Below are 115,343 nucleotides of genomic sequence, written 5' to 3' on the forward strand. Positions count from 1 at the left end.
CTTGATCTGCTCATACGCCACGGCTTCGCGCAGCTCTTCGAACAGGTTCCAACTGTTGGCCGCCAATGCCTTCAGCCCGTCCTGGCGGCTATCTTCCAGAAACTGTGAATTGACCGGCCGCTCAATACCAGGGTGGCGCTGTAGCTCGCTGATTTGCTCGAGCGTCTTAAGACTGTTTCGCTCATATTCGCTGGACGCCTCGCGCTGAATGGCCATCTGCTTGCGCAGGTCAAGCAACTCGCTGGTCTTATGGGCAATTTGCGCCTGGTGAAAATCGCTCAACTTGCCGATCTGCTCCTGGCTGAACTTGCCCTCGGCATTTACCTGCACCGACAGCAGTCCGGCCTTGTGCGTATTCAACTGCTCTTCCAGGGTGCGGGCTCTTTGTCCCTGTGCCGCCGTCTCTGCCTTCAAAACGTTGTTGGCCTTGGTGTTCTGACTTTCCAGCTCCACCAACCTTTCAAATTCCTTCTGTTTCGCAGCGAGCGTCCGCGACTTCTTAGGCATGCCACCGAAGAGCCCCTTGCGAACCGTCCACGACAGCCCACGCCACAGGTATGGGCCTTCGCGCCCGCCCGGGCCGACGATACGTACCTCATCCCTGTCCAGGCGCACCTGATAGCGCTCGCCGTACAACTCGACATAACGCTGCCCATCCACCCGGTAAAAACCGTGGCTGTCCTCCATCACCCCATGCAGGTCCACCTTAGCGACGAACGGCTGCAATGCCTGACTGCTCGCCACCGGGCCAGAGCCCCAGCCGCTGACGATTTCGACAACACTGCTTTCGGATTCCTGAAGCGCGCCACCGAGGTACACCCGGCCTTTTTCCACCGGCTCCGGCCCCGCCGCTGCCACGCCAATCGCATCGCCGCCGAGCATCTCGATAGGCTCCAAGGCCTCTGGCTCATCCTTCGCGCCTTCGATCTTCGGTACAACGCCATGCAATAACATCATGGAAAGGTTGCTCACCAGGTCCAGGATCGCCAGGGATTTCTCGGCACCGTTGCCGCGCTTCAATGCCGCTACATCTTCCTCGACCGATTCCAGCGCCAGTGCCAACCACGTCACGATCGCCACCGGCCCTTTCAGCACTGGCGCCACCACATTGAACAGCAACCAGGCACCTTCCTTCAGGCGCTCCCAGCGGCTCTCGCGCGTCGACACCGAGTCGCGTTTGGCCAGTGTCACGAGCACCTGCTTGCCGGCGACGAACAGATGGGTATCGACGTCTGCCAACCAAGGCGTGAACTTGATCCTTGCCGGCTCGGAGGTACCTTCTACTACCGCCGAGCCCCCTGGTACCGCAACCTCCAGAACGCCTTCCAGTGCCTCGCCGAGCAGATGGGGGTGTTTGAAACCTCCGTTCTGGTACACCGCCCTGGCGTCTGTCTCCATCCAGGTCAACACAGTGCTCTGCAGCGCATCTTCGTCGGCAATTGCTGCCATCAACGCCGTGGCGTCGCTGAACTGGCGCAGCGAGTCTTGCCCATAAAGGGGCCGATAGAGCAGCCACGCCGCAGGATGCGCCAGGCGTATGACAAACATCCCACTCACCGTGTCGCGGGCCCTGAAGGCCGGGACAGAGAACGCCAGCGCAGCGATATCGACGTTGGCCTTGAGATCGCGGTTGGTCCGACAGAACTCCGCCAATGCCTGCCATGCTTCTTTGCTCAGCCCGCCTTCGATCCTCAAGCTCAGGGCATCGAACAGCAGCCGGTTGCGCCACTCGCGAGCAAACAAGCTGATCCGCTCGTCGCGCTTTTGCGCATCATCCAAAGTGGCCTGGACATAGGTCGGGTAGCCAGCGCCGATATCCACCTTTTCCACGAGGTCCTTGAGATAACCGGGCGTCAACCAGCTCATGATCTCCTGGCCGGTGCGATGCTTGATTGCAGTGATGGTCGAATGTCCGAGCGCGCTCAGGTTGCCGATGGCAAGCTCGGTCAAGGTCATGGTGCGGGTAACGATGACCCCATCGCCAGGTCCGACACCCACGCCACCTGGCACACCGTGAATTTCTCGCACAGTCAGCAGTAAGTCGTCGGAAAAGTAATTGGCCTCCACCGGATAATCAGCCAGCAGTTGTTCGCGCAGGCGTTGACGGGCATAGGCCTGCAGGTCGAGCAGACCGTCCCGGGACGAGGCTGAGCCGGACAGCGCCTGATCGACAGCCAAATCCAGCACGGCCGCCTGGTAGTCGAAACGATCCTCGGAGGTAGCGCCAGACAGCCAGTCAGGCACTGCCAGCTCAACACCCGGATCGCAAAAGTACGACTCGTTGAAGAATACTTCGGACGGATCGGACAACTGCCAGTACACCGCCTCCATCTGCTCAACGCTGGCAAGCCTGGACCAGCGTACGTGGTCCAGGCGAGTCAGCAACCAGCCAAGCAGCAACGCCGACTGTTGCATGAACGCATCGCCTTGCAGGGCGTAGGTGTTCCAAGTGAGGCTGTCGAAGCGATGTTCGCGGGCCATGAAGTCCCGCAGGGCTTCGCCAAAGGCCTGCGCGTCGGCATAGGCGCGCACCTTGCCCGAGGGTGGGCTCCACAGCAGCAGCCTGTCCTCATCGCGCTCAAGGGCCACCAGCAAATCCGGGAGCAGGACGCTGCGATCAGCCTGCGCACTGCGCATGACTACTTCGATGGCCTGGGCCTGAATGCTGACAAATCGACCCGACAGCATTTCGTAGACGCAGGTCCTGGCTGCATCCGTCAGCCGTTGCTGACCGACATTGCCCAGCAGGGCCATACGCAACGCCTGCTGCATCCAGCAATGCCGACTGACAGCGTAGCCATCGGGGGCCGCGTAAGGCGCGCCATTCCAGTAATCGATCTGCGCCTGACAGAAGTACTCAGGCAACGCCGTCACCAAATCGTTGAGCGGGCCCGACATCCCCATCAACGAGCGAGTATCGAATTCACTCTGCGAGCCAGCAAAGCGATAGGGACTGCTCAACCCCAGGTTATGGGTACGCTTGCCAAGCGGCTCCAGGTCCAGCTTCGTGCCGCTCAGCAACGAGTGCAGCACCACGTCGACCAGTGGCGCCGTCGTCCAGTACGCGGTTTCAGGATCCGGGCTGTCGAGCATGAACGGCGCCGCGTCGGTCAGCGCCGGCTGAACGCTGGCGAGCCAAGGCAGTTGCTCTACCAGTAGCGTGAGGATTCGCTGACTGGCAACCTGGCGCAACGTGGGGCGAGCGGCGAACTGCCTGGCGCAGGCATGCTTGAGATTGAAGTTGGCGATAGGTGGAGTGGGCATCGAACGGCTCCTTCTCGAGAAAGGCTCAAGAATGCAGTCGCGCGCTCCCGCTGCAGGTATTACATATGGCAAGCCTGATGAAGGTTTACGCCCTGCGATCTCGAAAGCAACAAGGCCCTGTTCTCACGAACAGGGCCTTGTTGCTTTCAGCCGCCGGGCGTCAACTGTACACGCGCCCTAACACGCGCCAGCCCTTCACTCGAAGGGAATCACGCCCTCGACATCCGCCCAGCGCAGGTTACCGCGATAGATTGCCAGCAGTTCACCGGTGCTGGTAGCCGCGCGCAGCTGCGCCTCTCGCCCCAGCGTGCGCTGCTCCCACAGTTTGAGGTGCCCCTTGCTGAACGCCCGCGCAGGCGTGTCGGCGGCCGGGTAGTGGAAGTGCGCGTCCCATAGCCCCACACCCTTGGCCTTGCCGGGCGCAGGCACGCGCCTGATCTCGAACACGTCGAGAAAATCACGCCCCCCCAGTGGCCTGCGGCTCACGGTCCGCGTGATACGAACCAGCCCCTTTTCAACCAGGAACCTGAGGCCGCTGGCCGAAGGATGTCTGGTCGAGATGTAAGTGGAAATCAGGTGGACCCGCTGCACCGATTCCAGGTGCGCGATGTCATCGGCCAGACGACTGCCGAACTCGCTTTCGATGCCAGCCCGCGTCAGCAGCTGCTCCGCCTCCTTTAGCTGGCTGACATGATTGGCGATGATGGTACGGACACCAAACGGGTCTAGTGCCTCGGCATACTGGCGCACCAGGCTGATCACACCGCTGACCTGCCTCAACGCGGCCCTGGCCTTACCCCTGGCGTGACCAGCATCGACCGTTGCCTCGCTGCCTTGCTCCTCCTCCACGGCAGGAGGTTGCTCGACGAACGTATCGCCGTCCTGGCGGAATGTGCGCAGCACCTGCCGACCAGTGACATCATGCTGCTGGACAACCCGCTCGCCAGAAACCTCGACTTCCGCGCCCACCACACTGCGCCCGTCATAGGTACGCGCCATGCGCAAGGTGCCAGGGCGCTGGGCATATAGACGCGTCCTGGGCTGCGCCGGTATCGATAGCTCAAGCTCGCGCACCACCTGCGCAAGCAGTTGTTCGGCCTGGCTGGTCAGCCTGTGCAGCACGTCCTTGTATTGCCCGACCTTGGCCTCTACCAACAGCTCGGGACAGGTTTCGGCCAGATAATCCAAGCGCACTCGGGTGCTCCGGTAGGTCTGCAAGGTGCTACCCAGCACCTGCTGTTGAGTGGTCAATGACAGGCCGTCGGCAGTGATCACCCTTTCATGGGCGGCGCCTGCGCTCTTGAGCTCGTCCCCGGCCAGATAATCCAGCGCCTGGATCAATTCCCGCTCTTCCACCGGGGCCACACGATCCAGGCTCAGCTCACCAAGATCCAGCAAGCTCCGCAGGCGCAAGCCGACTCCGCTGAGCTTGCGGCTTTCTTGCAGGAACTTCAGGACTTCACGCTTCTCCACCCTCGCATCAAGCGCCGCGTCCCATAGCACGATACCGTCTTTCGGCAAGCTCTCTGCCAGCACATCCAGCACCTCGGAGACTTCGATCAGATCCAGCTGCCAGCTCAGCACTTTTTCCAACTGCGCCCTGGCAAACCGATAACGCTCCAGCTGTTCGGCACCCTCCGGCTTGGCGGCCATACCATTGAGCACACCAGGCAGATCTACCTCATTAACCCGTTCCACGGTCTCGTTGTAGAGCGCCACGCCGTAACCGATCAAATCATGACGTATGACGCCACGCTGATGGGGAAGCACAGCGATCAAAGCCTGAGATGCAAAGCGCTGCTCACTCATTGAAGTCAGCACGTCATCCAACCTTACGGTGTAGTCCAGCAACTTCTTGAGGTCATCCATGACAAGCGCCTTCGCACTGGCAACTTCTCCCTTGACCCTGGCAATCCGCTCATCGAACCTATCTGCCAGGCCAGGATCGGTGATCAACTTGGCCTGCTGACGCAGTCGATCGAGTTCTGCTTCCTTGGCCTTGGACTTGTCCTTGCTCGCTGCGAAAAAATCACCCAGGAGGTTGCGCTCTGCAAGCAACGCGTTCTGGCGCTGGTTCAACTGCTCGAAGTCGCTCTTGTTCTTCTGTTGCGTCAGCTCCAGACGCCCCTTAGGCCCGCCCCCGCCAGTCGCAACCTGGTATCGATGCGCCAGTCTCCCTGCTCCCGTACAAGCCAGGGCCCATGCGCATCCTGCGGTCCCACGATGCGTGCAGCGCTTCCCAGCAATTCGACCTGGTAGGTATCACCGGCAAGCAAGAGGTACTGCCGGCCCTGCACCTGATAGGTCCCCGAGGCCTCCTGCGACACACCCGTCAGATCCACGACCGAAGCCAGACCGCGAAGCGACCTGCGCTCCTGGGAGGTCAGCACATTGACCCCCTGTGCGCCTCGCCAGGAGAAATCCAGCACCTGACTCGAACGGCTGGCCAGCTGTGACGCCTCGCCTTGTACGGGCATTACCGCCAGCCGGCTGTCAGTGCTGGCCAAGGCAAGCCGTGGCAGTGGTTTAACCACGCGCGGCGGCCCGACAAGATCGGTCGTCGGCAAGCGTACATGCGCAAGCGCCATGCCCAGATTCAGCAGCACATCCACCACCGCCGCGCTGCGCTCGAACTCGCTGCCCTCGGAGAATGCCTGCGTATCGTGCACAACCCCCAGCACCGACTGCGCCAGCCAGGCGACCGTGGCAATCGGCCCGCGCAGCAACAGCGTGGCCACATCGAACAGCAACCAGGCGCCCCGCTGTAACAAGGCCCAGCGGCTCTGGCGAGTAGAGACCGATTGCCGGCCAGCCAACTCGACCAGCAAGCGACGGTTGGCGTCGTACATCAGCCGATCGACTTCCACGACCCAGGGCAGCCGGGCCAAGGTCGGCGGATCTGCCCGGGCCGGTGACAGCGAGGTATCAATGATCGGTGTCCCCAGGTGTGGCTCGAAGAACCCACCATGGTCGTACACCGGACGAGCCTGGGGATCGAGCCATTGCAGGACACTTTCGCCAAGCGCCTTATCGTCGCGAATCGCCGCCATCAGCGCCTCGAACCCCGAGAACTCGGTCAAGGCCTGCTGGCCGTAAAGCGGCCGATAAAGCACCAACGAAAACGGCTCGACCGAGTGCAGCACGAACATGCCCATGACCAGATCCGGGGCCGGATGATCCTCCGCGCGCTGAAACGCCAGCGGCATGAGCGTGGTTCTGGGGCGCTGGGCATCTACCCGTCCAGCACAATAGTCGACGATAGCTTGCAGGCCTGCCTCACCCAGCGTGCCGCCCAGCTTGGCGCCCAGGGCAGTGAACAGCAGGGAGCAGCGCCATTCGCGGGCAAAGCGGGTGACCCGCTCCGGCTGCAGGGCAGGGTCGAGCTGCTCGGACACATAGCTGGGGTAGCGAGCGCCGATGTCCACCCGCTCGACCAGTGATCGTAGATAGTCGGCAGTCAACCAGGGGGCGATCAGTTGCTTTTTACGATGCTCGATCTTCGTGATCAGCGCATCGCCCAGCGCGCTCAGGTTGCCGATGGCGAACTCGGTCAGCGTGATGCTGCGGGTTTCGATGACGCCATCCCCAGGGCCCACACCTGCTCCCCCCGGCACGCCCCGCGCAGTGGTCAGGGTCAGCAGCAGGTCGTTGGCGTGGTAGTTCGCTTCATCGGGTTGATCCAGCAACATCTGCTGCCTGAGCTGCGCATCGGTGTAGCTGTGCAGGTCTTCGACACCATCGAGGGCAGAGCTGCCTAGCGATTCGGCCTGCGCCAGAGCCAGCTCGAACAGCCCGCACTGGAACGCAAACTTGTCTTGCGCCTGCGCGCGATAGAGCCCCACAGGCGTCGAGACGCCGGCCTCGTCCGCAGCGTGATAACCGGCGATGAACCACTGCGCGGGGTCACTGGTGCCCGAATAGAATTGCTCCATCGACGCCACATCATCGAACGTCGAAACCTGCCAGCGATCCACCTGGCCTAGCATGCGCTCAAGCAACAGGGCGCATTGCACGGCAAACACATCGCCAGTGCATTCATGGCGGCGCCAAGTCAACGAGGTGAACCGCTGGGTCTCGGCCAACTCATCGCGCAATGCCATGGCGAAGGCATCGTAGCCGGAAAACCCTTTGACCACCCCGCTGGGAGCGCACCACAGCACCTGCTCGCCTTCGTCCCACTCGCCGCGCACGAGCAGTTGCGTCTGCAACTGGTTGAGGCTGTCACCGCCATCGTTCAGTTGCACCTCGACGCTGAACACCGAAGGTAGCTGAGCCCCTCCCTTGAGCAGCCCCAACACGCAGTCACGTTGCTGGGCATTGAGGTCTTGCAGAGGCAGGCTTTGCAGCAGGGTCGACTTGATGACCTGCGCAAGCCAGCGATCCCGGCTAACGCCATGGAAGCCGACGGCCGCCCAGTAGTCGACCTGAGCCTGGCGAAACCGGTCTGGCAGTGCCGACACCAGTTGGTTCAGCTCAGCCAGCACACCGTCCGCAGCTACCGAGACAAACTCCAACGACTCGCCGGCGGCATCACGCATGAAATATGGCGGTGCAACCCGGACAGAGAAACTTCCACCTGCCAAGCCCAACGCCTCCAGCTTGCAGCCCTGACGCAGGGCATCGAGCAAAGCATCAACCAGTGGCCGCGAGACCCAGGAATCATAAGGGCGGTACTGGCCAGTGACAGCCCCGTCGTAGGGTATGTCCAGGATGACAGGGCCTGCATCCGGTAACTGGGCGTCGGCAATGCCACGTAGTCGCGCAGCAAGCACTTGCAAGGCCTGCTGCGAGGCCAACTGGCGCAAGGTCGGGCGATCAGCGAACGCCAGCGACACCGCGCGCTGGTAGTCCGGTGTGGTTCTGGTTTCGATTGGCATGCGAGGTCACCCTTGGTGATGAATGGATCACCGAGGGTGCGATTTCGCGAAAGGCGGGAGGCACTAATTAATGCTGCGCAGGTTAATCATCCGGCTGAACGATCACCTGCAAGAAACAAAAGAGGCCCGGTTCTTTCGAACCGGGCCTCTGCCTCACAGCAACAGCAATCAGCTGTACACACGCCCCAACAACTGGCGGTGGCTTTCGAACTGATCCAGCACGTCACGCACGATCTGCTCGCGGGTGAAGCCCATCAGGTCGTATTCCTGGCTGCCGTCGTGCAGGTACACCTCGGCGCGGTAGAAGCGCTGCTGCACCTCTGGCTCGCCTTCGACCGGCGCCTCGCTCGGCGCGGCCAGGTAACCGTCCAGGCTGGCTTCGTAGACGAAGGGGTTGCCCTCTTCCATCATCACCCGCAGGCCCATCATGTTGCGCGACTGGCCAACGCGGGTCTCGACCTCGAAGCCCAGGGTGCGCAGCTGTTCGGCGGCTTCCTTGAGCGCCGGGCTGACCTGCTTGTCCATGAAGCGCTGCACCACGGCCTGGGTCGGCTGCAGGTCCAGCTGGCTCAGGCGCTCGCTGAAGCCGCGACGGCCACGGGCGGCCAGTTCGGCGCGCTCGCTCTCGACGGCAACGTCCTGCTTCATCGCCTTCATCAGGCCGAACATGAACAGCACCAGCACCACCGAGAACGGCAGGCCAGCCAGCACCACCATGGTCTGCATGGCTTCGAAGTTACCGGCGAACAGCAGGCCGATGGTCACCAGGGTGATCACCACCGACCAGAACACCACCATCCAGTGCGGAGCGTCTTCGTCCACCTTGCCGCCTTTGCACGACAGGTTGGCCATCATCACGGCGCCCGAGTCGGCCGGGGTGAGGAACAGCACGAAGCCGACGAACACCGCTACACCGATGACGATTTTCGACGCTGGGAAGTATTCGAGTAACTGGTAGATCGACATCGACGGCTGTTCGAGCGCAGTCTTGCCAAGCTCCACGGCGCCCTGGTTGATCACCAGGTCCAGCGCGGTGTTACCGAAGATCGACAGCCAGGCCAGGGTGAAGCCCAGCGGGATCAGCAGCACGCCACTGACCAGCTGACGCACGGTACGGCCCTTGGAAATACGGGCGATGAACATGCCGACGAACGGGCCCCAGGAGATCCACCAGGCCCAGTAGAACACGGTCCACAGGCCCAGCCAGCGCTCGGATTTGTCACCTGCGCCTTCGTACACATAGAGGTCGAAGGTCTTCAGCACGATGCCGTTGAGGTAATCGCCGATGTTCTGCACGAAGGCGTTGAACAGGTGCAGGGTGTTGCCGGCCAGCAGCACGAAGATCAGCAGGCCGCTGAACAGCAGGATGTTCAGGTTGGACAAACGACGAATGCCGTTCTCCACGCCCGACACCGCAGCGATGGTGGCCACGCCGGCCATGGTCAGGATCACCGCCAGCAGGTTGGTCTTGCTGTGGTCCATGCCGAACAGGTACTCGAGGCCCGAGGCCACCTGCATTGAACCGATCCCCAGGTTGGTCACCAGGCCCAGCAGGGTGACGAACATGCCGAAGATGTCCACGGCATGGCCGGCACCGCCCTTGACCCAACGCTCACCGACCAGCGGGTACAGCGCCGAGCGCAGTGCCAGCGGCTGGTTGTGGCGGTAGGCGAAGTAGCCCACGGCCAGGCCCACCAGGGCGTAGATCGCCCAGCCGTGCAGGCCCCAGTGCAGGAAGGTCAGTTGCAGGCCCTGGCGCGCGGCCTCGAGGCTGGCAGGCGTGCCTTCCGGTGGGTTGAAGTAGTGGTCCAGCGGCTCGGATGCGCCGAAGTACAGCAGCGAGATACCGATGCCGGAGGAGAACAGCATGCCGGCCCAGGCGCCGTAGCTGAAATCGGGGGTGTCGTCCTTGCCGCCCAGCTTGAGCTTGCCGTAGTCGGAGAAGGCCAGGTAAACGACGAACAGCAGGTAACCGCAGATTACCAGCATGTAGTACCAGCCGAAGGTGCGGGTCAGCCATTTCTGGGCGACACCGAGCACCTGGCCGGCGGTTTCGGGTACAGCGATCAGCAAGGCCGTCAGAACGAGGATCAGCAGCGCCGAGGTGTAGAACACCACGCGGTTGACCCGTACCCGCTCGGCAGGGGGGTTGGTTAGGGAAGCAGAACTCATTGCACGAATGCTCCGGGCAGTGCGGCAGTGGAGGCTAAACAGTTATGTCCGACGCAATTGGTGCAATAGCCCTACAGCGTCAGGTGTTATAAAAGGCACCCTGGAAACCGTGATCCCGATTAGAAACGCTGCAAGAAAACAGACGGGTGACCTGTCGCCGATCCGCATCTCCGTTGAGGAGTGTGCGCATTCGCCACAGCCACCAGGCCCGCTCCAAGGGCCGACCGCGCAGCCTGTGACCGCTCGGCAGAATCTGTCTTTGCATCGCTCATGCCCGTCAACGCCTTGTATTCCGGGGGGTTACGCGATTTCCTGGGGTGTCAATCCGTGTCCCGTTGACCGCTTGAAAACTGTCAATGGCACAAATTGTCGCAGAGCTTATTCTTTATTGATTGAACGTTCAATCAAAACAAAATAGACTGGCCTTCGCCGAGTCAGCCGCCCGTCGTCTGCTCGCAGGCCTGAGGAGATAGCAAGATGCCCAAGGTCGGTATGCAACCCATCCGCCGCCAGCAGTTGATCGAAGCCACCCTGCAGGCGGTCGATCAGGTCGGACTGGGGGACGCCAGCATTGCGCTGATTGCCCGTTTGGCCGGTGTGTCGAACGGCATCATCAGTCACTACTTTCAGGACAAGAACGGCCTGATCGCAGCGACGATGGGCTACATCATGAGCATGCTCAACGAGGGCGTGGCCGCACGTCGCCAGGCCCTGACGGACGACAGCCCGCGCGCTCACCTGAAGGTGATCATCGAAGGCAACTTCGATGCGAGCCAGGTGAACGGCCCGGCAATGAAAACCTGGCTGGCCTTCTGGGCCTCCAGCATGCACCAGCCGTCTTTGCACAGGTTGCAGCGGATCAACGATCACCGCCTGTATTCCAACCTGTGCTGCCAGTTCCGCCGCGCCCTGCCGCTCTACCATGCGCGCAAGGCTGCCCGCGGGCTGGCGGCCCTGATCGACGGCCTATGGTTGCGTGGCGCCTTGTCGGGTGACGCATTCGACACCGACCAGGCAATACGGATTGCTTACGAATACATGGATCTACAACTGGCTAAACAGCACACCCTGGGCACCAACGACCAGGCCGCTGAAACACCGCGCACAGCCACTGGCCAACCGGCAGGAGCGTGACGCGGCAGCCAACCACACACTGCACTTGCGAGGACACTATGGCCCGTTTCGGAACGCAAAAACTCTACATTGATGGCGCTTACGTCGACGCTGGCAGCGATGCCACCTTCGAAGCCATCAACCCGGCCACCGGCGAAGTCCTCGCCCACGTGCAGCGCGCCACCCAGGCGGACGTCGAGAAGGCCGTCGAAAGCGCCGAACGCGGTCAGAAGGTCTGGGCTGCCATGACTGCCATGCAGCGTTCGCGCATCCTGCGCCGCGCCGTCGACATCCTGCGCGAGCGCAACGACGAGCTGGCCCAGCTGGAAACCCTGGATACCGGCAAGTCGTACTCCGAAACCCGCTACGTCGACATCGTCACCGGCGCCGACGTGCTGGAGTACTACGCAGGCCTGGTACCGGCCATCGAAGGCGAGCAGATCCCGCTGCGCGAATCGTCCTTCGTCTACACCCGCCGCGAACCGCTGGGCGTGACCGCCGGTATCGGCGCGTGGAACTACCCGATCCAGATCGCCCTGTGGAAATCCGCCCCGGCCCTGGCCGCCGGCAACGCGATGATCTTCAAGCCATCGGAAGTCACCTCGCTGACCACCCTGAAACTGGCCGAGATCTACACCGAAGCCGGCCTGCCGAACGGCGTGTTCAACGTCCTGACCGGCAGCGGCCGTGAAGTCGGCACCTGGCTGACCGAACACCCGCGCATCGAGAAAGTCTCGTTCACCGGCGGCACCACCACCGGCAAGAAAGTCATGGCCAGCGCTTCGAGCTCGACGCTCAAGGAAGTCACCATGGAACTGGGCGGCAAGTCGCCGCTGATCATCTGCGCCGACGCCGACCTGGACAAGGCCGCCGACATCGCCATGATGGCCAACTTCTACAGCTCCGGTCAGGTCTGCACCAACGGCACCCGCGTGTTCATCCCTGCCCCGATGAAAGCGGCCTTCGAAGCCAAGATCGCCGAACGCGTTGCCCGCATCCGCGTCGGCAACCCGGAAGACGAGAACACCAACTTCGGCCCACTGGTCAGCTTCGCCCACATGGAAAGCGTGCTGGGCTACATCGCCAAGGGCAAAGAAGAAGGTGCCCGCGTGCTGTGCGGCGGCGAGCGTCTGACCGAGGGTGACTTCGCCAAGGGCGCCTTCGTTGCCCCGACCGTGTTCACCGACTGCACCGACGACATGACCATCGTCAAGGAAGAGATCTTCGGCCCAGTGATGAGCATCCTCAGCTACGAGACCGAGGAAGAAGTCATCCGCCGTGCCAACGACACCGAATACGGCCTGGCCGCCGGTGTCTGCACCAACGACATCAGCCGCGCCCACCGCATCATCCACCAGCTGGAAGCCGGCATCTGCTGGATCAACGCCTGGGGCGAGTCGCCGGCAGAAATGCCGGTTGGCGGCTACAAGCAGTCGGGCGTCGGCCGTGAGAACGGTGTCAGCTCGCTGGCTCAATACACTCGCATCAAGTCGGTCCAGGTCGAGCTGGGCGGCTACAACTCGGTCTTCTAAGACCGAGAGCTGCAAGCTTCAAGCCTCAAGCTGCAAGAAAGAGCCGGTCGGCGTCATGCCACCGGCCCTTGCAGGCCTAATCCATTCGCAAGCTTCGCACGACTGCTTTCCTTGCAGCTTGTAGCTAGAAGCTTGCCGCTGCATTTCGGAGAAATGCCATGGAATATGACTACATCATCGTCGGTGCCGGCTCGGCCGGTAACACCCTGGCCACCCGCCTGACCGAAGACGCCAGCGTCACCGTCCTGCTGCTGGAAGCCGGCGGCCCCGACTACCGCTTCGACTTCCGCACCCAGATGCCGGCCGCCCTGGCCTTCCCGCTGCAGGGCCGCCGCTACAACTGGGCCTACGAGACCGACCCGGAGCCGTTCATGGACGGCCGCCGCATGGAATGTGGCCGCGGCAAGGGCCTGGGTGGCTCTTCGCTGATCAACGGCATGTGCTACATCCGCGGCAACGCCATGGACTTCGACGGCTGGGCTGAACTGCCGGGCCTGGAAGACTGGACCTACCTGGACTGCCTGCCGTACTTCCGCAAAGCGGAAACCCGCGACATCGGCCCCAACGACTACCACGGCGGCGAAGGCCCGGTCAGCGTTGCCACGCCCAAGGCCGGCAACAACCCACTGTTCCACGCCATGGTCGAAGCAGGCGTGCAAGCCGGCTACCCGCGCACCGAAGACCTGAACGGCTACCAGCAGGAAGGCTTCGGCCCGATGGACCGTTCGGTGACCAAGAACGGCCGCCGCTCCAGCACCGCCCGTGGCTACCTGGACCAGGCCAAGAAGCGCCCGAACCTGACCATCGTCACCCACGCCCTGAGCGACCGCGTGCTGTTCGACGGCAAGCGCGCCGTTGGCGTGACCTACCTGGTCGGCGACAGCGAAGAGCGTGTCGAAGCCCGTGCGCGCAAGGAAGTCATCGTCAGCTCCGGCGCCATCGCCTCGCCGCAGCTGCTGCAGCGTTCCGGCGTCGGCCCGCGCGCCCTGCTGGAAAGCCTCGACATCCCGGTCGTTCACGACCTGCCGGGCGTCGGCGAGAACCTGCAGGACCACCTGGAGCTGTACCTGCAGTACGCCTGCACCCAGCCGGTGTCGCTGTACCCATCGCTGCTGTGGTGGAACCAGCCGGCCATTGGCGCCGAGTGGATGTTCAACGGCACCGGCATCGGCGCCAGCAACCAGTTCGAGGCCGGTGGTTTCATCCGTACTCGCCCTGAGTTCAAGTGGCCGAACATCCAGTACCACTTCCTGCCGGTAGCGATTAACTACAACGGCTCCAACGGCGTGAAAGAGCACGGCTTCCAGGCGCACATGGGCTCCATGCGCTCGCCTGCCCGTGGTCGCATCCAGGCCAAGTCGAAGAACCCGCGCCAGCACCCGAGCATCCTGTTCAACTACATGTCCACCGAGCAGGACTGGCAGGAGTTCCGCGACGGCATCCGCCTGACCCGCGAAATCATGGCCCAGCCAGCGCTGGACCCGTACCGCGGTCGTGAGATCAGCCCGGGCGCCCACGTGCAAACCGACGAAGAGCTGGACAAGTTCATCCGCGAGCACGCCGAAACCGCCTTCCACCCGTCCTGCTCGTGCAAGATGGGTACCGACGACATGGCGGTAGTGGATGGCGAAGGCCGCGTGCATGGCATGCAGGGCCTGCGTGTGGTCGACGCGTCGATCATGCCGCTGATCATCACCGGCAACCTCAACGCCACCACGATCATGATCGCCGAGAAAATCTCCGACAAGATCCGTGGCCGCAAGCCACTGCCGCGCAGCACCGCCAAGTACTACGTGGCGGGCGATGCACCGGTGAAGGGCAAGCCGATGCGGGAAGTGAAGCAGGCGTAAGCCTGCACCGGCCTCTTCGCGGGTAAACCCGCTCCCACAGGTCCCACACTGCCCTTGAGGCCAGTGATATGCCTGTGGGAGCGGGTTCACCCGCGAAAGGGCCCGCATAGGCAACACAAGAAAAGGCACCTCTCGAGGTGCCTTTTTTCATATACGGAAACGCTTTACAGCCTGCCAATTCATCAGGTTAGAATCGATTGGCACGCGACCTGCTAGTTCACGGCTGCACGTCCCTCATTCCCCCGCTGTCCCGGAGTACCTGCCTTTGGATGCAAGCACCATCAACAGCCTGTTCTTGATCGGCGCATTGCTGGTGGGTGCAAGTATCCTGGTCAGCTCGCTGTCATCGCGCCTGGGCATCCCGATCCTGGTCATCATCCTCGCCGTCGGCATGGTCGCCGGCGTGGATGGCGGCGGCATCATCTTCAACAACTACCCGACCGCCTACCTGGTGGGCAACCTGGCGCTGGCGGTGATCCTGCTCGACGGCGGCCTGCGCACTCGGGTAGCCAGCTTTCGCGTAGCCTTGTGGCCGGCGCTGTCGCTGGCCACGGTGGGCGTGATGATCACTACCGCGCTGACCGGCATGGTCGCCGCCTGGCTGTTCAACCTGAGCATGATCCAGGGCCTGCTGATCGGCGCCATCGTCGGCTCCACCGACGCTGCGGCAGTGTTCTCGCTGCTCGGCGGCAAAGGCCTCAACGAACGGGTCACGGCCACCCTGGAAATCGAGTCGGGCAGCAACGACCCGATGGCGGTGTTCCTCACCGTTACCCTGATCGACATGATCGCCAGCGGCCAGACCGGCCTGCACTGGAGCCTGCTCACCCACCTGCTGCGCGAATTCGGCATCGGTACGCTGCTGGGCCTGGGCGGCGGCTGGCTGATGCTGCAACTGGTCAACCGCATCAACCTGGCCGGCGGCCTGTACCCGATCCTGGTGATAGCCGGCGGCCTTGCAGTGTTCTCGCTGACCAACGCCCTGCACGGCAGCGGCTTCCTCGCCGTCTACCTGTGCGGCCTGGTGCTGGGCAACAAGCCGGTACGCAGCCGCCACGGCATCCTGCACATGCTCGACGGCATGGCCTGGCTTGCGCAGATCGGCATGTTCCTGGTGCTGGGCCTTTTGGTCACGCCCCACGACCTGCTGCCCATCGCCCTGCCGGCACTGGGCCTGGCGCTGTGGATGATCGTGGTTGCCAGGCCGCTGTCGGTGGTCGCCGCGCTGCTGCCGTTCAAGGCCTTCCACGGCCGTGAAAAGGGCTTCATCAGCTGGGTCGGCCTGCGCGGCGCGGTACCGATCATCCTCGCGGTGTTCCCGCTGATGGCCGGCCTGCCGGACGCGCAGCTGTTCTTCAACCTGGCGTTCTTCATCGTGCTGGTGTCGCTGCTGGTGCAGGGCACCAGCCTGCCGTGGATGGCCAAGCTGCTCAAGGTCACGGTACCGCCAGACCCGGCACCGATTTCGCGCTCGGCGCTGGAAGTGCACATCACCAGCGAGTGGGAGCTGTTCGTCTACCGCCTGGGCGCCGAGAAGTGGTGCATCGGCGCCGCCCTGCGCGAACTGAAGATGCCCGAGGGCACGCGCATCGCCGCGCTGTTTCGCAGCGAACAACTGCTGCACCCCTCGGGCAGTACCGTGCTGGAAGTCGGCGACATGCTCTGCGTGATCGGCCACGAACACAACCTGCCGGCGCTGGGCAAGCTGTTCAGCCAGGCACCGCAACGTGGCCTGGACCTGCGCTTCTTCGGCGACTTCGTGCTCGAAGGCGATGCCGAACTGGGCGCGGTGGCGGCACTTTATGGCCTGAAACTCGACGGCCTGGACGCGAAAATGCCGCTGGCGCAGTTCATCCGACAGAAGGTCGGAGGCGCTCCAGTAGTAGGCGACCAGATCGAATGGCACGGCACGATCTGGACCGTCGCGGTCATGGACGGGAACAAGATCCAGAAAGTCGGCGTCAGATTCCCCGAAGGTACCCGGCCTGGCCCCGGCTTGTTCCTCTAAACTCCGATTTGCCCCGTAGCACAAGAATCCTGCCTATGTCCCTGCGCCATTACTGCCGCGCAGCCCTGCTGGGGCTGTGCCTGACCCTCTCGTTCGCGGCCGCCGCGGCGGAGGTCCCGACCACCTCGGGCATTCAGAACAGCCTCGACAAGATCGCCGAGCGCAAGCTGCCCGAAGCCGAACAGAAAGCCGTGCAGCAAGTGCTGGAGCAGACCCTGGCGCTGCTGGCCAGCAAGGAGGACAGCGAGCAGAAGCTTGAAGCCCTCAAGCAGCAACTGGCCTCTGCCCCCCAGGAAACCCGCGACAGCCAGCGCGAGCTGATCAAGCTCAAGGGCGCCAGCGCCATACCCGTTGCCCAACGCTACGCCAACCTTACAGTGCCGCAGCTCGAACAGATGCTCAGCGAGCGCAGCACCCAGCAGGGCGAGTTGCAGAAAGCCCTGTCCGAAGCCAACAGCCTGATCATCAACTCGCAGACCCGGCCCGAACGGGCCCAGGCCGAGATCAGCAGCAACCAGACCCGCGCCCAGCAGATCAACAACAGCCTCAAGAGCGGCAAGGACGGCGGCAAGGCGCTGACCAGCGACCTGCGCAACCAGCTCAACGCCGAACTGGCCTCGCTCAACGCCCTGACCCTGCTGCGCCGTCAGGAACTGGCCGCCAACAGCCAGCTGCAAGACCTGGGCAACGCCCGTCACGACCTGCTGATCGCCCGCGCGGCGCGGCTTGAGCAAGAGATCCAGGACCTGCAGACGCTGATCAACGACAAGCGCCTGGCCCAATCCCAGCAGGCCGTCACCCAGCAGTCGATCGAAGCGCAGAAGGCCGGCGGCAGCACCGTGCTGGCCAACGAGAGCACCGCCAACCTCAAACTCTCGGATTACCTGCTCAAAAGCACCGACCGCCTGAACGAGCTGACCCAGCAGAACCTCAGGACCAAGCAGCAGCTGGACAGCCTGACCCAGGCCGACCAGGCGCTGGACGAGCAGATCAACGTGCTCAAGGGCAGCCTGCTGCTGTCGAAGATCCTCTACAAACAGAAACAGGCCCTGCCGCACCTGAAAGTCGACCGCGACCTGGCTGACCAGATCGCCGATATCCGCCTGTACCAGTTCGAGATCAACCAGCAACGCGAGCAGATGAGCAGCCCGTCCAGCTATGTGGACAAGCTGCTGGCCAACCAGCCGCAGGAAGAGGCCACACCGCAGTTGCGCAAGGCCCTGCTGGAAGTGGCGATCACCCGCGGCGACCTGCTCGAACGCCTGAACCGCGAACTCTCCGCGCTGCTCAACGAATCGATCACTCTGCAACTGAACCAGAAGCAACTGCTCAGCACCGCCCAGAACCTGCGCACCACCCTGGATGAGCAGATGTTCTGGATCCCCAGCAACAAGCCGCTGGACTGGGAATGGCTGCGCTTCGTGCCGGAGCGCCTGGCCGAACAGGTCGCCAGCCTGCCCTGGGGCTCGGGGATCAAGGAGCTGGCCGACGGCCTCAGCCAGCGCCCGCTGCTGTTCCTGCCGCTGCTGCTGGTGATCGGCGCCCTGCTGTGGCGACGCAAGTACCTGTACCAGCGCCTGGGCAAGGTTCACCAGGACATCGGCCACTTCAAGCGTGACAGCCAGTGGCACACGCCCCAGGCGATCCTGATCAACATCCTCCTGGCCATGCCGGTGGCCCTGGCCCTGGCGCTGGGCAGCTACGCCCTGCAGATCGACGCCCGCGGGCAGAACGCCAACCTCGGCGCCGCGCTCTGGCAACTGGCCCAGGCCTGGCTGGTGTTCTACACCGCCTACCGCATCCTCGCCCCGGGCGGCGTGGCCGAGATCCACTTCCGCTGGCACAAGCCGCAGGTCGAGTTCCTGCGTGGCTGGGTGCGCCGCCTGGGTACCGTGGTGCTGGCCCTGGTGGGCGTGGTGGCGGTGGCCGAGCACCAGCCCTCGGCACTGGCCGACGACGTGCTGGGCATCGGCGTGGTGCTGGCCTGCTATGCCCTGATGGCCTGGCTGCTCAGCCGCCTGCTGCTGAGCAGCCCGGCGCACCGCGACACCTCGCTGTTCCGCCGCGCGGTCGGGGTGGCCTTCACCGCACTGCCTATCGCCCTGTTCGTGGCGGTGTGCTTCGGCTACTACTACACCGCGCTCAAACTCACCGACCGCCTGATCTACACCCTCTATCTGCTGCTGTTCTGGCTGGTGATCGAGGCCGCATTCGTGCGTGGCCTGTCGGTGGCGGCACGGCGTCTGGCCTACCAGCGCGCCCTGAGCAAACGCCAGGCGGTCAAGGAAGGCCTGGACGGCGAAGTACCGGTCGAAGAGCCGACCCTGGACATCGAACAGGTCAACCAGCAGTCCCTGCGCCTGATCCGCCTGGCCCTGCTGGGTGGTTTCATCGCCGGCCTGTACTGGGTGTGGGCAGACCTGATTTCGGTGTTCTCGTACCTCAACAACTTCACCCTCTACGAATACACCAGCGGCACTGGCGCCGCCGCCAGCATGGTGCCGATCAGCCTCGGCGACCTGCTGGGGGCGCTGGTGATCGTCGGCATCACCTTCGCCCTGGCCGGCAACTTGCCGGGCCTGCTCGAAGTGCTGGTGCTGTCGCGGTTGAACCTGGCCCAGGGCAGCGCCTACGCCACCACCACGCTGCTGTCGTACATCATCGTCGGGGTCGGCATCGTCAGTACCCTGTCGACCCTCGGGGTCAGCTGGGACAAGCTGCAATGGCTGGTGGCGGCGCTGTCGGTGGGCCTGGGCTTCGGCATGCAGGAGATCTTCGCCAACTTCATCTCCGGCATCATGATCCTCTTCGAGCGCCCGGTACGGATCGGCGACACCATCACCATCGGCAACCTGTCCGGCACGGTAAGCAAGATCCGCATCCGCGCCACCACCATCACCGACTTCGACCGCAAGGACATCATCGTCCCCAACAAGACCTTCATCACCGGCCAACTGATCAACTGGTCGCTGACCGACACGGTCACCCGGGTAACGCTGAAACTGGGCATCGACTACGGCTCGGACCTGGACCTGGTGCGCGACATCCTGCTCAAGGGCGCCCACGAGAACCCGCGGGTGCTCAAGGACCCGGAGCCGATCGTGTACTTCCTCAACTTCGGCGAGAGTTCGCTGGACCATGAGCTGCGCATGCATGTGCGCGACCTGGGCGACCGCAACCCGACGCTGGATGAGCTCAACCGCTACATCAATCGCGAGTTCAAGGCGCACGACATCAAGATCTCGGTACGCCAGGTGGAGGTGTTCTTGATGGATACCAAAGGCGGCAAGCAGCAGTTGATTCCGATGGATAAACCCAAGCCGGACGGCACTGAGCCGGCCTGACGGGCCTCAGATCCTTTATCCTGTCGAGAATCGATGCGAGGGCTACGCCCTCGTTCGCGGGCAAACCCGCTCCCACACAGCCAGCGCGATCCCTGTGGGAGCGGGTTTACCCGCGAAGGGCCGCAAAGCGGCCCCAATCGCACCGAATCCAGGAGCAGCCCGTGAAGTCCCTCGACCACCTCAGCTTCGACAACCGCTTCGCCCAGCTCGGCGACGCCTTCTCCACCCAGGTCCTGCCCGAGCCGATTGCCGAGCCGCGCCTGGTCGTCGCCAGCACATCGGCCATGGCCCTGCTCGACCTCGACCCGGCCCAGGCCGAACTGCCGGTGTTCGCCGAGCTGTTCGGCGGCCACAAGCTGTGGGAGGAAGCCGACCCGCGGGCAATGGTCTATTCCGGCCACCAGTTCGGCTCGTACAACCCGCGCCTGGGCGATGGCCGTGGCCTGCTGCTGGGCGAAGTACTCAACGACGCCGGCGAGCACTGGGATCTGCACCTCAAGGGCGCCGGCCAGACCCCCTACTCGCGCATGGGCGACGGCCGCGCGGTGCTGCGCTCGTCGATCCGTGAATTCCTCGCCTCCGAAGCCCTGCACGCCCTGGGCATCCCCAGCAGCCGCGCACTGTGCGTGATCGGCTCGAGCACCCCGGTGTGGCGCGAAACCCGCGAAAGTGCCGCCATGCTCCTGCGCCTGGCCCAGAGCCACGTGCGCTTCGGCCACTTCGAATACTTCTACTACACCAAGCAGCCCGAGCAGCAGCGGGTGCTGATCGACCATGTACTGGAGCAGCACTACCCCGAATGCCGCGACGCCGAGCAGCCCTACCTGGCCATGTTCCGCACCATCGTCGAGCGCAACGCCGAGCTGATCGCCCGCTGGCAGGCCTATGGTTTCTGCCACGGGGTGATGAACACCGACAACATGTCGATCCTTGGCATCACCTTCGACTTCGGCCCTTACGCCTTCCTCGACGACTTCGACGCCAACTTCATCTGCAACCACTCTGACGACCGTGGCCGCTACAGCTACGCCAACCAGGTACCGATTGCCCACTGGAACCTCAGCGCCCTGGCCCAGGCCCTGACCACGGTGATCGAGGTCGAGCCGCTCAAGGAAGTGCTGGCGCTGTTCCTGCCGCTGTACCAGGCTCACTACCTCGACCTGATGCGCCGCCGCCTGGGCCTGACCACGGCCGAAGATGACGACATGGCGCTGGTCGAACGCCTGCTGCAGCGCATGCAGAGCGGTGGCGTGGACTACACCTTGTTCTTCCGCAAGCTCGGCGAGCGGCCTGTAGCCGAAGCCCTGCAAGTGGTACGCGACGATTTCATCGACCTGGCCGGTTTCGACGCCTGGGGCGCCGAATACCTGGCGCGCTGCCAACGCGAGCCGGGTAACGCCGAGGGGCGGCGTGAGCGGATGCATGCGGTCAATCCGTTGTATGTGCTGCGCAACTACCTGGCGCAGAAGGCCATCGAAGCGGCTGAGGCGGGTGACTACAGTGAGGTGCGGCGGCTGCATCAGGTGTTGAGCACGCCGTTCGAAGAACAGGCTGGAATGCAGGCTTATGCCGAGCGGCCGCCGGAGTGGGGCAAGCATCTGGAGATCAGTTGCTCATCCTGACCTGTGGGAGCGGGCTTGCCCCGCGATAGCGTCAGCCGCTACAACAACACTGCCTGATCTGACGCCATCGCGGGGCAAGCCCGCTCCCACGATGGCCAAAGGAGTTATACATGAGTGCACCCTTGGTAATCCCCTGCCCCCACTGCAACGGCCTCAACCGCATCCCCGCCGACCGCCTGGGCGACAGCCCGAAATGCGGCCGCTGCAAACAGGATGTGCTGTTGAGCACCCCGTTCGAGCTCAGCGAAAGCAACTACGCCGCCCAGATCAAGGGCGACCTGCCGCTGCTGCTGGATGTCTGGGCCGACTGGTGTGGCCCGTGCAAGAGCTTCGCCCCCACCTTCGAACAGGCCGCCCGCCAGCTGGCTGGCCGTTGCCGCCTGGCCAAGCTGGACAGCGAAGCCAACCGCAACCTTGCCGGGCAACTGGGCATTCGCTCGATCCCCAGTTTGATTCTGTTCAGGAATGGGCGCGAAGTGGCGCGGCAGGCTGGGGCGTTTCCGTTGCAGTCGTTGCTGGAATGGGTGCGTAGCCAGGGGGTTTGAGGGGGATTGCATCAGGGCTGACAGGTGTTCGGCGAAAGTTTTGCAGCGCCTATCAGATCGAGCGCCGCCCGCGCGGCGCATCGCGACACAAGGCCGCTCCTACATCTGTTTCGGGCCAATTATTCCTGTGAAAGTATCGGCGCCTGCCTTGGTGCATGCCTTGAGTCATGTGAGGCGGCTGCAACGCACACACTGAAACCGCGTCGAACCAACAAGGCGGACCAGGTGATGGCACAGGAGGGACTGGCCCGAAACAGATGTAGGAGCGGCCTTGTGTCGCGATGCGCCGCGCGGGCGGCGCTCGATCTCATAGGCGCTGAAGAACTTCCGGCGAACCCCTGAAAGCCCTCACGCACTCCGCTCCAGCAAATCATGCAACTCAACAAACTGCTGAGTCAGCTTGTGCCGTGGCTCCAAATGAATCAGCGGCAAACTGGCATGGTGGGACTCACGCATCTTCACCGAACTGCTCAGGTACACCGGCAGCACCGGCAGCCCCTCGGCCAGCAGCTCGTCGAGCATCTGCTGCGGCAGGCTGGCACGTGACTGGAACTGGTTGACCACGATGCCTTCGACCACCAACTCGTCGTTGTGGTCTTCCTTCAAATCGTCGATCTCGGCCAGCAGGCCATACAGGGCCTGGCGCGAGAAGCTGTCGCAGTCAAAGGGGATCAATACGCGATCAGCGGCGATCAGCGCGGAAACGGCGTAAAAATTGAGAGCCGGCGGGGTATCGATGTAGATCCGCTCGTAGTCCTCATCCAGCTCTTCGAGCAGTTTGCGCAGCTTGTTGATCTTGTGCTTGGCCTCGAGCTTGGGCTGCAGATCGGCCAGTTCTGCCGTGGCGGTGACCACATGCAGGTTGTCGAACGGTGTTTCGTAGATATCGACCTTGTTCTTCTTGGCGAACGGGCCGCTGGACAGCGACTGCTTGAAGAAGTCGGCGATGCCCATGGGGATGTCGTCGCCGGTCAGGCCGGTCAGGTACTGGGTCGAGTTGGCCTGGGCATCCAGGTCGATCAGCAGGGTCCGGTAGCCTTCGCTGGCACTCACGGCCGCGAGATTGCAGGCAATGCTCGATTTGCCCACGCCACCTTTCTGATTGAACACCACGCGCCGCATGTCAGACCTCCGTGTATCAACGAATGCCCGAGTATGTGGCGACACTGCGCCATTGGCCAGCGTTGTTCGCTCAAGTTGACGGCAAGCAGCCCGACAACCTGCGAGTAACCGATTGTCGGAAACTGTGCCGCCATGCAAGAGGACATGACGCATATGCGTGTGGATGTTGTCCGATAGCCATCATGTGGATTGATACAGGCCCCGTGCACCGGGATAATGCGCGCCACCTTCCCGTGCGCCAAGCCCGCACGGCGCGTGCTCCGAGTCATTCCCACGCACAGGAACTCCCTCAGGGCGGTAACGTCACACTCATCATGATCACCTTCGATATCAGCCAATGGCGTGCCTGGGCCCCGGGCCTGCAGAGCCCTGCCGACTGGCAGGCCTGGGCGGACGGCGCCGAACACGAGCCCTGTGCCGAGCAGGCGCCGGACGTGGCGTTCCTGCCGGCGTTGCAGCGCCGCCGCCTGAGCCATATGGCGCGCATGGCCTTTGCCGTCGGCTGGCCGTTGGCCGAAGGTCACGCCAACCTGCCACTGGTGTTCGTCTCGCGGCATGGTGAAACCCCACGCACCTTCTCGATTCTCAGCGAACTGGCCAGCCAGCAGCCCTTGTCGCCCACCCAGTTCAGCCTGTCGGTGCACAACGCAATGATCGGCCTGTGGTCGATCATGCGCGGGCAAACCTGCGAGATGACCGCCCTGGCCGCCGCCGGCGACGGCTTCGAGCAAGGCGCCGTGGAAGCCGCCGCGCTGCTCGCCGAAGGCGCACCAGCGGTGCTGCTGATCGTCACCGAGGAACAACCCCCGGCCGCCTACGCGCCCTGCATCAACGATGTGCCGTTCGCCTACGCCGTGGCGCTGCTGCTCACCCCCGGCCAGCAATGGCAGTTGTCCCTTGGGCCGGCACAAACGGCGCCAGCCCCCAAGCTGCCCCATGCCCTGGCTTGGCTGCACGCCTCGCTTAGCGGCCAGAACGCCTTTTCCCACACCTGGAGCCGTCGCACATGGAACTGGCAACGTCAGCCATGAACCGCCCCCGCGACGCCTACCTGTGGCGCCTGACGGCCACCGCCCTGAGCTTCCTGCTGTTCGGCCTGGGCGGGCTGTGCCTGCGCCTGCTGGTGTTCCCGCTGCTGGCCTGCCTGCCAGGCAGTGGCGAACAGCATCGCCAACGCGCCCGGCGCACCATCGGCTGGCTGTTCTGGCGGTTCATCCTGATCATGCGCGGCCTCGGTGTGCTCACCTTCGAGATCAGCGGCGCCGAACGCTTGGGCCGGCGCGGGCAGATGATCATCGCCAACCACCCTTCATTGATCGACGTGGTGTTCCTGCTCGGGCGGGTGCGCGACGCCAACTGCGTGGTCAAGCACAGCCTGTTCGGCAACCCCTTCACCCGTGGGCCGGTGCGCGAGGCGCAGTACATCGGCAACGACGGTAGCCTGGACATGCTCGACAGCGCCGCCGCCTCGCTGCAGCAAGGCCAGCCGCTGGTGATCTTCCCCGAAGGCACCCGCACCCCGCCCGGCCAGGCCCCGGCCTTCCATCGTGGCGCCGCCGCGATCGCCCTGCGCGGTGCGAAAATCATCACACCGGTGATCATCCAGGTCAGCCCCACCACCCTGACCAAGCACGAGCCCTGGTACCGCATCCCCCGACGGCGCGTGCACTTCAGCCTGCGCGTCGGCGCCGACATCGACCCCCAGGCCTTCGCCAGCCTTGGCCCGGCGCCCCTGGCGTCGCGCAAACTCAATGATTACCTGCACCAGTACTACAACAAGGAGCTCGCCACCGATGAGCGATGCACAACACGACCTGAACCGTGACATCAAGCAACTGATCATCGACGCCCTGGGCCTGGAAGACATCAGCGTGCAGGACATCGACGACGCGCAGACACTGTTCGGCGAAGGCCTGGGCCTGGACTCGGTGGACGCCCTCGAACTGGGCCTGGCGATCCAGAAGCGCTACGGCATCAAGATCGACGCCGATGCCAAGGACACCCGCAACCATTTCACCAACGTCGCCACCCTCGCGGCGTTCATCACCGCCCGCCAGGCCGCCTGAGACCGCACCATGCAAACCCGCGAAGACATCTTCAACACCCTCCGTGACGCCCTGGTCGAGCTGTTCGAGCTCGAGCCCGAGCGCATCAGCCTGCAATCGCACCTGTACCAGGACCTGGAAATCGACAGCATCGACGCCATCGACCTGCTCGACCACATCAAGCGCAAGACCGGCAAGAAGATCAGCGCCGAGGACTTCAAGTCGGTACGCACCGTCAACGATGTGGTCGAAGCGGTTCATCGCCTGGTAAACAGCGCGGCATGAAACGCCTGGTCGGCCTCGGCCTGCTGCTGGCCGGCGTGCTGTATCCGTTTGCCGTGCACTACGGCCTGGGCCACTTCGCCCCGTGGCAGTTCGCCCTGCTGCTCGGCGGCCTGTGGCTGGCCCGCGCACTGAGCGCGCCACAACGCACCGGTGGCCTGTGGATGGCCCTGGCGGCGCTGGGCTTCTGCGCGCTGCTGGCGCTGTCCGACAGCGCGCAACTGCTGCGCTGGTACCCGGTGCTGATCAGCAGCTTCATGCTCGCCCTGTTCGGCGCCAGCCTGCTGCAGGGCATGCCGATGGCCGAGCGCCTGGCCCGGCTGCGCGAACCCGAACTGCCACCGGCAGCGGTGCGCTACACACGGCGGGTGACCCAGGCCTGGTGCCTGTTCTTCCTGGTCAACGGCCTGATCGCCGCCGGCCTGACCCTGTGGGCGCCACTGGCCTGGTGGACCCTGTACAACGGCCTGATCGCCTACGCCGCGATGGGCCTGCTGTTCGCCGTGGAATGGCTGATACGTCAACGTGTGCGAGGACGCTCATGAACTGGATCAACCTCGAACACCTGTTGCACCCGCTGGCCACTCCACGCCCGGTCACCGAGGCGCCGGCCCTGGACCACGCCGCGCTATGCTTGCAAGCCCTGCGTCTGGCCGGCGGCCTGCAAGCCCGCGGCGTGCGCCGCCTGGCGGTACATGTGGACGACGCCGCGACGCTGGCCATCGCCCTGCTCGGCGCCTGGCGCGCCGGGGCGCAGGTGCTGTTGACCGCCGACCTGCAAGCGCAGACCCGCGCCCGCTGGCAGGCCCAGGTCGACCTGTGGCTCAGCGACCAGCCGGGCGACCCACAGCTCGACGACCTGCTGGGCGAGCCACTGGCCAGCGCCGACCTCGACCCCGAGCAGTGCTGCATCAGCCTGTGCACCTCGGGCTCCAGCGGCGAGCCCAAGCGCATCGACAAATGCCTGCGCCAACTGGGCAACGAAGTCATCGCCCTGGAGCAGTTGTGGGGCGCCTCGCTGGGCGATGCGCACATCCTCGGCAGCGTCGCCACCCAGCACATCTACGGCCTGCTGTTCCGCGTGCTGTGGCCGCTGTGCGCCGGGCGCGGCTTCGCCCGCAGGGCCCAGCCGTTCCCCGAAGACCTGCAACGCGCCAGCCGCGAACACCCAGCGTTCGCCTGGGTGGCCAGCCCGGCGCTGCTCAAGCGCATGGGCGACAACCTCGACTGGCCCGGGCTGAGCGCGGTGCGGCGGGTATTCTCCTCCGGCGGCGAACTGCCCGCCGAAGCCGCCGAACGCCTGCACCAGCGCCTCGGCCAGTGGCCGACGGAAATCCTCGGCAGCTCCGAAACCGGCGGCATCGCCTGGCGCCAGGGTGAAGCCCTGTGGCAACCGTTCGCCGACGTGGTACTCAGCCAGGATGGCGACGGCGCCCTGCGCATCGCCTCGCCCTACCTGCCCGCCGGCCACGTCGAGCAAAGCGCCGATGCCGCCGAGTTCGCCAGCGACGGGCGCTTCCGCCTGCTTGGCCGCCTCGACCGCACCGTCAAGCTGGAAGAAAAACGCATCTCCCTGCCCATGCTCGAACAGGCCCTGTGCGCCCACGCCTGGGTCGCCGAGGCGCGCCTGGGGGTGATCGAAGAAGGCCGCGCCTTCCTCGGTGCCCTGCTGGTGCCAAGCGCCGAAGGCCTGCATGTGCTGCGCAACCAGGGGCGCCGCGCACTGCTGGAGGGCCTGCGTGCGCACCTGGCCGAACACTGCGAGGCCATCGCCCTGCCCCGGCGCTGGCGCCTGCTGCGCCAGTTGCCGTGCAACGCCCAGGGCAAGCTGCCCCAGGCCGAGGTCTCGGCGTTGCTGCTGGCCGCTCGCAGCCAGGCCCCCGAGGTGCTGGAACAGGCCCGTGAAGACAACCAGCTGCAACTGCGCCTGGCCGTGCCGCTGGACTTGCCCTGCTTCACCGGGCATTTCCCGCAGACCCCGGTATTGCCCGGCGTGGTCCAGCTCGACTGGGCCATCGCCCTCGCTGCACCACTGCTGGCCGCCAACCTGCGCTTCGCCGGCATGGAAGTGCTGAAGTTCCAGCAACTGGTGCGCCCCGGCGACGCGCTGCAGCTGGACCTGCGCTTCGAGCCGGAGCGCGGCAAGCTGTACTTCAGCTACACCCGCGCCGGCCAAGCCTGCGCCAGCGGCCGCATCCTGCTGGAGGCCGTCGGTGCATAAGCCCTGCGCGGTGATCCCGGTGTACAACCACGAACAGGCCGTGCCCATGGTGGTCGACGACCTGCTGCGCGCCGGCCTGCCCTGTGTGCTGGTGGATGACGCCAGCCATGCCCCGTGCGCCGAGGTGCTGCGCCAGCTGGCCGAGCGCGCGGATGTGCACCTGGTGCAACTGGCGGTCAACCAGGGCAAGGGCGGCGCGGTGATGGCCGGCCTGCGCGAGGCCGCGCGGCTGGGCTTCAGCCACGCCCTGCAGGTGGACGCCGACGGCCAGCACGACCTGGCCGATGTCGACCATTTCCTGGCCCAGTCGCAGGTTTATCCACAGGCGCTGGTGTGCGGTTATCCCCAGTACGACGACAGCGTGCCCAAGGGGCGCCTGTATGCCCGCTACCTCACCCACGTGTGGGTGTGGATCAACAGCCTGTCACTGGCCATCCCCGACTCCATGTGCGGTTTTCGCGTCTATCCGCTGCCGCCCACCATCGCGCTGATCGACAGCGTCAAGCTGGGCCGGCGCATGGACTTCGACCCCGAGATCCTGGTGCGCCTGGCTTGGCGCAACCAGCCGATGCGCTGGCTGCCGACCCGGGTGCACTACCCGCAGGACGGCCTGTCGCACTTTCGCCTGGTGCACGACAACGCGCTGATCTCGAAGATGCACGCCAAGCTGTTCTTCGGCATGCTCCTGCGCAGCCCACTGATTCTCTGGCGGCGGTGGCGGCGATGAGCGAGCAGCACTGGGCCGCGCAACGCGAGCGCGGCAGCTTTCGGCTGATGCAACTCACCGCTCTGCTGGCACGCCTGCTCGGGCGCCGCCTGCTCAGCCCGCTGATCCATGTGATCGTCGCCTACTTCTTCCTGTTTGGCCGGCGCGCCCGGCGTAGCGCCTGGCAGTATCAGCAACGCCTGCACCGGTACAGCGCCGGGCAGACGCCAGCGCCTAGCCAGTGGCAGGTGTTTCGCCAGTTCATGGCCTTCGCCGACGCCCTGCTGGACAAGCTCGACGTGTGGAACGGCCGCCTGCGCCTTGAAGACATCGATATCGTCGACCCGGCCGGATTGCGCGGGCAGCTGCGCGGCGAGCGCGGGCAACTGTTGGTGGGCGCCCACCTGGGCAACCTCGAGGTGTGCCGGGCGTTGGCCGAACTGGGCGAGCAGGTGACCATGAACGTGCTGGTGCACACCCGCCATGCCGAGCAGTTCAACCGCCTGCTCGGCGAGGCCGGGGCCAACCACCTGCGGCTGATTCAGGTCAGCGAGCTGGACCCGGCGATCATGCTGCAGCTCTCGCAACGCCTGGAGCGCGGCGAGTGGCTGGCGATCGCCGGCGACCGCGTGCCGCTGCATGGCGCGCGCACCGCCACCGTGGACTTTCTCGGCCAGCCGGCCGCGTTCCCGCAAGGCCCGTGGCTGCTGGCCGGGCTGCTCGGCTGCCCGGTCAATCTGCTGTTCTGCCTCAAGCTGAACGGCCGCTACCAGATCACCCTGGAACCCTTCGCCGCACAGCTGCAATGGCGGCGTGCCGAGCGTGACCAGGTGATCCAGCAATGGACGGCCCGCTACGCCGAGCGCCTGGCCCATTACTGCCGCCAGGCGCCCCTGCAGTGGTTCAATTTCTACCCTTTCTGGAAGAGCGATGACGATGCAACCCCATGAGCCTGTCACCTTCGGCGAAGCGCCGCTGGCCATCGAGGACGTGCTGGCAGTGGCCGAGCGCCGTGCCGCTACCCGCCTGCAGGACGACGCCGAGTACCGCGAACGCATCGCCCGTGGCGCGCGCTTTCTCGACACCCTGCTCGACCAGGAAGGGGTGATCTACGGGGTCACCACCGGTTACGGCGACTCCTGCGTGGTGGCCGTGCCGCTGGAGCATGTCGAAAGCCTGCCGCGTCACCTGTACACCTTCCACGGCTGCGGCCTGGGCCGCCTGCTCGATGCAGCGGCCACCCGCGCGGTGCTGGCGGCGCGCCTGCGCTCGCTGAGCCACGGCGTGTCGGGGGTGCGCATGGAGCTGCTGGAGCGCCTGCAACTGTTCCTCGAACACGACATCCTGCCGCTGATCCCCGAAGAGGGCTCGGTGGGCGCCAGCGGCGACCTGACCCCGCTGTCCTACGTGGCCGCGACCCTCTCCGGCGAGCGCGAGGTGCTGTACCAAGGCGAGCGCCGCAGCAGTGCCGAGGTGCACCGCGAGCTGGGCTGGCAGCCGCTGGTGCTGCGCCCCAAGGAAGCGCTGGCGCTGATGAACGGCACCGCGGTGATGACCGGCCTGGCCTGCCTGGCCTTCGCCCGCGCCGACTACCTGCTGCAACTGGCCACGCGCATCACCGCGCTCAACGTGATTGCCCTGCAGGGCAACCCGGAGCACTTCGACGAGCGCCTGTTCGCCGCCAAGCCGCACCCGGGCCAGACCCAGGTGGCCGCCTGGCTGCGCCAGGACCTGGCCATCGATGCGCCGCTGCCGTCGCTGCACCGCCTGCAGGACCGCTACTCGCTGCGCTGCGCGCCCCATGTGCTCGGCGTGTTGGCCGACAGCCTGGGCTGGCTGCGGGGTTTCATCGAAACCGAGCTGAACAGCGCCAACGACAACCCGATCATCGACGGCGACGCCGAGCGCGTGCTGCACGGCGGGCACTTCTACGGCGGGCATATCGCCTTCGCCATGGACAGCCTGAAAACCCTGGTGGCCAACGTCGCCGACCTGCTCGACCGCCAGCTCGCGCTGCTGGTGGACGTGCGCTACAACCACGGCCTGCCGAGCAACCTGTCCGGCGCCGAGGCCGAGCGGACCATGCTCAACCACGGTTTCAAGGCCGTGCAGATCGGCGCCAGCGCCTGGACCGCCGAAGCCCTCAAGCAGACCATGCCGGCCAGCGTGTTCTCGCGCTCCACCGAATGCCACAACCAGGACAAGGTGAGCATGGGCACCATTGCCGCCCGCGATGCCCTGCGGGTGCTGGAGCTGACCGAACAGGTCGCCGCCGCCACCTTGCTGGCGGCCAACCAGGGCGTCTGGCTGCGGGCCCGTCAGGCCGACGCCCGGCCTTTGCCGCCAGCGCTGGAACAGATGCACCAGCTGCTGCTGGCCGACTTCGCCCCGGTCATCGAGGACCGCGCCCTGGAACACGACCTGCGCCTGTGCCTGACCCGTATTGGCCAGCGCCACTGGAGGCTGCATGCGTAACCCTGGGGTGTTTCATGTCGACAGCGAAATCGTCGTGCCGTTTTTCGATGTGGACAGCATGCACATCGTCTGGCACGGGCATTACGTCAAGTACCTGGAAGTCGCCCGCTGCGCCTTGCTCGAGCGCCTGCAGCACGATTACCGAGGCATGCAGGCCTCCGGTTACCACTGGCCGGTGATCGACCTGCAACTGCGCTACATCCGCGGTGCCACCTTCGGCCAACGCCTGACCGTACGCGCAAGCCTGGTGGAGTGGGAGAACCGCTTGAAGATCCATTACCTGATCAGCGATGCCGAAACCGGCGAGCGCATGACCCGTGCCAGCACCGTGCAGGTAGCCGTGCATATCGACAGCGGCGAGATGCAACTGGCCTCGCCGCAGGTGATGCTCGATGCGGTTGCCAAGGTGTTGCCATGAGTCGCCTGTTCCGGCCTCATCGCTGCGGTTCGTCGCCACGACAAGCCAGCTCCCACAGGGGTAGGCGCCTGGATCCTGTGGGAGCCGGCTTGCCGGCGATGGGCCGCAACGCGGCCCGCCTGCTCATCACGCTCGGCCTGCTGCTCATCAGCCCCCTGACCCTGGCCTTCAGCCTCGACGACCTGCAAAAGCAGCTCAGCCAGCCCGCCGTGGTCAAGGGCCCGTTCATCCAGGAAAAACACCTGCGCGCCCTGCCCCAGCCGCTGCTGAGCAAGGGCCGCTTCGTCCTCGCCCGTGACCACGGCCTGCTGTGGCTGCTGGACACCCCGCTGCGCCAGGATTACCGCATCGACGCCCAAGGCATCGCCCGACGCGACCCGAACGGTTGGCAAACCCTGCCCAGCCGCAGCGCCGGGGCCGAGCAGAACCGCCTGTTCTTCGCCGTGCTGCAAGGCGACAGCAGTGGCCTGCAACGTGATTTCGAACTGGCCCTGTCCGGCGACGCCGGGCACTGGCAACTGCGCCTGACGCCGCGCTCGCTGCTGCTCAAGCAGGTATTCACGCGCATCGATATCGCCGGCGGCCAGTACGTGGAGCGCATCGAGCTGAGCGAAACCCAGGGCGACAGCACCGTGCTGCGCATGCCGGCCAGCACGGCGGCAGCGGCCCTGAGCGACACGGAGCGCAGCGATTTTGCCGACTGAACGCCTGCTGCCGCGCCTGTTCCTCGGGCTGTTGCTGGTGATGCTGGCCATCGCCGGCTGGCAGTGGCACCGCGGCGCGCCGCTGTCGGCCGACTTGATGACCCTGGTGCCCGGCGCCACTCAGGACCCGCAGGTCTTGCGGGCCGAACAGCGCATGCAGGATCCGCTCAACCGCGAAATGCTGGTGCTGGTCGGCCACCCCGAGCGTGAACAGGCACTGGCCCTGGCCGAGCGCCTGGCCACGCAATGGCAAGGCAGCGGCCTGTTCGAAAAGGTCCAGTGGAGCCTGCAGACCGACCTGTCGGCGTTGCGCGCGCAACTGCTGCAAGGGCGCCTGGCGCTGCTCTCGGCGAACGACCGCGAACAGTTGATCACCCAGCCGCAGGCCTTCATCGAACAGCGCGTGCAAAGCCTGTTCGACCCCTTCGCCGGTTTCAGCCTGGTGCCCAGCCAGGACGACTGGCTGGGCCTGACCGGGCGCATCCAGAACAGCCAGCCGATGCCGGTCAACGTGCACCTGGACACCGCCAGCGGTGCGCTGGTCGCCGAGGCCGACGGCCAGCAGTGGGTGCTGCTGCGGGCCCGCACCCAGGGCAACGCCTTCGACATGCAGCTGCCGTTGCAGGTGGCCGAGCTGCTCGCCGCCAGCCGCCTCGACGCCGACCAGCACGGCGCCCGGCTGCTGGCGGCCAGCGGCCTGCTGTACGCCGCCGCCGGCCAGCAGCAGGCCAGCCGCGAGATCACCTGGGTCGGCGGTGGCGCCACGCTGGGCATCCTGCTGCTGTTGCTGTTGGCCTTCCGCCGCTGGCGCGTGCTGCTGGCCTTCGTGCCGGTGCTGGTGGGCATGCTGTTCGGCGCGGTGGTGTGCGTGGCGCTGTTCGGGCAGATGCACGTGATGACCCTGGTGCTGGGTTCGAGCCTGATCGGCGTGGCGGTGGACTACCCGCTGCACTACCTGTCCAAGAGCTGGAGCCTCAAGCCCTGGCACAGTTGGCCGGCCCTGCGCCTGACCCTGCCGGGGCTGAGCCTGAGCCTGGCGACCAGCGCCATCGGCTACCTGGCCCTGGCGTTCACGCCATTCCCGGCGCTGACCCAGATCGCCGCGTTTTCCGCCGCCGGGCTGCTGGGCGCCTACCTCAGCGCGGTGTGCCTGCTGCCTGCGCTGCTTGCAGGCGTCGAGTTGCGCCCGGCGCAGTGGCCGCTGCGCATCGCGCAAACCCTGACCACGCTGCGTGAACGCCTGCTGGCCAAGGTGCCCAGCGGGGTGCTGCTGATCCTCGTGCTGCTGTTCTGCGCCGCCGGCCTGTGGCGCCTGGACAGCCGCAACGACATCCGCCAGTGGGTCGGCAGCCCGCCGCAGTTGCTGCAAGAGGCCCAGGCCGTGGCGCGCATCACCGGCTACCAGCCCACCAGCCAGTTCTACCTGGTGCGCGGCAACGACCCGCAGCAACTGCTCGAACGCCTGCAGGCGCTGAGCGGCAAGCTGGGCGAACTGGTCGAGCTGGGCAAGCTCAAGGGCTACATGAGCCTCAGCCAGCTGATCGCCAGCCCTGCGCAACAGGCCCAACTGCAACAGGCCCTCGGTCAGTTGCCAGCCCATTGGCAACCCTTGCTGGCACTGGGCGTGCCTCAGGCCGCCCTGGCAAGCGAGCTCAAGCACCTGCAACAACTGCCGCCACAAAGCATCGACGAAATGCTGGCCGGGCCACTGGGCGAAGCCTGGCGGCCCTTGTGGCTGGGTCCGGACGGCGACGGCGTGGCGGCCATCGTCAGCCTGCAAGGCCTGGGCGACACCGCCTTGCTACGCCTGCAGACCGATGACCTGCCCGGCGTGCAACTGGTCGACCGCCTCGGCGAGCTGAACCAGTTGTTCGCCGCCACCCAACTCAGCGCCGCCGAACTCAAGCTGCTGTCGTGCCTGCTGATCGTGGTGCTGCTGGTGCTGCCGTTCGGCCTGCGCGGCGCCTTGCGCATCGTCGCCCTGCCGCTGCTGGCGGCGCTGTGCAGCCTGGCCAGCCTCGGCTGGCTGGGCCAGCCGCTGACCCTGTTCAGCCTGTTCGGCCTGCTGCTGGTGACGGCCATCAGCGTCGACTACGCCATCCTCATGCACGAGCGCATCGGCGGCGCCGCCGTGAGCCTGCTGGGCACCCTGCTGGCGGCAGTGACCACCTGGCTGTCCTTCGGCCTGCTGGCGTTGTCGAGCACCCCGGCAGTCAGCAACTTTGGCCTGGCAGTAAGCCTGGGCCTGGCTTTCAGTTTCCTGCTGGCCCCTTGGGCCGCCACCCGCGAAGGAGCGCATCCACCGTCATGAACAGCAGCACGTCCAAGGCCTTTTTCAGCGACACCTATGTCGAGGAAACCCGTTTCGGGTTCTGGTTCCTGCGCAGCCACACCTGGCAGCACCATGTGCTGCGGGTGGCGATCAACGACCTGCGCCGGCTGTTCGACGGCAACCCGCCGGCCGCGCCGGTGCTGCTGGATGTCGGCTGCGGCCAGGGCAAGTCGTTCCGCCACCTGCACCAGGTGTTCGCCCCTTCGCGCCTGCTGGGCACCGACGCCGACCCGCACAGCCTGGCGCTCAGCGCCGCCGAGGCCGAACGCCTGGGCATCACGGTGGAACTGCATGGCAGCGACTGCGCCGCGCTGCCCTACGCCGACGCCAGCGTCGATATCCTGTTCTGCCACCAGACCTTCCACCACCTGGTGGAGCAGGAAAAAGCCCTGGCCGAATTCCACCGGGTGCTCAAGCCGGGCGGCTACCTGCTGTTCGCCGAGTCCACCGAGGCGTATATCGATACCTGGGTGATCCGCTGGCTGTTCCGTCACCCGATGCACGTGCAGAAGAGCGCCGAGGGCTACCTGCAGATGCTCAGCGCCCAGGGCTTCGAGTTCGCGCCACGGCATGTCTCGTACCCGTACCTGTGGTGGAGCCGCGCCAAGGACTTCGGCCTGCTCGAACGCTTGGGGCTGCGTAATCCGCCGCCGGTCGGGCAACGCGAAGAGACCTTGCTCAACGTGGTCGCGCGCAAAGCGCTGGAGACGCCATGAAAGCCTTGCTGGCCATGCTCTGCTGCCTGCTGCTCGGCGCCTGCGCCGCCCGGCCGCCCTTGCCTGAGCAAGCGCCTGCGCTGGAACTGCCACGCCAGTTGCACGTCGAACGGGAGCAGGCCGGGCAACGCCAGGACTGGCTGCTGGTGATCCAGCGCGAAGACACCCGCCTACGCTGGTCGCTGCTGGATCTGCTGGGCATCCCCCAGGCCCGCCAGTTACTCGATGGCCAGCAGTGGCAGGCCGACGGGCTGCTGCCGCCGAACCCGGCGGCGCGCGAGCTGTTCGCCGCCGTGCTGTTCGCCCTGACCCCGGCGCAGCAACTGCCACAGGCTTACCCTCAGGCCCGCCAGCAGGATGACCGACGCTGGCTCGGCGAACGCTGGCGGGTGCGCTATCAGGGCGCCGATACCTTTACCTTGAACCTGGGCCAAGGGCTGCGTTATCACGTCAGCCCCTTGCCCGACGAGAACACCCCATGAGCGCCTATCTCAATGCCCTGGGCCTGGTCTGTGCCCTCGGCCACGGCCAGGCCGACATCGCCCGCCGGCTGTTTGCCGGCGACTGTTCGGGCATGCTGGCGCAAACGGGCTGGGTGCCCGAGCGCAGCCTGCCGGTAGGCGTCGTCAGCACCCCGCTGCCCGAGCTGCCGCTGCCCGAGCACCACAGCCGCAACAACCAGCTGCTGTACAGCGCCGCGCTGCAGATCGAGCCGGCCATCCGTGAAGCGATCGATCGCCACGGCGCCCATCGGCTCGGCGTGGTGCTGGGCACCAGCACCTCGGGGATCGCCGAGGCCAGCGACGGCATCGCCCACTACCTGCGCGAGCAGCGCTTTCCCGAGGGCTACCAGTACGCCCAGCAAGAGCTCAGTGCCCCGGCCAACTTCCTCGCCGACTGGCTGCAACTGAGCGGCCCGGCTTATGTGATTTCCACCGCCTGCACCTCCAGCGCCCGGGCGCTGATGAGCGCGCGCCGCCTGCTCGACCTGGGGCTGTGCGATGCCGTGCTGTGCGGTGGCGTCGACAGCCTGTGCGGCCTGACCCTCAACGGTTTCAGTGCTTTGGAGGCGGTCAGCGACGCCCGCTGCAACCCGTTCTCGCGCAACCGCGCCGGGATCAACATCGGCGAAGGCGCGGCGTTGCTGCTGATGACCCGCGAGGCCAACCTGCAAGGCCCGCGCATCGCCTTGCTGGGCGCTGGCGCCAGCTCCGACGCCCACCATATCTCGGCGCCGGAGCCCACCGGCAAAGGCGCCTTGCAGGCCATGGGCAAAGCCTTGGACAATGCTGGCCTTGCGCCCGCGCAGATCGGCTACCTGAACCTGCACGGCACCGCCACCGTGCACAACGACGCCATGGAAGCCCTGGCCGTGCACAGCCTGTTCGGCGCCGGCCTGCCCTGCTCGTCGAGCAAGCCCATGACCGGCCACACCCTGGGTGCCGCCGGCGCGCTGGAAGCGGCGTTCTGCTGGCTGGCCCTGAGCGGGCACAACCCGCAGGGCCTGCTGCCGCCACATGCCTGGGATGGCCAGCAGGACCCGGCATTGCCGGCCCTGGCGTTGGTCGATGGCAGCCAGCGACTGACCGCGCAACGCCCGCGGTACCTGATGAGCAACTCGTTCGCCTTTGGCGGCAACAATGTCAGCCTGATTCTCGGAGACGCCCAATGATTCCCTGGCCCCTGGCCGAGCTGCTGCCCCATGCCGGTGACATGATCCTCATCGAGCAGATCGACAGCTGCGACGACGAGCAGATCCACACCCGCACCACGGTGCGCCCGGGCGGCCTGTTCAACCGCGCCGACGGCAGCCTGCCGGCCTGGCTGGGCCTGGAGCTGATGGCCCAGAGCGTGGCCGCCTACGCCGGCTGCCGCGCCCGTCGCCAGGGCCTGCCGGTGGAGCTGGGCTTTCTGCTGGGCACGCGCAAGTTCGAATGCGCCGTCGAGCACTTCCCCGCCGGCGCCGAACTGTTGATCCACGCGCAGCGCTCGCTGGAAGACGACAACGGCATGGGCGTGTTCGAATGCCACCTGCGTGGCCCGGGCATCCATGCCACAGCCCGCCTGAATGTGTACCGCCCGCCACAGCCCGACCGCTACCTGGCCGAAGCCGGCCCAGAGGAACCCCAGCATGACTGACAGCATTCTCGTTACCGGCTCCAGCCGTGGCATCGGTCGGGCCGTTGCCCTGCGCCTTGCACAGGCCGGCTTCGACCTGGTGCTGCACTGCCGCAGCGGCCGTGCCGAGGCCGATGCCGTGGCCGCCGAAGTGCGCGCACTCGGCCAGCAGGCGCGGGTGCTGCAGTTCGACGTGGCCGACCGCGCCAGCTGCAAGGCGGTGCTGGAAGCCGATGTCGAAGCCCATGGCGCCTACTACGGCGTGGTGTGCAATGCCGGGCTGACCCGCGACGGCGCCTTCCCGGCGCTGAGCGACGACGACTGGGACCAGGTGATGCGCACCAACCTCGACGGGTTCTACAACGTCCTGCACCCGCTGACGATGCCGATGATCCGCCGCCGCGCGCCGGGGCGCATCGTCTGCATCACCTCGGTGTCGGGGCTGATCGGCAACCGTGGCCAGGTCAACTACAGCGCCTCCAAGGCCGGCCTGATCGGTGCCGCGAAGGCCCTGGCGATCGAGCTGGGCAAGCGCCGCATCACGGTCAACTGCGTGGCCCCTGGCCTGATCGACACGGCCATGCTCGACGAAAACGTGCCGGTTGATGAACTGCTGAAGATGATCCCGGCCGGGCGCATGGGCACCCCGGAAGAAGTGGCCGGCGCGGTGAATTTCCTGATGTCGCCCGAGGCGGCCTATATCACCCGCCAGGTGCTGGCGGTCAACGGAGGGCTGTGCTGATGCGCCGCGTCGTGGTCACCGGCATGGCCGGCATTACCGCCCTGGGCAACGACTGGGCCAGCATCGCCGCGCACTTCGCCGCCGGGCGCAGCGGCATCCGGCGCATGGACGAATGGGACCGCTACAGCGAACTCAACACCCGCCTGGGCGGCCCCATCGATGACTTCCAGGTGCCCGCGCACTGGACCCGCAAGCAGTTGCGCAGCATGGGCCGGGTGTCGCGCCTGGCGGTGGCCGCCGCCGAGCGGGCACTGGCCGACGCCGGGCTGCTCGACGACCCGAGCATCCGTGATGGGCGCATGGGCGTGGCCTGCGGTTCGTCCACCGGCAGCACCGACGAGATCAAGACCTTCGGCAACATGCTGCTCAACTCCACCTCGGAGGGCCTCAACGCCAACTCCTACGTGCGCATGATGCCGCACACCACGGCGGCCAACATCAGCATCTACTTCGGCCTGACCGGGCGCCTGATCCCCACGTCCAGTGCCTGCACCAGCGGCAGCCAGGGCGTCGGCTACGCCTATGAAGCGATCAAGTTCGGGCGCCTGCCGCTGATGCTCGCCGGTGGCGCCGAAGAGCTGTGCCCCACCGAGGCCATGGTGTTCGACGCGCTCTATGCCACCAGCCTGAAGAACGACACCCCGCACCTGAGCCCACGCCCCTACGACCTGGACCGCGACGGCCTGGTGATCGGCGAGGGCGGCGGCATGCTGGTGCTCGAAGAGCTGGAACATGCCCTGGCCCGTGGCGCGCGGATCCACGCCGAAGTGGTGGGCTTTGGCAGCAACGCCGACGGCCAGCACATCACCCGGCCAGAGCAAGTGACCATGCGCCGGGCCATGGAGCTGGCGCTGGAGGACGCGGGCCTGGCGCCCGAGGCGATCGGTTATGTGAATGGCCATGGCACCGCCACCGAGCAAGGCGATATCGCCGAGACCCTGGCCACCAGCGGCCTGTTCGGCCCGCATATGCCGATCAGCTCGCAGAAGAGCTACCTGGGCCACACCCTGGGTGCCTGTGGCGCCCTGGAATCGTGGTTCAGCATCGAGATGATGAACCGCGAACAGTACGCCCCCACGCTCAACCTCGACAATGTCGACCCGCAGTGCGGCGAACTCGACTACCTGCAGGGCGCCTTCCGCGCCATGAGCCACGAATACGTGATGAACAACAACTTCGCCTTCGGCGGGGTCAACACCTCGTTGATCTTCCGCCGCTGGCCCTGACACGCAAAACCACGGAGTGAAAGGAATGACTCGGATCCACCGCACCCTCGCCTTGCTGGCCATGGCCCTGGTCTTCAGCGGGTGCACCAGCAAGCCGGTGTACAACGCCAAGGAAGACTTCGCCAGCAGCCTGAATTTCAGCGACGACCAGATGAAACGGGCGATCGTCACCGCGCTCAACGACCGCCAGTGGATCGTCCAGTCGGTGCGCCCGGGCATGGTCAAGGCGGCCATCACCGTGCGCGGCCGCCACCACGCCGAGGTCGACATCCCCTACAGCCCCACCGAGTTCCAGATCATCTACCGCAGCAGCTGGGGCCTGGACTACAAGGACGGCAAGATCCACGGCAACTACAACCGCTGGATCAACCGCCTGCGCGACAACGTGCTCAAGGAGCTGTCGTTCAACCCTGACATCGAGGCGGTCAACGCGCTGGGCATCGTCAACCAGGGCGTCGACGGGCCGACCTACCTGAGCTTTCGCGAGGGTGTGAAACGCGCCACCGAAGCCGGGCTGCTCGATGGCAGCGTGAAGTTCTACCTGGCCGGCGAAGCACTGCCGACCTCGGTGCGCACCCTGCGCACGGTAAGCAGCAGCCGCAAGACCAACGGCAGCAACAAGAGCGACAGCGAGGCCTGCTTCTGGGCCCTGCAATCGGCGCTGGCCACCCTGCAGCGTGCCGCCCAGGAGGCTGACGCCAACGCCGTGGTGAACATCGCCAGCGTCGACCAGCGCGACCTGTACAAGGACCCGGAGAAGTTCCAGTGCCGCGCCGGCATGCTGGTCAGCGCGGTGGCCCTGCGCGGCGAGCTGGCCCATATCGACTGACCGGCTCAGGCGGGCGGCGTGATCCGCTGCCCGCCCAGCAGCTCGGCAAAGGCGCGCGCCATCGCCGAGCCTTCGCCGACACGCCGCACCAGCCACACGGCGGTGTCGGCGCCCTCATCCAGCAAGGTCCTGTAGACCACCCCGTCGATGCGCATGCGCTGGAACGACGCTGGCAGCACCGACACCCCCAACCCCGCCGACACCAGGCCGATGATGGTCATCGCCTCGCCCGCTTCCTGGGCGAAGTGCGGGCTGAAGCCGGCCTGGCGCGCCAGGCTCAGCAGTTGGGCGTGCAGGCCGCTACCGTAGCTGCGCGGGAAGAATACGAACGGCTGGTCGGCCAGCGCCTGCATGTACAGGCCCTGCTCGCTGCCTGCGGCCAGCGGGTGCGAGGCATTGATCACCGCCACCAACGGCTCGCGCAGCAATTCGTTGACCTCCAGCCCCGGGGGCAAGGGCATCGGCCGCATCAGGCCGACTTCGATGGACTCATCGAGCACCGCTTCGGCGACATCGCGGCTGCTCATTTCCTTGAGGTTCAGGTGCACTGCCGGGAACTGCTGGCGGAACGCGTGCAACGCCTTTGGCAGCTTCGAGGTGAAGGGCGCCGAGGAGGTGAAGCCGATCTTCAGCTCCCCCAGTTCCCCTAACTGCGCACGCCGGGCCACGTCGGCGGCCTTTTCCACCTGGGCCAGCACCTGGCGGGCTTCGTCGAGGAACAGCCGCCCGGCCTCGCTAAGCTCGACCCGACGGTTGGTGCGTTCGAACAGCCGTGCGCCCAGCTCCTGCTCCAGGGCCTGGATCTGCTGACTCAGCGGAGGTTGCGAGATGCCCAGTTGCTGGGCGGCGCGGCCGAAGTGCAGCTCTTCGGCCACGGCAATGAAATAACGCAGGTGACGCAGCTCCATGATCGGCTCCGAACAGGTCGTTAAACGTCTTAAACAGGTCGAACAATATATTGGATGTAATCATTAGCCAGCTATATGATTTTTCCATCGCAACGCCCCGAGGTACCTTCCGTGAGATCCGCCGTCGCCCCCCTGCCCGTCGAACCCGAACCTGCCTGCAACGACATCTGGATCGAGAAAGGCACGCCCGCCTTCATGAAAACCGTGCTGGCGCTGTTCAGCGGCGGCTTCGCCACCTTTGCCCTGCTGTATTGCGTGCAGCCGATGATGCCGCTGCTGTCCCAGGAGTTCGCCATCAACGCGGCGCAGAGCAGCCTGGTGCTGTCGGTGTCCACCGCCATGCTGGCCGTCGGGCTGCTGGTGACCGGGCCGATTTCCGACCGTTTCGGGCGCAAGCCGGTGATGGTCTGCGCACTGCTCTGCGCGGCCCTGGCGACCCTCGCCAGCGCGGTGATGCCGAGCTGGGAGCTGGTGCTGGCCAGCCGCGCGCTGGTGGGCCTGGCGCTGAGTGGCCTGGCGGCGGTGGCGATGACCTACCTGAGCGAGGAGATCCACCCCCAGCACATCGGCCTGGCCATGGGCCTGTACATCGGCGGCAACGCCATCGGCGGCATGAGCGGGCGGCTGATCACCGGGGTGCTGATCGACTTCGTCAGCTGGCACACGGCGATGCTGGTGATCGGTGGCCTGGCATTGGCGGCGGCGGTGGTGTTCTGGAAGGTGCTGCCCGAGTCGCGCAACTTCCGCCCCCAGGCCATGAACCCGCGCAGCCTGCTGGACGGCTTCGTCATGCATTTCAAGGACGCCGGGCTGCCCTGGCTGTTCCTCGAAGCTTTCCTGCTGATGGGCGCCTTCGTCACCCTGTTCAACTACATCGGCTACCGCCTGCTGGCCGGCCCTTATCACATGAACCAGGCGCTGGTCGGCTTGCTCTCGGTGGTCTACCTGTCGGGGATCTACAGCTCGGCGCAGGTCGGCGCACTGGCCGACAAACTGGGCCGGCGCAACGTGTTCTGGGCCAGCATCCTGGTGATGGCCGGCGGCCTGCTGCTGACCCTGGCCAGCCCGTTGGCGCTGATCATCGTCGGCATGCTGGTGTTCACTTTCGGTTTCTTCGGCGCGCATTCGGTGGCCAGCAGCTGGATTGGCCGGCGGGCGCTGAAGGCCAAGGGGCAGGCGTCGTCGCTGTACCTGTTCTGCTATTACGCAGGGTCGAGCGTGGCGGGGACGGCGGGCGGGGTGTTCTGGCACCAGTGGGGCTGGAATGGGATCGGGCTGTTCATCGGCAGCCTGCTGGCGGTGGCGTTGCTGGTGGCGGTGCATTTGAGCAAGTTGGCGCCGAAATCAGTGTGAAGCCTTCGCGGGTAAACCCGCTCCCACAGGTGCGGCGCCGACCTCGGGTGAGGCGCGATCCCTGTGGGAGCGGGTTTACCCGCGAAAAGGCCAACAGATCAGTTGATGATCTCGACGATATCCACATCCACTTCACGGCTCATCAGGTGCTTCTCCACCTCACCGGTCAGCTTGACCTTGGTCTTGTCGTTGAACGGCGTCGGCGGCAGGTCTTCGTCGTCGATCTCGACGGTGATGGTGCCGGTGTTGTCCTTGAACTCGTAGCGGTCGTCGTTGTTGATCTTCTTGGTCACGAAGCCTTGCAGCACAACCGGGGTGTCGTCGGCGGCTTCTTTGGCTGCGGCGACGGTGGTCACGGCCTGGGCGCCGGGGCCGGTGTAGCTGGTGGCCAGGGCAGCGGTGCTGAACAGCGGGGCGAGGATCAGGGGCAGGTAACGGGCTTTCATGATGATCGGGTCCTGTTTGCGTTTTGATGGCACCAGATTACCGACGATCGCTGAATTGAAACTTAATGCAAAAAATCGCGGGGCAAGCCCGCTCCCACAGGCTCAGTGAACACTGTGGGAGCGGGCTTGCCCCGCGATGATGTGATGCCTTACTGGTGGTACTGCGCCGACAGCTCGTGCACGGCGTTGATGAACACGCCAGCATGCTCCGGGTCCACTTCCGGGGTGATGCCGTGGCCCAGGTTGAACACGTGGCCAGTGCCCTTGCCATAGCTGGCGAGGATGCGCGCCACTTCGTTGCGGATGGCTTCGGGCTTGGCGTACAGCACGGTCGGGTCCATGTTGCCCTGCAGGGCCACCTTGTCACCGACGCGGCGGCGGGCGTCGCCGATCTCGCAGGTCCAGTCCAGGCCCAGTGCGTCGGCACCGGCCTCGGCGATGCTTTCCAGCCACAGGCCGCCGTTCTTGGTGAAGAGAATCACCGGCACCTTGCGCCCTTCGTGCTCACGGATCAGGCCGCTGACGATCTTGCGCATATAGGCCAGGGAGAACTCCTGGTAGGCCGCCGCCGACAGGTTGCCGCCCCAGGTGTCGAAGATCTGCACGGCCTGGGCACCGGCGAGGATCTGGCCGTTGAGGTAGCTGGTGACCGACTGGGCCAGCTTGTCCAGCAGCAGGTGCAGGGCTTGCGGGTTGTCATAGGCCATGGCCTTGGTCTTGCGGAAGTCTTTCGACGAGCCGCCTTCGACCATGTAGGTGGCCAGAGTCCAGGGGCTGCCGGAGAAGCCGATCAGCGGCACACGGCCATTGAGTTCGCGGCGGATGGTGCTGACCGCGTCCATCACGTAGCCCAGGTCTTTCTGCGGGTCGGGGATTGGCAGCGCCTCGATATCGGCCGGGGTGCTGATGACCTTCTTGAAACGCGGGCCTTCGCCGGTTTCGAAGTACAGGCCCAGGCCCATGGCATCGGGGATGGTGAGGATGTCCGAGAACAGGATCGCCGCGTCCAGCGGGTAGCGGTCCAGCGGCTGCAGAGTGACCTCGCAGGCGAACTGCGGGTTCATGCACAGGCTCATGAAGTCGCCGGCCTTGGCGCGGCTGGCGCGGTACTCCGGCAGGTAGCGGCCGGCCTGGCGCATCATCCACACCGGGGTGACGTCTACGGGTTGCTTGAGCAGTGCACGCAGGAAACGATCGTTCTTCAGGGCAGTCATGTCGGCATCCGGAAAAAAAGTGCGGGCATTTTCTCAGACGCGGGCGCAAAAGGCACGGGCATGGCCATGCGTTTTGTCTATTGGGTGCCATGGATCAAGCATTTTTGTATACAAAAAGCATCGCGGGGCAAGTCGGATCGCCGCACCGCCGCTCCCACAGGTCGTACGCATGACCTGTGGGAGCGGCGGTGCGGCGATCCGACTTGCCCCGCGAATGGGCCGGATCAGACTTCGAGGTAGTCCAGGATCCCTTCAGCAGCCGTGCGGCCTTCGAAGATCGCCGTCACCACCAGGTCCGAACCGCGCACCATGTCGCCACCGGCGAACACTTTCGGGTTGCTGGTCTGGTGCTTGAACTTGCCTTTCTCCGGGGCCACCACGCGGCCTTGGCTATCCATCTGGATGCCATGCTGCTCGAACCACGGCGCCGGGCTCGGGCGGAAGCCGAAGGCGATCACCACGGCGTCGGCCGGGAGGATCTCCTCGGAGCCGGGGATCGGCTCGGGGCTGCGGCGGCCACGGGCGTCCGGCTCGCCGAGACGGGTCTCGACCACCTTCACACCTTCGACCTTGTCTTCGCCGACGATGGCGATGGGCTGACGGTTGTAGAGGAACTTCACGCCTTCTTCCTTGGCGTTCTTCACCTCTTTGCGCGAGCCGGGCATGTTGGCTTCGTCACGGCGATAAGCGCAGGTCACTGCCTTGGCGCCCTGGCGGATCGAGGTGCGGTTGCAGTCCATCGCGGTGTCGCCACCACCCAGCACCACGACCTTCTTGCCCTGCATGTCGACGAAATCTTCCGGCGACTTTTCAAAGCCCAGGTTGCGGTTGACGTTGGCGATCAGGAAGTCCAGGGCGTCATGCACGCCTGGCAGGTCTTCGCCGGGGAAGCCGCCCTTCATGTAGGTGTAGGTGCCCATGCCCATGAATACGGCGTCGTACTCGGCGAGCAGTTGCTCCATGGTGACGTCCTTGCCCACCTCGGTGTTCAGGCGGAACTCGATGCCCATGCCGGTGAAGACTTCGCGGCGATTGCTCAGCACGGTCTTTTCCAGCTTGAACTCGGGGATGCCGAAGGTCAGCAGGCCACCGATCTCGGGGTTCTTGTCGAACACCACCGGGGTCACGCCAGCGCGCACCAGCACGTCGGCACAGCCCAGGCCAGCGGGGCCGGCGCCGATGATGGCGACGCGCTTGCCGGTGGGTTTGACCTTGGACATGTCCGGGCGCCAGCCCATGGCGAAGGCGGTGTCGGTGATGTACTTCTCCACCGAGCCGATGGTCACCGCGCCGAAGCCGTCGTTGAGGGTGCAGGCACCTTCGCACAGACGGTCCTGCGGGCACACGCGACCGCACACTTCCGGCAGGGTGTTGGTCTGGTGAGACAGTTCAGCGGCGGCGAGGATGTTGCCTTCGGCGACCAGCTTCAACCAGTTGGGGATGAAGTTGTGGACCGGGCACTTCCACTCGCAATACGGGTTGCCGCAGCCCAGGCAGCGGTGTGCCTGTTCCACGGACTGCGCAGGCTTGAAGGGTTCGTAGATTTCGACGAACTCCTTCTTGCGCTGGCGCAGCAGTTTCTTCTTCGGGTCCTTGCGGCCCACTTCGATGAACTGGAAGTCGTTGTTCAGACGTTCAGCCATTTTTCAAAACCTCTTAACAGCAGCTGCAAGCTACAAGCTGCAAGCCGCAAGACGATCACTTAAGCCGGGCAAACCTCTAGCTGCCTTTACTTGCAACTTGAGGCTTGCCACTTGCAGCTGCTTTTACTGCGGGTTGGCGCGGGTGCTGGACAGCAGTTGCTTGAGCGTGGCCGCCTTCGGCTTGACCAGCCAGAAGCGTCGCACGTAGTCGTCCAGGTTCTCCGAGAGCTCACGCCCCCACTCGCTGCCGGTCTCTTCCACGTACTCGCCCAGGACCCGCGCCAGGTGGCTGCGGTAGGCCTCCATCGCCTCACCACTGATGCGCTGGATTTCCACCAGCTCGTGGTTGAGTTTGTCGACGAAGGTGTTGTCCATGTCGAGCACGTAGGCGAAGCCGCCGGTCATGCCAGAGCCGAAGTTGTAACCGGTCTTGCCCAGAACGCAGACAAAGCCGCCGGTCATGTATTCACAGCAGTGATCGCCGGTGCCCTCGACCACAGCGTGGGCGCCGGAGTTACGCACAGCGAAGCGCTCGCCCGCGGTGCCGGCGGCGAACAGCTTGCCGCCCGTGGCGCCGTACAGGCAGGTGTTGCCGACAATGGCGCTGTGCTGGGTTTCGAACGGGCTGCCGGCCGGTGGCACGATGGTCACCTTGCCGCCGGTCATGCCCTTGCCGACGTAATCGTTGGCGTCGCCTTCCAGGTGCAGGTTAAGGCCACCGGCGTTCCACACGCCGAAGCTCTGGCCCGCGGTGCCCTTGAAGCGGAAGGTGATCGGCGCGCCAGCCATGCCCTGGTTGCCGTGCAGCTTGGCGATTTCGCCGGAGATGCGCGCACCGATGGAGCGGTCGCAGTTGCAGATGTCGAGGCTGAACTCGCCACCGGCCAGGTCGCGAATCGCCGGCAAGGCCATGGCCACCATCTTCTCGGCCAGCTCGCCCTGGTCGAACGGCGGGTTCTTGTCGACTTCGCAGAACTGCGGCTTGTCGGCCGGGATGTGCGAGCTGCCCAGCAGCGGCGTCAGGTCGAGGTGGCCCTGGCGCTCGGTGTCGCCCGGCAGCACGTCGAGCAGGTCGGTACGGCCGATCAGCTCGCCGAGGCTGCGCACGCCCAGCTTGGCCAGCCATTCACGGGTCTCTTCGGCGACGAAGGTGAAGAAGTTGATCACCATGTCGACGGTGCCGATGTAGTGGTCCTTGCGCAGCTTGTCGTTCTGCGTGGCCACGCCGGTGGCGCAGTTGTTCAGGTGGCAGATGCGCAGGTACTTGCAGCCCAGGGCGATCATCGGCGCGGTGCCGAAGCCAAAGCTCTCGGCGCCGAGGATCGCGGCCTTGATCACGTCCAGGCCGGTTTTCAGGCCGCCGTCGGTCTGTACCCGCACCTTGCCGCGCAGGTCGTTGCCGCGCAGGGTCTGGTGGGTTTCGGCCAGGCCCAGCTCCCATGGGGCGCCGGCGTACTTGATCGAGGTCAGCGGCGAAGCGCCGGTACCACCGTCATAGCCTGAGATGGTGATCAGGTCGGCATAGGCCTTGGCCACGCCGGCGGCGATGGTGCCCACACCGGCTTCGGCAACCAGCTTGACCGAGACCAGGGCCTGCGGGTTGACCTGCTTGAGGTCGTAGATCAGCTGGGCCAGGTCTTCGATCGAGTAGATATCGTGGTGCGGTGGCGGCGAGATCAAGGTCACGCCCGGTACCGCATAGCGCAGCTTGGCGATCAGGCCGTTGACCTTGCCGCCAGGCAGCTGGCCGCCCTCGCCAGGCTTGGCGCCCTGGGCCACCTTGATCTGCAGCACTTCGGCGTTGACCAGGTATTCCGGGGTCACGCCAAAGCGGCCGGTGGCCACCTGCTTGATCTTCGAGCTCTTGATGGTGCCGTAGCGGGCCGGGTCTTCGCCGCCCTCACCGGAGTTGGAGCGCGCACCCAGGCGGTTCATGGCCTCGGCCAGGGCTTCGTGAGCCTCTGGCGACAGCGCGCCCAGGGAGATGCCGGCGGAGTCGAAGCGCTTGAGGATGGCCTCCAGCGGCTCGACTTCATCCAGTGCCAGGGCCTGGTCGGCCACCTTCACTTTCAGCAGGTCGCGGATCATCGACACCGGGCGCTGGTCGACCAGCGTGGTGTATTCCTTGAACTTGGCATAGTCGCCCTGCTGCACGGCGGCTTGCAGGGTGTTGACCACGTCCGGGTTGTAGGCGTGGTACTCGCCACCGTGGACGAACTTCAGCAGGCCACCTTGCTGGATCGGCTTGCGCGCGCTCCAGGCTTCGGCGGCGAGCAGCTTCTGGTCGCTCTCCAGGTCTTCGAAACGCGCACCCTTGATGCGGCTCGACACACCCTTGAAGCTCAGGCCGACCACTTCCTCGGACAGGCCGATGGCTTCGAACAGCTGTGCGCCACGGTACGAGGTGATGGTCGAGATACCCATCTTCGACAGGATCTTCAGCAGGCCCTTGGAGATGCCTTTGCGGTAGTACTTGAACACTTCGTCCAGATCGCCCAGCACTTCGCCGGTGCGGATCAGGTCGGCCAGCACTTCGTAGGCCAGGTACGGGTACACGGCCGAGGCACCGAAGCCCAGCAGCACGGCGAAGTGGTGCGGGTCGCGGGCGGTGGCGGTCTCGACCAGGATGTTGCTGTCGCAACGCAGGCCCTGTTCGGTCAGGCGGTGGTGCACCGCACCGACGGCCAGCGAGGCGTGCACCGGCAGCTTGCCCGGGGCGATGTAGCGGTCGCTGAGCACCAGCTGGGTCTTGCCGCTGCGCACCGCTTCCTCGGCCTGGTCGGCGATGTTGCGGATGGCCGCTTCCAGGCCGACGCTCTCTGCATAGTTGAGGTCGATCAGCTGGCGATCGAAGCCTTCGCGCTCCAGGTTCATCAGCGAGCGCCACTTGGCGGGCGAGATGACTGGCGAACTGAGGATCACCCGCGAGGCGTGCTCGGGGGACTCCTGGAAGATGTTGCGCTCGGCACCCAGGCAGATTTCCAGGGACATGACGATCGCTTCGCGCAGCGGGTCGATCGGCGGGTTGGTGACCTGGGCGAACTGCTGGCGGAAGAAGTCGTACGGCGAACGCACGCGCTGGGACAGCACGGCCATCGGCGTGTCGTCGCCCATCGAGCCGACCGCTTCCTGGCCCTGCTCGCCGAGCGGGCGCAGCACCTGGTCACGCTCCTCGAAGGTGACCTGGAACATCTTCATGTATTGCTTGAGCTGGTCAGCGTCGTAGCTGGCCGCGCCCTGGTCGTCGGTCAGCGTCGCCTGGATGCGCGTGGCGTGCTGACGCAGCCAGCGCTTGTACGGGTGGCGCGACTTCAGGCGGTTGTCGATGGCGTCGGTGTCGAGGATCTGGCCGGTTTCGGTGTCGACGGCCAGGATCTGGCCCGGGCCGACACGGCCCTTGGCCAGGACTTCCTCAGGCTGGTAGCCCCATACGCCGATTTCCGAGGCGATGGTGATGTAGCCATTGGTGGTGGTCACCCAGCGCGCCGGGCGCAAGCCGTTGCGGTCGAGCAGGCACACCGCGTGGCGGCCTTCGGTCATGACGATACCGGCCGGGCCATCCCACGGCTCCATGTGCATGGAGTTGTATTCGTAGAAGGCGCGCAGGTCGGCGTCCATGGTCTCGACGTTCTGCCAGGCTGGCGGTACCAGCATGCGCACGCCGCGGAACAGGTCGATGCCGCCAGTGACCATCAGCTCGAGCATGTTGTCCATGCTCGAAGAGTCGGAACCGACGCGGTTGACCAGCGGGCCGAGCTCTTCGAGGTCGGGGATCAGGTCGTTGGCGAACTTGGTGCGACGGGCCATGGCCCAGTTGCGGTTGCCGGTGATGGTGTTGATCTCGCCGTTGTGGGCGAGGAAGCGGAAGGGCTGCGCCAGCGGCCACTTCGGCAGGGTGTTGGTGGAGAAGCGCTGGTGGAACACGCAGATCGCGGTTTGCAGGCGCTCGTCACCCAGGTCTGGATAAAACGCCGCGAGATCGCGCGGCATCATCAGGCCTTTGTAGATGATGGTCTTGTGCGAAAAGCTGCAGATGTAGTGGTCGGCGTCGTGGGCGTTGGCCACGGACGAACGGCGACGGGCACTGAACAGCTTGATGGCGAATTCCTGATCGCTCAGGCCTTCACCGCCGATGAACACCTGTTCGATCTGCGGCAGGCGCTCCAGGGCCAGGCGGCCGAGCACGCTGGTGTCGATCGGCACTTTGCGCCAGCCGACCAGGGTGAGGCCGGCATTGACGATTTCGCGGTCCATGTTGGCGCGCGCGGCTTGGGCTTTGACCGGGTCCTGGTTGAAGAACACCATGCCGACGGCGTACTGCTTGGGCAGCTCGGTGGCGAAGTGTTCCTGGGCCTTGGCGCGCAGGAATCGATCGGGCTTCTGCATGAGCAGACCGCAACCGTCACCGGTCTTGCCGTCGGCGTTGATGCCACCGCGGTGGGTCATGCAGGTCAATGCCTGCATGGCGGTTTGCAGAAGGTGGTGGCTGGGTTCGCCCGTCATATGGGCGATCAGGCCAAAACCACAGTTGTCCTTGAATTCTTCGGGATGGTACAGACCTGTTTTCATAGACACTTTCTCACCAGGTTCACCTCTCAACCGGAGGCAAATCTCTTTTTTAACAACCACTTACCATCCACGCCGATCAAACGCCAGCTTTTTTGCGGTGGTCATGGAAAACCATTGTTGCACAGCGACAGCGATGCTCACAAATTTTCATGTCCCACCATTGAAAATTTATGTCGCAATTTTGAATGTTTTTGCGCCATGCGCCGTGATAGCGGCTTGGCTCGAGTCTGAAGCGTTTCAGCCATGACTGCAACACGGGGCTTGTGGCCGGCAGTCTGGGACAGAAAAGCCTGCCGCACTTGAAGTGCAGCAGGCTAGTCGAAAGCTAGAAGTCGCTCAGCAACTGGGCGGCGGGGGTGATGCCGCCCGGAAGGTGTCAGCGGGCCGTGGCCAGCTCTTGTTGGACGCTGCCGACGGTACGTGGCCAAGGTTTACCAGCCTGGACCTTGGCTGGCAAGTTCTTGATTGCCGCAGCGGCGGCGTCACGGCTGGCGAAGTTGCCGTAGGTGACCACGTACAGGGGTTTGCCCTGCAGGTTTTTCTTGAAGTAGCGATAGTCGCCACCCTGCTCTTTGACGAACGACTGGGCCGACGCCTCGGAGCTGGTGCCGAAGATCTGCACCACATAGTTGCCGGCTTTCTGGCCGGCATACCAGCTGCTGCCGCCGGCGCCACCGGCTGCCGGTTTCTCGACGGGCTTGGCTGCTGGCTTGGCGCTGGCGACCTGGGTTGGCGCCGGCACGGGCTTGGCAGGTGCAACCGGTTTTGGCGCCTGGGTTGCGACAGGTTTCTGCGCAGGCGCAACCGGCTGGACCGGTTGCGCAGGTGCCGGTGCCGGCCCGGCAGTAGCGCCTTGCGGCGGGGCAATGGTGGTGACAGTCGGCGGCACCGCTGCGGACGGCGCGGCAGGCTGCAGCGCGGTGTTGCCGGCAGGCCCGGCTTCTTCGCCGTCACCCATGCCGGCGGCCTGGGCCAATGGCTCGCGCATGACCGGCTGCGACTGACCGACCAGCGGCAGCGGCATTGGCTGCGAGGAGCCGGCGAATTCGATGGCCGGCGCGCCATTGCCGCCTTGCCCCAGCGGCAACTGAGCCTGGGCACTCGGCGCCTCGGTCGGGGCCTTGTCGCTCTTCTTCGGCATCAGGACCGCCGCACCAACGGCGACCACGACCACAGCGGACAGCGCAAGCACGTGTTTCTTAGGCATTTTGAACCCCATGGTTGGTCGCTTCACCGTGGTACGGCTGGCGATCATGGCTTCGATCAAGGTATCGCGGGCAACCTGGTTGATGGTCCCAGGCCACCCATCGGCATTTTCGTGGATGTCGGCGATCTGCTCGCGGGTGAACACGTCGATACCCCGCCCAGCACCGTCCAGGCGCTGCTCCAGGTATTCGCGGGTTTCTTCCTCGCTGTAGGGTGCCAGCTCGATGATGTGGAAACGCTCCTCATCGATACTGAGTTCATCCAGCCCGGCAATCAGCGACGGTTCGCCGAACAGGAATACATGCGGACGCCCTTCGGCAACACCTGCCGCCAACTCCAGCAAGGCTTGGAGTGCCGACTCGTCGAGTTGTTCCGCATCGTCCACCAGCAGATAGACTTCCTGGCCGGTCAGCGCCAGTTGCACCACCTGCGACAGGATCGCCTGCACTTCAGGCTGCGCCACGTTGAGCGACTGGGCCACCTGGCCGAGCACGCTGGCGGCGTCGGAGGCACCGCGGGCGGACACCACCACGCTTTGCACCGACTGTTTGTTGGTGCTGGCCACCAGCGCCTGACGCAGCAGGGTCTTGCCGCTGCCTACGGGGCCCGTGACCACCAGCATCAACTGGCTGTAGCGCGCCAGGTGGTGCAGTTGGCCCAGCACCGGTTTGCGCTGGGCGGGGAAGAACTTGAAACCGGGCACACGGGGTGCGAACGGATCGTGGCTCAACTGGTAATGATCGAGGAACGCCTCATCGGCATGCAGACTGGTCATTGCGTTGTCACAACCTCAAAGCTGGGCCACGATCGCGCGGTAATCCGCCGCCAGCGTGGCCTGAAGAATCTCTGTCGGATAGTCGTCGGTGACGACGGCCTCGCCCATCTGGCGCAGCAGCACCAGGCGCAGGCGCCCGTCGAGCACTTTCTTGTCGACCGCCATGTGCTCCATGAAATGCGCCGGGGTCATTTCCTGTGGTGGCACCACCGGCAATCCTGCGTCCTGCAACAGGCGAATACCGCGATCTCGCGCAGGCTGGTCGATCCAGCCAAGGCGCATGGACATCTCCAGGGCCATCACCGTACCCGCCGCCACAGCCTCGCCATGCAGCCAGACGCCGTAGCCCATGTGGGTCTCGATGGCATGGCCGAAGGTGTGGCCAAGGTTGAGCGTGGCGCGCACGCCCGACTCGCGCTCGTCGGCGCCAACCACGGCGGCCTTGGCGGCGCAGGAGCGGGCGATGGCTTCGGTCAGGGCCTTGGAATCCAGGGCGCGCAGGGCCTTGATGTTCTGTTCGAGCCAACCCAGGAAAGGTTCATCGCAGATCAGGCCGTACTTGATGACTTCGGCAAGCCCGGCGGACAGTTCGCGCGCAGGCAAGGTCTTGAGGCTGGTGGTGTCGATCAGCACCGCGTTGGGCTGATAGAACGCACCCACCATGTTCTTGCCCAGCGGGTGGTTGATGCCGGTCTTGCCGCCGACCGAAGAATCCACCTGCGACAGCAGGGTGGTAGGCACCTGGATGAAGTCGACGCCGCGCTGGTAGCAGGCTGCGGCGAAGCCGGCCATGTCGCCGATCACGCCGCCACCGAGGGCGACCACGGTGGTGCGACGGTCATGACGGGCAGTCAGCAGCGCATCGAAGATCAGTTGCAGGGTTTCCCAATTCTTGTGGGCCTCGCCATCGGGCAACACCACTGGCAGCACCTTGTAGGCACCCAGGGTCTTGCTCAGGCGTTCGAGGTACAGGGGCGCGACGGTCTCGTTGGAAACGATGGCCACCTGGCGCCCGGCAATGTGCGGCGCCAGCAGTTCGGGCTGGTCCAGCAGGCCCTCGCCAATGTAGATCGGGTAACTACGTTCGCCCAGGTCGACCTTAAGTGTCTGCATGTATCCCCACAATGTGCTTGGGCGCGGTGACGGCTGTGCGGCTCCGCGCGATGACGTTCAACCCCGCCTCGGCGTTGGTGGCCGAGGATAGTCCTGACTTATCGGGGCGGCAACTGATGCAAACGCTCGAGAATATCGAGCACCACCATGCGCGGTGGCCGTTCGTCGGTTTCCACCACGATGTCGGCAATCTCGCGATAGAGCGGGTCGCGCGCCTCCAGCAGGGCGCGCAGCGTGGCTTCCGGGTTTGCAGTGCGCAATAGCGGCCGGTTGCGGTCACGGGCGGTACGCCCAACCTGCTGCTCCACCGAGGCATGCAGGTAGATCACCCGGCCTCCGGCGTGCAGCGCGGCGCGGTTGGCATCGCGCATCACCGCGCCACCACCGGTGGCCAGGACCACGCCATCGAGCTCGCAGAGCTCGGCGATCATCGCCTGCTCACGATCACGAAAGCCCGGCTCGCCTTCTTTGTCGAAGATCCACGGGATATTGGCGCCGGTTCGCAGTTCGATTTCCTTGTCGGAATCTTTGAACAGCAGGCGCAGCTCTTTGGCCAACAGGCGCCCGATGGTGCTCTTTCCAGCGCCCATGGGCCCTACAAGTATCAAATTTCGCACAGAATCAACGACTCACAGCAATCGCCTGGTCACTCATGATACGCGGAGTCAGGAAGACCAGCAGCTCGGATTTTTTCTCTTGTAATGCATCGCGTCGAAACAGCCGCCCAACATACGGCAGATCGCCCAAAAATGGCACCTTGTCGACCACATTGTTCTGCGACGTCGAGTAGACACCGCCAATCACAATGGTCTGGCCATCGGCCACCCGCACCTTGGCATTGACCTCATTCTTGCGGATCGGCGGCACATTGTTCAGGGCATTGACGAAATCCGGCTCATCCTTGGTCACCCGCACCTCCATCACCACCTGGCCATCCGGGGTGATCTGCGGCGTTACTTCCAGCGACAGCGAGGCCTCGCGGAACGAGATCGAGGTGGCACCACTCTTGGTCGTCTCCTGGTAGGGCACCTCGGTGCCCTTGATGATGCGCGCGGTCTCTTTGTCGGCGGTGACCACCTTGGGCTGCGAGATGATCTCGCCGTTACCGCTCTTTTCCATGGCACTGAGCTCCAGGTCCAGCAGGATGTCACTGCGCAGCAGGCCCACACCCAGCCCCGACGTACCCCGCTCCACCCCCAGGTCGACGAACAGCTCGCTGCCCAACCGGCTGTTCTGCCCGTACAAAGGGCCTCCCCAACGCACACCCAGTGCCTTTTCGTAATCGACGCCGGCCTCGACGATGCGCGCCTCGATCATCACCTGGCGCACGGGCACATCGAGCTGGGCCACCAGCTTGCGCAGCTCGGCGATCCGCTCTGGCGGCTGGGCCACCACCAGGGTATTGGTCCGTGCATCCACGCTGAGGCTGCCGCGCCCGGCCAGGATGCCGTCATCGGCAAGGCTGGCCAGCAGCAACTCGGCCAGTTCCGCAGCCCGGGCGTGATGGACCGGAATCAGCTCGCGCTGCAAGGGTTCCAGTTGCGCCTCCAGCGCCTGCTCCAGGTGGGCATCGCGCGACTGCTCGGCAAGCTCGGCAACCGGCGCGACCAGCAGCACATTACCCTCCTGGCGCCGCCCCAGCCCTTTGCTGCGCAGCACCAGATCCAGCGCCTGCTGCCACGGCACATCGTCAAGGCGCAGACTGATGCGGCCCTGGACCGTATCGCTGGCCACCAGGTTGATCCCCACGTAGTCAGCCATGACCTGCAGCACCGCGCGCACTTCCACGTCCTGGAAGTTCAGCGATATGGGCTCTTTCTCAAACGCCGTCGCCAGCGTCGCCCTCAAGCCCAGCAGGAGCATCAGAACCCCGCTCGACCACCTTTTCATCTTCATCCCTGACCTCTCCATGGGCACCCTTCCCGAGTGCCAGAAACCGGGAGCGCTCCTGCCAGCCACCGGCAATGTACAGCCGTTCGTGCACCTCGACCTGATGCGCATCGATCCGCACCACGACCCCTTCATCACGCCCCAGCCGATCACCCACTGCGACCCGGTACAGATGACCTGCCGAACGCAACAGCGCCTGGCGCTGCCCCGCCCGTGAAAGGCTACCGACCATCTCGAGTTGCTCCAGCGGCACGCGGCCGATCCCTCGGGGCGCCCCCCGGGATGACCACACCAGGAACGGATCGAAGGGGCGGGTGGATACCGCCTGCCGGGCGGGCTCATCTGCCAGCGAAATCGGCACCACCAGGCTCTGCGCGGCGGCGTACGCATGCACTTGCAGCTTCGCCCTGACCAACCCGGAACGCTCATCCACCGCGAGCAGCTCCAGCCGAGCCACATTCAACAGGCGCACCTGCTGCAGCCACTGCTCCAGCCACGCTCGCAACGCCGGGTAACGGCCCACCACGCTGATGTCCAAGGGCATCACGCGATACCCGGTTTGCTGACGCTCTTCCAGCACATCGAGGCGCTCGACCAGCAAGCCGTGCTGGTGCCCTGAAACCGCCAACTGGTCGAGCAACTCGCTCACCCCCTCTCCTGCCGCCAGCCGCCAGCGCTCCCGGAACAAGCGCTGCTGGTCGTCGTGGAGCGCCTGGCGCTCCGGATCAAGCTCGCCAGCCTGCCCTTCCCTCGCCACAAGCGTCGCCTGGAGCTGCTGCTCAAGCAGGGTGTATGCCTGATGATGTTCGTACACCTCGCGCAGGCGCAGCTGATACCCCACGAACACCACGGCCCCCGCCAGTGCCAATACCAGCACGGCCCTGAGCGCTGCCGAGCGCTGCAGGATCGCCTGCCAGTCAGCGAGAGAAGCGCGCCTCATGAGCCGTGCACCGCCAGGCGCGCCGTCAAAACAAACTCATCGCCCGTTTCGAGATTGCGCAGATGAACCAGTTGCAGGTCCTGTAGCCCCTGCGCTGCCTGCAGATCACGCATGAACCGGGCGACGACTGCAGGCGAGGCCGCCTGCCCGGTCAACCGCAACTGCCCGTCCAGCGCTTTGAGCTCAATAAGCCTGGCGCCCTCTGGCAGGGCACGCTCCAAATCGAGAAAGAAGCCGGGCAGCGACGCCTGGCGAGCCCGCAACCCAAGCAACTGCGCCTGCTCTGCCAACAGGGCAGCGCGCGCCTCACGCAACTGCTCGACCTGCGCCACGATGGCATCAATACGCTGCAATTCGGCCTGTTGCACTGTGACGGCCTCGATCTGCCGTGCCAGGCGTGACCGCGCCAGCTGATCGAGCAGCATCACTCCCAGCAAAGCCAGCACCAGGCCGGCGATCAACAGCACCCGAAAGCAATGCGCATCCCGTGCCCTGCGCCGCTCACGCCACGGCATCAGGTTCAAGCGCAACATCAATGCAACCCACCGAGCGCCAGCCCATACGCCAGGGCCATCGAAGCGTCGAGCGCCTTGGCCTCACGCCCCTTGGCCAAGCCCGAAAAGTCCGAGCCGACGGCCATTCTGCATGCCACCTTCAGGCGCTCAGTCAGTGCTGAAGCCCGCTGGTCATCGGCTGCCCCGCCTACCAACACCACCTCACCGACACCGCCTTGCGTGCAAAGGCGCTCGACAGGTTCGAGCCACCCTTCAGGCGATGCCAGCAAGACCTGCTGGCGGTGTGGGAGCACAGCGTCATGCAGCAGATGCAGCACCGCCTCGTTCCTCTCCAGTTGCACCAAGGCGGTCGTGCGCACCGGCAACGATGGCATGGCCCGGCGCAGGGCGATGCTGTCGACTTCCATGGCCTGCACCTGCAGGCCTGCCTGGGCAAACAGTTGCTCAAGCGGGTCGATCTGGCTTTGCCTGCAAGCGGCGACCAGCACATCGGCGTGCCCTGGGTGCTCGGCGGACAGCCCCAGCACCTGAAAGTCCAGGGCCAGGTCATCCAGCGGGAAGGGGAAAAGCTGATCGGCCTGGTCAAGCAATTGCGCCTCGGCATCGGGGTCAGATACGCCAACCGGCAAGCGAAGGACCTTGCAGATCACCTGCGAGGCCGGCAACGCCAGCGCAACCTGGCGCTGGCGTGTGGCACAGCGGCCATGGGCCTGGCGCAAGGCATTCAGCAAACGCTCGCTTTCATCGAGCAGGTGAGGGCCACGCAACGGAGGGACGATGGTCTCCCGCACCCAGCCAACCACCTGGCAACGGCCCCGATGACGGCGTACTTGCAGCATTCGTATGGAATCGACGGCGATTTCCACCCCCAGCAGTGAACCTGCGCCCTTGCCAAAGCGTCCAAGCATGGCTGTTCCTTCCCTGCCATCAAAGCCTGCGCCATTGCAGCGCAGGCGGTCATCGCAGTACCCCGGCCGGTCACCCGAAGGGGCGAAAAATGCTTATAATGCCCAGCGTTTTTCCTGTCCGCCGGCCCCGCGCCCTCCACTCCTCAACCTGGACACCCAAAAGCCTTGATACGCCTGCTGAAGTTCTTCTGGTGGTCTTTCGTCGCAGTCATATGCGCGCTCGTGCTCGGTGTGAGCGGTGCGTTTCTGTATCTTAGCCCCAGCCTGCCGTCGGTCGATTCGCTGCGAAGCGTCCAGTTGCAAATCCCCCTGAGGGTGTACAGCAGCGATGAAAAGCTGATTGCCGAGTTCGGCGAGATGCGCCGCTCGCCAATCAAGTTCCAGGAAATTCCCCCACAGTTCATTCAGGCACTGCTGTCGGCCGAGGACGATAATTTCCTCAACCACTACGGCGTCGACCCCAGCAGCCTGATGCGCGCGGCCACGCAGCTGGTCAAATCCGGGCACATCCAGAGTGGTGGCAGCACCATCACCATGCAGGTGGCGAAGAACTTCTTCCTCAGCAGCGAACGCAGCTTCTCGCGCAAGACCAACGAAATCCTGCTGGCCCTGCAGATCGAACGCGAACTGACCAAGGACGAAATCCTCGAGCTGTACGTCAACAAGATCTACCTGGGCAACCGCGCCTACGGCATCGATGCCGCCGCGCAGGTGTACTACGGCAAGTCGATCCGCGACGTCAGCCTGGCGCAGATGGCCATGATCGCCGGCCTGCCCAAGGCGCCGTCACGCTTCAACCCGCTGGCCAACCCGGTGCGCGCCAAGGAACGCCGCGACTGGATCCTCGGGCGCATGTACAAGCTTGGCAAGATCGACGACGCCAGCTACCAGGCCGCCCTGGCCGAGCCGTTGAACGCCAGCTACCACGTGCCGACGCCGGAGGTGAATGCCCCGTACGTCGCCGAAATGGCCCGTGCCGAAATGGTCGGCCGCTACGGCAGCGATGCCTACACGGAAGGCTTCCGCGTCTACACCACCGTCCCCAGCGACATGCAGCAGATGGCCAACAGCGCTGTGCTCAACGGCCTCTCCGAGTACGACGAACGCCACGGCTATCGCGGCCCAGAAGCGCGCTTCCCGGGCAAGACCCGCGCCGCCTGGCTGCAGGAGCTCGGCAAACAGCGCACGCTTGGCGGCCTGGAGCCGGCCATCGTCACCCAGGTCGAGAAGAGCGGCCTGAAGGTGATGACCCGCAGCGGCCTGGAGGAGGACGTTGCCTGGGACACCATGAAGTGGGCCCGCCCGTACCTCAACAGCAACGCCCAGGGCCGCACGCCGCAATCGCCGGCGGATGTTGCGCAGGTGGGCGACCTGGTGCGCCTGCAGCGCCTGGAACACGGCAAACTCAAGTTCAGCCAGGTGCCTGGCGCCCAGAGCGCACTGGTGACCCTCGACCCGTATAACGGCGCGATCCGCGCCCTGGTCGGCGGCTTCTCCTTCGAGCAGAGCAACTACAACCGCGCCATGCAGGCCAAGCGCCAGCCGGGCTCGAGCTTCAAGCCGTTCGTTTACAGCGCCGCGCTGGACAGTGGCTACACCGCCGCCAGCCTGGTCAACGACGCGCCTATCGTGTTCGTCGACGAATACCTGGACAAGGTCTGGCGCCCGAAGAACGACACCAACACTTTCCTCGGCCCGATCCGCATGCGCGAGGCGCTGTACAAGTCGCGCAACCTGGTATCGATCCGCCTGCTGCAGGCCATGGGCGTGGACCGCACCATCGACTACATCGCCAAGTTCGGCTTCAACAAGCAGGACCTGCCGCGCAACCTGTCGCTGGCGCTGGGCACCGCCACCCTGACCCCGATGGAGATCGCCACCGGCTGGAGCACCTTCGCCAACGGCGGCTACAAGATCAGCCCGTACCTGATCGAGCGCATCGACAGCCGCAGCGGCGAAACACTGTTCACCGCCAACCCGCCGCGCGTGCCGCAAGGCAACGAAGACCAGGCTGGCCTTGCCGCACCCGAACAGCCGATCAGCGTGACCGCCATGCCGGGCGAGGCCCCTTCCGCCTTTGGCCAGGTAGCGCCGGCACCGCAAGCCCCGGCAGTCGCCGAGCGCATCATCGATGGCCGCACCACCTACATCCTCACCAGCATGCTGCAGGACGTGATCAAGCGCGGTACCGGCCGCCGCGCCCTGGCCCTGGGCCGCAATGACCTGGCAGGCAAGACCGGCACCACCAACGAATCCAAGGACGCCTGGTTCTCGGGTTACAACGGCGACTACGTCACCACCGTGTGGGTAGGCTTCGACCAACCGGAAACCCTGGGCCGGCGCGAGTACGGCGGCACCGTGGCCTTGCCGATCTGGATGGGCTTCATGGGCCCGGCGCTCAAGGGCAAACCCGAACACACCCCGGCCGAGCCGGAAGGCATTCTCAGCCTGCGGGTCGACCCGATCAGCGGCCGCGCCGCCACCCCGAGCACGCCGAACGCCTACTTCGAGCTGTTCAAGGCCGAGGACTCACCGCCATCGGTGGATGAGCTGGGCAATGGTGCGGTGCCTGGCAGCCCGCTGCCAGCGGATGAAGCGGCGCCGATGGATCTGTTCTGAACCATCTACCCCTTCGCTGGCAATCCGACGCCTACAAGTACAGCGCAGCCTCAGTCTTGCGCAATCAACGTAGAAGCTAGCTTGCCGACGAAAGGGCCAGCGCAACCAACCCTGAAAAAGGTACCAAAAGCCCCTCCGGCGCGACCCGGGCGGGGCTTGTTATGGCGCGGTCAGCGGTGTAAAGGCGCCGCTGACCGCGTGAGTATCATGGCGCAAGCGGTACTCGAGGAAGCTTCAAAGGCTTTCATACCGAACTCAATGTTGGACGTCTCTGCAGATGGGCTTCTAGCCAGCCTGCATTTCAGCATCAGCTGGACTCTGCGCAACGGAATTCGATGCAAGCTTGGCTGTCGACAGCTTCAACCTGCGTACTGATTAACTACAAGAGTCGTTAATGACATGCCGTACAGAATTTTAGTTACTGGAGGGGCTGGTTTTATCGGCTCCGCGGTTATTCGCCACCTGATCGAATCCACGTCCTGCGAGGTCGCAAACGTTGACAAACTTACCTACGCAGGCAATCTTGAGTCACTCACCCCCGCGACTGACTCCGAACGCTACCACTTCTATAAAGTGGATATCTGTAATGCTGTAGCGCTGAGTAGTGTATTCGATGAATTCAAACCCGATGCGGTGATGCATTTGGCGGCGGAGTCTCACGTAGATCGCTCAATCGATGGGCCGGCCGAGTTTATCGAGACCAATATCGTCGGCACCTACTGCTTGCTCGAAGCGACCCGCCGTTACTGGTATGGCTTGCCGAAAACTGATAAGGACGCATTCCGCTTTCACCATATTTCCACCGATGAGGTATATGGAGACCTGGAGGGCGCGGTTGAGTTGTTCACCGAAACTACGCCCTATGCACCTAGTTCACCTTATTCCGCCTCCAAGGCCAGTTCAGATCATCTGGTTCGCGCCTGGCAACGGACCTATGGGCTGCCCGTGCTGATTACAAACTGCTCCAACAACTACGGGCCGTATCACTTTCCGGAAAAGCTGATTCCGCATGTAATCCTTAACGCCTTGTCAGGCAAGCCGTTGCCAGTGTACGGCGATGGATCGCAAATTCGCGACTGGCTGTATGTAGAGGACCATGCTCGGGCGCTGCTCGCTGTGTTGAGCAAAGGCAAAGTAGGAGAGACTTACAACATCGGCGGCCATAACGAGAAGCGCAACTTGGAAGTTGTAGAGACAATCTGCGAGTTATTGGATAAGCTGGTACCGCTGACTGCCGAGGGTGATCGTGGGCAAACCCACACCTACAAAAATCTGATTACCTTTGTTGCGGATCGACCCGGGCATGATCGGCGCTATGCCATCGACGCATCGAAGATCCAGCGCGAGCTAGGCTGGGCGCCGCAGGAAACGTTCGAAAGCGGTATTCGCAAGACCGTGCAGTGGTACCTGGATAATCCCGACTGGTGGCAGCGGGTGTTGAGTGGGGAATATCAATTAGGTCGATTGGGTGGACAGCTCTAAAAGTAGCTGATTGCGAACAAGCTCGCTCCAGCCGTTTCGACATTTTTGAAATTTGGAGTTTTTTATGAAGGGAATCATCCTCGCCGGCGGCTCTGGCACCCGCTTACACCCTATCACCCGTGGTGTATCTAAACAGCTGCTGCCGGTGTATGACAAGCCGATGATCTATTACCCATTATCGGTGCTGATGCTCGCTGGCATCCGCGAGGTGTTGATCATATCTACCCCCGAGGACCTGCCCAGTTTCCGCAAGCTGCTGGGTGACGGCAGCGAGTTCGGCATCGCGCTGAGCTATGCTGAACAGCCTTCACCGGACGGGCTGGCCCAGGCCTTTTTGATCGGTGAATCGTTCATCGGCGACAGCAGTGTTTGCCTGATCCTCGGGGACAACATTTTCTATGGCTACGGTTTCAGTACCAAGCTCCATGAGGCTGCCAATCGCGGTACAGGTGCGACCGTATTCGGCTATCACGTCAGCGACCCCGAGCGTTTCGGCGTGGTTGAGTTCGATGCCAACGGCAAAGCGATTGCCATCGAAGAAAAGCCGAAATCGCCGAAGTCCAACTATGCCGTTACCGGCCTTTATTTCTATGACAATTCAGTGGTTGAGATTGCCAAACAGGTGAAGCCTTCTGCCCGTGGTGAACTGGAAATCACCGATGTGAACAACGCTTACCTGCTGCGTGGCAATCTGCATGTGAGTTTGTTAGGACGTGGTTTTGCATGGCTGGATACCGGAACCCATGACTCCTTGATGGAAGCCAGTCAATTTGTGCACATCATTGAGGCGCGCCAAGGCACCAAGGTTGCCTGCCTTGAGGAGATTGCCTATCGCCAAGGTTGGCTCTCGGCAGAACAGCTGGCGAACCAAGCCGAGGTGCTAAGTAAGACCGGATACGGGCAATATCTACAACGTCTACTTGTGCAGAGGGGGGCATAATCGTGCTAACCATAGTACGCACAGTGTTTGGTGATCAGCAGGGCTGCCCGACTATCCACTTTTAGCAAGGACTCGGTCCGCGAGGTGGCGGTGGATATGTCCCAAAACTTTAAGGCTGGCAATTGATCTGCTTAGCCCCCGCTCAGCCTACATCTGCAGCACCTTCCTCAAAGAAATGAGGAAGGCTATTGCGCTGCGATTACAAAAGATGAATATTTTCCAAAATATCAACAACTCTACGTTGCTGCTCCGCTGACAAGCCAACCCAAAGTGGCAGTCGAATTAATCGTTCAGACTGACGGACTGTTACTTCAAGCTCACCATGTGCCCGACCGTATCTGATGCCAGCGGGGGAAGAGTGGAGCGGAACGTAGTGAAACACCGAAAAGATTTCATTGCGCTTAAATTCGGCCAGTACTTTCTGCCTATTGATTTCTGACGCCAGCAAAACGTAGTACATATGGGCGTTGTGTTGGCAACCTTCCGGCACGATTGGCCTGCGCAGAACGCCTTTAACTTCGAGTGGCTCAAGGAGCTCGTGGTAGCGCCCCCAGCTAGTCAAGCGGTCTTCAGTTATGCGATCTGCCTCTTCAAGTTGTGCCCATAAGAACGCAGCAATCAACTCACCCGGTAAAAATGACGAACCCACCTCTTGCCAAGTGTATTTATCAACTTCACCGCGGAAAAACCGACTACGATCAGTCCCCTTTTCCCTAATGACTTCCGCACGCAGGGCCATTTCCGGATCATTGACGAGCAAAGCACCACCTTCACCGGAAATCACGTTCTTGGTTTCATGAAAGCTGTAGGCACCAATATCGCCAATACTTCCCAGCGCACGACCCTTGTAGCTTGCCATTACTCCCTGCGCAGCGTCTTCGACAACTTTCAAACCATGTTTTTTTGCGATAGACATAATTGTGTCCATCTCACATGCAATGCCGGCATAGTGCACCGGCACAATCGAACGTGTCCGTGGCGTGATCGCAGCCTCAATGAGATTTTCGTCCAGATTCAGCGTGTCTTCTCGGATATCAACAAATACCGGGATACCACCACGGAGTACAAACGCATTGGCTGTAGATACGAAGGTGTAAGATGGCATGATTATCTCATCACCTGGCTGAATATCCAGCAGCAAAGCGGCCATCTCCAGAGCGGCAGTGCAGGAGTGAGTCAATAAAGCCTTACTGCACCCGCTATTCTGCTCTAGCCAATTATGGCATCGTTTAGTAAATGGACCATCGCCAGCCAGCATGTTGCCAAATTTCGCTTCAGCGATGTAATACAGCTCTTTCCCCGTCATATGGGGTTGGTTGAATGTGATTGCTTTATCCATTGTTCAAGCCCCTTGAATCTATGCGAACCTGTCGCCAAAAACAGCTATTAATCGAATATGTGCATCACGCCAAGCTAAGCGACCAACCGTTTCAGGAAGTTAAAGGCCCTCTTATTCTACAAACCTTCCCTTAGATACCCATGACACTTAAGACGGTATATGCACACACATCTCCCCAATACTTGGATAGACGCTGCAACGCTCCAAATCACGCATTCTTCCTAGCTACAACTAGTCTTGAGCCGCCCAGCGTAAAATTTACGCCAGATCTAATTAGCCTTTGCTCTATGCGCATCATACTCAGAAAAACATTATTCAGAGTTCTCGAAAGCCGCAACTCTGCCGTGACATCACGCTCAATGCTTTTAACACCTGACGCACGGCGCGATAACATCATCGCAGGTAACAAAAGGCTTACAAATGATGTGCTCCGCTCTATTCGGAAACCGGCATCAGTAACCTTTTTGTGTAATTCTCTAGCCGTATATCGGCGCACATGACAAGCGTAGTCATCGTTTGCACTCCACAACCAGGGATGTTGCGGTACCGTCAACAACAAAACACCCGTTGGCTTAAGAGCCTTATGCAATTGAGTAAGAACAGACTCATCTTCCTCGATGTGTTCGAGCACATCGAAAGCGCCAATTACGTCGAACTCGCAAAAAAATGGCACATGTCGCGCATCCATTTGCATGAACTGGGCTGTAGGTACCCGTGCGGCAGCGTGCGATAAACCGGTGAGAAAAATTTCACTCCCGCTTAAGGCCATCTGAGGGTGCTTCTGGGCAATGCCTGATAACACAAATCCCGTACCACAGCCTACTTCGAGCAAGGAATGTGCGTCTGGTTTATATGTTTTCAGCGCCCAAAGAATCAGCTCGTTACGTGCTCGAAACCAAAAATTGGCAGCCTCTAAACTGGCTAACTCTTCAAAATACTCGGGATTGAAACCACCACCACCATTCGCGAACTCTTCAGCGTGTGCATCGAAGCCGTTCAACCGGGCTGGTTCATAATGGCATACGGGACACCCCCAACCGTCCGAAGAAAAAGCATGTGCACACTTCAGGCAGACTTTCATTACCTTACTCTCCAGCTCTCAGTGGTGCGTGGTGGAAATACGAAAGCTCGCGATAAGATAAACATAAAAACCGCCACCACGACAATGGCTATCGCCTGGACGATCTGATGTGAAAATCCGAGCCAATCTACGAATAGCAATAGCAATATAAAATTCAACAGATAACCCAATAACTGTGCGATTAGATAGCGCACCCCAGCACTGCCGACATGGCCATCATGCCCAAAGGTAAAGCGTCGATTAGCAAAAAAACCAATAATCGCACCGGCAGAGTATAGAACCGTCATCGTCCACTTTGGCGTACTCCCCAAATAGGTCAGGAGAATGTACAAACCAAAACCAGATAAATTAGTTAGCGCTCCAACTAACAAATAACTGAATATCTGCCGTAAAGGTTTTCTCCGTGCGGTATGGCTCATATGCAACTCTTGACTCACTTTAGGAAACCTGCCCGTTTACAGAAGCAGGATCGATAACTGGGTAAATGGTACCGCTCAAATAAATCAGCCTGCCGGACATCATTAATCTCGGCGTATGAAAACCTCCCAGCCCCCAACCAACCCATACGCCTCCTTAAATACAAATCCTGGCAATTTCAGAGCATGGGCTATTAATGTACGTAAGAAATGCTGTTCGAATGTCGTTTCAACTATTGAGGGGGTTGAGCGGGATATGCTGAACGCTCCCTCTAGCGGCAAAGTGCTGATAACATTGTTCCAAAACCTCGCACCCAAATCATGAACGTGCGCTGGATAAGTGAAATCGAATTTAATATTTATGAACTTAGCGATCTTTGAAATAGGTGTGACGTACGGTGTTCTTGCGTAAAATATGCCACCCTCGGTGAGTGACGCCAGAAGCTTTGCGAGAATCTCACTCGGTTCCGGAATGTGCTCAAGCACCGCACTGGCGACAACAAGATGTACTGTTTTTTCACTGATTTCCGTCAAGTCACCCGGACGGAAAAATTGTATGCGATTGTCCGAAGTTTCAATTGTGCTTTTATTGTAGTCAATAAGAGCAATTTTGACTTTTGCAGCTCCAAGTTTTACGAACTCGTGAGCAATTTTTGCTGAAATAGCTCCGTCACCACCACCGTAATCTAGAATCGAGATTTCTCGGCCCGCCAGGTCGCCTAAGACTGGCTTCGCATGTCGCACGATGTGGCAAGCCATACGATCAGGTGCATCTAATGTAATCCTATCCTCTTCATCATCAAATGAATCATAGTATTGAGAATAGTATTTACTTAGCGTTTCTGGCTTGGGCATTCTCGAAGCGGATGAGGCATGACATTTTTTGCAGTGCAGGAGCACTACTTCTGGACTTTCCTGAAGGCTCGCCACTGGCGTTCTTTGTGTCGATTTGCAAAAAGAACAATAAGCGCTAGGCGCCAATAAATCATGTTCAGACAAATGAGCTGATTGATGGAACAAAGTAGCCTTCAGATTATTTTCTTTCATGTTTCTTCCCTAAAGTATAAATTCTCTCAAGCTCAAGGAGATCTTTCTTGCGTCCTTTTAACCGTTTAGCCGGAACTCCAAAGTATACGGACCACGCATCGGTGGACTTGGTAACCAAGCTCATGGCACCAACGGAAGTCCCTTCTTCCAGAGTGACGCCAGGGAAAATAACAGATGATACACCGACAATAGAATGTCGTTTGATATGTACCGGTAACTTAGACTCATCCTTGAACTGGTCCGGAACTGTTGGGTTTGTCAGGGTTCGACCAGAATAATCGTCAGATTGGGTGAACACATGACAGCCGTATGCCAAGCCACAAAAATCTTCGAGTGTGACACCAACTTCACCGCCCCCGACATTGCAAAATACTGCGATATGCACGTTCTGGCCTATAGTAACCTTTCCAGAAATCACGCAAAAATCATCAATGCGAGAGTCATCGCCAACTTCCATAAGCTCTGGATTATAGATTGATGCCTTATCGCTTATCTTGACATTGGCCCCCAAGAACTTGAAACCCAGCGCGGCCAATGATTCCTCGCTTAAAAACGCCAAATTTTATCTCCTTGATTAGATTGCATACTCAGTCAAGTATTTTGCTGGCGACTTGACTGGCTGCTTTTCACTCATTAAAAGTTACCCGCCTGACAATGTACAGTGGACGCTTCTTGCTTTCATCGAAAGCCTTTCCAAGATAGACTCCCAGCATACCTAGAATAGCGATTATTATCCCACCAATGAAGTACAGCGAAACAAACAAGCTATTCCAACCAGGTATGGTTGAACCATAAATCAACGCATGACTAAGAATGTAGGTACCATAGCAAAATGAAAAGAAAGCCATCAAAAAGCCAAATCGAGTAGCCAGCCGTAGTGGTTTATCAGAGTGAGCAATTATAGTTTCGGAGGCCAACTTCCATAGCTTCCCAAAAGTGTATGTAGATTTACCCTCGAAACGTTCAGCATGCTCAACATCTATGCTGGCTGTAGGAAAGCCGATCCATTGCACCAAGCCACCGAAGAAACGCAACTGCTCACCCATACGACGGAAGTTCTCAACCACCTTGCGTGACATAATACGGAAGTTACCCGTTTCGCCGTCATATTTAGTGTCGGTCAAATAACTGAAAGTCTTATAAAAAAGCCAAGATAACGCCCGTTTGATTGGAGGGTCACGGCGAGAGCCGCGGCGCGCCAAGACTATGTCGTAACCCTCCTGTGCCTTGGCATACAGGCGTGGAATTTCTTCAGGACGATCCTGCAAGTCACAGTCCATCACGACGACCCACTCGCCTCGACAAATATCTAGCCCGGCTGTGATGCCGTAGTGCTGCCCGAAATTTCGGCTGAATTGCATCCCCCGCACCCGCGGATCTGCTGAGGCTAGTCGCTCTATCACATCCCACGAAGTGTCACCGCCGCAGTCTTCGACAAGTACAATCTCAAAACTTTCTGATACAGCCCCAAGTGCGGCCTTTAAGCGCAGGTAAAGTTCATCAAGGCAGTTTTCGGCCTTATATACCGGAACTACGACGGAAATCAGCGGGGATGTCATGCGTTTACCTTCCATATTTTATACATAGCGATAGCGTGGGCACATCGCTAGCTTTGCTTGAGGAGCGGCCGCGCCAGTACAATGCCAGATAATGAACATCAGTTCGTGCAAACCCAAAATCAAATCGAAGCAGACTGGCCATTTGATTCGACTTGGCTGACAGTTAATTGCTTACTCATAAGAACCTCCTTCCTCGTAACGCATAACATGCGTGCAACAATCTCCCTGTCGTGGTACGTGCAGAGCTTTAACGTAAACTGCAGGTTACCCCCATCCTCTCGGCGGTTTGCCATGATTCCGTTGGCGTGTAACTTTCCAGAAAATCAGCCCCTAGGCTCGGCAAGGCATTGAGCGAGATGCAATGTGGACCCGAATTCAAGTTCCATGCCATTAACATATTTCCGGCGCATTGTGCCTTCAGGGCTACTCGGGCTATTAGCCCAAATAAGTACAAGTTACCTTCCTTAGCCTGATGCATCTGGGGGGCGAACTTCCTTTCTTCGCGCTTGGTCAACCTGCGGGCATGAAAAATAGAAGCACCGACGATGGCGCCTTGACTTAGCGACCTAGTTTTATTCGCTTGCACCTCGTTGAGGATGGCGAGAATCGTAGCTGAGCACTTATGCTTATCCAACAAATTCCGGAAAGTCATGATCGTGCTGTCTTCGGAGACCAGAGCACCAACAGTCAGGCATGCAAACTGGTGTATGGCAGGGTCGCTTAGGGGCGACCAGTTCTGTAATGCATAAACGTGCAGTAGGGTTTCCAAAGGCCAGGATTTCCCAACGTCGTCTGCCTCAGGTTCGATTAGCCCCAGCAGGCCAGTGCTGCGCAGAGTCTGGTCCCTCGCTGCAAGGAAGCGTCTGCGGCGCCCATGCTTGCGTTTACCGGCGTACTTGAAATCGGAAAAGCTCATCTGTCTCATCGGCGGCTCGGATCGGGTGGTCAGGCGTATTTCAGCACATTTGAAAACTAGTTCGGGGGTCCCCTTGAGCACAAAATGATCGAAAAATGCGCTTCATAGACTGCTTCTGTCGATTCTAGCGTTTGCACGATTACTTTCACCAGTCTGACGCTGGGAGCCAAGTATATTAAGGCCGCAAGGTTCCTCTGTCATCTTACAGAGGAACCTCCTCGCGAGAACTCCTTCAATACCGAGGATGGCGCACTTGGCGATGCGCAATCGCAAAACCTCACCGGCCCCGAGGGCCAAATGACTGAATTTCTGCACCACTAGAGGGGCCTTCGAGTTTCCTGGCGCTGGAGAATTACTTCTGCATGCCGCCCAGTGAGTAGAAACCGCACAGAGGTTGACAGGGTTTGCCCCGCCGAACCTGCTGATGTCGCGCCGATATTTTCCATCTAGCTAGGGTGAGGTGTGCCTGTCATAGGAAATGTGCTTCAGCGATGCGCTCACGATGGTAAAAGAGCATGAAATAGACGTAAAATTTTGCCGGATTCTGATCGGCTGCCATTTTGAAAATGCCGATGACGAAGCAGCCAATAAATTTTGGGTTTCTTCAGACCGTAGATAAGTTCCTGCAACCTCCGAGTATCGAGACAATGAAGTCACAGCAACTCAACACCAAGCAACATTTGCCAGGCAGCAAGCTGATTGACTCATTAGCATTTTCAAACAGCAGGAATGACCTGATTTTTGCTTGCATGCTACTTACCGCAGTGGGTGTTTTTATCGGAGGCAATGCTCTTCTACTGATAGATATAGACGTACTTTCATACTCCTGGAGAATCGCCACAGCTAGCCTAGGAGCCATTTTCGTCTTTTATGCAATTTCGCGCATTCTGTCAAACTTGACCTGGGGAATAGTTTTAACCTACGGTTTTTTGGCAGCATCTGTTTATAGCGGTGCCCAGTCTTTAAAAATTATCTTTTATGGCCTTATCATTGCCGCTTTTATCTATACGATAAAGCACCTTCGCGTTGATCGCAGCCACTTGCCATCATTAATTCTGGCAGCTGCAATAGGGGTGTCAACCATACTTGGGGTTCATGGCAGCTATTCATCTTTTGACATTGTTCCTAGACTGCATGCGGGCATGGTGCACCAAGACACTTTATTTCATGCCAGCATCGCAGCGATGCTTAAAAACTATAACCTGATATCGACAGGCTTAAATGGCTTGATAGAAACACCCTATCATGCTTTTTCACATATTCTTATGGCAGCAATCAGCATATTATCTGGCTGTAGCGTACTAGAAGTTTACGGCGTAGCGCCCCTTGTACTCTTTTCACCGATACTGATATTTTCCATAACAGCTTTGAGTGCAATGTTTGATCAGGATCAGCGGTTGCCACTACCCATAGCATGGGGGGTAACTGCGCTACTACTATCTATATTGCCATGGCTGTTCTCAGCCTGGGCACTATGGGGCTCATTTTTCATATCCGAATCTTATCTCATATCACTTGGCATATTTGTACTTGGGCTAGCCTTGTTGTTTAAACGAAAGCTAGAACCTTCTGATTTACTCTTGATATTCATTCTAGCTGCCTGCATAAGCTCAGCAAAGGCATCCGTTGGAATTATTTATGGAGGGCTTTGGATTACCCGAGCATTATTTGTTAGCAGAGGGTATTACGTGAGTGCTGCTGCAATTTTAGCCTTAGCCGGCTCCGCCTGGATGGCACTAAGCGCTGTAAGCGAGTCCTCTGGCTCCATTTATATATCGCCTCTACATTTTATATCTTACTCTTACATGGGCGACTACCCTCTAAACTTTATCAGGGAACTATCTGATAACGGTAATTTTCACAAGAACTTGATCCTGGGGACGCTTCTGTCTATCGGGAGCTTCTGGTTGTTCCATTTTGGTGCTTCATGGTTCATCGCCGCACGCTCAATTCAAACTTCGGGCATCCGGTCTTTGTTGCGCTCACCGATTTCAGCCTACTCCATTGCCGCCATAGCTGCCGGAAGTATAATTGTTATCCTCTACCATATCCCCGGAGGGTCCGCGTACTACTTTTCTAACGTTGCTCTTTTTGTCTCGCTACCCTCATTAGTTGGCTTTATAGCGCTAAAACTACAGCAACGACTTAAAATTTCAAGCCTTCAAGTTATTCTTGTTTTCTGCATAATAGCCAGCAGCTTAATAAACATCCACACATACATAGATGTCAGCTGGCTTGGCAGAGCAAAAGTTTACCACGAAAAAAATAGCGAACTTATCAACAAGCTAGATGCCATTCGCAAAACATCTCCGACAAATGAAGTGCAGCGAGCAACGATTGAGTTAATGAAAGACAGCCCTGTATCTAGTTGCAGCGCACAGCCTTTCGTTTTCTCTGCGATCTCAGAGAGACCCTGGGTCGACTTGCTACAGACAAATAACACTGACTGCGTTTATGAATACTACGGCTTCGAGCAATATTTCATATCAAATAATGGGCACGCTACATTAAAACCCCCACGACTAATTGATGGTATGTGGATAATGCGAAAGACCGAGGGCGATGCGAAATAGCCATCTATTTCTGGCCATTTTTGCCTTCGCCGATTTTAAATTGGCGACCTCATAGCCACACTTACACTTCACTGCCTATAAATGGGTGGCGAGAAACTGTGCTCTGCGCTGAATCGCCACCAACTTTGCCGCCTTCCTTTGTGTACGTTGCACACCAACTGTTGGCAGCGACTGCCGCAAACACAGGTCAGTCCATGTTCGGGCAGCTCAACTGTGACTTCTATGCACAGCAAATCAGCGGGCAGCTCTTGTCGTCGAATCGCATCATGATCGGCGGGCTCCCGAAAAAATCGTGAGCACAGCATCCAGATTAGATAAGCGCTTAATGTGGGGTTAATTGAGCACTTACAAACAAAAAGCCCCGGCTCTCACGAGCCGGGGCTTTTTCATGACGCTACGGCTGAATCAGCCGTTGAACACGTCATCCACGCTTTTCAGCGGGTAGTGCTTCGGATACGGCAGGGTCGCCACGCCGGACTCGATGGCGGCCTTGGCCACGGCATCGGAAACGACGGTGATCAGGCGTGCATCCAGTGGTTTCGGGATGATGTACTCACGACCGAACTCCAGTGCCTGTACGCCGTAGGCGTCGCAGACTTCCTTGGGCACCGGCAGCTTGGCCAGGTCCTTCAGGGCGACGGCGGCAGCGATCTTCATTTCTTCGTTGATGCGCTTGGCGCGAACGTCCAGGGCACCGCGGAAGATGAACGGGAAGCCCAGTACGTTGTTGACCTGGTTCGGGTAGTCGGAACGACCGGTGGCCATGATCACGTCGCTGCGGGTGGCGTGAGCCAGCTCCGGGGAGATCTCTGGATCGGGGTTCGAGCAGGCGAACACGATCGGGTTGGCAGCCATCGACTTCAGGCCTTCTGCGCTCAGCAGGTTCGGGCCGGACAGGCCAACGAACACGTCGGCACCGTCCAGGGCGTCAGCCAGGGTGCGCTTGTCGGTGGCGTGGGCGAACTGCGCCTTGTACTGGTTCAGATCGTCACGGCCGGCGTGGATCACACCGCTGCGGTCGATCATGAAGATGTTCTCGACCTTGGCGCCCATGCTCACCAGCAGTTTCATGCAGGAGATGGCGGCAGCGCCGGCGCCCAGGCAGACGATCTTGGCGTCTTCGAGCTTTTTACCGGCGATTTCCAGGGCGTTGATCATGCCGGCCGCGGTAACGATCGCGGTGCCGTGCTGGTCATCGTGGAACACCGGGATGTCGCATTGTTCGATCAGGGTGCGCTCGATCTCGAAGCACTCAGGTGCCTTGATGTCTTCGAGGTTGATGCCACCGAAGGTGATGGAGATGCGGCGTACGGTGTCGATGAAGGCCTGTGGGCTTTCCGATTCGACTTCGATGTCGAACACGTCGATACCGGCGAAACGCTTGAATAGAACACCCTTGCCTTCCATGACCGGCTTCGAGGCCAGCGGGCCCAGGTCACCCAGACCGAGGATCGCGGTACCGTCGGAAATCACCGCAACCAGGTTGCCCTTGCCGGTGTATTTGTAGGCCAGCTCTGGATCACGACCAATCTCGCGCACCGGTTCGGCGACGCCTGGGCTGTAGGCCAGGGCGAGGTCACGGGCAGTGGCGGTAGGCTTGGAGAGCTCGACGCTCAGTTTCCCCGGACGGGGCTGGGCGTGGTATTCGAGAGCGGCGGTTTTCAGGTCTGACATGATGGGCATTCCGCTATTTACTGTTCTGACGGACCGCCGAGGATACGCAAAGTGCCGGAGGGCGACAAGACTGCCCGGTCACTAGTGTCAAGGCCTTTGGCCTACGACTTTACGCTATAACCCACGGGGCTTGCGAAAGCCTAGTGTGTACAATCCAATAGCAAAATGTCTACAACTATTTAGCCAGAAGCAGGCTGCAACATACTCGGATCGGTCAATGGCACCACCCAGCGTCGCTGCCCGGGCTTGAGCGCTCCCTTGCGGGAACGGTCCAGCACCCAGCCCCGCACCTCGACCTGGCGTCCCTTGAGGTTAGCGAAGAAGCTGGCGGGGAAGTTGCGCTGCAGACGAGCGGGAATCCGCACCACCAGGTTATTGTCCAACTCCAGCCAGACACCGCCGCGATTGCGCTCAATGCCATTGATTTTGCCGCTGATCAGTGCAAAACCAGATTGCCGTACATCCCGCGCACGCAGCACCGGCGAGTGCCGCCAGAGCCCTAGTCGCGCCTTGCGCGCGACCTGTTCAGCTTGCTGCTGACACCCGGCAAGGCGTGTGTTGGGCGCAAATGCGATGCGGTAGGCCAAGCCTTCGCTGAGCAGTTGTGCTTCCAGATTGTGGCCAGTACGGCTGTAGATATGCGCCAGGGTGCGCCCGTACTTGTCTTTGCTTTCAACCCCAGGCACCAGCCCGACCCGGCCATCGCTGGCCTTGATCAACGCCTGCAGGCGGCGCTTGGCCGCTTCGGCATAGGGCTCGCTGGGCCGCCCTTTACCTGCGACTTCCGGAGCATTGATGCCAATCAGGCGAACACTGCGGCCATCAACCAGGCGAACGGTATCGCCATCGACCACGTAGCGCACCGCAACCTGCTGCGGCCGGTCAGGCAACGGGCAGAAGGCCAGGGCCGGGAAATGCCAAATCGCGCCCACAAAAAAGGCGCCCACAAGGGACGCCTTCTTCTGCAACAGTGCGAACCCCGAAGGCTTCGCCATGCGCATCTTACTTCTTGGCACCGAACATGCCGAAGCGATCGGCGAACTTCTGTACGCGACCACCGGTGTCCAGGACTTTCTGCTTGCCAGTGTAGAACGGGTGGCACTGGGAGCACACGTCGATCGCCAGCGGCTTGGCCAGGGTCGAACGAGTTTCGAATTTGTTGCCGCAGCTGCAGGTGACTGCAACTACTTCGTAGTTCGGATGAATATCTGCTTTCATGGTCACTTCCTCGAGCTGCGTGCCGCCACCCAACACCTATTGTTGAATACCGCACGTAATTAGGCGGCGAATAATACCAGAGCGCGACGCCAGCGCAAGTTGTCGCTTGCACCGACCGTCGTCTGCTAGGCTCGCCTGATTTGTGAAACGCCCTCCAGAGACCTTCCGCGTGTCCGACGTCATCCTGCGCCTTGCCCTGCCCTCGCCCCTGCGTCGCCTGTTCGACTACCGGGCCACCGCAAGCATGGCGCGCCAGGCCCTGACCCCCGGCATGCGCTTTCGCGTGCCGTTCGGCCGCCGGGAAATGATCGGCGTGCTGGTGGAGGTGGCCGACAAAAGTGAAGTGCCGGCGGACAAGCTCAAGCCCGCCAGTGCCTTGCTCGACCCGGTCTCGCCACTGCCGCCGGCGCTGTTCAAGCTGTGCCTGTGGACAGCGCAGTACTACCAGCACAGCCTGGGCGACACCCTGAACTGGGCGCTACCCACCCTGTTGCGCCAGGGCGAGCCGGCCGAAGTGCGGCAGGAGCGCTTCTGGCATGTCGCCGCCGGGGCGCGCCTGGAAGACCCGCGCATTGCCCGTGCGCCGCGCCAGCGCGAGGCCCTGAAGACGCTTTCGCAGCACCCACACGGTGTTGCCCACAGCCTGCTGAGCAAGCTCGGCCTGAACAAGGACAGCCTCGACCTGCTGCTGGCCAAGGACCTGGTCGAGGTGGAGACCCGCCGCCACCTGCCAGCCGCCCGTCACGAGCACTGGCTGGCCCAGCCGGAGCTGCCGCTCAACGAAGAACAGCGCGCCGCCTTCGAGGCCGTGCGCTCAGGCTTCGGCGCCTTCCACGCGTTCCTGCTGGCGGGCGTCACCGGCAGCGGCAAGACCGAGGTCTACCTGCAACTGATCCGCGAAACCCTGGAGGCCGGCAAACAGGCGTTGATCCTGATCCCCGAGATCAACCTCGGCCCGCAGACCTTGCAGCGCTTCGAGCAACGCTTCAATGCACGCATCGCCCTGCTGCACTCGGCAGTAGGCGACCGCGAGCGCCTGGACGCCTGGCTGGCGGCGCGCGACGGCGAGGCGGACATCATCATCGGCACCCGTTCGGCGCTGTTCACGCCAATGAAGAACCCGGGGCTGATCATCATCGACGAGGAGCACGACGGCTCCTATAAACAGCAGGAAGGCCTGCGCTACCACGCCCGCGACCTGGCGGTGGTGCGCGCGCATCAGGAGAACATCCCGATCCTGCTGGGCTCGGCCACCCCGTCGCTGGAGAGCCTGCACAACGCCCACAGCGGCCGCTACGGCCTGCTGCGCATGAACCAGCGCGCCGGCGGTGCCCGCGCACCGCGCTTCCTGCGCCTGGACGTGCGCAGCCTGCCACTGGACAGCGGCATCAGCGGCCCACTGCAGCAAGCGATCCGCCAGACCCTGGAGGCCGGCCAACAGGTGCTGGTGTTCCTCAACCGCCGCGGCTTCGCCCCAACCCTGCTGTGCCACGACTGCGGCTGGCTTTCGGAATGCCCGCGCTGCGACGCGCGCATGACCGTGCACCAGCGCTCTGCCGTGCTGCGCTGCCACCACTGCGGTTACGACGAGCGCCTGCCGCTGCAGTGCCCGCAATGCGCCCACGTCGACCTGCGCCCCGTAGGTGCCGGCACCGAACGTGCCGAAGAACGCCTGAAGGTGCTGTTCCCCGACTACCCGATCCTGCGCGTGGACCGCGACAGCACCTCGCGCAAGGACGCCATGCACAACCTGTTCACCACCATCCAGCGCGGCCAGCCGAGCATCCTGGTCGGCACCCAGATGCTGGCCAAGGGGCACCACTTCCCGCGGGTGACCCTGGTGGCGATCCTCGATGCCGACGGCGGGCTGTTCTCTGGCGATTTCCGCGCCAGCGAGCGCATGGCCCAGCTGATCGTGCAGGTGGCGGGCCGCGCCGGGCGCGCCGAAGAACCGGGCAAGGTCATCGTGCAGACCCACCTGGCCGACCATCCGTTGCTGGTGCAACTGACCGAACAGGGCTACTTCGCCTTTGCCGAACAGGCCCTGAGCGAACGCCGCGCCGCCGGCCTGCCGCCGTTCGCCCACCTGGCCCTGCTGCGCGCCGATGCGCACAAGCCCGGCCAGGCCGAAGGTTTCCTCGACGAGGCCTGCGCCGCCGCCGAGCGCGTGCTGGCCGAACAGGGCCTGCATGGCATCGAGCTGCTGGGCCCGGTGCCGGCGCCCATGGAGCGACGGGCGGGGCGATTCCGTGCGCAACTGTTGCTCCAGGCCAATGCCCGGGCTCAGTTGCATCGACTGATCAGCGCCTGGTTGCTAGTGTTGGAGCAGATGCCGTCCGGGCGGCAAGTGCGCTGGTCGCTGGATGTCGACCCGGTCGACCTTTATTGAGCGACAAGCTGCAAGCCTCAAGCTGCAAGAAACAGCTGCCTTGCGCTGGGGCCTCTACTTGCAGCTTGCCGCTTGAAACTTGCAGCTCGCCGCTGAAAGGTTGGCAACCCGCCCCCGGCAACGGATAATGCCCAGTTTTTCCACCTGCGCATCGAAGCGCCCCACCGCGCTTGCGGTCGAAAAGAGATCCCCATGAAAGACACCATTCGCCAGCTGATCCAGCAAGCCCTCACCCAACTCGTCACCGACGGTGTGCTGCCTGAAGGGCTGACGCCGGCGATCCAGGTGGAAAACGCCCGTGACAAGACCCACGGCGACTTCGCCAGCAACATCGCCATGATGCTGGCCAAGCCGGCCGGCATGAAGCCGCGCGACCTGGCTGAGAAAATCATTGCAGCCCTGCCGGCCAGCGCCGACATCAGCAAGGCCGAGATTGCCGGCCCCGGCTTCCTGAACTTCTTCCAGAACACCGACGCCCTGGCCAGCCGCCTCGACGCCGCCCTGGCCGACGACCGCCTGGGCGTGCGCAAGGCCGGCGCGCTCCAGAAAGTCGTAATCGACATGTCGGCGCCGAACCTGGCCAAGGAGATGCACGTCGGCCACCTGCGCTCGACCATCATCGGCGACAGCGTCGCCCGCGTGCTGGAGTTCCTCGGCGACAACGTCATCCGCCAGAACCACGTCGGCGACTGGGGCACCCAGTTCGGCATGCTGATGGCCTACCTGCAGGAAAACCCGATCACCAGCGACGAGCTGTCGGACCTGGAGAACTTCTACCGCGCGGCGAAGAAGCGCTTCGACGAGTCCGAAGAGTTCGCCACCCGCGCCCGTGGCCTGGTGGTCAAGCTGCAGGCCGGCGACCCCGAGTGCCTGGCGCTGTGGACGCGCTTCAAGGACATCTCGCTGTCCCACTGCCAGAAGACCTACGAACTGCTCAACGTCAAGCTGACCATGGCCGACGTGATGGGCGAGAGCGCCTACAACGACGACCTGGCGAACGTGGTCGCCGACCTCAAGGCCAAGGGCCTGCTGGTGGAGAACCAGGGCGCCCAGTGCGTGTTCCTCGACGAATTCAAGAACGCCGAGGGCGACCCGCTGCCAGTGATCGTGCAGAAGGCCGACGGCGGCTACCTGTACGCCACCACCGACCTGGCAGCCGTGCGCTACCGCAGCAACAAGCTTCAGGCTGATCGCGCCCTGTACTTCGTCGACCAGCGCCAGGCCCTGCACTTCAACCAGGTGTTCGAAGTGGCCCGCCGCGCCGGCTTCGTCGGCCACCCGATGCAGATGGAGCACATGGGCTTCGGCACCATGAACGGCGCCGACGGCCGCCCGTTCAAGACCCGCGATGGCGGCACCGTCAAGCTGATCGACCTGCTCAACGAGGCCAAGGAACGCGCCTATGCGCTGGTCAAGGAAAAGAACCCGGGCCTGGCCGAGGACGAGCTGCGCAAGATCGGTGAAGTGGTGGGCATCGGTGCGGTGAAATACGCCGACCTGTCCAAGCACCGCACCAGCGACTACAGCTTCAACTTCGAGCTGATGCTCAACTTCGAGGGCAACACCGCGCCCTACCTGCTGTACGCCTACACCCGTGTGGCCGGCGTGTTCCGCAAGCTCGGCAAGGGCTTCGACGAGGTGGACGGCAAGATCGTGCTGCAGGCTGCCCACGAGCAGGACCTGGCCGCGCGCCTGGCGCAGTTCGGCGAAATTCTCAACAACGTCGCCGACAAAGGCACCCCGCACGTCCTGTGCAGCTACCTGTACGACCTCGCCGGCCTGTTCTCCAGCTTCTACGAGAACTGCCCGATCCTCAGCGCCGAGACCCCGGAGCAGCAGCAGAGCCGTCTGCGCCTGGCAGCCCTGACCGGCCGCACCCTCAAACAGGGCCTGGAGCTGCTCGGCCTGGAAACCCTGGAGCGTATGTAACTTGGCTGCAGCAAAGAAAAAGCCCGCGCCCAAGCGCGGCGCCAGCCGCCACCAGCCCGCCGCCAAGCAGCCGATCCCGGGCTGGGTGTGGCTGGCGGTCGGCCTGACCGTCGGCGCCTTCATCGTCTTCCTGATGAAGCTCGAACCGGGTGGCGGCGACATCAAGCGCACCAAACCCGAACAGCAGAAGCCGGAGAAGGTCGCCGAGGCGAGCAAGGCCACCACTCCTACGCCGCAGCAACCGGTGAAACCGAAGTACGACTTCTACACCCTGCTGCCGGAGTCGGAAGTGATCGTGCCGCCGGAAGCGGTGCCCGAGAAGACTCCGCCGGTACCGGCCGTGCCAACCACGCCGGTCACCCCGGCGGAAGCGGCCAAGATCGACACCGCCCGCGCCCAGGCCGCACTGCTGGGGCAAACGCCACCGCCGGCACCACCGGTGATCAAGCCGGCACCGACCACCCAGTTCTTCCTGCAGGCCGGCTCGTTCCGCAAGCAGGCGGATGCCGACAAGGTTCGCGCGCAGATCATCCTGCTGGGCCAGGCGGTGAAAGTGGAGTCGGGGACGGTGAAAGAAGAAACCTGGTACCGCGTGATGGTCGGGCCGTTCAGCAACCGCGAACAGCTCACCGTGGCGCAGAAGCAACTGGCCGGGGCAGGCTTCAGCAACCTGCTGTTGCAGCAACGCCGCCAGTAACGAATAAGGCCTTGCCGCGCTGCGCGACAAGGCCTTTTTTCATACCCGGCGACGCTCGGCGTTGACCTGGGAAACCTGGCTGTTGAGTGTCCAGAAGTCGTACAGCACCCCCAGCAGGAACAGGCCGCCGGTAAACAGGTAGATCAGCGCACTGATCCACTTGCCCTGATACAGACGGTGCACACCGAACACCCCGAGGAAGGTCAGGAAGATCCACGCCAGGTTGTAGTCCACGCCGCCGGACTCGAACCGCAGATCCGCCTCGCGGTCCATCGACGGGATCAGGAACAGGTCGATCAGCCAGCCAATTCCCAAAAGCCCCAGGGTGAAGAACCAGATGGTCCCGGTAATCGGCTTGCCGTAGTAGAAACGGTGCGCGCCGGTGAAGCCGAAAATCCACAACAGGTAGCCGAGGACCTTGCTGTGGGTGTCGTGCGCGGGCGCGCCCTGTTGATAACCATTCATTCGAAGCCCTCGTGGGTTAGCCGAAAATTTTCTAACGGAAAATGTGACTTTTCCGTGTTGACCCGACATATGGTACGTGGCCAATCGACCAACGGATCAGAATTTGATCAAAAAGCTGTTATAAAGTTGCGCGCCAACACCCTATAAGAGCATCAACTATGCCGCCTTTCATCAAGACATGGCTGACCCTCTGCCTTTTATTACCCCTGGCCGCCCACGCCACCAATCGTGAGCAACGTCTTCCAAGCGGTTTCACCGGTTACACGAGCAATGCCGACAGCTCGGTGAAACGCGCCCCTGTTCAGTACCGCAAGGCCACCCTCAGCGCCGCCCGCCCGAACAACGCCACCCAGCGCCAGGCGCTGCAGGCCGTGGCCATGTCGCCCAAGCAGAGCAGCGAAGTGCTCAGCCGCGCCGTGAACGTGCTCGGCACGCCGTACCGCTGGGGCGGCAGCAGCCCGAAGAAGGGTTTCGACTGCAGCGGCCTGGTCAAGTACGCCTTCAACGACGTGGCTGACGTCGACCTGCCGCGCACCTCCAACGCCATGGCCCAGGGCCAGGGTGTGAAGGTGGCCAAGAGTGACCTCAAGCCGGGCGACCTGATTTTCTTCAACATCAAGAGCCGCCGGGTCAATCACGTGGCCATCTACCTGGGTAACGACCGCTTCATCCACGCGCCGCGCACCGGCAAACGGGTGAGCATCGACAGCCTGGAGAAGCCTTACTGGCAGAAGCATTACGTCGTGGCCAAGCGCGTTTTGCCCAAGGACCAGCAGGCGCTGGCCCTGGCCAAGCGCTAAGCCGACAATCGCGCGGCAAGCCGCCGCTCCCACGACCAACAGCAAACCTGGCGTGGGAGTGACTGTCTTGCTCGCCATTCAAACAGTTGCACTCTGCCTGTGGGAGCGGGTTCACCCGCGAACACGGGCATAGCCCGTGCCAGGCACCAAGGTGCCATCTTCGCGGGTAAACCCGCTCCCACAGGTACTGTGCAATCCTGGGGAATGCACTACCCCCGCGATTTCGCTCGAACAGGCAACAGCGCTAGTCGACCAGCCCTTTGTGCTTGAGCGCCTGCAACGCCCCCTCCATCGTGCGCATCCCCAAGGCCGCCCCCGCCTGCATCAACGACTGCACCTGCGCCATACGCCCCTCGCGAATCAAGTTGCGCACCGCTGGTGTAGCCACCAACACCTCCCTTGCAGCCACCCTGCCGCCCCCCTTCCGCCTTAGCAGCACCTGAGCCACCACCAGGCGCAGCGACTCGGCAAGCATCATGCGCACCAGCGGCTTCTCCTCGGCCGCGAACACCTCCACCAGCCGGTCGATGCTGTTCACCGCCGAGCGGGTGTGCACCGTTGCCAGCACCAGATGCCCGGTTTCCGCTGCGCGCAACGCCAGGCGGATACTCTCCAGATCGCGCAGTTCGCCGACCATGATCACATCCGGGTCCTGACGCAAGGCACTGCGCAGCCCCTGGGCGAAGTCGCGGCTGTGCACACCGATCTCCCGCTGATTGACCAGGCAACCCTGGCCGCTGTGGATAAATTCGATGGGGTCTTCAAGGGTGATGACCTGCAGCGCGCGTTCACGATTGAGCTGATCAAGCAGCGCCGCCAGGGTGCTGGACTTGCCGCTACCCGTCGGCCCACCCACCAGCACCAGGCCATCCCAGCATTGCGCAACGGCTTGATACACATCGTTCAGGTCAAGTTCGTCGAGGCTGGGGACCCGCGCCGGAATCAGCCGCACGCTTGCGCCCAAGCCATTGCGCTGACGGAACAGGTTCAAGCGCAGGCGCCCCACGCCGGGCAGGCTCAGCGCCAGGTCCAGTTCATCACCGCACAGCCATTGCCGCCGCTGCCCTTCATCGAGCAGGCCGGCCATTCCCTGTTCCAGCGCCGTGCACGTCAGCACCGGCAGCGCCATGCGTTGCAACGCGCCATCCAGGCGCAACAGCGGTGGCTCGCCCGCGGCTAGGTGCAGGTCACTGGCGCCCGCAGCCACAGCCCGGGCCAGCAGGTCGGTCACATCCATGAGACTCCCCAACGGCCATCAAGCAGGTAGAATGCCGCAGACCTCACAGCCGCCGGCGACGATCCATGTCCACCCTAGCAGACAACATTTCCGCCATTGCCAGCCGTATCGACAGCGCGGCCAGGGCCGCCGGACGCGACCCGGCCAGCGTCCAGTTGCTGGCGGTCAGCAAGACCAAGCCCGCCAGCGCCGTGCGCGAGGCCTTTGCGGCCGGGCTGCGCGATGTGGGCGAAAACTACCTTCAGGAAGCCCTGACAAAACAACAGGCGCTTTCCGACCTGCCCTTGATCTGGCACTTCATCGGCCCCATTCAGTCGAACAAGACCAAAGCCATCGCCGAGCACTTCGACTGGGTACATTCCGTGGACCGCCTGAAGATCGCCCAACGCCTGTCCGAGCAACGCCCGGGCCATCTGCCGCCGCTGAACATCTGCCTGCAGGTGAACGTCAGCGGTGAAGACAGCAAGTCCGGCTGCGCGCCCGCCGACCTGCCGGCGCTGGCCCAGGCCGTCAGCGCCCTCCCCGGCCTGCGCCTGCGCGGGCTGATGGCGATCCCGGAGCCGACCGAAGACCGTGCCCAACAAGAGGCCGCCTTCGCCACCCTGCGCCAGTTGCAAGCGCAGCTCGGCCTGGGCCTGGACACCCTGTCGATGGGCATGAGCCATGACCTTGAAGCCGCGATCGCCCAAGGTGCGACCTGGGTCCGTATCGGCACCGCCCTGTTCGGTGCGCGCGACTACGGCCAGCCCTGAATCCATGCTTAAACTCACTCTTTCCCTCAAGGACCTGACATGAGCAAGACTCGTATTGCCTTTATCGGCGCCGGCAACATGGCCGCCAGCCTGATCGGCGGCCTGCGCGCCCAGGGCCTGGACGCCTCGCAGATCCGCGCCAGTGACCCGGGTGCCGACACCCGCGCGCGCATCCAGGCCGAGCACGGCATCGAAGCATTCGCCGACAACGCCCAGGCCATCGACGGTGTGGATGTGATCGTCCTGGCGGTCAAGCCGCAGGTGATGAAAGCCGTCTGCGAAACCCTTAAGCCGAACCTCAAGCCTGGCCAGTTGATCGTCTCCATCGCCGCCGGCATCACCTGTGCCAGCCTGCAGGCCTGGCTGGGCGCGATCCCGGTGGTGCGCTGCATGCCCAACACCCCGGCACTGCTGCGCCAGGGCGTCAGTGGCCTGTACGCCACCGAGCAAGTGTCGGCCGAACAGCGCGAGCAGGCTGAACAGTTGCTGTCCGCCGTCGGCACCGCACTGTGGCTGGACCAGGAACAGCAACTGGATGCCGTCACTGCTGTTTCCGGCAGCGGCCCGGCGTACTTCTTCCTGCTGATCGAAGCCATGACCGCCGCTGGCGAAAAGCTCGGCCTACCGCGTGAAACCGCTTCGCAACTGACCCTGCAAACCGCCCTGGGCGCCGCACGCATGGCCGTGGCCAGCGACGTCGATGCCGCCGAGCTGCGCCGCCGGGTCACCTCGCCCGCCGGCACCACGGAAGCGGCGATCAAGTCGTTCCAGGCCAATGGCTTCGAGGCCATCGTCGAGCAGGCACTGGAAGCCGCGGCCAAGCGCTCCGCGGAACTGGCCGAACAACTGGGCAAATAAGGAGCCTTTTTCAATGAATGCACTGTCCGGCGCCGCGATCTTCGTGGTGCAAACCCTGGTCAGCCTGTACCTGGCGATCGTCCTGCTGCGCTTCGTGCTGCAACTGGTCAAGGCCGACTTCTACAACCCGCTCAGCCAGTTCGCCGTGCGCGCCACCCAGCCGCTGCTCAAGCCGCTGCGCCGGGTAATCCCGAGCATTGCCGGCCTGGATACCTCGTCGCTGCTGCTGTCGGTGCTGATCCAGGCGCTGTTGATGGCATTCGTGCTGATGGTCACCTACGGTACCTTCGGCGATGTCCTGCACCTGCTGATGTGGGCGATCATCGGCATCACTTCGCTGTTCCTGAAGATTTTCTGGGTGGCGATGATCGTCATGGTGATCGTCTCGTGGGTCGCGCCCAACAGCCACAACCCTGCTGCCGAGCTGGCCTACCAGATCAGCGAGCCGGTGCTGGCGCCGTTCCGTCGCCTGGTGCCGAACCTGGGCGGCATGGACATCTCGCCGATCTTCGCCTTCATCGCCATCCAGGTGATCCAGTCGTTCCTCATGCCCCAGCTGGCGGCCTACGCCGGCATGCCACAAGAGCTGTGGCGGATGATCTGACCCACGATGTCTCCAGCGGCAAGCCATTGCTTGCCGCTGGGGGTAGCGCTCTTTAGACTTACGCCTCCGTCAAGCGTGAGCAGGGTCGATGTCCACTGTCTTTCCCGAAGATTCCGTCGGTCTGGTAACACCGCAGATCGCCCGGTTCGATGAACCGTTGGCCCTGGCCTGTGGCCGCTCCCTGGCCTCGTACGAACTCATCTACGAAACCTATGGCGAGCTCAACAGCAACGCCAGCAACGCCGTGCTCATCTGCCACGCGTTGTCCGGCCACCACCATGCCGCCGGCTACCACGCCGCCACCGACCGCAAGCCGGGCTGGTGGGACAGCTGCATCGGCCCCGGCAAGCCGATCGACACCAACCGCTTCTTCGTGGTCAGCCTGAACAACCTCGGCGGCTGCAACGGCAGCACCGGCCCCAGCAGCCTCAACCCAGCCACCGGCAAGCCCTACGGCGCCGATTTCCCGGTGCTGACGGTGGAAGACTGGGTGCACAGCCAGGCGCGCCTGGCCGATCGCCTCGGCATCCACACCTGGGCCGCCATCGTCGGCGGCAGCCTCGGCGGCATGCAGGCGCTGCAGTGGACCATCACCTACCCGGACCGGGTACGCCATTGCGTGGACATCGCTTCGGCACCCAAGCTGTCGGCGCAGAACATCGCCTTCAACGAAGTGGCGCGCCAGGCCATCCTCACCGACCCCGAATTCCACGGCGGTTCGTTCCAGGACCAGGGCGTGATCCCCAAGCGCGGCCTGATGCTGGCGCGGATGGTCGGCCATATCACCTACCTGTCCGACGACTCGATGGGCGAAAAATTCGGCCGCGAGCTCAAGAGCGACAAGCTCAACTACGACTTCCACAGCGTCGAATTCCAGGTCGAGAGCTACCTGCGCTACCAGGGCGAGGAGTTCTCCGGGCGTTTCGACGCCAACACCTACCTGCTGATGACCAAGGCGCTGGACTACTACGACCCGGCGGCGGCCCACGACGGCGACCTGGCGGCGACCCTGGCGCATGTCACGGCTGACTTCTGCATCATGTCGTTCACCACCGACTGGCGCTTCTCCCCGGCCCGTTCGCGAGAGATCGTCGATGCCCTGATGGCCGCACGCAAGAACGTCTGCTACCTGGATATCGACTCGCCCTACGGCCACGACGCCTTCCTGATCCCCACGCCTCGCTACATGCAGGGTTTCGCCAACTACATGAACCGCATCGCCCTGTGAGGACCCCATGAGAGCCGACCTGGAAATCATCCAAGACTGGATCCCCGCCGGCAGCCGGGTACTCGACCTGGGCTGCGGCAACGGCGAGCTGCTGGCCTCGCTGCGCGAGCGCAAGAACGTCACCGGCTACGGCCTGGAGATCGACGCCGACAACATCGCCGAATGCGTGGCCAAGGGCGTCAACGTGATCGAGCAGGACCTGGACAAGGGCCTGGGCAACTTCGCCAGCAACAGCTTCGACGTGGTGGTCATGACCCAGGCCCTGCAGGCCGTGGAGTACCCCGACCGGATTCTCGATGAAATGCTGCGGGTGGGCCGCCAGTGCATCATCACCTTCCCCAACTTCGGCCACTGGCGCTGCCGCTGGTACCTGGCGACCAAAGGCCGCATGCCGGTGTCGGACTTCATGCCGTACACCTGGTACAACACGCCGAACATTCACTTCTGCACGTTCGAAGACTTCGAGAACCTGTGCCGCGAACGCCACGCCAAGGTACTCGACCGCCTGGCGGTCGACCACTTGCACCGTAATGGGTTGGGCGGCCGGCTTTGGCCTAATCTTCTAGGTGAAATCGGTATTTATCGCGTCAGCAGCCCGGGCCTGCAGGAGCACCAGCTCGCAGTCTGACGCTCGCGAACGGAGGAATGGGATCATGCGTCGACTAGCACTGTTTCTGATCAGCCTGTGCCTGGCCCTGCCGGTACTGGCTGCCGATGCCGCCAAGCCCGAGCGCAAGGAAGTGTTCGGCGACGTGACGGTCCACTACAGCGCCTTCACCTCGAGCATGCTGCAGCCGGACATCGCCGCCGCCACCGGCCTAACCCGCAGCAAGAACCAGGGCGTGCTCAATATCGCCGTGCTCAAGAGTGGCAAGCCGGCCACCTCGGTGGTCAGCGGCACGGTCAAGGACCTGACCGGGCGCAGCAGCCCGCTGTCGTTCAAGCAGATCACCGACCAGGGCGCGGTGTACTACATCGCCCAGTTCAAGATCGACCAGGCTGAAACCCTGACCTTCGACCTGAATGTCGAAACCGGTGGCGTCAGCAATCAACTCAGCTTCAACCAGGAAGTGTTCCCAGGCGAATGATGAATTTCCAGCAACTCGTATTGGCCAGCCATAACGCCGGCAAGCTCAAGGAACTGCAGGCCATGCTCGGCGACTCCGTGCATCTGCGTTCGATCGGTGAATTCAGCCAGGTAGAGCCGGAAGAAACCGGCCTGTCGTTCGTCGAGAACGCCATCCTCAAGGCGCGCAACGCCGCACGTATTTCCGGCCTGCCGGCCCTGGCCGACGACTCGGGCCTGGCGGTGGACTTCCTCGGCGGCGCGCCGGGCATCTATTCGGCACGCTACGCCGATGGCAAGGGCGACGCGGCCAACAACGCCAAGCTGCTTGAAGCGCTGAAGGATGTGCCCAAGGAACAGCGTGGCGCGCAGTTCGTCTGCGTACTGGCGCTGGTGCGCCATGCCGACGACCCGCTGCCTATTCTCTGCGAAGGCCTGTGGCATGGCAGCATCCTGTTCGAGGCCAGCGGTGAGCATGGTTTCGGCTACGACCCGCTGTTCTGGGTCCCGGAGCGCAAGTGCTCCAGTGCCGACCTGGCGCCCGTTGACAAGAACCAGCTCAGCCACCGCGCCCGCGCCATGGCCTTGCTGCGTCAGCGTCTGGGCCTGGCATGAGCGAAAAGCTGTTGGTACAGCCGGCGGGCCTGATCCTCCCCGAACTTCCGCCGCTGTCGCTGTACATCCACATCCCCTGGTGCGTGCGCAAATGCCCTTATTGCGACTTCAACTCGCACCAGGCCGGGCCCACATTGCCCGAAGACGAATATATCGATGCCCTGCTGGCCGACCTCGACCAGGAGATGCATGCCGTTCACGGCCGGCCTATCAGCACCATCTTCTTCGGCGGCGGCACCCCCAGCCTGTTCAGCGCGGCTGCGCTTGGCCGCCTGTTGCGGGGTGTCGAGCAGCGCATCCCGTTTGCCGCCGACATCGAGATCACCCTCGAAGCCAACCCGGGCACGTTCGAACAGGAAAAGTTCAAGGCCTATCGGCAGACCGGCATCAACCGGCTGTCCATCGGCGTACAGAGCTTCCAGCCAGCCAAGCTTGAGAAGCTCGGGCGCATCCACAACGGCGCTGAAGCGGTGCGCGCCGCCGACATGGCTCGCGCGGCCGGCTTCGACAACTTCAACATGGACCTGATGCACGGCCTGCCGGACCAGTCGCTGGACGACGCGCTTGGCGACCTGCGCCAGGCCATCGAACTGGCGCCGACGCACCTGTCCTGGTATCAGCTGACGGTCGAGCCCAACACCGTGTTCTGGAACCAGCCGCCCGAGCTGCCCGAGGACGATATCCTCTGGGATATCCAGGAAGCCGGCCAGGCGCTGATGGCCGAGCACGGCTACCAGCAATACGAAGTGTCGGCCTACGCCCAGCAAGGGCGCGCCGCACGGCACAACCTCAATTACTGGCGCTTTGGCGACTTCATCGGCATCGGTGCCGGTGCCCACGGCAAGCTGTCGTTCCCCGATGGGCGCATCCTGCGCACCTGGAAGACCCGCCTGCCCAAGGACTACCTGAACCCGGCCAAGCCCTTCAAGGCAGGCGAGAAGTTGCTGCCGGTCGATGAGCTACCCTTCGAGTTCCTGATGAACGCGCTGCGCCTGACCCAGGGGGTGGAAGCCGAGCTGTTCACGCAACGCACGGGGCTGCCCCTGGCGCAACTCGCGCAAGCCCGCCGCGCCGCCGAACAAAAGGGCCTTTTGCAGGTCGAAGCGGATCGACTGGCGGCCACGCCGCGCGGCCAGCTGTTCCTCAATGACCTGCTGCAGTACTTCTTGAATTAAGGATGACCCATGGACCTGGTACTTGACCTGCTCTCGACCGTCTCCCGCTGGAGCCGCAGCAACCTGTCGGAGATCTCGCTGGCCCTGGTGGGCTGCCTGCTGGTGCTGTTCGGCACCGATATCAAGGGCTGGGTCGAGGGGCGCCTGGGCGGCCTGGCCGGCGCCCTGCGCGTGCCGTTCATGGCGCTGCTGGTGATGATCGGCAGCGGCGCGGCGCTGATCTATGCCACGCCGTGGATCGTCAAGGGGCTGGGGCAGTTCAACAACTATGCGCTGGCACCGGTGTTGCTGGTGGTGCTGGTGTTGATTGGCGTGGTGGCTGACCGGCGCGGGTGACGCCAAATCAAAACCGCCTTTGGCAGGGCGGTTTTGATTCGTTGCAGATTTGCGTCACGGCAACAATTTAGTTTCCAGCGGTTGCGAACGTTGCCCCGCGTAATCGACGCCGACCGCGCATAGCCGGGTATCTTCCGTCACCGCCTCCTTTCGTGTGCCAGCCAATGCCTGGTAACCCGACTCATCGGCACAGTCAGTGGTATCCCAGGGGCCACTCTTGAGCTCGACCCGCCGGAGCAGGATCTGCTCAGGCTCGACAGACACAAGATAGGCATTGCGGCCCTTCCTATCCTTGTATGGCGGGTCGATTTCCAACTCGGGTTGGCTGGCCGGGCCTGCAGGGTGCACCACCACAGGCAACGCCAGGGCATTGCGGTTCGCCGGCTCCGGCCCGGCTGCTTCGCGCCCCCAGACACATAACGCCAGCACTGTCGGATTCTCGGGCGCCAGGGTGAAGCCCTCGATAGGGACATTGATTGGACTTCCTGATTGTTGCACCGGGCCATAGCCTTCACCCTGCTCGCATTGGTCCGGCCATTGGGCGAGCTTGGCCTGGTACAACGTCGTGGTCGCGTATAAAACCTGGCTGATCACCCTGGCGCTGCTGCCGACCTTGTAGATCATGCGTTCGTCCTCCTCGTCCAACGCAACATCGAACTGGTTGCTCAAGCCGCAACCGGCAGCATTGACGTCGAACGCCCCGTTGTTCAGGCAGGCTGGCAAGAAACTCAAGTCCGACGCTTCGCTCCCCAGAGGGTTGCTGCTGTGAGCAACAGCGAGAACCGCACCCGCTGCCTGTTCTACGACAGGGCTGCCAGAGTCGCCGGGCTGCAACCAGGCGTCCTCCATCAACAACAGATGCCGCTGCAGAAAGCCCCGCCCGGTCTTCAAGTCGATCCGCACCAGTTCCTGCGTCGGCCATCTGGCGCTACCCGAAGTGACCCCGCTCACCCTGGCGCCCACGGTTATCGTCTCGCCCTCGGTGGCTTGGCGTCCGGCCAGCACCATGGGCACGATACCGAGTGCCTTGAGTGCCCCCTGGGTCTGCTGCAACTCGAACACGGCAAAATCCAGGCCGCGTCGCGAGGCATAGCGAGTATGCACGACATCGAATGCCACCCCGGCGACGCTCTCGAAAGTGACGCGCCCCAGCCCCGCAAGCTGTCCGCCGGCAATCTGGGGCCGTTCAAATACCGCATGACCACTGCCCACGAGGAGCGCCGGCGCGGCATCGTTACCGTTGTCGATCAGAAAAGCCGTACTCTGCTGGGTTACTGCCGGCCCGTAGAGTAACGATGCTGTACTCAAGGTCCGCTCGTACCGGGCGATGGCGGAGCGATCGAGGCTATGCTCCGTGGCAGGGGAAGATGCCTGGACAGTGACGCTAAAGCAGGCAGCGGCAGTGGTGAAGGTCAATGCAACGCGCAACAGGCGTGTAGCGATCATGAAAGGTCTCCTGATTTGTCCGAGCGTAATGCCCAGGAACAGGAGGCTCACATTTCGACCCTGCCAGCAGGTCATAACATTTGCTATTTGCGCCCTTGCGGCGCTGGTCGAAGGGGCTGACTAAAAGGCCGCCGCTCGTGGCCTTGAACAGGATCAAGAGCCGGAGCGAGCTTCCAGCCTTTGCCTCCAGCCAGATGCACGCCCGCACCCCAAAGACTCAGCCTCGCGCAACATCGCCAGCCGCTCGGTCATTGGTGTCTGCTGCCAGATGGCGGGATGAGTGGCCAACAAATAAAGCGCCTCGGCTTTGAACTGGTCGTATGAAAACACTTGTCTGGACTTCTCCAGCATCTCGCCCACTGTAAGTGACACCGAGGGCAGGGCCGAAGCGATGTCGGTAGCCGGCCTGAAACAATGCACCTCACGCAAAAGCTGCGGATAGAGCGATTGGAACGGATCATCCCGTTGCAACGCCGCTTTCAACACCTCAAGCAAGGCGACTTGCTCTGCGCCCATGAAGTCGAAGCTGTCGGAGGTTGGCGCGCAACGGTAGTAATAGGCGACCGCTGCCGCCAGAAACCCTTGCTCTACAGCCTGATGCAAACGCGCACAGGAGGCCTGCCTGCGTGCCATGTCGCGCCGGTCCGCAGAGGTTTGCATGTTGGACTGCCAGAACAGCGCCAAGGTGTTGCCCGCCTGCGCTGCCAGCTCGATGTGCGCGCGCGCTTCATCCATCAATTCGCTCATCGGCATCAACTGTTCAGTACTGATGGCTTCGCCGCCGGCCTCGATTTCGGCAAGCGCCTGCAAATTCACGTTGGCCTGTTGTACCAAGGCCACGGCACGCTCGAGGTGTTGCTCAGAGGGCGAAAGAGGTTCACGCAGTAACGCGGCGAGCACAAGGCAGACGGCAACGACCAGGCCTATCAGCGGTAACAGAACCCGAGGCTTCAAGGCGCAATCCTTTACGCGATGTGATGAGGGGCCAGAGGCGCACCGGCGCCTCTGGCAGGGAGAGGGTCAAGCCAGTTTTTCGAACTTCAGGTCCCACACGCCGTGCCCAAGGCGCTCGCCACGACGCTCGAACTTGGTGATCGGGCGCTCTTCGGGGCGTGGCACGTAGGCGCCATCAGCCGCCTGGTTGCGATAGCCCGGTGCTGCGCTCATCACTTCCAGCATGTATTCGGCATAGGGCTCCCAGTCGGTCGCCATGTGGAACACGCCACCGGGTTTCAACTTGCGACGCACCAGCTCGGCGAACTCCAGCTGGACGATACGGCGCTTGTGGTGACGTGCCTTGTGCCACGGGTCGGGGAAGAACAGCATCAGCCGGTCGAGGCTGTTGTCGGCCACGCAGCGGTTGAGCACTTCGATGGCGTCGCAGTCGTACACCCGCAGGTTCTTCAGGCCTTGGGTGAGCACGCCGTTCAGCAAAGCGCCGACACCCGGGCGGTGCACTTCGACACCGATGAAGTCCAGCTCGGGCGAGGCGGCGGCCATCTCCAGCAGCGAATGGCCCATGCCAAAGCCGATCTCCAGGGTGCGCGGCGCCGAACGGCCGAACACCTGGTCGTAGTCCACCGGGCTGTCGGCCAGCGGCAGGACGAACAGCGGGCCGCCCTGCTCCAGGCCACGTTGCTGGCCTTCGGTCATGCGCCCGGCGCGCATCACGAAGCTCTTGATGCGACGGTGCGGACGATCTTCGCCGTCGGCGGTGATCGGCGTTTCTTGCGATTCAGTCATCTGGGGCTCTTACTTGATCAGACCATCCAGCGGCGAAGAGGCGCTGGCGTAGAGTTTCTTGGGCATGCGGCCGGCCAGGTAGGCCATGCGCCCGGCCAGGATGCCGTGCTTCATGGCTTCGGCCATCAGCACCGGCTGTTGGGCGTGGGCGATGGCCGAGTTCATCAGTACCGCCTCGCAGCCCATCTCCATGGCGATGGTGGCGTCGGAGGCGGTACCCACGCCGGCATCGACCAGCACCGGCACCTTGGATTCCTCGAGGATGATCTGCAGGTTGTACGGGTTGCAGATGCCAAGGCCCGTACCGATCAGGCCGGCCAGGGGCATCACCGCGATGCAGCCGGCTTCGGCCAGCTGGCGGGCGATGATCGGGTCGTCGCTGGTGTAGACCATCACGTCGAAATCTTCCTTGACCAGCACTTCGGCGGCCTTGAGGGTTTCGATGACGTTGGGGAACAGGGTTTTCTGGTCAGCCAGCACTTCCAGCTTGACCAGCGTGCGGGACTCATGGCCCTTGCGACCATCGAGCAGCTCACGGGCCAGGCGGCAGGTGCGCACGGCTTCCACCGCATCGAAGCAGCCTGCGGTGTTCGGCAGGATGGTGTACTTGTCCGGCGACAGCACGTCGAGCAGGTTCGGCTCGCCCGCATTCTGGCCCAGGTTGGTGCGGCGCACGGCGACGGTGACGATTTCGGCACCCGAGGCCTCGGTGGCCAGGCGGGTTTCTTCCATGTCACGGTACTTGCCGGTACCGACCAGCAGGCGCGACTGGAAGGTGCGCCCGGCCAGGATGAAGGGCTTGTCGCTGCGAACGTTGCTCATCGATGTTCCTCAGGAAAGGTTACGGGGCTTACGGGTGAATCGCCGGGCTTGCTCAACCACCGCCGATGGCGTGGACCACTTCAACCTGGTCGCCCTCGCTCAGCAGCGTGCTCTCGTGCTGACTGCGCGGCACGATGTCCAGGTTCAGTTCCACCGCCACCCGGCGGCCAGCCAGCTCGAGCCGGCCGAGCAGGGCCGCGACGCTCTCGCTCGCGGGCAGTTCGTAAGGTTCACCGTTCAGTTGAATGCGCATGCGCACGGCCACCATTGTTCGTTGGGGCAGGCATTCTAGCCCTGATCAGCCTTGCAACCCAAGGGTGGGGCGCGCCATTAGTCGCGATTGTGGACCACTCGGTCAGCCCAGGCGCCAGGCGGCCAGGCCCAGGCACAACCAGCCGGCGAGGAAGCACAGGCCACCCAGCGGGGTGATCATGCCGAGCTTGCCCAGGCCCGTCAGCGTGAGCACGTAGAGGCTGCCGGAAAACAGCACGATACCCAGCGCGAACAAACCGCCGGCCCAGCCTACCAGCCGCCCGGGCAGGTGCACCGAGAGCACGGCCACGGCGAGGATCGCCAGGGCATGCACCAACTGGTAGGTGACACCGGTGTGAAAGACTGCCAGGTAATCGGCACTGAGGCGGCTCTTCAGGCCATGGGCGGCAAAGGCGCCGAGCGCGACACCGGTGAACCCGAAGAAGGCGGCGAGCATCAGGAAGCTGCGAAGCATGGGACGACTCCTCGAAAGGGGTCTGTATAATGGCCCGTTCCAACGGTCCGGCCAAGCCATCACCATGCTGTCATCCTTCCTGCGCCACTTCACCCGCGGCCTGCTCTGGTTCGCTGTCGCAAGCATTGCCGTGGTGCTGGTACTGCGCTGGGTACCGCCGCCCGGTACGGCGCTGATGGTCGAGCGCAAGGTGGAGTCATGGTTCAGTGGCGAGCCGATCAACCTGCAGCGCGACTGGACCCCCTGGGAAGAGATCTCGGATGAGCTCAAGGTGGCGGTCATCGCCGGTGAAGACCAGAAGTTCGCCAACCACTGGGGCTTCGACATCCCGGCCATCCAGGCGGCGCTGGCCTACAACGAACGGGGCGGCAAGGTCCGTGGCGCCAGCACCCTGACCCAGCAGGTGGCCAAGAACATGTTCCTGTGGTCCGGGCGCAGTTGGCTGCGCAAGGGCCTGGAGGCCTGGTTCACCGCACTGATCGAGCTGTTCTGGTCGAAGGAGCGGATTCTCGAGGTGTATCTGAACAGCGCCGAGTGGGGCAAGGGCGTGTTCGGCGCCCAGGCGGCGGCACGCTATCACTTTGGCGTGGATGCCAGCCGCCTGACGCGACAACAGGCCGCACTGCTCGCTGCCGTGTTGCCGAGCCCGATCAAATGGAGCGCCAGCCGGCCAAGTACCTATGTAGCCAGCCGCGCGGGGTGGATTCGCCGGCAGATGAGCCAGTTGGGTGGGCCGAGCTACCTGATGCAGCTGGATGCGTCGCGCAGGCTCTAAGCTGCGCCCGCAAGGGCATCAAGTAACCTGTGGGAGCGGCTTCAGCCGCGAAAAAGGCAACGCGGTGGGCGGCACCAGCTTCGCTGGTGTTCGCGGCTAAAGCCGCTCCCACAGGGCCCTGCGATCCATCTCAACAAAAAACCGCTGCCTCTTGCGAGAGCAGCGGTTTTTTTATTCAGCCAGGGCGCCGATCAGATGGCGATCAGTGCCTTGACCTTGTTCATTGCGTTCTTCTCCAGCTGGCGAATACGCTCGGCCGAAACGCTGTACTTGTCTGCCAGCTCATGCAGCGTGGCCTTCTCTTCCGCCAGCCAGCGCTGGTAGAGAATGTCGCGGCTGCGATCGTCCAGGCCCTGCAGGGCTTCATGCAGGTTGCTGGTGGAATTGTCGCTCCAGTCAGCGTCCTCCAGCTGCACAGCCGGGTCGTAGCGGTGGTCTTCCAGGTAATGCGCGGGCGACTGGAAGGCGCTGTCGTCATCGGCTTCGGCTGCCGGGTCGAAGGCCATGTCCTGGCCGCTCAGGCGGCTTTCCATTTCACGCACTTCGCGGGGCTCTACGCCAAGGCTTTCAGCCACGCGATGCACTTCGTCATTGTTCAGCCAGGCCAGGCGTTTTTTCTGGCTGCGCAGGTTGAAGAACAGCTTGCGCTGGGCCTTGGTGGTAGCCACCTTGACGATGCGCCAGTTGCGCAGGATGAACTCGTGGATCTCGGCCTTGATCCAGTGCACCGCGAAGGACACCAGACGTACGCCCATTTCCGGGTTGAAGCGTTTTACCGCCTTCATCAGGCCGACGTTGCCTTCCTGGATCAGGTCGGCCTGGGCCAGACCATAGCCAGCATAGCTACGGGCGATATGGACGACGAAACGCAGGTGGGCCATCACCATTAGCCGGGCGGCCTCGACATCCTGTTCGTAATAGAGACGCTCGCCCAGATCACGCTCCTGCTCGACCGTCAGCAGCGGGATGCTGTTGACCGTGTGCACGTAGGCTTCCAGGTTTGCACCGGGTACCAGGGCATAGGCAGGTTGCAACGATGTGGTCATTCAAGTACCTCCGACTTACAGACTCGTGCCTTGTGGGCACTGCCAGCATAGACCCGGAACCGCGAGACAAGTTCCTGGATGAAAAAAAGTCAATGCTGGCGATGAAACATTATCGTGGTGCCAGCTCGTTCAGATGCCGAGCCACCGCGATCCATGCACCGATATACCCCAACAGCACCGCGCCGATCAAGAGGGAAAGACCATCGGCGGCCGGCACTCCGCCCAGGGCGAAATCGCTGCCGTACAGGCCGGAAAGCCCGACGACCGCGTCGTTGAGCCAGTTCAGGCCGAACGCCAGGATCCCCCAGGCCAGCACCCCGGCACCCAGGCCATACAGCGCCCCCATGTAGAGGAAAGGCCGACGCACGTAGCTGTCGGTGCCACCCACCAGCTTGATCACTTCGATCTCGACGCGGCGGTTCTCGATATGTAGACGAATTGTGTTACCGATTACTAACAGCAACGCGGAAATAAGCATCACCGCGAGGCCGAAGACAAAACGATCACCCAGCTTGAGGATCGCCGCCAGGCGCTCGACCCAGACCAGGTCCAGCTGTGCCGCTTCCACCCGTGGCAGCTCTGCCAGGCGTTGACGCAGAGCTTCCAGGGCCGGTTTGTCGACTTCGCTCGGGGTCACTACCACCACGCCGGGCAGCGGGTTGTCCGGCAGCTCGCGCAGGGCCTCGCCCAGGCCCGACTGCTGCTGGAACTCTTCCAGCGCCTGCTCACGGCTGACGTACTGGGCCTCGGCAACGCCCGGCATGCCCTTGATCTCGTCACGCAATGCTTCGCCATCACGGCTGCTGGCGTCGAGCTTGAGATACAGCGAAATCTGCGCCGCGCGCTGCCACGAACCGCCGAGCTTCTCGACGTTCTTGAGCAGCAGCGACAGGCCCATGGGCATGCTCAGCGCCACAGCCATCACCAGGCAGGTGAAGAAACTGCCGATCGGCTGCTTGGCCAGGCGGCGCAGGCTGTCGGCCAGGCTGGCACGGTGGCTTTCCAGCCAGGCGTGCAGCAAGGTGCTGAAGTCCGGGCCATCGTCGTCGTGGTCACCGCGCTTTTTCTTCGCAGGTTGTGGATCGGCGGGCTTGGGTGCGACCCGCTCGGAAACCTTTGGTGTACGTGTGGTGCTCATTGCCCGGCCTCCCCATCGCCGATCAAGCGGCCGCGTTGCAGCGTCAGCATGCGGTGGCGCATGCGCGCGATCAGCGCCAGGTCGTGGCTGGCGATCAATACGGTGGTGCCCAGGCGGTTGATGTCTTCGAACACGCCCATGATCTCGGCGGCTAGGCGCGGGTCGAGGTTACCGGTGGGCTCGTCCGCCAGCAGCAGTGCCGGCTGGTGGACGATCGCCCGGGCGATACCGACGCGCTGTTGCTGGCCGGTGGACAGGTCGGCCGGGAACAGCTCGCCCTTGTCGCTCAACGACACGCGCTCCAGCGCCGAGTCGACGCGCTTGGCGATCTCGGCCTTGGACAGCCCGAGGATCTGCAGCGGCAAGGCGATGTTGTTGAAAACGGTGCGGTCGAACAGCAACTGGTGGTTCTGGAACACCACGCCGATCTGCCGGCGCAGGAACGGGATCTGCGCGTTGCTGATCTGCCCAAGGTCCTGCCCCGCCAGCAGCAGCTTGCCGCTGGTCGGGCGTTCCATGGCCAACAACAGGCGCAACAAGGTGCTCTTGCCGGCGCCGGAGTGGCCGGTGACGAACAGGAACTCGCCACGCCGCGCCCGGAAGCTCAGCTCATGCAGGCCGACGTGGCCGTTGGGGTAGCGTTTGGCGACCTGTTCGAATCGGATCATGCAGGTTCCCGCTCGGCAAACAGTGCCTTGACGAAAGGTTCAGCCTCGAAGGTGCGCAGGTCATCGATACCCTCGCCCACACCAATGAAGCGGATCGGAATGTTGAACTGCTTGGCCAGGGCGAAGATCACCCCACCCTTGGCGGTGCCGTCCAGCTTGGTCAGGGCCAGGCCGGTCAGTTCCACGCTCTGGTTGAAGTACTTGGCCTGGCTGATGGCGTTCTGCCCGGTACCGGCGTCGAGCACCAGCAGCACCTCGTGGGGCGCCTCGGCGTCGAGCTTGCCAATCACCCGACGGACCTTCTTCAGCTCTTCCATCAGGTTGTCCTTGGTGTGCAGGCGCCCGGCAGTGTCGGCGATCAGCACATCGACGTTGCGCGCCTTGGCGGCCTGCACGGCGTCGAAGATCACCGAAGCCGAGTCGGCGCCGGTGTGCTGGGCGATCACCGGGATCTGGTTGCGCTCGCCCCACACCTGCAGCTGCTCCACGGCGGCGGCACGGAAGGTGTCGCCGGCGGCGAGCATGACCTTCTTGCCTTCGAGCTGCAGCTTTTTCGCCAGTTTGCCGATGGTGGTGGTCTTGCCGGCGCCGTTCACGCCGACCACCAGGATCACGTAGGGCTTGTTCTGCGCCTCGACCTTCAGCGGCTGCTCGACCGGGCGCAGCAGCGCGGCCAGCTCTTCCTGCAGCGACTTGTACAGCGCGTCGGCATCGGCCAGCTGCTTGCGGGCGACTTTCTGGGTGAGGTTCTGGACGATGGCCGAGGTGGCCTCGACGCCGACGTCGGCGGTCAGCAGGCGGGTTTCGATTTCGTCGAGCAGGTCGTCATCGATGACCTTCTTGCCCATGAACAGGCTGGCCATGCCCTCGCCAATGCTGGCGCTGGTCTTCGACAGGCCCTGCTTGAGACGGGCGAAGAAACCGGGCTTGGACGGTTCGGCGGCAGCCACGGCAATGGGCTCGGGCTCGACCGGGGCCGGCGCGATGACCGGTTGGGCTTCGACAACCGGCGCCGGGGCCGCTACGACAGTGGCAGCCGGCTCGACGAGCGGGCGAGCGGGAATGGCAGGCGGCGCCTTGGGCTCCAGGTCCTCAACCAGTGCCACCGGTTCTTCGGCGACAGGCAGTACCAGGTTGCTGACCGGGGCCGCAGGCACTTCGGCCGGTGCTGGCTCTACGGGTGCGGCAACCACAGGCTCAGGCTGAACAACCACGGGGGCAGCGGCAGGCACATATTGCGGCGTGACGACCACCGGTTCTGGCTGCGGCGCGGCGACTACTGGCTCGGGCACCGACGCTGGCTGCGGTGTGATAACCACTGGCTCAGGCACAGCCTGAGGAGCGGCAACCACCGGCTCCGGCACAGGCTCGACCACTACGGGCTCGGGCACTGCCGTCGGCAGCGGCTCGGCAGCAGGCACCTGCAGTGCGGCCGGCTCTGCGGCCTGCGGTTCTGGGGTTTGCGGCTGTTCGGCGACAGGTTGTTCCGGCTTCTTGCGGAACCAGCTGAACAGGCCTTTCTTCTCGCCAGCCGCAGCCGGCGCTTTTTTGTCGTCGTTGGAACCAAACATGGAAGACGGCTATCTCAGGGTAGCGATGCGCCAGCAGTGGCGCATCGGGAATTCTTGAGTCACGCAGAACAGACTATTTTGTAACCGACTGGTTCATGCGCAACGTTTTGTCTTTAGGGCCTGCGGGCCAGAACGGCGACAGGCATGGTCGCCAGGCAACCGGATCAGTATCCTAGCACCTCCTGGCCCGCCGACGCTAAACCCAAGCGGGCCGCAGAACAGGTTAAACACCGTATGAATGCTCTAGCCCGCCGCGCCGCTGGCCTGTTGCTCGGCACGCTGTGCCTGCCGCTTGCGGCCTTCGCCGCCGATGTGCAACCCACCCATGAATTCATCCTCGACAACGGCCTGAAAGTGGTCGTACGCGAGGACCACCGTGCCCCGGTGGTGGTTTCGCAGATCTGGTACAAAGTCGGTTCCAGCTACGAAACCCCAGGCCAGACAGGCCTGTCCCACGCCCTGGAGCACATGATGTTCAAGGGCAGCGCCAAGCTCGGCCCTGGCGAAGCATCGCGCATCCTGCGTGACCTGGGCGCCGAAGAGAATGCCTTTACCAGCGACGACTACACCGCCTATTACCAGGTGCTGGCCCGCGACCGCCTGCCGGTGGCCTTCGAACTGGAAGCCGACCGCCTGGCCAGCCTGCGTCTGCCAGCCGACGAGTTCAGCCGCGAGATCGAGGTGATCAAGGAAGAGCGCCGCCTGCGCACCGACGATCAGCCCAACTCCAAAGCCTTCGAGCTGTTCCGTGCCATGGCCTACCCGGCCAGCGGCTACCACACCCCGACCATCGGCTGGATGGCCGACCTCGAACGCATGAAGGTCGAAGAGCTGCGCCACTGGTACGAATCCTGGTACGCGCCGAACAACGCCACCCTGGTGGTCGTCGGCGACGTCACTCCCGACGAGGTGAAAACCCTCGCACAAAAATACTTCGGCCCCATCCCCAAGCGCGCCGTGCCCCCCAGCAAGCTGCCGCTGGAGTTGGCCGAACCCGGCCTGCGCAAGCTGACCCTGCACGTGCAGACGCAGTTGCCGAGCCTGATCTACGGCTTCAACGTGCCGGCCCTGGCCACCGCCAAGGACCCGCGCACGGTCAACGCGCTGCGGCTGATCTCCGCGCTGCTCGACGGCGGCTACAGCGCCCGCATGCCGGCGCGCCTGGAGCGCGGCCAGGAGCTGGTGGCCGGTGCCTCGTCCAGCTACAACGCCTTCACCCGGGGCGACAGCCTGTTCCTGATCTCGGCCACCCCCAACGTGCAGAAGCAAAAGACCCTGGCCGAGGTCGAGAAAGGCGTCTGGCAATTGCTCGACGAACTCAAGACCACCCCACCCACCGCCGAAGAGCTCGAGCGCGTGCGCGCCCAGGTGATCGCCGGCTTGGTCTACGACCGTGACTCGATCAGCAGCCAGGCCACCACCATCGGCCAGCTGGAGACCGTCGGCCTGTCCTGGAAACTGATCGACAGCGAACTCGACGATCTCAAGCGCGTGACCCCGCAAGACATCCAGGCCGCTGCCCGCGCCTACTTCACCCGCGAACGCCTGAGCGTTGCCCATGTACTGCCCGAGGAGTCCGCTCATGAGTGACCGCAGCGCACCCCGCTACACCCTGCTGGGCCTTGGCATCATCGTGCTGGTGGTGGCCATCGCCCTGCTGCTGGCCCGCCCGGCCCAGTCCGACAGCGCCAGCCAGCCCGCTACCGCGGCCCGCCCGGCCAACTCGCTGCAATCGCTGGCCGATCTGGACGGCAAGGCACCCAGCCGCCGTCAGTTGAACATCCAGCACTGGACCACCGCCGAAGGCACCCGCGTATTGTTCGTCGAAGCCCGTGAGCTGCCGATGTTCGACCTGCGCCTGACCTTCGCCGCCGGCAGCAGCCAGGACGGCACGACGCCAGGTGTAGCGACGCTGACCAACGCCATGCTCAACGAGGGTGTGGCCGGCAAGGACGTCACCGCCATCGCCGAAGGCTTCGAGGGCCTGGGCGCAGACTTTGGCAATGGCTCCTACCGCGACATGGCCGTGGCCTCGCTGCGCAGCCTCAGCGCCGCCGACAAGCGCGACCCGGCACTCAAGCTGTTCACCGAGGTAGTAGGCAAGCCGACCTTCCCCGATGACGCCCTCAAGCGCATCAGGAACCAGATGCTGGCCGGCTTCGAGTATGAAAAGCAGAACCCCGGCAAGATCGCCGCCAAGACCCTGTTCGCCAACCTGTACGGCAGCCACCCCTACGCTCACCCCAGCGACGGCACGGCCCAGACGGTCACCGCCATCACCCTCGATCAGCTGCGCGCCTTCCACGCCAAGGCCTATGCCGCCGGCAACGCGGTGATCGCGCTGGTCGGCGACCTCAGCCGCAGCGAAGCCGAGGCCATCGCCGCCCAGGTTTCCGCCGGCCTGCCCAAGGGCCCGGCCCTGGCCAAGCCCGAGCAGCCGGTTGAACCCAAGCCAGGCATGACCCACATCGACTTTGCGTCCAAGCAGACCCACCTGATGCTGGCCGAACTTGGCATCGACCGTAACGACCCGGACTGGCCCGCACTGTCGCTGGGCAACCAGATCCTCGGCGGCGGCGCCTTTGGTACCCGGCTGATGAGCGAAGTGCGCGAAAAGCGCGGCCTGACCTACGGGGTGTACTCGGTGTTCAGCCCGATGCAGGTACGCGGCCCGTTCATGATCAACCTGCAGACCCGTGCCGAGCTCAGCGAAGGCACGCTCAAGCTGGTCCAGGACCTGCTGGCCGACTACCTCAAGAGCGGCCCGACGCAACAGGAACTGGACGACGCCAAGCGCGAACTGGCCGGCAGCTTCCCGCTGTCCAATGCCAGCAACGCCAGTATCGTCGGCCAGTTGGGCGCGATCGGCTTCTACAACCTGCCGCTGAGCTGGCTGGAAGACTTCATGCAGCAGTCCCAGGCGCTGACCGTCGAACAGGTCAAGGCCGCCATGAACAAGCACCTGGCGGCGGACAAGCTGGTGATCGTCACCGTCGGCCCGAAGGTGGCACAGCAGCCGCTGCCGGCCCCCACTGACAAACCCGCCGAGCGACCGCTCGGCGTACCGGAGCATTAATGGCACGCCCCAACACCCCCGCGCGCAGCGCCCCTGGCGCCAGCAAAGGCCCCGGCCAGTTGCGCATCATTGCCGGCGAGTGGCGCAGCCGCCGCCTGGCCGTCCCCGAAGGCGACGGCCTGCGCCCCACCCCGGACCGCGTGCGCGAAACCCTGTTCAACTGGCTGGCGCCGTACATCGAGGGCGCCCGCGTGCTGGATGCCTTCACCGGCAGCGGCGCGCTGGTGCTCGAAGCCCTGTCCCGCGGTGCGCAAGACGCCGTGGCGCTGGACAGCAACCCGGCCGCCATCGCCAACCTCAAGCACAACCTCGAACTGCTGCGCTGCCCGCGCGGGCAAATCCTGCAAACCGACGCCCTGCGCTATCTGCAAGGCCCGGCCAAGCAGCAGTTCGACCTGGTGTTCCTCGACCCGCCCTTCCACCAGGACCTGCTGGCCAACACCTGCAACCTGCTGGAGCAGGGCCAGTGGCTGCGCGAGCAGGCGTGGATCTACACCGAAAGCGAGGCGGCGCCGTCAAGCCTGCCGATGCCCGGCAACTGGCGCCTGCACCGCGAGAAAAAGACTGGCCAGGTGCATTACGCGCTCTGGCAACGCAGCAAGATTTAAGTAACACCGCCCACCGGCAGAAGTGCCCGAAGCTGCTCCGCTCATCACTCGTGACGGAGCACTTCGAGCATGGCCCTCCCCCCGACAGTCAGCCTTTCTTCGCTGATCCCTGCAGCAAATCCGCCGCTGCAACATTTCGTTCTTGGCAATGGCTTGAACGTTTATCTGCAAGAAGACCCGCGCAGCCCCCTGGCCTGTGTCCAACTCTGCTATCACGTCGGCGCCAGCCACGACCCCTTGGGGCATACCAACCTGGCCCACCTGCTCGAACACATGCTGTTCGAGGGTAGCGCCAAGCTCGCACCCGGGCAGTTTTCGCGAGTCATCGGCCGACTGGGTGGCGTGGCCAATGCCTCGACCCAGGATGACGGCACCCTCTACGAAGTGACACTGCCGGCTGCGCGCCTGGAAGTCGCACTGGAGATCCTGGGTGACACCATGGCCAACGCCAGCCTCACAGCGGACGGCTTCGAGCGGGCCGTCAAGGCCATCAACGATGAACGCCGACTCAAATTCGACAACGACCCCGAACAACAGGCGTTCGAACACCATAAGCGCCTGGCCCACGGCAGCAGCCCCTACGCCGCGCCCAGTTTCGGTGATGTCGTGGACCTTCACTACATGAAGCCCGACACCGTACGTACCTGGTACCGCACCTGGTACCACCCCAACAATGCGACGCTGATAGTGGTTGGCAACGTCGACCGGGCGCGCTTGCAGGGCTGGGTCGAGCGCTACTTCGGCCCTTGGGGTGCGGCAGCTCTGCCTGAATTGCCCGTTCCGCAGCTGACGGTTGCCCACCAGACACGTGAGCAAGCCATCACACAGCCTGGGCTGCGCGATGGCCTTTATCTGTCCTTCAATGTACCGAGCCTTGCGACTGCCGAATCGACCACCACGGCAGCGGCCTTGATGCTGCTGCCGGAACTGTTGGCCAATGGTGCCGATTCGATGCTGTACGCCAGCCTGGTCCGTGATCGGCAAGTGCTCACAGTCATCGAAGCCTTCTATGACCACCTGACCCGCGCAGACACATTGCTGACGCTGTATGCCTACAGCAACCCCGACAAGGGCACGCCACAACAGGCCATCGAGCAGATACGGCACATCCTCGATGCAGTCCGACAGACGCCGCCCAGGGCTCAGACACTCGACGCACTCAAGTTCCGGCTGCTGACCGATCAGCTCAAGGCCAGGGATACAGCGCAAAAACAGGCCGAATCCATCGCTGCGTATGCCCTCAGCGGATTGAAGCCCGAGGTGCATGACCAGGTCCTGCAGGCACTGATCGCACTCACGGCTGAAGATATCCAGTTGGCCGCACAGCGGTTCCTGGCCGACGAGCGCATGGCGGTTACCCACATGCTCGCACCGCCGGGCACTGCAACCGAAGAAAGCGAACTCCCGTCATTGACCTGCGCGGATCTTGCCGGCCGTCTTGCAGCGGCTGATTTCTCCACGCTGCAGTCGGCTGCCAGCATCGACACCCGCCACCTGCTTGCTCCGGCCCAGTCAGTCCAAACCTGGAACACTGCCAATGGCAGCCGCGTGGCCTTCATCGCCAGGCAGGGCTCACCACTGTTCGAACTGCGCCTGCGCTTCAACGCTGGCGCTTGCCAGGACGGCGACACCCCGGGCCTTGCGGCGCTTACGCTGTATGCGCTCGATCAAGGCATCGAAAGCCTGGACGCCCAGGGCTTTGCAGCAAGGCTCAGCGGCATTGGCGCAAGCGTGCAACGAGACATCAGCCACGACCATGCGCGAATTGGCCTGAGCGCTCACTGCGCGGCGCCGTTGCGCGAAGCGGCGCTCGAACTGTTCACCGCGATGGTTGCCCGGCCAGCTCTGGAAGCAGCCGCATATTCCGGCATCCAGGCACGTGCGCTGCGGTACCTGCAGCGGCGCGAAAGCAGCCCCGCGCAACGCATCGACGTGGAGATGCTCAGCTGCCTGTTCCCGCAGCATGCCTATGGCCGCGACTACTCAGGCACCAGCGTCAGCGTCGCCGGTATCGACGTGGACAAGGTCAGGGCATTCCATCAACGCGCCTATACCGCCGCAAATCTGGAAATCACACTGGTGGGCGACCTGAGCCTGACAGAGGCCAGGCAAATGCTCGACACGCTGACCCAGGCACTGCCAGGCAACCACCCCGCGCTCCCGCCACCGCAACCCGCAATCCCACTGGACGAGGCCATCGCCGTCCACCTGGAGCAAACAGGCAGCAATTGCGAGGTGACCCTGGCCCTGCCCCTCGACGTGAAGCGCTCTGACGCCGAGTACACGGCCATGGTCGTGACCCACGAGCTACTCGGCGCCGGCTACGAGTCGCGCCTGGTTGCCGAACTGCGTGAGCGCCGCAACCTGACCTACAGTGTCGACAGCCATCTGCGCACTTACCGGGCGGCCACCTTCCTGTATATCAGTTGGGACATCGACCCCGCCTACCTTGATGCCTCTGTGGAGCTGGTGAAGCAGGTCATCCAGTGCTTCATCGAGCAGGGACCAAGCCAGGACGAGCTGGAACTTGCCATCAATCAGCTGGGAGGTGGCCTGCTCCGCTCATTTTCCGACAACAAGGCGCTGGCAAAGGAGCTGGCCGACCTTGGCGCCGATACGGTTACCGCAGACCACCATGCCGTCTACCTGCGACAGCTTGCCCAACTGACCCCAGCAGCCGTGCAGGCTGCGGCCAGGCGCTTGCTGGCCGTCGAGCGCTGCGTGTGCCTCAGCATCGGCCCGCGCACCGGGCAGAGAGCCCTGCCAGCCTTGACCGCAATCGACCAATAGCGCAATTACAGTGGCGGTGTTTCATGGCAATCTAGTCGGGCACATCACGAGTCGCCCAGCATGCCCAGCCTCACCGCCACGTTCCGCCCGGCCACCGGCCTGGCCAATCCGCACCTGCAGACCCTGTGGGGCCCGCTGTGGCGCAAGCTCCCCGAACTCCCCCGTGAACGCAAGCGCCTGTGGCTGGCCGACGGTGACTTCCTCGACCTCGACTGGCACGGCCCGCACCAGGCCGATGCGCCGCTGGTGCTGGTGCTGCATGGGCTGACCGGCTCTTCCAACTCGCCTTACGTCAAGGGCCTGCAGCAGGCGCTGCAAGCGCGCGGCTGGGCCAGCGTGGCGCTCAACTGGCGCGGCTGCTCGGGGGAACCCAACCTGCTGGCGCGCAGCTACCATTCCGGCGCCAGCGAAGACCTCGCCGAAACCATCCGCCACCTGCGAGCCCGCAGGCCCCTGGCACCGCTGTATGCGGTCGGTTACTCGCTGGGGGGCAATGTGCTGCTCAAGTATCTGGGAGAAAGCGGTTCGGCCAGCCAGCTGGAGGCGGCGGTGGCGGTATCGGTGCCGTTTCGCCTGGACCAGTGCGCCGATCGCATCGGCCTGGGGTTCTCCAAGGTCTACCAGGCACACTTCATGCGCGAGATGCTCGCTTACGTGCAGGACAAGCAGCGGCACTTTCGCGACAAGGGGCACCATCAAGGCCTGGCCGAGATCGAACGCCTGGGCTCGCTGCGCAACCTGCGTACCTTCTGGGATTTCGACGGCAAGGTGACCGCGCCACTCAACGGTTTCAACGATGCCCACGACTATTACCGGCGCGCCTCCAGCCGCTACTACCTGGGCGAAAACCGCACGCCGACGCTGATCATCCACTCCAGCGACGACCCGTTCGTGTTCGACCACAGCTTACCGAGCGCCAGCGAGCTGGCGCCGCAGACGCATTTCGAGCTGCACAGCCGCGGTGGGCATGTGGGGTTCGTCGACGGCAGCCTGCGCAACCCGGGGTACTACCTGGAGCGGCGGATTCCGCAGTGGCTGGTGGAAGGGAGATAAGACCTCATCGCGGGGCAAGCCCGCTCCCACGCAGTTTGGTGCTGGCGTGGGAGCGGGCTTGCCCCGCGATGAATACATCAATCAATCGCCAGTCGCGACCCCACGCTGCGGATCATTGATCCACTCGCTCCACGACCCGGCATACAAGCGCCCCAGCGGGTACCCGGCCAGGGCCAGGGCGAACAGGTTGTGGCAGGCCGTCACCCCAGACCCGCAATAGGCCACCAGTTGCTCCGGCGAGCGCCCCTCCAGCTTCTGGGCAAATCGCTGCTTGAGCTGCTCGGCCGGCAGGAAGCGCCCGTCAGCACCAAGGTTATCGGTGAACGCCGCGCACTGGGCGCCCGGAATATGCCCGGCCACCGGGTCGATCGGCTCCACTTCGCCGCGAAAACGCGGCAAGGCGCGCGCATCGATCAGCGTGAGCGCTGGCTCGCCCAGACGCTTGAGCAGATGCCCGGCATCAATCAGCAGCTTCATGTCCGGCTCGCCGCTGAACTGGCCTTCACGCTTGACCGGCGGATCCAGGCTCAGCGGCAGATGCGCTGCGTGCCAGGCCTTGAGGCCGCCATCGAGCAGGTACACCGATTCGCGCTTGCCGAGCCAGGCCAGCAACCACCAGGCGCGGGCGGCGAACGCACCAGGGCCGTCGTCGTACAGCACCACCCGGCTGTCATCGTCCACACCCCACTCACGCAGGCGCTCGACCAGCCGCTGCGGATCCGGCAACGGGTGGCGGCCGGTGCGGCCCTTGACCACCGGCCCGCTCAGGTCACGCTCAAGGTCGGCGAAATGCGCCCCGGCGATATGCCCCTGGGCATAGCTGCGTTGGCCGTAATCGACATCTTCCAGGGCAAAGCGGCAGTCGAGGATCACCAGGCCGGGCGCGTCCAGTTGCTCGGCCAGCTGCTGCGGGGTGATCAATTGCGCAAGGGGCATGACAGTCTCCTGATGAAGGGCTCGAAGGCGCTGGTTCAGTGCTCCAGGGCCTGGTTGAACGGTACATGGAATTCGTCGCACAAGGTGTCCACAACGGCGCGCGAGCCGGGCGTGACGAAGCCCAACTCCAGCACCAGCACCTGATAGACGCCGCGCTTGAAGGCTTCTTCACCCAAGTGCGCGGAATGTTCGCGGGTGGTGCTGAGAAATCGCACCCACGAGGTCAACACGATCCAGGCATTGATGGTCAGCGATTCGATCTGCGCGGCATCCATGGCCAGGATGCCGGCCTCGACGAAGCCACGGTAGATCGCCTGGCCCTGCTGCAGGCAGCGCTGCGAAAAGCGCCGGTAGCGGGCGGCCAGATCCGGGTCGCTTTCGAGCAGGTGTTCAAGGTCACGATGCAGGAAGCGGTAGTTCCACATCGCCGCCAGCAGTGCCTTGAGGTAGAAGCGTTTGTCCTCAACCGTGGCGACGCGGCCCTGGGGCGGGCGCAGGAAACTGTCGACCAGCTCTTCGTACTGGCTGAACAGCACGGCGATGATCGCCTGCTTGTTGGGGAAGTGGTAATACAGGTTGCCGGGCGATATCTCCATGTGCGCGGCAATGTGGTTGGTGCTGACGCTGCGCTCGCCCTGCTGGTTGAACAGCTCCAGGCTGTTCTGCACGATGCGTTCTCGGGTCTTCATGCGCGGGGCCATGCTCAGCTCCAGTCTCCGTGCGTTCAAATGATGGGGCATCTTACGGGCTATCGCCCCGTGGCGTCAGGGCACAGCAGCGCAAATGTCCGCTGATCTGGCAGATAAATCACTCACCCTGGCAGGAATTAGAGTATAGGCTCTACTCACTCTTTCCCACGGGTGCCTGCGCCATGACCTCGATCATCACCTCACCCCCTGTTACTTGCGACAGCACGCTCGAGGCGATGTTCGCCGACCAGCGCCAGGCATTCGCCGGCAACCCCATGCCACCGGCGGCACAGCGCCGGCAGTGGCTGAAAAGCCTGCGCGAAGCACTGCTACGTGAACAGGAGGCCCTGATCGCGGCCATCGACAGCGACTTTGCCGGGCGCAGCCGCGACGAGACCCTGCTCGCCGAGCTGATGCCCTCAGTGCAAGGCCTGCGCCATGCCGAACGCCACCTGCAACGCTGGATGCGCCCGTCGCGCCGGCGCGTCGGCCTGGCCTTCCAGCCCGCCAGCGCCAAAGTGCAGTACCAGCCGCTGGGCGTGGTGGGGATCATCGTGCCGTGGAACTACCCGCTGTTCCTTGCCATCGGGCCCCTGACCTGCGCCTTGGCGGCCGGCAACCGGGTCATGCTCAAGCTCAGCGAAGCCACGCCGGCCACAGGGTTGCTACTCAAGGCGCTGCTGGAACGGGTGTTCCCCAGCGACCTGGTCAGCGTGGTGCTGGGCGAGGTGGAAGTCGGCCAGGCCTTCGCCCGCCTGCCCTTCGACCACCTGCTGTTCACCGGCGCCACCAGCATCGGCCGGCAGGTGATGCTGGCGGCAGCGCACAACCTCACCCCGGTCACCCTCGAACTGGGCGGTAAATCGCCCGCCATCGTCTCGGCGGATGTACCGCTGGATACCGCCGCAGAGCGCATCGCCTTCGGCAAGACCCTCAACGCCGGGCAAACCTGTGTCGCCCCCGACTACGTGCTGGTGCCACGCGAACGCCTGGATGCCTTTGCCGATGCCTACCAACGCGCGGTGCACAGGCTCTACCCGCGCATCGCCGACAACCCCGACTACAGCGCGATCATCAACCCGCGCCAGCTTGAGCGCCTGGAGCGCCTGCTGGCCGATGCCCGCGCGCAAGGCGCGCAAGTGCGCGACCTCTACCCCGACGAACCGCGCCAGGGCCGCCGCCTGCCGCCGCACCTGGTGCTGGAGGTGAACGACAGCATGCAGGTGATGCAGGACGAGATCTTCGGGCCCTTGCTGCCGCTGGTGCCTTACGACCACCTGGACCAGGCGTTGGCCTACATCAACCAGCGCCCGCGCCCGTTGGCGCTGTACTACTTCGGTTACGACCGTGGCCAGCAAGTCCGGGTGCTGCGCGACACCCATTCCGGCGGCGTGTGCCTCAACGACACCCTGCTGCACGTGGCCCAGGACGACCTGCCATTCGGCGGTGTCGGCCCCTCCGGCATGGGGCACTACCACGGCCATGAAGGCTTCCAGACGTTCAGCAAAGCCAAAGGGGTACTGGCCAAGCAGCGCCTGAACGCTGCCCGGTTGATTTACCCGCCCTATGGCAAGGCCTTGCAGCGCCTGGTCTACAAACTGTTCATCCGTTGAGCGAGGAAGGCTGCGCATGCACCGTCGCGACCTGCTCAGGTTCAGCCTGGGCGCCAGCGTGTTCCTCGGCACCGCCAGCCTGATCGGCTGCTCGAAACAAGCGCCTTCAGCGGATTACCAGGTGCTGCGCGATGATGACCTGCCGCTGTTGCGGGCCCTGATCCCCGTGGTGCTGGCCGGCACCCAGGCCACTGAAACGCTGGTGCTGCACAGCCTCGACGGCAAGCTGGCGGCGCTGTCGCCGGCCATGCTCAAGCTCACCCGGCAGTTGTTCGACGTGCTCAGCCTGCCGCTGACCCGGGGGCCGCTGACCGGCATCTGGGGCAGTTGGAACGAGGCCAGCAACACTGCTGTGGAGGCCTTTCTCGCACGCTGGGGCGGTAGTTCGCTGAACCTGCTGCGCCAGGGGCATGCGTCGTTGCTGCAACTGTTGTCGATGGCTTGGTATGAGCGGCCGGAAGCCTGGGCTGCGTGTGGCTATCCGGGGCCACCGAAAATTTGAGCTTTACAAGGCTGCCGGTGCCGCTTCGCGGCCCCAGCAGCACCCAACACAACAACAAAGGCCACGCCATGCCCGTCCCCGACCCGTTTCGCCAAGGCCTCGAACGAGGCTGGATCACCCACGATGCCTCGCGCCTGGAGCAGGACCTGACCTTCGAAACCGACGTCGCCGTGATCGGCAGCGGCGCCGGCGGCGCCACCACGGCCGAGGCGCTGAGTGCCGCCGGCCTGAACGTGCTGCTGATCGAGGAAGGGCCACTGAAGACCAGCAGCGACTTCCGCCTGCTGGAGCACGAAGCCTACGCCGAGCTCTACCAGGAAGGCCTGGGCCGGCTGAGCAAAGAGGGCGCCATCACCATCCTTCAGGGCCGCGCGGTAGGCGGCACCACCCTGGTCAACTGGACCTCGAGCTTTCGCACCCCGCCGCAAACCCTGGAACACTGGGCCCGGGAGCACGCCGTCAAAGGCCTGGACAGCGCCACCCTGGCGCCCTGGTTCGAACGCATGGAGCAGCGCCTGGGCATCACCCCCTGGGCGCTGCCACCCAACGCCAACAACGACGTGCTGCGCCGCGGTTGCGAGGTACTTGGCCACCGCTGGGCGGTGATCCCGCGCAACGTGCGCGGCTGCTGGAACCTGGGTTACTGCGGCATGGGCTGCCCGGTCAATGCCAAGCAGTCGATGCTGGTTACCAGCATCCCGGCCCTGCTGGAAAAGGGCGGCACGCTGCTCTACCTGGCCCGCGCCGAGCGCTTCAGCCATGACGGCCAACGGATCGACCACCTGCTGTGCCAGGCCCTGGATGCCCGCGGCGTACACCCGACCGGCCGGCAGATCCAGGTGCGCGCCCGCCATTACGTGCTGGCCGGTGGCGGCATCAACAGCCCGGCCCTGCTGCTGCGCTCCGAGGCCCCCGACCCGCACCAGCGCCTGGGCAAGCGCACCTTCCTGCACCTGGTCAACTTCAGCGCCGCGCAGTTCGCCGACAGGATCGACCCGTACTATGGCGCGCCGCAGTCGATCTACAGCGACCAGTTCCAATGGCAGGGCGGCGTCGACGGGCCGATCGGCTACAAACTCGAGGTGCCGCCACTGCACCCGGCCCTGGCCAGCACCCTGCTCGGGGGCCATGGCCAGGACAACGCCCTGCGCATGGCCGAGCTGCCGCACACCCATGTGATGCTGGCGCTGCTGCGCGACGGTTTCCACCCGGACAGCCCGGGCGGCCAGGTGGAACTGCGCGGCGATGGCTCGCCGGTACTCGACTACCCCGTCACCGACTACCTGCGCGACGGGCTGCGCCGAGCCTGGCACAGCATGGCGCAGATCCAGTTCGCCGCCGGGGCCCGCCAGGTGATGCCCGTGCATGGCGATGCCCGCTACGTCGACAACCCCGCGCAAGCGGCCGCGATGATCGACGGCCTGCCCCTGGAACTGTTCCGCATGCGCCTGGGCAGCGCCCACGTCATGGGCGGCTGCGCCCTGGGTGAAGACCCGCGCCAGGCGGTATGCGACAGCCTGGGCCGGCATCATCAGCTGGAAAACCTGTCGATCCACGACGGCTCGCTGTTCCCCACCAGCATCGGCGCCAACCCGCAACTGTCGGTGTACGCCCTGGCTGCGCGGCTCAGCGAAGCACTGGTCGGGCGCCTGGCACAGGGGGCATGACAGGCCCTGCACGCCCTGTCTATAGTGCCATCAGCCGGCCGCGCGACTTGGCCGGGCGCAATCGCTGCGCTACCATCCGACTCCCCAACGCACTCCAGCCAGGATGACGCGATGAACCGAGTGTTGTACCCGGGTACTTTCGACCCCATTACCAAAGGCCATGGCGACCTGGTCGAGCGTGCCTCGCGGCTGTTCGATCACGTGATCATCGCGGTGGCCGCCAGCCCGAAGAAAAACCCACTGTTCCCGCTGGAGCAACGGGTGGAGCTGGCCCGCGAGGTCACCAAGCACCTGCCCAATGTCGAAGTCATCGGCTTCTCCTCGCTGCTGGCGCATTTCGCCAAGGAGCAGAACGCCAACGTGTTCCTGCGTGGCCTGCGCGCGGTCTCGGATTTCGAATACGAGTTCCAGCTGGCCAACATGAACCGCCAGCTGGCGCCGGACGTCGAGAGCCTGTTCCTCACGCCTTCCGAGCGTTATTCGTTCATTTCCTCGACGCTGGTCCGGGAAATCGCCGCGTTGGGCGGTGATATCACCAAGTTCGTTCACCCGGCGGTGGCCGACGCGCTGACCGAGCGCTTTCGCAAGTAACCTGTGTGCCCGGGGCGCGTCCCGCTGACGCGCCCGCGTGCACTGCGGGCGCGAATCCGGCACAATTGCGCCTATCGCATTGAAACATGCCCGGGCCCGACGCCCCGGCCGGAGTCCCCATGTCCCTGATCATCACCGACGATTGCATCAACTGCGACGTCTGCGAACCCGAGTGCCCGAACGCTGCCATCTCGCAAGGCGAGGAGATCTACGTGATCGACCCGAACCTGTGCACCCAGTGCGTTGGCCACTACGACGAGCCGCAATGCCAGCAAGTCTGCCCGGTCGACTGCATCCCGCTGGATGAAGCCCACCCGGAAACCGAAGACGAGCTGATGGCCAAATACCGCCGGATCACCGGCAAGGCCTGATGCCGTTCGTCGCCGCGATACGCCGCGCCGCGCTTGGCGCCGCCCTGGCGCTGCTGGCCACGGCAGCCCAGGCCGACGGCCCGAGCCGCGCCGCCATCGCCAGCCCGCATGCCGAAGCCACCGCCGCCGCCCGGCAGGTGCTCGAACAGGGCGGCAACGCCTTCGATGCCGCCGTGGCCATCGGTGCCGCACTGGCAGTGGTCGAGCCCTACGGCTCGGGCCTTGGCGGCGGTGGTTTCTTCCTGCTGCGCGAACAAGCGGCCACCCCACGCTACGCCTTCCTCGACGCCCGTGAGCGCGCACCTGCCGCCGCCCGCGCAGACATGTACCTCAAGGACGGCAAGGTCCAGCCCGGCCTGTCGATCAACGGCCCGCTGGCGGCGGCCATCCCCGGCCTGCCCCAGGCCCTGGCCGACCTCGCCGCCAGCCACGGCAACCTGCCGCTCAAGGACAGCCTGGCCCCGGCAATCCGCCTGGCCAACCAGGGCTTTGCCGTCGACCGCATCTACCGCGACCGTGCCACCATGCGCCTGGCGGCGCTGCGTGACGACCCCGAAAGCGCCCGGCTGTTCCTCAGCGCCAATGACGTACCGGCCCTGGGCACGGTGATCCGCCAGCCGGAGCTGGCCGCCACCCTGCAAACCCTCGCCGAGCATGGCCGCGACGGCTTCTACCGTGGCCCCACCGCGCAGCGCCTGGTCGATGGCGTACGTCAGGCCGGGGGCCTCTGGAGCCTCGAGGACCTGGCCGGTTACCACACCGCCTGGCGCGAGCCGCTGCGCTATCGACTGGCCGAACAGCGCGAACTGATCAGTAGCCCGCCGCCGTCCGCCGGCGGCGTGGCCCTGGCCCAGAGCCTGGCGATGCTCCAGCGCCTGCCCTGGCAGAGCGCCGAGCCGGTACAGCGCAGCCACTATGTGATCGAGGTGCTGCGCCGGGCGTATCGCGACCGTGGCCTGCTGGGCGACCCGGACTACGTCGCCAACCCCGTCAATCGCCTGCTGGCGCGCCACTACCTCACTGGCCTGGCCGACAGCATCGACGTGCGCCAGGCCACCCCCAGCAGCGCCCTGCCGCCGTCACCAGCCTGGCGGGAAGGCGACCACACCACCCACTTCGCGGTGATCGACGCCGACGGCAACGCGGTGTCCGCCACACTGTCGGTCAACCTGCCGTTCGGCGCGGCGTTCAGCGTGCCCGGCACGGGCGTGGTGCTGAACAACGAGATGGACGATTTCGCCGCCGACCCCAGCGGCAGCAACAGCTACGGCCTGGCTGGCAGCCAGGCCAATGCCGTGGCGGCGGGCAAGCGGCCGCTGTCGAGCATGAGCCCGACCTTCATCGAAAGCCCAAGCCAGTTCGCCAGCTTCGGCACGCCCGGCGGCAGCCGGATACCCAGCATGGTGCTGCTGTCGGTGCTGGGGTTCCTGGAAGGCCGACCGGTGGCCGAGTGGCCGGCGACGCCGCGCTACCACCACCAGTACCTGCCGGATGTGCTGGAGCATGAGCCGGGGACGTTCAGCGACGCACAAAAAGCCGAGCTGCAGGCGCGCGGGTATCGGTTGAAGGATGTGGGGCGTAACTACGGCAACCAGCAGGTGCTGTATTGGGACAAGGCTGGCGGGACTGTCGAGGCAGCCAGTGATCCCAGGGGTGTAGGGCAGGCGGCGGTAGTCGACTGATCCGGCCCTATCGCCGGCAAGCCGGCTCCCACAGAGGGTTACGCGGTAACCTGTGGGAGCTGGCTTGCCAGCGATAGGGCCGCGCAGCGGCCCCTCCAGAGGTCAGCGCTGGCATTTCGGGCAGAACACGCTCGCCCGCTGCCCCAGCTTCACTTCGCGCAACTCGGTGCCGCACACCTTGCACGGCTGCCCACCGCGCCCGTAAACGAACAACTCCTGCTGGAAATACCCCGGCTGCCCGTCACCACCGATAAAGTCGCGCAAGGTCGTGCCGCCTTGCTCGATCGCCGCCGCCAGCACCCGCTTGATCTCGATCGCCAGCCGCAGATAGCGCGCCCGGGAAATCCCGCCCGCCTCGCGGCGCGGGTCGATGCCGGCGGCGAACAACGCTTCGGTCGCATAGATGTTGCCCACCCCGACCACCACCGCGTTGTCCATGATGAACGGCTTGACCGCCATCGAGCGGCCACGGGAAAGCTGGAACAGCCGCTCGCCATCGAACAGGTCGGTCAAGGGCTCCGGGCCCAGGCGCAGCAGCAGTTCGTGATTGAGCGGGTCGAGGCTCCAGAGCATGGCGCCGAAGCGCCGTGGGTCGGTGTAGCGCAGCATCAGCCCCGACTCCAGCTCGATGTCCACATGCTCATGCTTGGCTGCCGGCAGGCCCAGTTCGACCAGGCGCAAGTTGCCCGACATGCCCAGGTGGCTGATCAGCGTGCCCACCTCGGCGTTGATCAACAAGTACTTGGCGCGGCGCTCGACGCTGACGATGCGCTGCCCCGACAGGCGCACGTCGAGGTCTTCCGGGATCGGCCAGCGCAGGCGCCGGTCACGCACCACCACACGGCTGACCCGCTGGCCCACCAAGTGCGGCGCGATTCCGCGCCGGGTGGTTTCGACCTCTGGCAATTCCGGCATGGTTCAGCGCCCGCCCAGTTCGCGGATGTCCTGCTTGAGCTGCTCGAAGTCGTACTCCGACAGCCCGATGTATTCCAGCACCAGCGGGCCAACCATGTTCCACTCGTGGTCGACACTCTGATTGCCCAGCACACGGTACGAGGCGCAGATGTGCTC

The 115,343-nt window shown here is 63.5% G+C and carries 99 protein-coding genes (2 of these 99 only partly in view); 56 read left to right on the forward strand and 43 right to left on the reverse strand.

Going from position 1 to position 115,343, the window contains the following annotated elements; translation table 11 throughout:
* The 4 genes from LOY51_RS25140 to LOY51_RS25155 form a co-directional block, all read right to left on the reverse strand.
* A protein-coding gene (locus tag LOY51_RS25140) for a dermonecrotic toxin domain-containing protein (protein ID WP_258643527.1) crosses the window boundary here: on the reverse strand, positions 1-3,264 show its 5' portion. 1,437 nt of this gene lie to the left of the window's left edge; 3,264 of the gene's 4,701 nt are visible here — the first part of the coding sequence; its start codon is at positions 3,262-3,264; its stop codon lies off the left edge, out of view.
* A 195-nt stretch (positions 3,265-3,459) separates the two neighbouring features.
* A complete protein-coding gene (locus tag LOY51_RS25145; RefSeq protein ID WP_258643529.1) occupies positions 3,460-5,343 on the reverse strand; it encodes a hypothetical protein in 1,884 nt (627 codons plus the stop codon).
* Positions 5,344-5,375: 32 nt separating this feature from the next.
* On the reverse strand, positions 5,376-8,141 hold the full coding sequence (locus tag LOY51_RS25150; protein ID WP_258643531.1) for a dermonecrotic toxin domain-containing protein: 2,766 nt from the start codon (positions 8,139-8,141) through the stop codon (positions 5,376-5,378).
* A gap of 168 nt (positions 8,142-8,309) precedes the next feature.
* Positions 8,310-10,313: a BCCT family transporter gene (locus LOY51_RS25155; protein WP_125465881.1), complete on the reverse strand. Its 2,004-nt coding sequence runs from the start codon at positions 10,311-10,313 to the stop codon at positions 8,310-8,312.
* Between the two features lie 477 nt (positions 10,314-10,790).
* On the opposite strand from LOY51_RS25155, the gene betI reads away from it, so the two are divergent.
* The 7 genes from betI to trxC all read left to right on the forward strand — a co-directional run bounded on the left by betI (position 10,791) and on the right by trxC (position 22,327).
* Positions 10,791-11,447 carry a transcriptional regulator BetI gene (gene betI, locus LOY51_RS25160; RefSeq protein ID WP_125465882.1) on the forward strand — a complete coding sequence of 219 codons (657 nt, stop codon included), beginning with the start codon at positions 10,791-10,793 and terminating at the stop codon, positions 11,445-11,447.
* A gap of 38 nt (positions 11,448-11,485) precedes the next feature.
* Positions 11,486-12,958, forward strand: a complete 1,473-nt coding sequence (betB, locus tag LOY51_RS25165) for a betaine-aldehyde dehydrogenase (protein ID WP_125860831.1) — start codon at positions 11,486-11,488, stop codon at positions 12,956-12,958.
* A gap of 158 nt (positions 12,959-13,116) precedes the next feature.
* Complete coding sequence (gene betA, locus LOY51_RS25170) at positions 13,117-14,808, forward strand: choline dehydrogenase (protein WP_125465884.1); 1,692 nt, start codon at positions 13,117-13,119, stop codon at positions 14,806-14,808.
* A gap of 265 nt (positions 14,809-15,073) precedes the next feature.
* Positions 15,074-16,816, forward strand: a complete 1,743-nt coding sequence (locus tag LOY51_RS25175; protein ID WP_110995330.1) for a potassium/proton antiporter — start codon at positions 15,074-15,076, stop codon at positions 16,814-16,816.
* A 35-nt stretch (positions 16,817-16,851) separates the two neighbouring features.
* On the forward strand, positions 16,852-20,160 hold the full coding sequence (mscK, locus tag LOY51_RS25180; RefSeq protein ID WP_125860833.1) for a mechanosensitive channel MscK: 3,309 nt from the start codon (positions 16,852-16,854) through the stop codon (positions 20,158-20,160).
* Positions 20,161-20,321: 161 nt separating this feature from the next.
* Positions 20,322-21,782 (forward strand): protein adenylyltransferase SelO, encoded by a 1,461-nt coding sequence (gene selO, locus LOY51_RS25185; protein WP_258643533.1) that lies wholly within the window; start codon positions 20,322-20,324, stop codon positions 21,780-21,782.
* A gap of 110 nt (positions 21,783-21,892) precedes the next feature.
* Positions 21,893-22,327, forward strand: a complete 435-nt coding sequence (gene trxC, locus LOY51_RS25190) for a thioredoxin TrxC (protein ID WP_258643534.1) — start codon at positions 21,893-21,895, stop codon at positions 22,325-22,327.
* A gap of 348 nt (positions 22,328-22,675) precedes the next feature.
* Here trxC and LOY51_RS25195 read toward each other — a convergent pair whose 3' ends face one another.
* Complete coding sequence (locus LOY51_RS25195) at positions 22,676-23,449, reverse strand: ParA family protein (RefSeq protein WP_110995334.1); 774 nt, start codon at positions 23,447-23,449, stop codon at positions 22,676-22,678.
* A gap of 314 nt (positions 23,450-23,763) precedes the next feature.
* On the opposite strand from LOY51_RS25195, the gene LOY51_RS25200 reads away from it, so the two are divergent.
* The 19 genes from LOY51_RS25200 to LOY51_RS25290 all read left to right on the forward strand — a co-directional run bounded on the left by LOY51_RS25200 (position 23,764) and on the right by LOY51_RS25290 (position 40,263).
* The gene (locus LOY51_RS25200) at positions 23,764-24,480 is read left to right on the forward strand and encodes a beta-ketoacyl synthase chain length factor (protein WP_258643536.1); all 717 of its coding nucleotides are present in this window, start codon (positions 23,764-23,766) and stop codon (positions 24,478-24,480) included.
* On the forward strand, positions 24,456-25,274 hold the full coding sequence (locus tag LOY51_RS25205; RefSeq protein WP_258643537.1) for a lysophospholipid acyltransferase family protein: 819 nt from the start codon (positions 24,456-24,458) through the stop codon (positions 25,272-25,274). Before LOY51_RS25200 ends, LOY51_RS25205 begins: the two co-directional genes overlap by 25 nt.
* The gene (locus LOY51_RS25210; protein WP_125860843.1) at positions 25,243-25,515 is read left to right on the forward strand and encodes a phosphopantetheine-binding protein; all 273 of its coding nucleotides are present in this window, start codon (positions 25,243-25,245) and stop codon (positions 25,513-25,515) included. The genes LOY51_RS25205 and LOY51_RS25210 overlap by 32 nt, the downstream gene beginning before the upstream one ends.
* A 9-nt stretch (positions 25,516-25,524) precedes the next feature.
* Entirely contained in the window at positions 25,525-25,779 is a 255-nt protein-coding gene (locus tag LOY51_RS25215) for an acyl carrier protein (protein WP_110995337.1), read from the forward strand.
* Positions 25,776-26,321 carry a COG4648 family protein gene (locus LOY51_RS25220; protein ID WP_258643538.1) on the forward strand — a complete coding sequence of 182 codons (546 nt, stop codon included), beginning with the start codon at positions 25,776-25,778 and terminating at the stop codon, positions 26,319-26,321. The genes LOY51_RS25215 and LOY51_RS25220 overlap by 4 nt, the downstream gene beginning before the upstream one ends.
* Positions 26,318-27,997, forward strand: coding sequence for an ApeI family dehydratase (locus LOY51_RS25225; protein WP_258643539.1), 1,680 nt, complete (start codon positions 26,318-26,320; stop codon positions 27,995-27,997). The genes LOY51_RS25220 and LOY51_RS25225 overlap by 4 nt, the downstream gene beginning before the upstream one ends.
* Entirely contained in the window at positions 27,990-28,724 is a 735-nt protein-coding gene (locus tag LOY51_RS25230; RefSeq protein ID WP_258643540.1) for a glycosyltransferase family 2 protein, read from the forward strand. Before LOY51_RS25225 ends, LOY51_RS25230 begins: the two co-directional genes overlap by 8 nt.
* Positions 28,721-29,653, forward strand: a complete 933-nt coding sequence (locus LOY51_RS25235; RefSeq protein ID WP_258643541.1) for a lysophospholipid acyltransferase family protein — start codon at positions 28,721-28,723, stop codon at positions 29,651-29,653. Before LOY51_RS25230 ends, LOY51_RS25235 begins: the two co-directional genes overlap by 4 nt.
* Entirely contained in the window at positions 29,634-31,178 is a 1,545-nt protein-coding gene (locus LOY51_RS25240) for an HAL/PAL/TAL family ammonia-lyase (RefSeq protein WP_258643542.1), read from the forward strand. Before LOY51_RS25235 ends, LOY51_RS25240 begins: the two co-directional genes overlap by 20 nt.
* Positions 31,171-31,596, forward strand: a complete 426-nt coding sequence (locus LOY51_RS25245) for an acyl-CoA thioesterase (RefSeq protein WP_125860855.1) — start codon at positions 31,171-31,173, stop codon at positions 31,594-31,596. The genes LOY51_RS25240 and LOY51_RS25245 overlap by 8 nt, the downstream gene beginning before the upstream one ends.
* 98 nt (positions 31,597-31,694) lie before the next feature.
* Positions 31,695-32,300: an outer membrane lipoprotein carrier protein LolA gene (locus tag LOY51_RS25250; RefSeq protein WP_258643545.1), complete on the forward strand. Its 606-nt coding sequence runs from the start codon at positions 31,695-31,697 to the stop codon at positions 32,298-32,300.
* Positions 32,290-34,611 (forward strand): MMPL family transporter, encoded by a 2,322-nt coding sequence (locus tag LOY51_RS25255; protein ID WP_258643547.1) that lies wholly within the window; start codon positions 32,290-32,292, stop codon positions 34,609-34,611. The genes LOY51_RS25250 and LOY51_RS25255 overlap by 11 nt, the downstream gene beginning before the upstream one ends.
* Positions 34,608-35,348, forward strand: coding sequence for a class I SAM-dependent methyltransferase (locus LOY51_RS25260; RefSeq protein WP_125860859.1), 741 nt, complete (start codon positions 34,608-34,610; stop codon positions 35,346-35,348). The genes LOY51_RS25255 and LOY51_RS25260 overlap by 4 nt, the downstream gene beginning before the upstream one ends.
* Positions 35,345-35,830 carry a DUF3261 domain-containing protein gene (locus LOY51_RS25265; protein WP_258643549.1) on the forward strand — a complete coding sequence of 162 codons (486 nt, stop codon included), beginning with the start codon at positions 35,345-35,347 and terminating at the stop codon, positions 35,828-35,830. The genes LOY51_RS25260 and LOY51_RS25265 overlap by 4 nt, the downstream gene beginning before the upstream one ends.
* The gene (locus LOY51_RS25270; RefSeq protein WP_258643550.1) at positions 35,827-37,020 is read left to right on the forward strand and encodes a beta-ketoacyl-[acyl-carrier-protein] synthase family protein; all 1,194 of its coding nucleotides are present in this window, start codon (positions 35,827-35,829) and stop codon (positions 37,018-37,020) included. Before LOY51_RS25265 ends, LOY51_RS25270 begins: the two co-directional genes overlap by 4 nt.
* The gene (locus LOY51_RS25275) at positions 37,017-37,487 is read left to right on the forward strand and encodes a hotdog family protein (RefSeq protein ID WP_125465900.1); all 471 of its coding nucleotides are present in this window, start codon (positions 37,017-37,019) and stop codon (positions 37,485-37,487) included. Before LOY51_RS25270 ends, LOY51_RS25275 begins: the two co-directional genes overlap by 4 nt.
* Positions 37,480-38,208, forward strand: a complete 729-nt coding sequence (gene fabG, locus LOY51_RS25280; RefSeq protein WP_110995349.1) for a 3-oxoacyl-ACP reductase FabG — start codon at positions 37,480-37,482, stop codon at positions 38,206-38,208. Before LOY51_RS25275 ends, fabG begins: the two co-directional genes overlap by 8 nt.
* Positions 38,208-39,434: a beta-ketoacyl-ACP synthase gene (locus LOY51_RS25285; protein WP_125860865.1), complete on the forward strand. Its 1,227-nt coding sequence runs from the start codon at positions 38,208-38,210 to the stop codon at positions 39,432-39,434. The genes fabG and LOY51_RS25285 overlap by 1 nt, the downstream gene beginning before the upstream one ends.
* 25 nt (positions 39,435-39,459) lie before the next feature.
* Positions 39,460-40,263, forward strand: coding sequence for a hypothetical protein (locus LOY51_RS25290; RefSeq protein ID WP_258643554.1), 804 nt, complete (start codon positions 39,460-39,462; stop codon positions 40,261-40,263).
* 5 nt (positions 40,264-40,268) lie between these two features.
* On the opposite strand, the gene LOY51_RS25295 is transcribed toward LOY51_RS25290, so the two are convergent.
* On the reverse strand, positions 40,269-41,171 hold the full coding sequence (locus tag LOY51_RS25295; protein WP_125860869.1) for a LysR family transcriptional regulator: 903 nt from the start codon (positions 41,169-41,171) through the stop codon (positions 40,269-40,271).
* 111 nt (positions 41,172-41,282) lie between these two features.
* On the opposite strand from LOY51_RS25295, the gene LOY51_RS25300 reads away from it, so the two are divergent.
* Complete coding sequence (locus LOY51_RS25300; RefSeq protein ID WP_258643556.1) at positions 41,283-42,524, forward strand: MFS transporter; 1,242 nt, start codon at positions 41,283-41,285, stop codon at positions 42,522-42,524.
* Positions 42,525-42,622: 98 nt separating this feature from the next.
* Here LOY51_RS25300 and LOY51_RS25305 read toward each other — a convergent pair whose 3' ends face one another.
* From LOY51_RS25305 to pilM, 11 genes are all read right to left on the reverse strand, one after another.
* On the reverse strand, positions 42,623-42,970 hold the full coding sequence (locus LOY51_RS25305; protein ID WP_110995354.1) for a YgiW/YdeI family stress tolerance OB fold protein: 348 nt from the start codon (positions 42,968-42,970) through the stop codon (positions 42,623-42,625).
* A gap of 149 nt (positions 42,971-43,119) precedes the next feature.
* Positions 43,120-44,184 carry a uroporphyrinogen decarboxylase gene (hemE, locus tag LOY51_RS25310; protein WP_110996390.1) on the reverse strand — a complete coding sequence of 355 codons (1,065 nt, stop codon included), beginning with the start codon at positions 44,182-44,184 and terminating at the stop codon, positions 43,120-43,122.
* Between the two features lie 224 nt (positions 44,185-44,408).
* Entirely contained in the window at positions 44,409-45,827 is a 1,419-nt protein-coding gene (locus tag LOY51_RS25315) for a glutamate synthase small subunit GltD family protein (RefSeq protein ID WP_125860873.1), read from the reverse strand.
* 123 nt (positions 45,828-45,950) lie between these two features.
* The gene (gene gltB, locus LOY51_RS25320; RefSeq protein ID WP_125465907.1) at positions 45,951-50,396 is read right to left on the reverse strand and encodes a glutamate synthase large subunit; all 4,446 of its coding nucleotides are present in this window, start codon (positions 50,394-50,396) and stop codon (positions 45,951-45,953) included.
* Between the two features lie 376 nt (positions 50,397-50,772).
* On the reverse strand, positions 50,773-52,377 hold the full coding sequence (locus tag LOY51_RS25325) for an AAA family ATPase (protein WP_125465908.1): 1,605 nt from the start codon (positions 52,375-52,377) through the stop codon (positions 50,773-50,775).
* Positions 52,378-52,392: 15 nt separating this feature from the next.
* The gene (gene aroB / locus LOY51_RS25330; protein ID WP_125465909.1) at positions 52,393-53,490 is read right to left on the reverse strand and encodes a 3-dehydroquinate synthase; all 1,098 of its coding nucleotides are present in this window, start codon (positions 53,488-53,490) and stop codon (positions 52,393-52,395) included.
* 98 nt (positions 53,491-53,588) lie between these two features.
* Complete coding sequence (gene aroK, locus LOY51_RS25335; RefSeq protein ID WP_110996384.1) at positions 53,589-54,107, reverse strand: shikimate kinase AroK; 519 nt, start codon at positions 54,105-54,107, stop codon at positions 53,589-53,591.
* Between the two features lie 4 nt (positions 54,108-54,111).
* Positions 54,112-55,380 (reverse strand): type IV pilus secretin PilQ, encoded by a 1,269-nt coding sequence (locus LOY51_RS25340; RefSeq protein ID WP_258646720.1) that lies wholly within the window; start codon positions 55,378-55,380, stop codon positions 54,112-54,114.
* Positions 55,310-56,320 (reverse strand): pilus assembly protein PilP, encoded by a 1,011-nt coding sequence (locus tag LOY51_RS25345; RefSeq protein WP_258643560.1) that lies wholly within the window; start codon positions 56,318-56,320, stop codon positions 55,310-55,312. Before LOY51_RS25345 ends, LOY51_RS25340 begins: the two co-directional genes overlap by 71 nt.
* Positions 56,317-56,853, reverse strand: coding sequence for a PilN domain-containing protein (locus tag LOY51_RS25350; protein WP_258643562.1), 537 nt, complete (start codon positions 56,851-56,853; stop codon positions 56,317-56,319). The genes LOY51_RS25345 and LOY51_RS25350 overlap by 4 nt, the downstream gene beginning before the upstream one ends.
* The gene (gene pilM, locus LOY51_RS25355; protein ID WP_258643565.1) at positions 56,853-57,743 is read right to left on the reverse strand and encodes a type IV pilus biogenesis protein PilM; all 891 of its coding nucleotides are present in this window, start codon (positions 57,741-57,743) and stop codon (positions 56,853-56,855) included. Before pilM ends, LOY51_RS25350 begins: the two co-directional genes overlap by 1 nt.
* A gap of 168 nt (positions 57,744-57,911) precedes the next feature.
* Between pilM and LOY51_RS25360 the strand changes: the two genes are divergently transcribed.
* From LOY51_RS25360 to rfbA, 3 genes are all read left to right on the forward strand, one after another.
* Positions 57,912-60,362 carry a penicillin-binding protein 1A gene (locus LOY51_RS25360; RefSeq protein WP_374046964.1) on the forward strand — a complete coding sequence of 817 codons (2,451 nt, stop codon included), beginning with the start codon at positions 57,912-57,914 and terminating at the stop codon, positions 60,360-60,362.
* Positions 60,363-60,761: 399 nt separating this feature from the next.
* Positions 60,762-61,844 carry a dTDP-glucose 4,6-dehydratase gene (gene rfbB, locus LOY51_RS25365; RefSeq protein ID WP_258643569.1) on the forward strand — a complete coding sequence of 361 codons (1,083 nt, stop codon included), beginning with the start codon at positions 60,762-60,764 and terminating at the stop codon, positions 61,842-61,844.
* Between the two features lie 64 nt (positions 61,845-61,908).
* On the forward strand, positions 61,909-62,784 hold the full coding sequence (gene rfbA / locus LOY51_RS25370; protein ID WP_258643570.1) for a glucose-1-phosphate thymidylyltransferase RfbA: 876 nt from the start codon (positions 61,909-61,911) through the stop codon (positions 62,782-62,784).
* A gap of 199 nt (positions 62,785-62,983) precedes the next feature.
* On the opposite strand, the gene rffA is transcribed toward rfbA, so the two are convergent.
* The 7 genes from rffA to LOY51_RS25405 form a co-directional block, all read right to left on the reverse strand.
* Positions 62,984-64,123, reverse strand: coding sequence for a dTDP-4-amino-4,6-dideoxygalactose transaminase (rffA, locus tag LOY51_RS25375; protein WP_258643572.1), 1,140 nt, complete (start codon positions 64,121-64,123; stop codon positions 62,984-62,986).
* 208 nt (positions 64,124-64,331) lie between these two features.
* On the reverse strand, positions 64,332-65,204 hold the full coding sequence (locus LOY51_RS25380; protein WP_258643574.1) for a class I SAM-dependent methyltransferase: 873 nt from the start codon (positions 65,202-65,204) through the stop codon (positions 64,332-64,334).
* Entirely contained in the window at positions 65,204-65,623 is a 420-nt protein-coding gene (locus LOY51_RS25385) for a GtrA family protein (RefSeq protein ID WP_258643576.1), read from the reverse strand. The genes LOY51_RS25380 and LOY51_RS25385 overlap by 1 nt, the downstream gene beginning before the upstream one ends.
* Positions 65,624-65,725: 102 nt before the next feature.
* Complete coding sequence (locus LOY51_RS25390) at positions 65,726-66,667, reverse strand: class I SAM-dependent methyltransferase (protein ID WP_258643577.1); 942 nt, start codon at positions 66,665-66,667, stop codon at positions 65,726-65,728.
* Positions 66,654-67,226, reverse strand: a complete 573-nt coding sequence (locus LOY51_RS25395; RefSeq protein WP_258643579.1) for an acyltransferase — start codon at positions 67,224-67,226, stop codon at positions 66,654-66,656. The genes LOY51_RS25390 and LOY51_RS25395 overlap by 14 nt, the downstream gene beginning before the upstream one ends.
* Before the next feature lie 67 nt (positions 67,227-67,293).
* Positions 67,294-68,226, reverse strand: coding sequence for a glycosyltransferase family 2 protein (locus tag LOY51_RS25400; RefSeq protein ID WP_258643581.1), 933 nt, complete (start codon positions 68,224-68,226; stop codon positions 67,294-67,296).
* A gap of 247 nt (positions 68,227-68,473) precedes the next feature.
* Positions 68,474-69,142: a hypothetical protein gene (locus LOY51_RS25405; RefSeq protein ID WP_258643582.1), complete on the reverse strand. Its 669-nt coding sequence runs from the start codon at positions 69,140-69,142 to the stop codon at positions 68,474-68,476.
* A 647-nt stretch (positions 69,143-69,789) separates the two neighbouring features.
* On the opposite strand from LOY51_RS25405, the gene LOY51_RS25410 reads away from it, so the two are divergent.
* Complete coding sequence (locus LOY51_RS25410; RefSeq protein WP_258643583.1) at positions 69,790-71,715, forward strand: hypothetical protein; 1,926 nt, start codon at positions 69,790-69,792, stop codon at positions 71,713-71,715.
* Positions 71,716-72,120: 405 nt separating this feature from the next.
* On the opposite strand, the gene LOY51_RS25415 is transcribed toward LOY51_RS25410, so the two are convergent.
* From LOY51_RS25415 to rpmE, 3 genes are all read right to left on the reverse strand, one after another.
* Positions 72,121-73,389 carry a malic enzyme-like NAD(P)-binding protein gene (locus tag LOY51_RS25415; RefSeq protein ID WP_110996568.1) on the reverse strand — a complete coding sequence of 423 codons (1,269 nt, stop codon included), beginning with the start codon at positions 73,387-73,389 and terminating at the stop codon, positions 72,121-72,123.
* Between the two features lie 179 nt (positions 73,390-73,568).
* Positions 73,569-74,390, reverse strand: coding sequence for a thermonuclease family protein (locus LOY51_RS25420; RefSeq protein ID WP_258643586.1), 822 nt, complete (start codon positions 74,388-74,390; stop codon positions 73,569-73,571).
* Position 74,391: 1 nt separating this feature from the next.
* Entirely contained in the window at positions 74,392-74,607 is a 216-nt protein-coding gene (gene rpmE / locus LOY51_RS25425; protein ID WP_125465915.1) for a 50S ribosomal protein L31, read from the reverse strand.
* Positions 74,608-74,776: 169 nt separating this feature from the next.
* Here rpmE and LOY51_RS25430 point away from each other — a divergent pair, with 169 nt between their 5' ends.
* From LOY51_RS25430 to LOY51_RS25440, 3 genes are all read left to right on the forward strand, one after another.
* On the forward strand, positions 74,777-76,996 hold the full coding sequence (locus tag LOY51_RS25430; RefSeq protein WP_125860886.1) for a primosomal protein N': 2,220 nt from the start codon (positions 74,777-74,779) through the stop codon (positions 76,994-76,996).
* Between the two features lie 192 nt (positions 76,997-77,188).
* Positions 77,189-78,925, forward strand: a complete 1,737-nt coding sequence (gene argS, locus LOY51_RS25435) for an arginine--tRNA ligase (protein WP_258643589.1) — start codon at positions 77,189-77,191, stop codon at positions 78,923-78,925.
* A 1-nt stretch (position 78,926) separates the two neighbouring features.
* A complete protein-coding gene (locus tag LOY51_RS25440) occupies positions 78,927-79,622 on the forward strand; it encodes an SPOR domain-containing protein (RefSeq protein ID WP_125465918.1) in 696 nt (231 codons plus the stop codon).
* A gap of 39 nt (positions 79,623-79,661) precedes the next feature.
* On the opposite strand, the gene LOY51_RS25445 is transcribed toward LOY51_RS25440, so the two are convergent.
* Positions 79,662-80,087: an NINE protein gene (locus LOY51_RS25445; RefSeq protein WP_110996002.1), complete on the reverse strand. Its 426-nt coding sequence runs from the start codon at positions 80,085-80,087 to the stop codon at positions 79,662-79,664.
* Positions 80,088-80,245: 158 nt separating this feature from the next.
* On the opposite strand from LOY51_RS25445, the gene LOY51_RS25450 reads away from it, so the two are divergent.
* The gene (locus LOY51_RS25450; RefSeq protein ID WP_125465920.1) at positions 80,246-80,887 is read left to right on the forward strand and encodes a C40 family peptidase; all 642 of its coding nucleotides are present in this window, start codon (positions 80,246-80,248) and stop codon (positions 80,885-80,887) included.
* 244 nt (positions 80,888-81,131) lie between these two features.
* On the opposite strand, the gene LOY51_RS25455 is transcribed toward LOY51_RS25450, so the two are convergent.
* Positions 81,132-82,124 (reverse strand): type IV pilus twitching motility protein PilT, encoded by a 993-nt coding sequence (locus LOY51_RS25455; protein WP_125860890.1) that lies wholly within the window; start codon positions 82,122-82,124, stop codon positions 81,132-81,134.
* A gap of 65 nt (positions 82,125-82,189) precedes the next feature.
* On the opposite strand from LOY51_RS25455, the gene LOY51_RS25460 reads away from it, so the two are divergent.
* From LOY51_RS25460 to LOY51_RS25500, 9 genes are all read left to right on the forward strand, one after another.
* A complete protein-coding gene (locus LOY51_RS25460) occupies positions 82,190-82,876 on the forward strand; it encodes a YggS family pyridoxal phosphate-dependent enzyme (RefSeq protein WP_125860892.1) in 687 nt (228 codons plus the stop codon).
* Between the two features lie 39 nt (positions 82,877-82,915).
* Complete coding sequence (gene proC, locus LOY51_RS25465) at positions 82,916-83,734, forward strand: pyrroline-5-carboxylate reductase (protein ID WP_258643592.1); 819 nt, start codon at positions 82,916-82,918, stop codon at positions 83,732-83,734.
* A gap of 13 nt (positions 83,735-83,747) precedes the next feature.
* Positions 83,748-84,338 carry a YggT family protein gene (locus tag LOY51_RS25470; RefSeq protein WP_110996007.1) on the forward strand — a complete coding sequence of 197 codons (591 nt, stop codon included), beginning with the start codon at positions 83,748-83,750 and terminating at the stop codon, positions 84,336-84,338.
* Between the two features lie 88 nt (positions 84,339-84,426).
* On the forward strand, positions 84,427-85,566 hold the full coding sequence (gene metX, locus LOY51_RS25475; protein ID WP_258643595.1) for a homoserine O-succinyltransferase MetX: 1,140 nt from the start codon (positions 84,427-84,429) through the stop codon (positions 85,564-85,566).
* Between the two features lie 7 nt (positions 85,567-85,573).
* Positions 85,574-86,194 carry a methionine biosynthesis protein MetW gene (gene metW / locus LOY51_RS25480; RefSeq protein ID WP_125465924.1) on the forward strand — a complete coding sequence of 207 codons (621 nt, stop codon included), beginning with the start codon at positions 85,574-85,576 and terminating at the stop codon, positions 86,192-86,194.
* A 25-nt stretch (positions 86,195-86,219) separates the two neighbouring features.
* A complete protein-coding gene (locus tag LOY51_RS25485) occupies positions 86,220-86,654 on the forward strand; it encodes a DUF4426 domain-containing protein (protein WP_125465925.1) in 435 nt (144 codons plus the stop codon).
* Entirely contained in the window at positions 86,651-87,247 is a 597-nt protein-coding gene (gene rdgB, locus LOY51_RS25490; protein WP_110996011.1) for an RdgB/HAM1 family non-canonical purine NTP pyrophosphatase, read from the forward strand. Before LOY51_RS25485 ends, rdgB begins: the two co-directional genes overlap by 4 nt.
* On the forward strand, positions 87,244-88,422 hold the full coding sequence (gene hemW / locus LOY51_RS25495) for a radical SAM family heme chaperone HemW (RefSeq protein WP_258643598.1): 1,179 nt from the start codon (positions 87,244-87,246) through the stop codon (positions 88,420-88,422). The genes rdgB and hemW overlap by 4 nt, the downstream gene beginning before the upstream one ends.
* A gap of 9 nt (positions 88,423-88,431) precedes the next feature.
* A complete protein-coding gene (locus LOY51_RS25500; RefSeq protein ID WP_011531731.1) occupies positions 88,432-88,758 on the forward strand; it encodes a DUF3392 family protein in 327 nt (108 codons plus the stop codon).
* Between the two features lie 54 nt (positions 88,759-88,812).
* Here the strand turns inward: LOY51_RS25500 and LOY51_RS25505 are convergent, their stop codons facing one another.
* The 6 genes from LOY51_RS25505 to LOY51_RS25530 form a co-directional block, all read right to left on the reverse strand.
* Positions 88,813-90,204 carry a S1 family serine peptidase gene (locus LOY51_RS25505; protein WP_258643600.1) on the reverse strand — a complete coding sequence of 464 codons (1,392 nt, stop codon included), beginning with the start codon at positions 90,202-90,204 and terminating at the stop codon, positions 88,813-88,815.
* 153 nt (positions 90,205-90,357) lie between these two features.
* Complete coding sequence (locus LOY51_RS25510) at positions 90,358-91,158, reverse strand: hypothetical protein (RefSeq protein WP_258643602.1); 801 nt, start codon at positions 91,156-91,158, stop codon at positions 90,358-90,360.
* A 66-nt stretch (positions 91,159-91,224) separates the two neighbouring features.
* Positions 91,225-91,947 (reverse strand): tRNA (guanosine(46)-N7)-methyltransferase TrmB, encoded by a 723-nt coding sequence (gene trmB / locus LOY51_RS25515; RefSeq protein WP_110996014.1) that lies wholly within the window; start codon positions 91,945-91,947, stop codon positions 91,225-91,227.
* Positions 91,948-91,956: 9 nt separating this feature from the next.
* Entirely contained in the window at positions 91,957-92,769 is an 813-nt protein-coding gene (locus LOY51_RS25520) for a thiazole synthase (protein WP_110996015.1), read from the reverse strand.
* 52 nt (positions 92,770-92,821) lie between these two features.
* Positions 92,822-93,022, reverse strand: coding sequence for a sulfur carrier protein ThiS (gene thiS / locus LOY51_RS25525; protein ID WP_110996034.1), 201 nt, complete (start codon positions 93,020-93,022; stop codon positions 92,822-92,824).
* Positions 93,023-93,124: 102 nt separating this feature from the next.
* On the reverse strand, positions 93,125-93,496 hold the full coding sequence (locus tag LOY51_RS25530) for a DUF423 domain-containing protein (protein WP_125465930.1): 372 nt from the start codon (positions 93,494-93,496) through the stop codon (positions 93,125-93,127).
* A gap of 64 nt (positions 93,497-93,560) precedes the next feature.
* Here LOY51_RS25530 and mtgA point away from each other — a divergent pair, with 64 nt between their 5' ends.
* Positions 93,561-94,271, forward strand: coding sequence for a monofunctional biosynthetic peptidoglycan transglycosylase (mtgA, locus tag LOY51_RS25535; RefSeq protein ID WP_258643604.1), 711 nt, complete (start codon positions 93,561-93,563; stop codon positions 94,269-94,271).
* 191 nt (positions 94,272-94,462) lie between these two features.
* On the opposite strand, the gene rpoH is transcribed toward mtgA, so the two are convergent.
* From rpoH to ftsY, 4 genes are all read right to left on the reverse strand, one after another.
* Entirely contained in the window at positions 94,463-95,317 is an 855-nt protein-coding gene (gene rpoH / locus LOY51_RS25540; RefSeq protein ID WP_125465932.1) for an RNA polymerase sigma factor RpoH, read from the reverse strand.
* 109 nt (positions 95,318-95,426) lie between these two features.
* Positions 95,427-96,455 carry a permease-like cell division protein FtsX gene (ftsX, locus tag LOY51_RS25545; RefSeq protein WP_125465933.1) on the reverse strand — a complete coding sequence of 343 codons (1,029 nt, stop codon included), beginning with the start codon at positions 96,453-96,455 and terminating at the stop codon, positions 95,427-95,429.
* Positions 96,452-97,123, reverse strand: coding sequence for a cell division ATP-binding protein FtsE (gene ftsE, locus LOY51_RS25550; RefSeq protein ID WP_011531723.1), 672 nt, complete (start codon positions 97,121-97,123; stop codon positions 96,452-96,454). The genes ftsX and ftsE overlap by 4 nt, the downstream gene beginning before the upstream one ends.
* Complete coding sequence (gene ftsY / locus LOY51_RS25555; protein ID WP_125860910.1) at positions 97,120-98,694, reverse strand: signal recognition particle-docking protein FtsY; 1,575 nt, start codon at positions 98,692-98,694, stop codon at positions 97,120-97,122. The genes ftsE and ftsY overlap by 4 nt, the downstream gene beginning before the upstream one ends.
* 234 nt (positions 98,695-98,928) lie before the next feature.
* Here ftsY and LOY51_RS25560 point away from each other — a divergent pair, with 234 nt between their 5' ends.
* From LOY51_RS25560 to LOY51_RS25580, 5 genes are all read left to right on the forward strand, one after another.
* On the forward strand, positions 98,929-100,284 hold the full coding sequence (locus LOY51_RS25560; RefSeq protein WP_258643606.1) for a M16 family metallopeptidase: 1,356 nt from the start codon (positions 98,929-98,931) through the stop codon (positions 100,282-100,284).
* Positions 100,277-101,770, forward strand: a complete 1,494-nt coding sequence (locus LOY51_RS25565; RefSeq protein ID WP_125860914.1) for a M16 family metallopeptidase — start codon at positions 100,277-100,279, stop codon at positions 101,768-101,770. The genes LOY51_RS25560 and LOY51_RS25565 overlap by 8 nt, the downstream gene beginning before the upstream one ends.
* Positions 101,770-102,378: a 16S rRNA (guanine(966)-N(2))-methyltransferase RsmD gene (gene rsmD / locus LOY51_RS25570; protein ID WP_125860916.1), complete on the forward strand. Its 609-nt coding sequence runs from the start codon at positions 101,770-101,772 to the stop codon at positions 102,376-102,378. The genes LOY51_RS25565 and rsmD overlap by 1 nt, the downstream gene beginning before the upstream one ends.
* A gap of 69 nt (positions 102,379-102,447) precedes the next feature.
* Positions 102,448-105,168 carry a M16 family metallopeptidase gene (locus tag LOY51_RS25575; protein WP_190306024.1) on the forward strand — a complete coding sequence of 907 codons (2,721 nt, stop codon included), beginning with the start codon at positions 102,448-102,450 and terminating at the stop codon, positions 105,166-105,168.
* A gap of 60 nt (positions 105,169-105,228) precedes the next feature.
* Positions 105,229-106,221 (forward strand): hydrolase, encoded by a 993-nt coding sequence (locus LOY51_RS25580; protein WP_258643609.1) that lies wholly within the window; start codon positions 105,229-105,231, stop codon positions 106,219-106,221.
* 81 nt (positions 106,222-106,302) lie between these two features.
* Here the strand turns inward: LOY51_RS25580 and LOY51_RS25585 are convergent, their stop codons facing one another.
* Together LOY51_RS25585 and LOY51_RS25590 are read right to left on the reverse strand one after the other, a co-directional pair.
* Positions 106,303-107,157 (reverse strand): sulfurtransferase, encoded by an 855-nt coding sequence (locus LOY51_RS25585; RefSeq protein ID WP_125860920.1) that lies wholly within the window; start codon positions 107,155-107,157, stop codon positions 106,303-106,305.
* A 35-nt stretch (positions 107,158-107,192) separates the two neighbouring features.
* Entirely contained in the window at positions 107,193-107,858 is a 666-nt protein-coding gene (locus LOY51_RS25590) for a TetR/AcrR family transcriptional regulator (protein WP_125860922.1), read from the reverse strand.
* A 170-nt stretch (positions 107,859-108,028) separates the two neighbouring features.
* Here LOY51_RS25590 and LOY51_RS25595 point away from each other — a divergent pair, with 170 nt between their 5' ends.
* The 6 genes from LOY51_RS25595 (at position 108,029) to ggt (ending at position 114,272) form a co-directional block, all read left to right on the forward strand.
* Positions 108,029-109,459 carry a coniferyl aldehyde dehydrogenase gene (locus LOY51_RS25595; protein ID WP_258643611.1) on the forward strand — a complete coding sequence of 477 codons (1,431 nt, stop codon included), beginning with the start codon at positions 108,029-108,031 and terminating at the stop codon, positions 109,457-109,459.
* Between the two features lie 16 nt (positions 109,460-109,475).
* Complete coding sequence (locus LOY51_RS25600; protein ID WP_125465943.1) at positions 109,476-109,961, forward strand: twin-arginine translocation pathway signal protein; 486 nt, start codon at positions 109,476-109,478, stop codon at positions 109,959-109,961.
* A 68-nt stretch (positions 109,962-110,029) separates the two neighbouring features.
* Positions 110,030-111,628: a GMC family oxidoreductase gene (locus tag LOY51_RS25605; protein WP_258643613.1), complete on the forward strand. Its 1,599-nt coding sequence runs from the start codon at positions 110,030-110,032 to the stop codon at positions 111,626-111,628.
* Between the two features lie 111 nt (positions 111,629-111,739).
* Positions 111,740-112,219: a pantetheine-phosphate adenylyltransferase gene (coaD, locus tag LOY51_RS25610; RefSeq protein ID WP_110996032.1), complete on the forward strand. Its 480-nt coding sequence runs from the start codon at positions 111,740-111,742 to the stop codon at positions 112,217-112,219.
* A gap of 119 nt (positions 112,220-112,338) precedes the next feature.
* Entirely contained in the window at positions 112,339-112,590 is a 252-nt protein-coding gene (locus LOY51_RS25615) for a YfhL family 4Fe-4S dicluster ferredoxin (RefSeq protein ID WP_011531711.1), read from the forward strand.
* The gene (gene ggt, locus LOY51_RS25620) at positions 112,590-114,272 is read left to right on the forward strand and encodes a gamma-glutamyltransferase (RefSeq protein WP_125860928.1); all 1,683 of its coding nucleotides are present in this window, start codon (positions 112,590-112,592) and stop codon (positions 114,270-114,272) included. The genes LOY51_RS25615 and ggt overlap by 1 nt, the downstream gene beginning before the upstream one ends.
* Before the next feature lie 102 nt (positions 114,273-114,374).
* On the opposite strand, the gene mutM is transcribed toward ggt, so the two are convergent.
* Together mutM and LOY51_RS25630 are read right to left on the reverse strand one after the other, a co-directional pair.
* Positions 114,375-115,187 (reverse strand): bifunctional DNA-formamidopyrimidine glycosylase/DNA-(apurinic or apyrimidinic site) lyase, encoded by an 813-nt coding sequence (gene mutM / locus LOY51_RS25625; protein ID WP_125860930.1) that lies wholly within the window; start codon positions 115,185-115,187, stop codon positions 114,375-114,377.
* Positions 115,188-115,190: 3 nt separating this feature from the next.
* Positions 115,191-115,343, reverse strand: the 3' end of a protein-coding gene (locus LOY51_RS25630) for an HDOD domain-containing protein (protein WP_178125763.1). Its footprint extends 666 nt past the window's final position; 153 of the gene's 819 nt are visible here — the last part of the coding sequence; its start codon lies beyond the right edge, outside the window; the stop codon is at positions 115,191-115,193.

Origin of the sequence: Pseudomonas sichuanensis (genome assembly GCF_024749065.1) — a bacterium.
Taxonomy (GTDB): Bacteria; Pseudomonadota; Gammaproteobacteria; order Pseudomonadales; family Pseudomonadaceae; genus Aquipseudomonas; species Aquipseudomonas sichuanensis.

What these genes read in the sequence shown, in the direction of transcription:
- LOY51_RS25575 (WP_190306024.1), top strand. Translation starts at nt 102,448, where the DNA reads ATGGCCCTCCCCCCGACAGTCAGCCTTTCTTCGCTGATCCCTGCAGCA.
- LOY51_RS25470 (WP_110996007.1), top strand. Translation starts at nt 83,748, where the DNA reads ATGAATGCACTGTCCGGCGCCGCGATCTTCGTGGTGCAAACCCTGGTC.
- LOY51_RS25315 (WP_125860873.1), bottom strand. Translation starts at nt 45,827, where the DNA reads ATGGCTGAACGTCTGAACAACGACTTCCAGTTCATCGAAGTGGGCCGC.
- rfbA (WP_258643570.1), top strand. Translation starts at nt 61,909, where the DNA reads ATGAAGGGAATCATCCTCGCCGGCGGCTCTGGCACCCGCTTACACCCT.
- gltB (WP_125465907.1), bottom strand. Translation starts at nt 50,396, where the DNA reads ATGAAAACAGGTCTGTACCATCCCGAAGAATTCAAGGACAACTGTGGT.
- betI (WP_125465882.1), top strand. Translation starts at nt 10,791, where the DNA reads ATGCCCAAGGTCGGTATGCAACCCATCCGCCGCCAGCAGTTGATCGAA.
- LOY51_RS25235 (WP_258643541.1), top strand. Translation starts at nt 28,721, where the DNA reads ATGAGCGAGCAGCACTGGGCCGCGCAACGCGAGCGCGGCAGCTTTCGG.
- hemW (WP_258643598.1), top strand. Translation starts at nt 87,244, where the DNA reads ATGAGCGAAAAGCTGTTGGTACAGCCGGCGGGCCTGATCCTCCCCGAA.
- LOY51_RS25580 (WP_258643609.1), top strand. Translation starts at nt 105,229, where the DNA reads ATGCCCAGCCTCACCGCCACGTTCCGCCCGGCCACCGGCCTGGCCAAT.
- coaD (WP_110996032.1), top strand. Translation starts at nt 111,740, where the DNA reads ATGAACCGAGTGTTGTACCCGGGTACTTTCGACCCCATTACCAAAGGC.
- rsmD (WP_125860916.1), top strand. Translation starts at nt 101,770, where the DNA reads ATGGCACGCCCCAACACCCCCGCGCGCAGCGCCCCTGGCGCCAGCAAA.
- LOY51_RS25455 (WP_125860890.1), bottom strand. Translation starts at nt 82,124, where the DNA reads ATGGATGTGACCGACCTGCTGGCCCGGGCTGTGGCTGCGGGCGCCAGT.
- LOY51_RS25390 (WP_258643577.1), bottom strand. Translation starts at nt 66,667, where the DNA reads ATGAAAGAAAATAATCTGAAGGCTACTTTGTTCCATCAATCAGCTCAT.
- rfbB (WP_258643569.1), top strand. Translation starts at nt 60,762, where the DNA reads ATGCCGTACAGAATTTTAGTTACTGGAGGGGCTGGTTTTATCGGCTCC.
- LOY51_RS25225 (WP_258643539.1), top strand. Translation starts at nt 26,318, where the DNA reads ATGAACTGGATCAACCTCGAACACCTGTTGCACCCGCTGGCCACTCCA.
- LOY51_RS25260 (WP_125860859.1), top strand. Translation starts at nt 34,608, where the DNA reads ATGAACAGCAGCACGTCCAAGGCCTTTTTCAGCGACACCTATGTCGAG.
- LOY51_RS25565 (WP_125860914.1), top strand. Translation starts at nt 100,277, where the DNA reads ATGAGTGACCGCAGCGCACCCCGCTACACCCTGCTGGGCCTTGGCATC.
- rdgB (WP_110996011.1), top strand. Translation starts at nt 86,651, where the DNA reads ATGATGAATTTCCAGCAACTCGTATTGGCCAGCCATAACGCCGGCAAG.
- mtgA (WP_258643604.1), top strand. Translation starts at nt 93,561, where the DNA reads ATGCTGTCATCCTTCCTGCGCCACTTCACCCGCGGCCTGCTCTGGTTC.
- LOY51_RS25290 (WP_258643554.1), top strand. Translation starts at nt 39,460, where the DNA reads ATGACTCGGATCCACCGCACCCTCGCCTTGCTGGCCATGGCCCTGGTC.
- LOY51_RS25345 (WP_258643560.1), bottom strand. Translation starts at nt 56,320, where the DNA reads ATGAGGCGCGCTTCTCTCGCTGACTGGCAGGCGATCCTGCAGCGCTCG.
- trxC (WP_258643534.1), top strand. Translation starts at nt 21,893, where the DNA reads ATGAGTGCACCCTTGGTAATCCCCTGCCCCCACTGCAACGGCCTCAAC.
- LOY51_RS25405 (WP_258643582.1), bottom strand. Translation starts at nt 69,142, where the DNA reads ATGAGCTTTTCCGATTTCAAGTACGCCGGTAAACGCAAGCATGGGCGC.
- LOY51_RS25505 (WP_258643600.1), bottom strand. Translation starts at nt 90,204, where the DNA reads ATGATCGCTACACGCCTGTTGCGCGTTGCATTGACCTTCACCACTGCC.
- LOY51_RS25450 (WP_125465920.1), top strand. Translation starts at nt 80,246, where the DNA reads ATGCCGCCTTTCATCAAGACATGGCTGACCCTCTGCCTTTTATTACCC.
- ftsX (WP_125465933.1), bottom strand. Translation starts at nt 96,455, where the DNA reads ATGAGCACCACACGTACACCAAAGGTTTCCGAGCGGGTCGCACCCAAG.
- argS (WP_258643589.1), top strand. Translation starts at nt 77,189, where the DNA reads ATGAAAGACACCATTCGCCAGCTGATCCAGCAAGCCCTCACCCAACTC.
- LOY51_RS25380 (WP_258643574.1), bottom strand. Translation starts at nt 65,204, where the DNA reads ATGAAAGTCTGCCTGAAGTGTGCACATGCTTTTTCTTCGGACGGTTGG.
- proC (WP_258643592.1), top strand. Translation starts at nt 82,916, where the DNA reads ATGAGCAAGACTCGTATTGCCTTTATCGGCGCCGGCAACATGGCCGCC.
- aroB (WP_125465909.1), bottom strand. Translation starts at nt 53,490, where the DNA reads ATGCAGACACTTAAGGTCGACCTGGGCGAACGTAGTTACCCGATCTAC.
- LOY51_RS25250 (WP_258643545.1), top strand. Translation starts at nt 31,695, where the DNA reads ATGGGCCGCAACGCGGCCCGCCTGCTCATCACGCTCGGCCTGCTGCTC.
- rpmE (WP_125465915.1), bottom strand. Translation starts at nt 74,607, where the DNA reads ATGAAAGCAGATATTCATCCGAACTACGAAGTAGTTGCAGTCACCTGC.
- trmB (WP_110996014.1), bottom strand. Translation starts at nt 91,947, where the DNA reads ATGACTGAATCGCAAGAAACGCCGATCACCGCCGACGGCGAAGATCGT.
- fabG (WP_110995349.1), top strand. Translation starts at nt 37,480, where the DNA reads ATGACTGACAGCATTCTCGTTACCGGCTCCAGCCGTGGCATCGGTCGG.
- LOY51_RS25240 (WP_258643542.1), top strand. Translation starts at nt 29,634, where the DNA reads ATGACGATGCAACCCCATGAGCCTGTCACCTTCGGCGAAGCGCCGCTG.
- rpoH (WP_125465932.1), bottom strand. Translation starts at nt 95,317, where the DNA reads ATGACCACATCGTTGCAACCTGCCTATGCCCTGGTACCCGGTGCAAAC.
- LOY51_RS25560 (WP_258643606.1), top strand. Translation starts at nt 98,929, where the DNA reads ATGAATGCTCTAGCCCGCCGCGCCGCTGGCCTGTTGCTCGGCACGCTG.
- LOY51_RS25520 (WP_110996015.1), bottom strand. Translation starts at nt 92,769, where the DNA reads ATGAGCAACGTTCGCAGCGACAAGCCCTTCATCCTGGCCGGGCGCACC.
- LOY51_RS25215 (WP_110995337.1), top strand. Translation starts at nt 25,525, where the DNA reads ATGCAAACCCGCGAAGACATCTTCAACACCCTCCGTGACGCCCTGGTC.
- LOY51_RS25205 (WP_258643537.1), top strand. Translation starts at nt 24,456, where the DNA reads ATGGAACTGGCAACGTCAGCCATGAACCGCCCCCGCGACGCCTACCTG.
- LOY51_RS25285 (WP_125860865.1), top strand. Translation starts at nt 38,208, where the DNA reads ATGCGCCGCGTCGTGGTCACCGGCATGGCCGGCATTACCGCCCTGGGC.
- LOY51_RS25210 (WP_125860843.1), top strand. Translation starts at nt 25,243, where the DNA reads ATGAGCGATGCACAACACGACCTGAACCGTGACATCAAGCAACTGATC.
- ggt (WP_125860928.1), top strand. Translation starts at nt 112,590, where the DNA reads ATGCCGTTCGTCGCCGCGATACGCCGCGCCGCGCTTGGCGCCGCCCTG.
- LOY51_RS25340 (WP_258646720.1), bottom strand. Translation starts at nt 55,380, where the DNA reads ATGAAAAGGTGGTCGAGCGGGGTTCTGATGCTCCTGCTGGGCTTGAGG.
- betA (WP_125465884.1), top strand. Translation starts at nt 13,117, where the DNA reads ATGGAATATGACTACATCATCGTCGGTGCCGGCTCGGCCGGTAACACC.
- LOY51_RS25410 (WP_258643583.1), top strand. Translation starts at nt 69,790, where the DNA reads ATGAAGTCACAGCAACTCAACACCAAGCAACATTTGCCAGGCAGCAAG.
- LOY51_RS25195 (WP_110995334.1), bottom strand. Translation starts at nt 23,449, where the DNA reads ATGCGGCGCGTGGTGTTCAATCAGAAAGGTGGCGTGGGCAAATCGAGC.
- LOY51_RS25270 (WP_258643550.1), top strand. Translation starts at nt 35,827, where the DNA reads ATGAGCGCCTATCTCAATGCCCTGGGCCTGGTCTGTGCCCTCGGCCAC.
- betB (WP_125860831.1), top strand. Translation starts at nt 11,486, where the DNA reads ATGGCCCGTTTCGGAACGCAAAAACTCTACATTGATGGCGCTTACGTC.
- LOY51_RS25595 (WP_258643611.1), top strand. Translation starts at nt 108,029, where the DNA reads ATGACCTCGATCATCACCTCACCCCCTGTTACTTGCGACAGCACGCTC.
- LOY51_RS25400 (WP_258643581.1), bottom strand. Translation starts at nt 68,226, where the DNA reads ATGACATCCCCGCTGATTTCCGTCGTAGTTCCGGTATATAAGGCCGAA.
- hemE (WP_110996390.1), bottom strand. Translation starts at nt 44,184, where the DNA reads ATGACTGCCCTGAAGAACGATCGTTTCCTGCGTGCACTGCTCAAGCAA.
- LOY51_RS25245 (WP_125860855.1), top strand. Translation starts at nt 31,171, where the DNA reads ATGCGTAACCCTGGGGTGTTTCATGTCGACAGCGAAATCGTCGTGCCG.
- LOY51_RS25615 (WP_011531711.1), top strand. Translation starts at nt 112,339, where the DNA reads ATGTCCCTGATCATCACCGACGATTGCATCAACTGCGACGTCTGCGAA.
- LOY51_RS25155 (WP_125465881.1), bottom strand. Translation starts at nt 10,313, where the DNA reads ATGAGTTCTGCTTCCCTAACCAACCCCCCTGCCGAGCGGGTACGGGTC.
- LOY51_RS25585 (WP_125860920.1), bottom strand. Translation starts at nt 107,157, where the DNA reads ATGCCCCTTGCGCAATTGATCACCCCGCAGCAGCTGGCCGAGCAACTG.
- LOY51_RS25420 (WP_258643586.1), bottom strand. Translation starts at nt 74,390, where the DNA reads ATGCGCATGGCGAAGCCTTCGGGGTTCGCACTGTTGCAGAAGAAGGCG.
- LOY51_RS25200 (WP_258643536.1), top strand. Translation starts at nt 23,764, where the DNA reads ATGATCACCTTCGATATCAGCCAATGGCGTGCCTGGGCCCCGGGCCTG.
- rffA (WP_258643572.1), bottom strand. Translation starts at nt 64,123, where the DNA reads ATGGATAAAGCAATCACATTCAACCAACCCCATATGACGGGGAAAGAG.
- LOY51_RS25485 (WP_125465925.1), top strand. Translation starts at nt 86,220, where the DNA reads ATGCGTCGACTAGCACTGTTTCTGATCAGCCTGTGCCTGGCCCTGCCG.
- mscK (WP_125860833.1), top strand. Translation starts at nt 16,852, where the DNA reads ATGTCCCTGCGCCATTACTGCCGCGCAGCCCTGCTGGGGCTGTGCCTG.
- LOY51_RS25605 (WP_258643613.1), top strand. Translation starts at nt 110,030, where the DNA reads ATGCCCGTCCCCGACCCGTTTCGCCAAGGCCTCGAACGAGGCTGGATC.
- LOY51_RS25350 (WP_258643562.1), bottom strand. Translation starts at nt 56,853, where the DNA reads ATGTTGCGCTTGAACCTGATGCCGTGGCGTGAGCGGCGCAGGGCACGG.
- ftsY (WP_125860910.1), bottom strand. Translation starts at nt 98,694, where the DNA reads ATGTTTGGTTCCAACGACGACAAAAAAGCGCCGGCTGCGGCTGGCGAG.
- LOY51_RS25600 (WP_125465943.1), top strand. Translation starts at nt 109,476, where the DNA reads ATGCACCGTCGCGACCTGCTCAGGTTCAGCCTGGGCGCCAGCGTGTTC.
- LOY51_RS25445 (WP_110996002.1), bottom strand. Translation starts at nt 80,087, where the DNA reads ATGAATGGTTATCAACAGGGCGCGCCCGCGCACGACACCCACAGCAAG.
- LOY51_RS25460 (WP_125860892.1), top strand. Translation starts at nt 82,190, where the DNA reads ATGTCCACCCTAGCAGACAACATTTCCGCCATTGCCAGCCGTATCGAC.
- LOY51_RS25325 (WP_125465908.1), bottom strand. Translation starts at nt 52,377, where the DNA reads ATGACCAGTCTGCATGCCGATGAGGCGTTCCTCGATCATTACCAGTTG.
- LOY51_RS25220 (WP_258643538.1), top strand. Translation starts at nt 25,776, where the DNA reads ATGAAACGCCTGGTCGGCCTCGGCCTGCTGCTGGCCGGCGTGCTGTAT.
- LOY51_RS25530 (WP_125465930.1), bottom strand. Translation starts at nt 93,496, where the DNA reads ATGCTTCGCAGCTTCCTGATGCTCGCCGCCTTCTTCGGGTTCACCGGT.
- ftsE (WP_011531723.1), bottom strand. Translation starts at nt 97,123, where the DNA reads ATGATCCGATTCGAACAGGTCGCCAAACGCTACCCCAACGGCCACGTC.
- LOY51_RS25265 (WP_258643549.1), top strand. Translation starts at nt 35,345, where the DNA reads ATGAAAGCCTTGCTGGCCATGCTCTGCTGCCTGCTGCTCGGCGCCTGC.
- mutM (WP_125860930.1), bottom strand. Translation starts at nt 115,187, where the DNA reads ATGCCGGAATTGCCAGAGGTCGAAACCACCCGGCGCGGAATCGCGCCG.
- LOY51_RS25385 (WP_258643576.1), bottom strand. Translation starts at nt 65,623, where the DNA reads ATGAGCCATACCGCACGGAGAAAACCTTTACGGCAGATATTCAGTTAT.
- LOY51_RS25305 (WP_110995354.1), bottom strand. Translation starts at nt 42,970, where the DNA reads ATGAAAGCCCGTTACCTGCCCCTGATCCTCGCCCCGCTGTTCAGCACC.
- LOY51_RS25150 (WP_258643531.1), bottom strand. Translation starts at nt 8,141, where the DNA reads ATGCCAATCGAAACCAGAACCACACCGGACTACCAGCGCGCGGTGTCG.
- LOY51_RS25500 (WP_011531731.1), top strand. Translation starts at nt 88,432, where the DNA reads ATGGACCTGGTACTTGACCTGCTCTCGACCGTCTCCCGCTGGAGCCGC.
- thiS (WP_110996034.1), bottom strand. Translation starts at nt 93,022, where the DNA reads ATGCGCATTCAACTGAACGGTGAACCTTACGAACTGCCCGCGAGCGAG.
- pilM (WP_258643565.1), bottom strand. Translation starts at nt 57,743, where the DNA reads ATGCTTGGACGCTTTGGCAAGGGCGCAGGTTCACTGCTGGGGGTGGAA.
- metW (WP_125465924.1), top strand. Translation starts at nt 85,574, where the DNA reads ATGAGAGCCGACCTGGAAATCATCCAAGACTGGATCCCCGCCGGCAGC.
- LOY51_RS25275 (WP_125465900.1), top strand. Translation starts at nt 37,017, where the DNA reads ATGATTCCCTGGCCCCTGGCCGAGCTGCTGCCCCATGCCGGTGACATG.
- LOY51_RS25590 (WP_125860922.1), bottom strand. Translation starts at nt 107,858, where the DNA reads ATGGCCCCGCGCATGAAGACCCGAGAACGCATCGTGCAGAACAGCCTG.
- LOY51_RS25295 (WP_125860869.1), bottom strand. Translation starts at nt 41,171, where the DNA reads ATGGAGCTGCGTCACCTGCGTTATTTCATTGCCGTGGCCGAAGAGCTG.
- metX (WP_258643595.1), top strand. Translation starts at nt 84,427, where the DNA reads ATGTCCACTGTCTTTCCCGAAGATTCCGTCGGTCTGGTAACACCGCAG.
- LOY51_RS25415 (WP_110996568.1), bottom strand. Translation starts at nt 73,389, where the DNA reads ATGTCAGACCTGAAAACCGCCGCTCTCGAATACCACGCCCAGCCCCGT.